Consider the following 115,343-nt stretch of genomic DNA (forward strand, 5'->3'; position numbering starts at 1 on the left):
ATGTTATTAACCCCCAAAGATTCGGCGCTGGTCAATTACGGGAGAACCAATGACAAGGGCGTTTTTGAATTTCGCAACGTTAAGCGTGCCCCTTACATCCTGAAAGTATCGTACGTCGGTTTTTTGCCCTTGCAGAAAGAAGTAAATCCGGACAACGGTGAGGTAGTTGATCTGGGTGCGCTGGAAATCAAACCGATTCAGAAAGAACTGCTCGAAGTGGTTATCAAAACGGCCCGCGCTCCGCTGAGCATCCGGGGCGATACCGTGGAATACAATGCCGCTTCGTTTAAAGTGCCGCCCGGGTCAACGGTGGAAGAATTGCTTCGAAAATTGCCCGGCATGCAGGTCGACCAGGAGGGGAATATCAAGGCGCAGGGTGAAACCGTTACCAAAGTGACGGTGGATGGCAAAAGTTTTTTTGGCTCTGACCCCAAACAGGCGACTAAAAACCTTCCGGCTGAAGCCATCTCGAAAGTTCAAGTATTCAATGACAAAACGGAAGCCGCCAAAACAACGGGTATCGACGACGGCAAACGGGAAAAAGCCGTCAACCTGGAACTGAAAGAAAGCCACCGGAAGGGCGGTTTTGGCAAAGTGACGGCGGGCGCTGGTACCAAAGAGCGGTTTCAACTCCGGGGTAATTACAACCGCTTTAACACGAAAGAGCAGATGTCGGTGATTGGTCTTGGGAACAATATCAACCAAACCGGCTTGTCGTGGGATGATTACCAGGATTTTCGGGGAAGTCAGTCGTTCAACTGGCAGGACCAGGGCGATTTTGGTTTTGGTGGCGCTAATTTCATCGTTTTTGGGGGAGATGATAACATGGGCGTTCCGATTTCGGGCTACAGCAGCAACCGGGGGTTTTCCCGCAATTATGCCGGTGGAGCAAACTACAACCACGATACCCCAAAGACCAAACTTAGCTCCAATTACTTCTATAACCAGACCGGCCTGACGCTGGACTCGGATTTGGACAAAGAAACTTTTTTGCCGAACACCTCTTTTTTAACACAAGAAAATAAATCGCAAAATAGCTTTTCGCGTAACCACCGGGGAAGTGCTCGGTTTGAGCAAAAAATAGATTCCCTGAACACAATTGTCGTAATCGGGAACATTCGCGCCAACAACGGAAATAATAACCTGCGGAGCGACCAGTATTTTTCGGAGGCATTGGATCGGGATACTACGTCCAGCACCAACCTCCGAAACCGGGATGAATTTAACGGTTTTCAGTTGGCGACCACGGCTATCTACCGGCACACGTTCCGGAAAAAAGGCCGGAATTTTGCGGCCAGCCTGGCCTACAACCTGAACAACAGCGACGGAATCACCAACCTGCGTTCGGTCAGTACCTATTTTGATGACACCACCGCCATTGGGGCACCTACGGTTTTTCGGGTGAATCAGGATCATTTCACCAAGAGTGTGCGCAACGAAATCAAATCCAGCCTGGATTACGTGGAGCCGTTGTCCAAAACCACTTTTTGGGAAACATTTTACAATTTTAGCCTGCGCAATGACAAGGTAGACCGCGACGTTTACGATCTGACTGATCAGGGGTCGGTTCGAAATAATAACCTAAGCCGGTATTACACCAACGATTTTACGTATAACCGAATTGGTTCGCTGATTCGCTATTCCGATAAGGGCTTTAACGTGTCGGGCGGGTTGGCAGCCATGTGGTTCAACCAGGCCGGACGGTTTGCTCCGGATCAGATGGCGTCAACATTCACTACCGTCAATCGAAATTATTTCACGGTAGTTCCGAATGCTTCGGTGTATTACAACCTGAAAAACAAGCGGTTTAATTTCAATTACAACGTGAACGTCAGCCAGCCGCAGACCAGTGATTTACAGCCGGTTATTGACAATAGCAACCCGCGCTTCATTCGGGAAGGGAACCCCAACCTTTTACCGTCGTTGTCGCACCAGGTCCGGGGCGGTTTTGGTATCTTTGACCCGGGTACGTTTGTCAATGTATTTTTTAACCTGAATTATAGTTACAACATCAACCAAATCGTTTATAACCAAACGGTTAATGAGCTGTTTGTGACCACGACACGACCGGAAAATATCAGTGGGGGAGATAGTAAAGGCGGTAGTCTTTCGTTCAGCTTCCCGATCAAGAAGACGAAAGCGGTTATGAATATGTATACTTACGCCAGTCTTAATCAATTTCCAACGTTCATAAACGGTGTACGAAACCGGACCAACAGCAACAATTATAATGCTTATGTCAGCCTGGATTTGACTCCTAGCGAAATCTTCACGTTCTATCCAACTTTTAACTTTGGGATTACGGATACCAAGTACTCAGTGAACAGTTCTCAGAACCTGACGATTTATAATTATAATTATGGCGGTAACATGAACATCAAATTACCCGCCAATATTTTCGTCAACGGGCGGATGAATTACCAGGTTTATCAAAACCGTAAATTTGGATTCAATCAACAACTACCGATTTTAAATTTGTCGGTTTATAAGCTTTTCCTAAAAGACAATAAAGCAGAGGTTCGGTTGACAGCTTACGACGTTTTCAACAAAAATCAGGGCATTACGCAGCAAGCTTATCAGAATATCGTTCAGACCGAACGGGTTCAAACGCTGGCCCAATATTTTATGCTTTCTTTCTCGTATAATGTGCGGGGGTTGAAATCGCAAATGCGGCAGAATAATGGATGGTAATACGTAAAAGCTTAAGCATACATGAAAAATTTTCTGATTTTTATTCTCCTGGCCGTTGGCATTCCGGTAACAGCCCAAAAACTAGAAGGTGTTGTTACGTATGATCGTACGCAGGATTATGTCAAGATTATGTCCCGTTTGACGTTCCTGAGTCTGGATCAAAAGGAACGGATGAAAGCAACGAGCAAAAATTACAGCAGTTCCAGTACCAAAATGGTGCTTTATTTCAACGAAGACCAGAGCTTGTACACCAACGAAAGTGAGTACTGGCGCAGCGAAAACGGGCAATGGTCGTACCGCAACAGCGATTATATCATCCGGCGCGACTTCAAAAATGAAACCAAAGCCGATGTGATCGAAATGTTGGGAAAAACCTACCTGATTGAGGATTCGTTGCAAACGCCAAAGTGGAAGATTTTGAATCAGTTGAAAGACATTGCGGGGCATATCTGCATGAAGGCCGAAACCGAAGACCCGATTAAGCAGCAGAAAATTACGGCCTGGTTTGCCCAGGATATCCCGGTATCTGCCGGACCCGAGCAGTATTTTGGTTTACCGGGCCTTATTCTGGAATTGGATCTGAACGATGGCGACGCCGTGATTACGGCCAGCAAGATTGAGCTTCGGGATGTGTCGAAGGAGCTGACAGCAACCAAAAAAGCCAAAGGCCGCAAAATCAAAACCGCCGACTACGATAAACTCATCAAGGATCATATCCAGACCAGTATGAAAGCCCAGGAAAACCCCTACTGGACGATACGATACTAACAGGAATGATGAATTAGGAGCGATGAACGATGAAATCTAAAAACACCATCGTTCATCGTTTTCTCACAAATTTCCTTTCTTCAACTCCGCAACGGCGTGGTTTGCGGCCCGGGCGGTTAAGGCCATGAAGGTGATAGACGGATTTTGGTTGCCGACGGAGGTCATGCAGGCGCCGTCGGTGACGAAAACGTTTTTCACGTTATGAAATTGGTTCCAGCCATTTAGCAACGAGGTTTTGGGGTCTTTGCCCATCCGAACTCCGCCCATTTCGTGGATATCCAGACCAGGATTCCGTTTGTCGTCGTAAGACGCAATGTTTTTACAACCTGATTTCTCGAGCATCTCGGCCCCCTGCATCAGAAAATCTTTGATGACTTTTTCGTCGTTGGCATCGTAGCCGATGGACGTAATCAACTGCGGAATGCCAAACGGATCTTTCTGATCTGTACTTAACCGAACGTGGTTTTCGTATTTCGGAACGGTTTCTCCCTGCATCATCATGTAGACGCTCCAGCCGCCCGGCGTCAACAATCCCTCCTTGAATTCTGCTCCAAAACCGTCCTGGCTATTGCCTCGTTGCCAGCTGGCCCGGCTGGCGCTGAATGCCACCATGTAACCCCGCTGAAAATCCGTCTCCTGTTTTTTTACATTCCGGAACGAGGGCATGAAGGCCGTTGTGGGCCGCCGGCCGTAAAAGTATTGGTCTTTGTAGCCATCGAACGAAGCTGTCAGGCTCCCCCGGTAATTGTGAAATGCCACGTAGCGGCCCAGCAAACCATTGTCGTTGCCCAACCCATTGGGGAAGCGGCTGGAGGTCGAATTCAGCAGCACCAGGTTGGAATTCAGGCAAGCGGCATTGACGAAGATAATTTTGGCAAAATACTCTACCGCTTGTTTCGTGTTGGCATCGATTACCCGCACACCCATCGCTCTTCCCTTTTTTTCGTCGTAAATGATGGAATGAACCACCGAGTCAGGGCGCAGGGTCAGATTGCCGGTTTTGGCCGCCCACGGTAAGGTGGCCGAGTTGGAACTGAAATAACCGCCAAACGGGCAGCCGCGGTAACACAGACTACGGGCCTGACACTGCCCACGTCCTTGCTGCAAATGAATGGGTTGCGGTTTGGTCAGGTGCGCACACCGGCCAATGATGACCTGTCGGTCGGTATACTGCTTTTTGACGGCTTGCTGAATGTGTTTCTCAACACAGTTGAGCTCAAAAGGGGGCAGGAATTCACCGTCGGGCAGGCTATCGATCCCGTCTTTATTACCACTGATGCCCACAAATTTTTCAACGTGGCTGTACCAGGGCGCAAGGTCTTTATACCGGATCGGCCAGTCGACGGCAAAACCGTCGCGGGCGGGTGCCTCCAATTCGTAATCGCTCCAGCGCTGGGTTTGCCGCGCCCAGATCAGCGATTTTCCCCCGACCTGATAGCCCCGAATCCAGTCAAACGGTTTTTCCTGAATGTACGGATGGTCGGCATCTTTCACGAAAAACTGCTCCGTCGATTCGTCCAGGGCATAACATTTGGTTGCAATAGGGTTTGCCACGTCAAAAGAATCCGGCATGCGGTTGCGGTGGGGTAGGTCCCACGGGTTGGCCATCGCTGTTGGATAATCCGTCACATGTTTGATCATGCGTCCTCGTTCCAGCACAAGGGTTTTCAAACCTTTTTCACACAGTTCCTTCGCGGCCCAGCCTCCGCTGATGCCTGAGCCAATTACGATAGCGTCGAACGTATGTTGGGCGTTGGCTTTTCCTGTAATATACATCGGTGGTAGTATAAAGATGAAACCTGTAAGGTCGCCCAGACGGGGTCGCCCAGACGGGGTCGCCCAGACGGGGTCGCCCAGACTTTACAGGCTATTTGCGTCTAATTCAATAACTGAACTTTATCACGTCTGAAACTCGTCAACTTTACTTGCCTATCACTATTATCAAGTTCATAATCACGGGAATGGGTTGGGCTTATCGTTTCGCGAACCAGATAATTACCGCTATTTCGTCAAAAGATGCGCGAAATACTGCGCACCAATTGCTGATACTTCCGCTTATTGCCTGATAATTAACCATTTCCACGTATTCATCTGTATCAAATCCGTTGCCGGGATCACAGTCATTTTGAATGGATCAACTATCGATTGATAGTCAGGAACGATTGGCGCTAGAAATCAGTCGCAATTTTCGAATTTTCAATGCCTACGTCAAAGCTTATTAACAAACGTTTTGGCCGGCAAGGAGCTTTTCTTATGGGTTATTTCAAGCGAAAATAGTAACTGGTGAACAGCATTACTCGCAATCGATCCATTATATTCATCATAACCCGGTCAACATGGATTCTATAACGTCTAACCGATGGTGTTGGATTGGTTTGATGCTGGAATGAATTCGAGACTCTCCATCAAAAATAATAGCAGTAAGCAAAAAGACCTGCCAGGTTTTCAAAACACGACAGGTCTTTGGGAATTTCAGATTGGATACTTACTAAACTGCCATATTCTATTCCACCGGAGAATCGATCACCCGCACCACTTTCCAGATTCCGCGAATGTCTTTCAACGGAATGGTAACGCTGCCCCCGTTCGGATTGTCGGAGTGAAGCGTCAACCGCTGGCGCGTCAGTAACTCGTTGTCTTTGATTCGTTTTACCACGAAAAAGTCACGGTAGATAACGGCAAAAATGCCCCCCGACTGGTATTCCCAGTTGATGGGGTCCACCAGAATCGCTAGTACTTTGGCTCCGTTCGCCAGCTGCGGGGTCATGCTGTTGCCGGAAACTTCAATAACGACCGGATCTTTATGCGTTCCCACCATGTGGACCGGAACGCGGTAGGTTTCCATCTGCGCCATGCTGATTCCTTCGATGTAGGTCTCAATGAAACTGGCGTAAAAGCGTGTCGGCACGAACGGAAGGTCGGTGTAGCGCACTTCCAGTTCAATAACCTTCCCATTCTGCTCCGGCTCATCCAATACGGGTTTTTGCCCCCGCAGCAGAAAATCGGCCCGCACCTGCGGATATTGTTCCAACAGCCGCATGATTGTATCGTACGATGGTTTGGCCCGTCCGTTCAGAATGTTATAAAATTTCGATGAGTTTTCGCCCAGGTCTTTTGCGGCCTGGTAAATACTGATTTCCAGCGCGTCAAATACTTGCCGCAGCCGCTCCTGAATCGGCTCCAAACCTTCTTCAAAAGATTTTCCCGGTTCGTTTAACATGATATAAGTATTGACTTTTATAATATAAGTATTATATATTGTGATCAAATATACAAAATAAAACAACAAATCTGATGAAAACTGCTAGAATAATATCATATCCAACCTGAAAGAAAAAATGAAACGGCTGGGAGACCACACTAAACCGACGGTTTTGTTCGTCGATATGAACAGCTTTTTTGCCAGTTGTGAGCAACAGGTCAATTATTACCTCCGCGAACGGCCCATTGCGGTTTGCGTCTATACGGGAAAACAAGGATGCGTCATTGCGCCGTCTATCGAGGCCAAGCAGCGGGGCGTTCGGTTGGGCATGCGGCTGGATGAAGCCATTCAGCTTTGTCCGGACTTGATTCCGGTGGAAACGAATTCTAAACGTTACCGCGAATTTCACGTGGCCATCATCAACGTGCTTCGGCAATATACCCCCGACGTTATTCCCAAAAGCATCGACGAAGCCGTGGTCGATCTGACCCACTGCCAACTCATTTACAGGAATGTGGTTGAGGTGGCCCGGCAGATCAAAAATGACATTCAGACGAAAGTGGGCGACTGGCTTCGCTGTTCCATCGGCATTGCTCCCAATGCGTTTCTGGCTAAGCTGGGCTCCGACCTGTATAAACCCGATGGGTTGGTGGTTATCACTCCCGAAACCATCGACGATGTTCTGAAAAATTTGAAGCTGACCGATCTGCCCGGCATCGGCCAGAGCATGGCCCGGCGGCTCGAAGAACAGGGCATTCTCACACCTTTGAACTTACGGTATGCTTCCCCCGAGCGGCTACGGGCGGTTTGCAAAAGCGTCATTGGCTGGCATTGGCATCTGCGACTTAATTTTGGGGGCGAAGTGGATCTGGAAACCAGCGCTTATAAAAGCATGCAGGCCATGCGAACCATTGCGGCCCACCAGCGCGAATCGCCCGAACGGCTGGATGAATTGCTGCAATCGCTTTGCCTCACGCTGGAGCGTCGGATGGTGAAGCAGGATGTGTTTTGCCAGGTTATCGCCTTTCATTGCCGTTACCACGATGGCCGGTATTACAGCGATGAAATTAAGCTGCCCCAACCGAAGCAGGACAGCATGGAATTATACCACCTGATCCGGCAGCGCTTTGAACGGTTCCAGCGTGCCAACCAATGCGAGCCGATTTTGAATCGATCCATCCGGAGCATGAGTGTCAGCGTGTTTCGTTTTATGTCGGGACAATTGGTTCCGTTTAGTCTGTTTGAAGACAACACCCGCAAAAACACCCTGCGAAAAATAATCTACGAAGTGAAAGACCGATTTGGCAGCGATAAACTGATCCGGGCCACCGAACTCCGCGACCAGCCTATCTTTCGCGATGTGATCGGTTTTGGCTCCATTAAGGACCTTCACGACGACCAAAATCCGTTTTAAATTGTAAATGAATGAGTAATGCAGAAAATTTTTACAAAAATTTGTTACTCTTGCGTACTTTTGAAGTCAAAATGAGTAGCCCGACTCTCGTCTGTTGGCATATAATACCATCCCCACCTGTCGTTATCTTGCTAGAACGGCCTTTTGTGAAAGTGGTTTCACATTAACTAAACAGACTCATGAACAACGTATTCACCCTTATGGTAGCCATGCTGCTGGTTGCAGTGGCGCTAGTTTCGTTTCGGCCGGAAACGGAGCCCAAAGAAGACGCTAAAATCAAGTGGATGACCATTGAGGAAGCGTTCGCGCAGAATCAGAAAAACCCAAAGAAAATCTTTATCGATGTCTATACCGACTGGTGTGGCTGGTGCAAAGTGATGGATCGGGAAACTTTTACCAACCCGTCCGTGGTCGATTACATCAGTAAAAACTACTACGCCGTAAAGCTGAATGCCGAGCAGAAAGAAGACATCGTTTTGGGCAAAGATAAGTTCGTGTACGTTGCCCAGGGCGGTCGCGGGTACCATCAATTGGCGGCTGCGCTGCTGAGAAATCAACTAAGCTACCCAACGGTTGTTTTCATGAACGAAAAGTTCCAGCCTATTCAGCCAATTCCGGGCTACATAAAAGCACCTGAGTTTCATCAGATTATTACGTTTATCGGTGGCGACCATTACGACAAGGAGCCATTCGAGCAATTCAAAGCGAAAACGTACCCACAGAAATATTCCGCAAAACGCTGAAGCCAGCGGAAACTTGTACCGCAAAACCGTCCGGACCCGGACGGTTTTTTCTTTGGGAGCAATGCCATCAGGAGCGATAAAATTGACGGCTATGGATTACCGAGCCGTCATTTTTCGTTTGCCTTCCTGAATCAGTTCCAGCACCTTTTCCATGTCCCGATCGCGCTGCTTGATTCGATCTTGCACGGTGTATTCGGTGGGGTAGTCCGGCATCACACCCCGTCCCTGATCCGGATTTCGGCTGGCGGTTGCAATCCAAAACACAGGAAACCGGACCCGCAAGCGCGTCTCGGGTAGCGTCAGCGTCTGAATAATGCCGCCGTTGCAACCGGCTTCGCCCCCACCCGTTTCCTGACCAATGATTGTAACGGGCCGCTGTGCTTTTAAACTAGCCGTAAAAATGGACGCTGCCGAAAACGTCCGGCCACTCGTCAAAATGTAAACTTTACCCGTAAACCGGTGGTCGGATGCCGGTTTATTCCAGCCCACGTTGGATTTTCCGAACTGATAACGGCCACCCTCTGATTTCATGAAACGGAAGTTCTGCCGTAACACGCGTTTTTCCTTGCGGTCAAAATAGGAACAGGAGTTTGGTCGGCGTACACGGCACTCCGCCCGATCAACCTGCCGAAAATCCGACTTCATCAGGTACGACATCAGATCCGAACCAATTTCGGCGTTTCCTCCGGTATTCTGCCGCAAGTCGATCACCAGATCCTGTACTTTCTGCTTTTCCAGGGTTTCGAATACTTCCCGGTGAAACGACTGATAGCGGTCGTAACCAAAACCGTTGATAATCAACATGGCTGCTGTCGAGTCGCCGTTAATAAAATGCAGCGAACGCATCAGTTGGAGTTTGGCATCATCGTCAAACGACGCTTCCGTTTTATGACGGTTTTTTTTGCTTCGCTTCACCGTGGCTGGAAGCGGAGTTGTCGGAATATCGCCCGAACTAACGGGCCGGCGCCGGATGGTGGTTACCCGCTCAACGCAGGTCGTATCACGTACCGTCAGCGTCCAGGGCGACCGGCCGTCGAAATGCCGCCAATAGGTTTCTTCGAGGTGGTACAATTCGAGAAAATAATTCTTGAACGTCTGGTTGTAGCCGTCGGAGGGCCAGCGGTCACGGGCCGCCTGGATAACCTCTTTGACAGAATGTTTGCCCAGCTTCAGCACTTCCGTGCCACAGATCAGCGACGAGTCCGTGCTGCGGTTACGCCCGATAAACATCCGGTCGTTTTGTAAAATAATATCAAACGGTAGCCACTGGGGTTGCGGTTTTCGGGTTGAGCGGCTGGTGTAGAGGGATTCCTGTACATCAGTATGGCCGCAGCGAATCCGGACAATCAGCGGGCGGAGCAGTTCCCGAAATTCAATTTCGGTCATCGGGCGGTAAAGCTGGCGAAAAACCGAGTCGAAACTCCGGTTCATTTCGTCTTGCGGCACATACCGGTACAAGCTCGGGTGGCGTTCCTCCAGCGTTTTCCGCAGGACCGCAAAATCACTCCGCAATTGCTCGACCGTATACACCCGGGGGCGATAGGTTCCTTTTTTCGGAGGGGTCGGAAAACAATAAGCCGTGCTGATAGTCAAGGCCATCAGCAGCACGAGGAAACGCATACTGTTTTTCTAAAATGATCAAACCATTCTATTCCCGAAGCTACCGTTTTTTTTATGGGAAACAAAATTAGTAAAACGCGTCTTCGATGTGATTGATGGCAATCTGATCGGGCAAGACTGTCACGGCCACAACATCGAAACGAACGTCGTAGGGCCAGTCTTTGGCAAACAGATAATGCTCGGCGGCTTTCATAACCAGCCTTGCTTTGGTGTAGTTGACGAACGTTTCGGGGTTGCCAAATCGGGTATTGCTGCGGGTTTTTACTTCCACAAAAACCATCAGTTTACCCAGTTGCGCAATCAGGTCAATTTCGGCGTGCTGGTGTCGGTAATTCCGTTCCAGGATGTCGTAGCCTTTCCGTTGCAGGTAACGGATAGCTTCGTCTTCGCCCTGCCGACCGGTGTCGTTGTGTTGTGCCATAAACGGTTTTTATGCTTAGACGGTCATGGGCTCAAATAGACACGAACGAAAACGACTGGTTTTGGTGTTTCCTACAGAGGATGATACGAGAATGAATCATTATTGCAATAAACAGGTACAGGTTCAAGATTTGGGACTTGTTGATTATCAAACCGGTTGGGATTATCAGGAGCGGCTTCTAGCGGATGTAGTTGCGGCCAAAATAGCGAACCGAAACCGGCCGGTGGATCAACAGCAGCCGACGCCCAATTACGTGTTGTTTTGCCAGCACCCCCACGTCTACACCTTGGGTAAAAGCGGGAAAGAAGGCCATCTGCTGGCTAATGACGCGTTCCTGCAAAGCATCGGTGCCACCTATTACAAAATCAACCGGGGGGGCGATATTACCTACCACGGACCGGGGCAGTTGGTGGGGTATCCGATTCTGGACCTGGATAATTTTTTCACGGACATTCACCGGTACATGCGTTTGCTGGAAGAGGCCATCATTCAAACGCTGGCGGACTACGGTTTGAGCGCTGGACGGATCGATGGCTTGACCGGCGTCTGGCTGGGACACGAACCGGATAAAAAACCAGCCAACGGTCCACGAAAAATCTGCGCGATGGGCGTCAAAGCGAGTCGCTGGGTCACCATGCACGGTTTTGCGTTGAACGTGAACACGGATTTGCAGTATTTTAGTCATATCGTGCCCTGCGGTATTTCCGACAAAGCCGTTACGTCCATGCAGGCCGAGCTGGGTCGGGAAGTGCCGCTGGAGGAGGTGGCCAAACGGGTCAGTTATCACCTGGCCGATTTGTTTGAGATGGAATTGATTCCCGTTGCATCGGATTTGGTGAAACCGGCTGCGGTGTAATGGGTTACTAATAGATAGCATTGAAGCACGGCATGAGTCCGTAAGTATAGGTAGATGAAGAAAGACATTGCATTTTTGCCAGTAGAAGGAGTCCAGGTTGTGATTGCCCGTAAACTGACCGAACTCAATCAGTACGACTGGCAAGTTTATTTAATCAATCAGAACGCGGTCAGCATTCAGAACGTTTTTGTTACCTCCAAAGGCTACGGTTTTGTGGATGAAAAACAGGAGCAGCCCCAAACAACCTCCACACTGCGGCACTTTTTCCCGGCGCTCCAGCCGAATGAACACGTTGTTGTGGAGACGATCATGCCGGATGTGTTTCATTTGAATAACCAATATTGGGTCAGCTATTACATCGGCGATCAGATTTTTGACAAAAAGTTTATCTTCGTGCCTGACAGCATTACCGAACAGAACCTGATTCAGATTCAGGAATTGGGGCTGGAAGGAATCTTACACGCCTGATCTTTTTTTTGTCACCGCCATGCCCGTATCCTGGAAAAAACGACTCAAAAACCTCTTATTTATTGACATCAAAACCGTTGCCGGAGCGCCTTCCTACAATGATCTGGATGAGCGAATACAGCAACAGTGGGGGCAGAAATCCAGCTATTTCCAGAACGAAGAAAACTGGTCTGCCGCCAGATGGTACGACAACCGGGCGTCGTATTACGCCGAATACGGGAAAATCGTCTGTATCGGCATTGGCGGGTTGTACTGGGATGACGACGACAACATATTCCTGAAAGTAAAAACGCTGGCTAGTGATGACGAACTGGCCTTGCTGACGGAGTTTGTCGATATCATCGAAAAATACCCGGCGAATGAATTGATCCTCTGCGCGCACAATGGCAAGGAGTTTGATTATCCGTACCTGTGTCGCCGGATGCTGGTACACGGTTTGCCGCTTCCGGCCACGCTGCGGCTGTCGGGGCGTAAACCCTGGGATATTCCCCATCAGGACGTATTGGAAATGTGGCGGTTTGGCGATAGCCGTCACTTTGTGCCACTCGATTTGCTGGCTGCCGTTTTGAACCTGCCCACCCAACCGCTCGAACTGACTGGCGACCAAACTAGTTTAGTGTATTATCAGAAGCAGGGGCTGAAGCGGGTGCGTGAATACGCCCGTTCATCCATTGTAACGCTGGTACAGGTGTACCTCCGCTTACTGGGTGCCCCGCTGGTTGAAGAGCAACGCATCACGCGTTTGGAGTAAAGTAATAGAAGATAGACAAGGGAAGAAAGACAAAAGACCGTCACTACCGTCTTTTACCTCATGTCGCATCTCTTTTGTCTAAAAACACATGAGAAATAATAGAAATAAACCACGAGAAAATAGAAGAAGCTCCCCGAACCGTCCGGTTCAGTCGGCCCATTCATTTCTGGATGAAATGAAGGACGACATCGCGGCTTTTTTTGAAATAAATAGCAAAGAATCCTTTTCGCAGACCGATGTACTTGAAAACTTCGATGTTGACGATCGGAAAACGAAACTGTTGACCCACGGCCTGATTGGCGAACTGACCGACGAGGGGGTCTTAACCCGCCATGCCGACGGAACGTACCAGTTCAACGAAAACGACCAGACCATTGAAGGAACCGTCGATCACGTCAACCCCCGGTTTGCGTTCGTCAGTACCGGATCGGGCGACCGTGACGATGATATTTACGTGAGTACCGAAGACCTGAACGGTGCGATCGACGGTGACAAGGTGAAAGTGAAGCGTTTGGCGTCGAATTTCGGCGGACGCAGTTCGCAAAACCGCAACCGCCGGATCGAAGGTCGGGTAACGGAGATTGTCGAGCGGGGCCGCTCAGAACTGGTGGGCCGCATCGAAACCTGGCCCAATTACGGGCAGGTAATTCCCGACAGCAAGCGGATTTACGAGGAAATCTATATCCCGAAAGACAAACTGGGCGACGCGAAAGACGGCGATAAAGTGATTGTGCGGATGACGCGCTTTCCCGACGGACGGCACCGGCCCGAAGGGGAAGTAATTTCTGTGTTGGGGCAGGCGGGTGAGAATAATACCGAGATGCACGCCATCTTGGCCGAATTCGGACTGCCCATCCATTTTCCGGATGCGGTAGAACGGGAATCGGAAGCTATCTCGGAGCAGATTCCGGAAGAGGAAATCGGGAAACGCCGGGATATGCGCGGAGTGACAACGTTCACGATTGACCCTGAAGATGCAAAAGACTTTGATGATGCGCTTTCGGTTCAGATGCTCGATAACGGCAATTACGAAATCGGAGTGCACATTGCCGATGTAACGCATTACATTCAGCCCGGTACGGCCCTGGAAGACGAAGCCTACAAGCGCGGAACGTCCGTTTACCTGGTCGACCGCGTGGTGCCAATGTTGCCCGAAAAACTGTCGAACAACCTCTGCTCCCTGCGGCCGAACGAAGATAAACTAACGTTTTCGGCGGTTTTTGAACTGACGCCGGAGGCCAAAATCAAGAAAGAATGGTTTGGGCGCACGGTTATTCACTCCGATCGGCGGTTTGCGTACGAAGAAGCGCAGGAAGTGGTGGATAGTGGACAGGGCGATTACCTCGAAGAGCTGCGATTACTGAATGAACTGGCGTTCAAACTGCGCGATGAACGGTTTCGGCACGGCGCAATCAATTTTGAAACCGTTGAAGTAAAGTTCAAGCTGGACGAGAACGGCGTGCCGCTGTCGGTGTATCCAAAAATCCGGAAAGATGCCCATAAGCTGATTGAAGAGTTTATGTTGCTCGCCAACAAGCGCGTTGCGGAATTCGTGCACGGTTTGTCGCGTGGCGAACATCCGAACGTGATGGTGTACCGGGTGCACGATTCGCCGGATTTTGAGAAGCTACGGACCTTTGCCACGTTTGCGGCCCGGTTTGGCTACAAACTCAAAGTCGATAACGAGAAAGAGCTGTCGAAGTCGTTTAACACGATGATGGACAACCTGGAAGGGCAGCCCGAGCAGAATGCACTGCAACAGCTCGCCATCCGGACCATGGCCAAGGCACGTTACAGCACCGAGGATATCGGGCACTTTGGGCTGGCGTTCCGGCGGTATTCGCATTTTACGTCGCCCATCCGTCGCTACCCGGATATGATGGCCCACCGGCTTTTACAGCATTATTTGAACGGGGGTAAATCGGTTAGCGTCGAAGAATACGAAGCCCGCTGCAAGCAGTCTTCTGACCGCGAGCGTGTGGCCGTGGAAGCCGAACGGGCATCCATCAAATACAAGCAGGTGGAGTTCATGAACCGGATGGACCGCGATCAGGAGTTTACAGGCGTGATTACGGGCGTAACGGATTTCGGAATGTTCGTTGAAATTACCGAAACCAGCGCAGAAGGCCTCGTCCGTATGACCGATCTGGAAGATGATTTCTATGAATTCGACAAGGAAAATTACCGGCTGATTGGCAAACGAAACAAGAAGATTTTTGCCTTTGGTGATACCGTAAGGGTTCGGGTTAAAGAAGCCAATCTGGCCCGCCGAAGCCTGGATCTGTGGTTGGTTGCCGACAACGGTTCGGCGAAAGGTTCGCTGAAAAACCGGTTGACCCGCCGTGAAAATACTGACGGCGAGAGCCGATCGCAAAGGCGTTCTGGGGTATCGGGTGGCAAACGCGAAAAAACCGTTAAAGCCAAAAAAGACCGGAAACGACGCTAAAATGATGACCCACGGCGAATCGTCGCAACAGCGAACCACCGTGGGTTTATTAATAACCGTTTATAAATGAACACGATGAACGACGAATTTATGCAGGAAGCCATTCGGCAGGCTCGGAAAAGCTTGGCAGAAGGCGGTATTCCCATCGGCTCGTCGCTGGTGAAAGAGGGTAAGCTGGTGGCGTCGGGCCACAACAAACGGGTTCAGGAAAACAACCCGATTTTGCACGGCGAAATGGACTGCCTCAACAATGCCGGGCGAGTTGGTTCTTTCCGCAACACTGTCATCTACTCCACGCTGATGCCGTGTTACATGTGCGCCGGAACCATCGTTCAGTTCAAAATTCCGAAAGTGATTGTGGGCGAATCGCGGACCTTTGCCGGAGCGCGGGCGTTCATGGAGCAGCATGGGGTGGAAGTAATTGATCTGGATTTGCCGGAATGTGTCGAGATGATGAACGAATTCATCGCGAAAAAACCGGAAATCTGGAACGAAGATATTGGAGAGCTATAAGCTTTCCACGGAGTCAATCAATCGAATGCACAATGTACAACCTGAAGATTATTAATTCGACGGTACGGCCTAGCCGGAAAGGACCGATCATCACCGAATGGATTGCGGAAGTAGCCCACCAGTATGGCGAGTTTCACGTGGAAGTGCTCGATCTGGCGGACATCAACCTGCCGATGATGAACGAACCGGCTCACCCGCGCCTAAAGCAGTATGAACACGAACATACCAAGCAGTGGAGCGCTAAAATTGACGAAGCGGATGCCTTTATTTTTGTGACGGCTGAATACGATCACAGTTATCCGGCACCCCTGAAAAATGCGCTGGAATACCTGGTTCAGGAGTGGGGGTATAAAGCGGCCGGAATTGTTAGTTATGGCGGGATTTCGGCCGGTACCCGGGCGGCTACGGCGCTGAAAGCCGACCTGATTGCCCTGAAAGTGGTTCCGTTGTTTGAAGCCGTCAATATCCCGTTCTTCGATCAGTACATCAACGAAGAAGCCGAGTTTGTGCCCAACGAATCGAGCCAGCGGGCGGCCCAGCTAATGCTGAATGAGCTGGTTCGCTGGACGAAAGGAATGACCGTGATCCGGGAGAATAAATAAAGCGAGCGGTGAGAAGCCAGTAAAGACAACCGCACGAATTAGGGGCTCTTTATGCCCGCTGCTTTACCTTTACTTCCACTTCTTGCGCAGCCCATCGATCACCTCCCGCGTTTCGGCAATCCGGGTTTTTAGTCCTTTTTTGTAATGCCACAGCCGCAGTTCGGGGTTGTGGCTTTCTTTTTCCAACTCCTGCTCAATTTCCCGGAGGTACTGTTCACTCAGTTTCAAATACCGTTCGGCGGTTTCGGGGTTATGAAAACCACCGCCATCGACGGTTACGTAAATGGGTGTGGTGTGAGCGGCCTGTTGCGGACCGGCAAAACAGCGGGCGGCCAGCCAGATGCCCCGCGTCAACGTATCGAGCTTCAGGTTTAATGTCAAGCGGCTAGTCGATTGTCCCGGTTCGTCTTTTGAAATACGGGCTAAAACTTTTCCGTGGCCAATCAGTTCGATCCGATCCAGGGGCACCTGTTTGGCGTGGCCAAAAGCCTGAACGGAAACCGTTAAATTATCCCCTTTTTTTAGCGCCAGACGGTCACCGGGCCGGGCATCATTGACCCGGAAATCCAGCATCGGACCGCTGGTAACTACGGTATGCCCCGCTTTCAAACCGGCCTTCCATGACTGATTGGTCAGCGGACCGTCGGTATAAACATAAAACCGGGCGTTGCCGATCCGGGCCGAACGCTCTGGGGGGCCGTGGCCGTGATCCTGCCCGCACCAGGGGAAATCGGAACCTGCCGTGGCCGTTACTGGAAAACCCAGGTCCAGCAAATGATAATAATGATCGGTACGAAGGGGTGTTTCGTCGACACAGTACTGCAAAATTTCGAGCACATCCACCTTCCCCCGCAAACCGTCGAGCGTCAGACCCCGATAACCGTGAAAGGTCTCGGCGTGATGAGCGTACCCCGTCAGTCCGCCCAATTCGTGGAGTTTATCAAAAACCGTATCGTAGTGATAATACTCTTTGGAAAACCGTACTTTGTCGGAAGCACCGTAGCCGAGGGCGTGCCCCAGCTCGGGGGTTCGGGGGTCTTCCTGACCCGAAACCAGCAGGTAGTTATTCTCTTGATAAACACCTTTTTCGCCGAACGCATATTGCGGATAATACGTCTCCCAGAAATCGCCCATGCGCAGCAGCACACCCACCCGAACGTCCTCGGCTTGCAGCCATTTCGCCAGCAGCGGATCTTCGTTCGGAGAACGGCGGATGTGGATATGACCGTCGGTTGGGTACCAGCCGCGGGCCGCCATATCGATCCAGCGCGCCATCCGGTACGTTCGTTTCTGCGGTCTGCCAGCCTGAATAATAATTTGGTGGTGTTGATCAAGAAACTCCGGCCCTTTGGAGAGGCTTAGTTGGTAGGTGCCCGGCGGCAGAGCTAGCTGAAAACGACCATTGACGTAAAAAGAGCTGTCGGGCTGAAAGCCAAAACCGTCGGCATGATCCCACAAACCGTACATGACGCCAATGGCTTGCTTCGGCAGTTGCTTAATCACCTGGCCAGCTCTGGTCAGCCGTACCCGCACGGGCGTCAGTTTGGTATCATTCGCCACGGTTGCGTCAACCGTCAATAGTCCCGTTTGGATGGTTTGGGCCTGCCCGAACAGGCTAATAGACAGGCTTGTAACCGTCAGAAGACGGCGCCACGATACCGAAATGCTGCTCATTAATCTTCGCCCTAGGAACACCAATACCTTTACCGCTGTAAAACGCATTAATTTTATTCATATACTCCGCGTTACCAATTTCTTTTCCGGATTTACTTGTTACCTTTCACTGTTTTTTGGTAACAATCAGGATTCGGGATGTCAGTTGTACCAGCCATTCGGAGCAAATACGAATTCTACCGTAAGTTGCTACGGGAACACAAATACGTATTGCGAAATACAATCGATGTTGTGAAAGTAAGCGGTAGCGCACCCTTTCTGGAAGGGAAAACTACGGTTTCGCACAGTGATCTTGAGGCTGAAATCAGGCTGGCGGTTCGGGTCAAAAACAATAATCACGACTTTTTTAATTTTTCGTTACAGTGCGAGGAGCTGGGCGAAGAGCCTTTTTTTCAGTTTCACAGCGACGGGTGTGCTCACCGCAACGTTGATGAGACGATTCCGTTGGCCAGCCAGCGAATAACGACTCCGCATTTCAATCAGTATGACCAGCGGGGCGCAGCCATTACCTACAAAATGGAACGCTCATCGCCGAACGAACAGCAGCCCGATACGATCGAAGATATCAATCGCTACATGGTTTATTTTTGCCAGGAAGCCAGACTTAATTTACGTGACGACGAGTTTCCGCTCATTCGGATTCTGCCCAACGCCCTGCCATTGCACGTGACTCAGAAAGACCCTAATTCAACGGTTTTGTTTTTGTGATGGTATTCGAGGAGCTTTATAAGGAGATCAAAAGCGCGTTTGGGCAGCTCTGGACTTTTAAGGAGCGGGGTAAATCATTGGAAATCATTACGCCCTACACAACCACCTCGCAAAAGTTTATCTCCGTGTTTCTTTCCTTCAAAGATGACGAGTACATTGTTTCCGACGGAGGGTGGCTCGACAACGGTTTTTACGATAACAGCTTTAATCTGGAAGACGATACGTTCCGAAAGATTGCGCACCACTATTTTGACGCCTTCGGCATCCGGGAGATCAAAGGGCCCAGCCAGAAGACCTATTTTTACAAAAAAACGATCACACCCGTTGCCGTGCCGTCGCTGGTGTTTGATATGTCGAGCTTTATTTCGGCGATGGTAAGTACGGGCCAGATTGAGTTTGTGGAACGGGAAGAACGGGAAACGAAGGAGCAATTCCGGCGGTCGGCAAATGATTACCTGCAAACGGTTTTTCCGAAAGAAAAAATGGACCTGGGCGTTTACCTGGATGAGCAGAAGCAAATCCGGATGCACGCCATCGTGAAGCCGTCGTCCTCAAAGCTTGTCCTGATCAACTACATCACTGGCAGCAACCCGTATTTTTTCAACAACAGCATCACCAAAACCAATTTTTTGTTCGAGCTGGCCGATAAATCGCCGGTGGGACGGTTTGTGAAGCGGAAGATTTCGCTCGTCGACAATACCGCTGCGGGCTACGTTCCGAACCGGATTGCGACGTTTATCAATCACCTGCTGGAAAACACCGGTTCCGAAAAAATAGAGTGGTCGGAGCGCGAAAAGTTGAGCGAAATTGTCTGAATTTTTAGCGTGCCCCCAAACAAAAACAGGCCACACAATTGTGTGACCTGTCTCTTTAGTAGCGGGAGCTGGACTCGAACCAGCGACCTTTGGGTTATGAGCCCAACGAGCTACCAACTGCTCCATCCCGCGATGTTGGAATGCAAAGGTAAGAACTATTTCACAAAAAACAATTACCTTTGTAAAAAAATAACCCCTCCCGCTAAAAAATGTTAGCTCGGAGGGGAGTTTTTTTCTGTAGCCATTGGTTATTCAGATCATGAATAGTTTAATTGAAACAAATAATCCCGACCATAAGGCCGGTTATGTCAGCATCATCGGTAAGCCGAATGTGGGAAAATCGACGCTGATGAATCAGCTGGTGGGCGAACGGCTTTCCATCATTACCTCCAAAGCACAAACGACCCGCCACCGCATTATGGGCATCCTGAACGGTGTGCACAACGGGCAGGAGTTTCAGTTGGTTTATTCGGATACTCCGGGCATTATCAAACCGCAGTACCGCTTGCATGAGTCTATGATGAGCTTCGTGCGGGGTTCGCTGGAAGATGCCGATGTGATATTGTTCGTAACGGATATTTTCGAGAAACATGACGAAAATGACGTGCTCGAACGGCTGCAAAGAGCCCAAACCCCGATTTTGTTGTTGATCAACAAAATTGATCTGGCAACGCCCGAGCAGATTGAAGAAAAAATTCAGTACTGGCAGGAGAATTTTAAGGCCGAAGTTATTATTCCGATCTCGGCGCTCAATGCCCAAAATATTGATCAGCTGTTCGAAGCCATCGTCAGCCGGTTGCCCGTTCATCCGCCATACTTTCCAAAAGATGAGCTAACGGACCGGCCCGAACGGTTTTTTGCCTCGGAGATCATCCGCGAGAAGATCTTCCTGAATTACAAGAAAGAAGTCCCGTATAGCTGTGAGGTAGTAATCATGGGCTTTAAGGAGAAAGACGACATTATTGTGATTCAATCCGAAATCCTGGTGGAGCGGGCGACCCAACGGGCGATTTTGCTGGGCGAAGGCGGAAAGATGATCAAAAAAACGGGCATCATGGCCCGCGAAGAACTGGAACGCTTCTTCGGAAAAAAGGTGTTCCTCGAGCAATATGTAAAAGTTGAACCTGATTGGCGCAGCAAAGAGCGCGCATTGAAACGGTTTGGGTATGAAGAATAGCCGGTAAAATGCACAAGGTGGAGGAAAAAATCCCTGCTTCCCGTCCTTGATCATAGCCTGTGGCTTCATCCTTTCTCCTCTTTTTTTAATTATGGCAAATATTGTAGCAATTGTAGGCCGCCCGAACGTGGGCAAATCGACGCTGTTTAACCGGTTGGTGGAACAGCGGCAGGCCATTATGGATAATCAGCCGGGCGTAACGCGCGACCGGCATTACGGCTATGCCGATTGGACCGAAAAATATTTTACGGTCATTGACACCGGCGGTTACGTTGTCGGGTCGGATGATGTGTTCGAAGAGTCGATCCGCGAACAGGTGCAGATTGCCATCGAAGAGGCTTCGGTTGTCCTGTTTATGGTGGATGCCATGGCGGGGTTGACCGATCTGGACAAGGATTTTGCGGACGTGCTGCGCCGGTCGAAAAAACCGGTGTATGTGGTGGCCAATAAATCCGAAACGGTTATGCGGCAAAATTCCGTTGGTGAGTTTTACGCCCTGGGTTTGGGCGATCCGTACCCCATTTCGTCCATTACCGGCACGGGTACTGGCGATTTGCTCGACGAGGTCGTGAAGCATTTCCCGTCGGCCGGGGTAGAAGATCCCAACGCTGGCATTCCGCGAATTGCGATCCTGGGCCGTCCAAACGTGGGTAAGTCATCGTTTCTGAATGTGCTGATCGGCGAGGAGCGCAGCATCGTAACCGACCTGGCCGGTACCACGCGCGACGCTATCGACACGCGTTACAAGGCATTTGGCAGGGATTTTATACTGACCGATACGGCCGGAATCCGGCGGAAGTCGCGGGTAAAAGACAACATTGAGTTTTATTCGGTGATGCGTTCGCTGAAAGCCCTGGAAGAGTCGGATGTGATCATCGTGATGCTGGATGCGACGCGGGGGCTGGAAGCGCAGGATATGAACATCATCGGCCTGGCGGTTCGAGCCAAAAAAGGCGTGGTGCTGATGGTGAACAAATGGGATGCTGTTGAAAAGGATTCCAAAACTGCCGACCAGTGGAAAAAGGAGATTGTGCAGCGCATGGCCCCGATCGACTACCTGCCGGTGGTTTTCGCATCAGTGCTTGAAAAGCAGCGGATTTTTCAGGTGATGGAAAAGGCGATGGAGGTATACGAAAACAAAATGATGAAGGTCGCAACTTCGAAGCTGAACGACGCCATGCAGCCCGAAATCAACGCCTATCCGCCCCCGGCTACCAAAGGAAAACACATCAAGATCAAGTACATGATTCAGTTGCCGACGCCGTCGCCAACGTTCGTGTTTTTCAGTAACCTGCCACAGTACATCAAAGAACCGTACAGCCGGTATCTGGAAAACAAGCTCCGCGAGCATTTTGGGTTCGAAGGAGCGCCCATTACGTTGTTTTTCCGTCAGAAGTGATGGACATACATCCAACGACATCCTTCCGGATGCGGTATTGGATCGGAGCGCTGCTGGTTTTTCTGGCAGCGTTTTGTTTTGCCCTAAAAGGCGTTCTGATTAAGCTGGCCTATCAGTATCCAATCGATGCCATTTCGTTACTGACCTTGCGAATGGTGTTTGCGCTGCCTTTTTACATTGGCATCGGCATTCGCTTATCACAGCGCTTACCGCCGGTTAAACTCTCGTTTCCGCATTGGCTAACCCTGGTGGCGTTGGGTGTAACCGGCTATTACCTTGCCAGTCTTCTGAACTTTCTGGGGTTGGCGTACATAACCGCCAACCTGGAACGCATTCTTCTCTTTGTTTACCCCACCTTTGTTTTATTACTCGGTAGGGTTTTTCTCGGTCGTCGGATCAACCGGTTACAGGTGCTGGCGTTGCTTCTGACCTACGCCGGAATTTTGGTAGCTTTTGCGCCGAACATCAATTCCGGGCAGCAAAAAGATGTGTATTTGGGCGCTTTTTGGGTCATCGCGAGCGGGTTGGTTTACGCGGTTTACCTGGTGGGAAGTGATACCGTCATTGCCCGAATCGGGTCGTTACGGTATACCTGTTACGCCATGATAGCCGCAACGGTAGCTACGGTTATTCACTGTGCGGTAGAAAACGGGCTGGCTTTGTTTCACTACCCGCTGGCCGTCTACCAGCTGGCCTTATTGATGGCAATTTTAGTAACGGTAATTCCAACCTTTATGATGGCGGAAGGAATCAAACGAATAGGTTCTGGCAACACCTCCATCGTGGCCAGCATTGGGCCCCTATTTACCATTGTTCTGGCTACGGTTTTTCTACATGAAACGATTTCGCTGCTTCAGTTTTTGGGAACGCTACTGGTACTCTTGGGCGTGTTTCTGATCGGCTGGAAAGGACGAAAATGAACCCGCCCAAACAGGCAAGGGAAGAGAAACGGGAGTGAAATTTACCGTTAGATTTAAATAAATTAACATATCAACTTTAGGCGCTTCATTTTATTTGGAGAATACATATAAATATTTAAATTTCAGCCACTTTGCAAGTGATATTACGACTAAAACGCACAAAGAATCATGACCAAGGAAATTCTAACTAACGACGACAAAAAAATTGAGAGGGCGGCTTATGTCCTGAAAGCGGTGGCCCATCCGCTGCGCATCAAAATTATCCAGATGCTGAATGAGCACAAGGAGTTGAATGTCTCCACAATTTACAAGAACCTTAACGCCGAACAATCGCTGATTTCGCATCACCTGATCAACATGCGCGACAAAGGAATTCTGGAGATTCGGCGGAGCGGAAAGAACATTTATTACTTTCTGGTGGACGGAGCCATTGCCGAAATCATTGACTGCATTTACCGAAGTAAGATTATGTCTTAATAAAAAGGGAAGCCGTTCGGCTTCCCTTTTTTCTTTTCAGGAGAACAACTCCCCGTCCCGGTATACCGGCACCACGCCTAAGTGTCTGTAAGCTTTTTCAGTCGCTTCCCTTCCCCGTGAAGTACGTTTCAGGTAGCCTTCCTGAATCAGGAACGGTTCGTATACTTCCTCGATCGTTTCGGCTTCATCACCGCAAGCCGTGGCAATGGTGGACAAACCAACCGGCCCGCCTTTGAATTTGTCGATGATGGTTGTCAGAATCCGGTTGTCCATCTCATCCAGCCCGTTCTGATCAACGTCGAGTGCCCGTAAGGCGATTTCTGCAATGTCGGCGTTAATAATGCCTTTTCCTTTGACCTGTGCGAAGTCGCGTGTTCGGCGCAGCAGGTTGTTGGCGATCCGCGGGGTGCCACGGCTCCGGCGGGCAATTTCATACGCCCCTTCCTCTTCGATGGGCGTTCCCAGAATGGCCGAGGAGCGTTTGACGATGGAGGTTAACAAAGCCGCATCATAGTACTCCAGCCGGGCGTTGATTCCAAATCGGGCGCGCAGGGGCGACGTCAACAAACCGGCCCGGGTAGTGGCACCAATGAGTGTGAACGGATTCAGCTTGATCTGGACCGTCCGGGCGTTTGGACCGGAATCGAGCATAATGTCGATTTTGTAATCCTCCATCGCCGAGTACAGGTACTCTTCAACCACCGGGTTTAGCCGGTGAATTTCGTCGATAAACAGGACATCGTTTTCCTGCAGGTTGGTCAGCAAACCGGCAAGGTCACTCGGTTTATCGAGCACGGGCCCGGAAGTCATTTTGATGCCCGCATTCAACTCATTGGCAATGATGTGTGAAAGGGTGGTTTTGCCCAGACCCGGAGGGCCGTGCAGCAGAACGTGGTCGAGCGCTTCTCCGCGCTGGGTAGCGGCCTGAACGAAAACTCTCAGGTTTTCCAGCACTTTGGCCTGGCCTGTAAAGTCTTCAAACGAGAGCGGACGCAACGCGCGTTCAATCTCCTTTTCGGTCGCTGTCATCCCCTCGCCGTTACCTTTTAGAATGTCTTTCCGCATGGTTGTTCGAATGAAAGCATTTGTTGTTTTTTGCGTAAGCTGAAGCTGATTTTCAGTCGCTTATAAAAACGCTGGTTTCATTCAAATTTACGAAATTTTGGGCAGATTTCCGCTATCGAACCAGCAGAATTGACCCCCGCCTGACTACTTTTGGCCGATCCGGATAATACAGACTTTTGAAGTTGACAACGTACGCATAAACCATCGAAGGATACGCTTGCCCCCGGTATTTACCGTCCCATTTTTGCTCCGGGTCAGTCGACACGAAAATCACCTCACCCCAGCGGTTGAAAATTCGAAGCTCAAAATCGGTCACATAGGACGTGAAAACATCAAGCAGGTCATTGTTTCCGTCACCGTTCGGGGTAAAAGCATCCGGAATGACAACCCGGGGCTCGCATTTATCCACCACCACGGCAGTATCCGTTCGCACGCAACCGTTGGTACCCGTCACCCGAACGGCGTACTGACCTACTTCCAGAACGGTTATCCGGGGTGTTGTATCACCCGAATGGGGCCAGAAATACAGCAGGTCGCTTCCGCCCGTAGCCTGCAAAACCGCCTGACCATTGTCGCCAACGCACAATGGTACCTCCTTGGTCAGGTTGAAGTTGGGTAGTGGCAGGAAGGTCAGCCTCACTTCGTCGGAAACCGTACAGACTCCCTCCGTGGCAACCACCGAATACGTCCCCGAAGCCGTAGGCTGAATCGTCGGAGTAGTGGCTCCGGTTGACCAGCGATACGTAGCACCCGGCGAAGCCGATACTTCCAGCCGGAGATCGGGCGTTGGGCAAAGGGTTGTATCGGGTCCTAAACTAACCGTGGGTGGAGCTTGTACAAAGACGATTTTCCGATCCGATGCGATACAGCCGTTTTGCGACGCGTAATACGTTAGCACGATGGGTTGGGTACCGGCCAGGCTATCCGCTGGCGTAAACCGCCCCGTACTGTCGACGCCACGCCCGATCCAATAACCTCCCAACGGGGTTACGTCGTTGAGGGTGACGACCGGCGAGTTGGCGCAGATATCCAGTGTCGGGCCGGCCTCCACGGTGGGTTTAGCACTGAAACTGACCACGACCTCATCCGATCCCTGGCAACCCGTCAGGGTATTGCGGACGGTTAGTCGGTAAGCCCCGCGGGTCGTTACACTGATCGACGGTGTGGTTTCTCCCGTGTTCCATTGGTACACATCACCGGGTGCCTGTACCAGGGTTTCCAGCAGAATTGTATCACCGACGCATTTGCCGCGATCCGGACCCAGGGAAACAAAACCGGTTGTATCAACCGGCACCCGGATGTTATTCAGGGTATCAAGACAGCCCCCCGCGCCCCGCGCTTCGACGCTGTAAACGCCACCGTCAATACCGGTCAGGCCGGAGCCACGTCCAACAATATCGCCATCGGCATTTCGCCAGATAAATTCGGTCGGTCGTCCTCGGACAACCGTCAGCTGAATGGAGCCGCTCTGCGGCACGGTACACAAGGCAGTTTGCGGCTGAGCCTGCACTTCAATGCTATTGTTCGACTGAAGCGTCAGGGTTGTATCAACCGTACAGGCATTATCGCTGATAATCCGGACCGTGTAGTCACCATCCGGTACCCCCTGCAATACTGCCGTAGTATCGCCAATGGGCTGGCCGTTGTAACTCCATTCAAACCGCCGAGCTGTGGCCGAACCAATACTAAGCCGAATGCTGCCGTCGGCGGTTGTGCAACCAGTCGGTGGGTTCATCAGGGCGGTAACGGACGGTTTTGGGAGGGCAACCACCGCCACCGTATCGGTATTTTCGCAGCCGTTGATGTCTTTCACAACGACCCAGTAATTACCGGCTTGTGAAACCTGCGTTTCCCGCTCGGTCGAACCGTTGCTCCACTGGAAGCTCGTCCAGGCATTGCCCCGGGCGGTCAGGGTGATAGCGCCGTTTAAACAAACCGTTGTGTCCGGACCCAGGGAGAAAGCCGGTGGTCTAGTCAACCTTACATTAATAGTGTCGCTTTGAAAACAGCCTCCATTGGCAGCAATAACGATGAATTGCCCGGGCGGAATACCGTTATACCCCGGCCTGCCCGGGGTCGTTACAGTCAATGTTCGCTCATTATATCCTCGTAGCAATCGCCCATTTCGTATCCAGATATACAAACTGGCTTCTACCTTGGCATCCAGCGTAACCGTGTTTTTACAGCTGTCGATGTCCGGTCCTAGTTCAATGGGATCAGGCGTCCGAACAATCGTTACATCCTGGGTGATGAGGGTATCTTTACAAACCTGGCCATCCGAACGCAGCGTTACGATACGCAGGCTAACGGAATAGGTTCCCGGTTCATTGAAAGTATGCGTAGTCTCGGTAGCGGTTGTACTCTGTGGTGCGCTGCCATCGCCCCAGTTCCAGGTATAATTATCCTTCAAGGGCGGACACATGGGCGTTACCGTAAACTGGGTGGGCGAACCGGCGCAGGTGTCGGCATACGAAAAACCGGGCGAACTGGATGGTTCATTGAAATTGGCGACCATGTTGGGCAAACCCAACTGGCTGGTTGGCCCGTTTAGGTTCACGGCGTTAGGGTCAAAAGTAGCCGGAGCCAGCAGCTCGTCGTTCGGGTTATCAATCGCCCCCAAACTGGTTCCGTCCTTGATGGCCACGTAAATCTTGCCGTCGGAGCCCACTTGTAAGGCGCCATATTGCCGACTTTTGGTACTATCCAGCACGGTTTTCGATTCCTCAATGGCTTCTTTGGCAGGATCGGTCAGGTCGTAAATGAGAATCTGGGAGGCATTGGCCGAATCGCCCTGTAAGGTGACGTAAAGCTTTGACCCGTTGGGTGAAAATTCTACCCCGTAAGCCTGGGGCGGAGCGGGCCCAATATCGATTTGCGTGCCCCCGGACATAACTCCCGTGGAGTCGTTGAATGTAAAAAGTTCGACGTAGTTGGTCGGCGGCCCCGGTACCACCACTGCTATTGGCCGGTTTCCGTTACCGGTGGTGTCAGCCGGGCCGATTTTCATGTAACCTTCGCCCTTGGTGGTAGTATCGTGGGGCATCCCAAGTGAATATTCTTCCGGTCCTTCCGCACCTGATCGGGTTATGTGATACACCTGAAACTTGTTGTTGCCGTAGTCGTGGGAAATCACCCAGTAGGTCGTGTCCCGGTCGTTCCGAACGGATGCGATACGTTCGGTCGTCATCGAATCCACCAGGGTGTTTTTTTCAATGATGGCCCCGACTCCCTGGTTATACCGCATATCGACGGTGCTGACGGTCAGTGCTTTGCTGCCGTTAATGTCGGAGGTGGTATAGACTTTGTAAAGGTATTCACAACCCCGGCAGGTGGGTTGCGGCACAATCAGTGCAGATTGGGTTGATGTCTGACTACCCTGCAACTGGGCCGTATCCGCCGGATTGAGCGGTTTCATCAGGTTGCCGTTCTTATCGTAAATGTTGATCCCGCCGGTGTAAAAAAGAAGTTGTCCTTTGCTGTTCGAAATGGAGGAAGAACCTTCGATGGTGTTTAGTTTTCCATCGTCGAGGGCCGTTGGGCTACCGCCGGAAAAATCGACTCCGGCATTGTTTCCGAAATACCATTTAACACCTTGTTGCTGAGGTCGCTGCCCGCAAACCTGCACGTTGATCCGGTCTTCAACCGAGCAGACTTTCTGTTTGTCCGCCTGCGTACCGATCCAGACTTCGACGGAATAACACCCCGCGCTATCGACCTGAATGGTTTGGGTAGTATCCCCTTTCGGGTACCAGAGAAAACTGGCGCCCGCTGGGGCGCCGTTGGGATACGGGTTGAGGGTGATTTTCTGGCCGTTGCAAAGCATGGTATCCGTCCGCCAGTTCTGAAACTGCTGGGGTGGAATTCCAATGGAAACCGTATCTCTGCTGATAGACTCTGTTCCATTCTGCAATGTTCGGGTTAAGGTAACAATGTAATCACCCGGTTGCTGATACGAGTATTTGGGTTTGGCCGCCGAAGATGTATCCTGCTGGCTGGACGGGTCCCCGAAATCCCAGCGTCGGGAGCGTACATTGGGCACGGTATCTTCAAACATGAGAGCGGTTTCGCAGGAGGGATCAGGGATACAAAATTTACCACTTATTTTGATGCCTGACTGGGCATGGGCAATGCCGGCGAACAGCCCCCAACACAGAAGCATCCACACCAACCGCCTTGTCATTCCTGTATAGGTTGTCATTCGCTGCTAATAAAAGTCGTTATCTCGCTGACCCTGCTCGTGGCTGTATTCATAACTATTAAGCCGGGTAGTACGTTATTGTAAACGAACGGTTGGCTATAAAAATTTTATAGGTTACGATTCTCCATTTCATCGACTTCCAGCACCTTTATCTGCTCATCAAGTGCAATTTTACGTCAAAAAAACGTTTATGTTTTAGTGTTTTACCGGAACCAGTTTGGCAAGTTGTTTGCATTATAGATACAGTTATGCTAAAACGTTACATTCTTCTTTTCCTTGGCTTGCTGATTACCGAAACGGTTTGGGCGCAAGATCCGCAATTTTCGCAATTTTACGCGGCTCCCATGTACCTGAACCCCGCCTTTGCGGGTTCGGCCTTGGCGCCAAGGGTAACGGTTAATTACCGCAATCAGTGGCCGGCCGTTACCAACTATGTGACGTCCATGGTTAGCGTTGATCATTTTTTTGAGCGCTACAACAGCGGGGTTGGGCTGATGCTTCAGAACGATAATCAGGGACAGGGCCGGATTCGGTCTACCGATATTGGCTTGCAATACGCATACCAGATTCAATTAAATGAAGCAACGTTCGTTCGGCTGGGGGTACAGGGTTCGTACGTAAACCGTTCCATTAACTGGTTTGGACTTACGTTCGGTGATCAGTACAACAACGGCGGTTTTACCGGTAATCCGACCACCGATCCTGTGGTGTCGCAGGGTTCTCCAAAAATTTCTTACCTGGATTTCTCGACCGGCGGGTTGCTTTATTCCGACTGGTATTGGATTGGCGTAGCAGCCCATCACCTGGGGCGCCCCAATCAGGGCGTTTTTGTGCTCAGTGACGAGAGTCGTCTGCCTTTGAAAGGAAGCGTACACGCTGGTTTACGGATTCCGTTTGCAGGCTTTACGGGCTTGGGGGATGAGTGGGATCGTGAAAAAACGATTTCACCCGCCGTTAATTACCGCTTTCAGGGAAAATACGATCAACTGGATTTGGGCGTTTACATGACGTATTCGCCGATGGTTGTTGGGCTGTGGTACCGGGGGCTTCCGCTGAAAAAATACGCGCCTAATATCACCAATCGCGAGTCGTTGGTTGTGCTGGCCGGTTTCCGCCAAGATAATTTTTCGATTGGCTACAGCTACGACGCCACCATATCATCGCTCGGTCCGGGGAGCGGAGGGGCCCACGAAATTTCGTTGTCTTACACGTTCGAAAACTGGCCACCGAACAAACCCAAAAGCCGCAAATCCCGCAAACAACTTTCCTGTCCGAAATTCTAAAAATCAGGCGATTTTAACCGCGATCCTTTACGACCAGCTGGACGGTATACCGGTTTTTCTGTTCAACCAGCAGCGTTTTGTTGACCAGCACGCGGTCGATGGTTTTTTCGTCGTAATGCCGGATCGTGATCAGTTCCAGGTCTTCGTTGTAGCTAATCCGAAAGTCTTCCTGTAACAACGGCAGCAGGCGGTTCAATCGATCCGGCTGGCTGTCGACAACCACCGAAAAACTGATGGCGGTATTTTGCATCAGGTTGATTTTGATCCCGAATTCCGCAAACTGACCAAAAATCTTGCTCAGATTTTCTTCCGCAATGAACGAGAAATCCTTGGGTTGAAGCGAAATCAACGTCTGGTTGATCTTGAAAATAAACGAAGGAATGGGCAGGTGTTGGTGAAAGTTGCCGATCACCGTCCCGGACTCATCCGGTTTCAGGAAGGACCGGACGTACAGCGGAATGTCCTTATTCTGAAGCGGTTTGATGGTTTTGGGGTGGATAACCGTTGCGCCATAATACGCCAGCTCGATAGCATCCTGGTAGGTAAGCTGATCAATTTTAACGGTTTCGTCGAACCACTTCGGATCGGCATTCAGGACGCCCGGGACATCTTTCCAGATGGTGACGCCACTGGCTGTCAGGCAGTGTGCAAAGATAGCTGCGGTATAATCAGAGCCGTCGCGCCCCAATGTCGTGGTGTGGCCTTCTTCGGTGCTGGCAATGAATCCCTGGGTAATGACAACGCTGGTTTCCAGTAATTCGGCCAGGGTGTCGGTAATGTATTCACAGGTCTGCTCCCAATCGACCTTGCCTTCCCGGTAACTGTCGTCGGTCCGGATTAGCCGCCGGGCATCGGCCCAGTATGAGTCCAGTCCCGATTGATTCAAGTGGGCGTTGACGATCCGGGTGGAGAGCAGTTCTCCAAACGAAACAATGTGGTCATAAACCTGACTGGGGTGCGCGTGGGACTCTGGCTCCTGCTGAAGAAGAGCTTCCATCGTGCCAAACAGCTCATAAACCCCTTCGAAAACCGTTGTATCGGTTTCGATTAATTCCTGAATGATTTGTTCGTGATAGCTTCGAATTTGTTGCCAGATGGTTTGTGTGTCGAGCTGACGACGCAGGTAAGCCCAGGTTAGCTGTTCCAACGCGTTGGTGGTTTCGCCCATCGCAGAAATGACAACCAGTAATTGGTTGGGGGTGTGTTGCTGGATAATTCCGGCCACATTCCGAACGCCCTGAGCATTCCGAACCGATGCTCCTCCAAACTTGAATACCTGCATTAGAATTGGTAATGAAAAAGAACGCGGTCAGGTCGCTGGTGGGTTGACGGACCGAAAAGGCCCCTTCAAAACACCAACGACTCAACCGCGTTTTCGGTCAATGTATTAGGCCGTAACGGCTCGTTCTGTATAAATCAATTCGCGGACGGCATCAGCAATGCCTTGCGGATCGAAACCGCACTCGCGGTGAAGGTCAATTTGTTCGCCGTGTTCGATGATCGCATCCGGAATTCCCAGCCGCTTCACGCGCGCCAGGTACCCGTGGTCGGTCATGAATTCGAGCACTGCGCTGCCAAAACCACCCATCAGACAACCGTCTTCAACGGTTATTACTTTATCATGATTCCGGAAGATTTCGTGCAGCATTGCTTCATCAAGCGGTTTGACGAAACGCATGTCGTAATGAGCTGGCTGAATACTGTCTTTTTCGAGCAGTTGACAAGCCGTTACCGCGTAATTACCGATAGGGCCAATCGTCAGAATAGCAATGTCTTTTCCGTCCTGTATTTTTCGTCCTTTACCAACTTCGATTTCCTCCAGCGGGGTTTTCCAGTTTGGCATCACGCCTTCGCCCCGGGGATACCGGATGGTAAAAGCCTGCTTGCCGTTCTGAATCGTCGCCGACTGGGCCGTAAACATCAGGTTACGAAGCTCCTGCTCATTCATGGGGCTGGAAACTATCATGTTCGGCACGCAGCGCATAAAGGACAGATCATAGGCTCCGTGGTGCGTTGGACCATCAGCACCGGCAAAACCGGCTCGGTCAAGGCAGAAGACTACCGGCAGCTCCTGGATACAAACGTCGTGAATAACCTGATCGTAGGCCCGCTGCATGAAGGTAGAGTAAATGTTGCAGAAAACCACCTGACCCTGTGTGGCCATCCCGGCCGAAAAGGTTACGGCATGTTGTTCGGCAATGCCCACGTCGAAAGCGCGATCAGGGAGGGCTTTCATCATGATGTTCATCGACGAACCGGATGGCATGGCGGGTGTTACGCCCACGATCTTTTCGTTGGCTTCCGCCAGCTCTACCAGCGTATGCCCGAAAACATCCTGGTATTTAGGCGGTTGCGGGGTTGCGTAAACCTTCTTTTTGATCTCGCCCGTCACTTTATCAAACAAACCCGGCGCATGCCATTTGGTCTGATCTTTTTCGGCTGGGCCGTATCCTTTACCCTTTACCGTCAGGCAGTGCAGGAGTTTAGGGCCGGGGATATCCTTCAAATCGTTCATGACACTTACCAGATGGTCGATGTCATGGCCGTCGATGGGGCCGAAATACCGTAAGTGAAGCGACTCGAAAAGGTTACTTTGTTTCAGGAGCGACGCTTTCAGACCTGTTTCGAGTTTGGAAACAATATCCTGCGCACTTTTTCCAAAATTGCTCATCTTACCCAGCAAATTCCAGACTTCGTCTTTGACTTTGTTGTAGGTTGGAGAGGTCGTAATATCCGTCAGATACTCCCGCAAAGCGCCCACATTCGGGTCAATGGACATGCAGTTGTCATTCAGGATAATAAGCAAGTCTGCTTCCGTAGCTCCGGCATGGTTCATACCCTCAAAAGCCAGACCGGCGGTCATCGCCCCATCACCAATGACGGCGATGTGGTGACGTTTTGGATTGTTTTGAAGCTGCGAAGCCACGGCCATCCCCAAAGCTGCCGAAATGGAAGTGGAAGAGTGCCCTACACCGAACGAATCATACGCGCTTTCCTTCCGTTTCGGGAAGCCGGAAAGCCCTTTGTAAAATCGGTTGGTATGAAAATTATCGCGCCGACCCGTCAGAATCTTATGGCCGTAAGCCTGATGACCAACGTCCCAAACCAGTTGGTCGTCCGGTGTATTGAAGACATAGTGGAGGGCAACCGTCAATTCGACAACGCCCAGGCTGGCTCCGAAATGGCCTCCGTAAACCGACACATTGTCAATGATAAATTGCCGAAGTTCGGCACAGACTTGCGGGAGCGCAGTTTGATCCAGATTACGGAGATCGTCTGGGGTGTCAATCTTGGCGAGCAGTTGGCCGGGAGTGATCAACATAGTGCGTTGAAAAGTATAAATTGTTTCCCATAAACAAGCTGTAGTAACAAACTGTTTTACAGCAATATCTTCTGGGGATGGTGCCGGGCAAAAGTACAAAAAAAGCTGGACTCTTCACCCTATGAATTTATTAATTTAATAACTTAACTAAGTCATTATAAGCTAAAAAAACACGCCAAAGATAGCTTTTAGCGTGTTTTTTGCCTTAAATCGCTATTTTTTCATTTCAACGGTTTCACGAGAAAAGTACAATTTATTAATTAACCGCGCTGGCTCGCCCGAAATAATTTTTGCTTTTCCTCCCGTGTTAGGCTTTCGTAGCCCGACCGCGAAATTTTATCCAGAATGGCATCGATTTCGTCCTGATCCGGCATGGCAACCGCTGAGGGTGAGGACGGGGCTGCATAGGCCCCCGCGCTCATACTAGCGCTGCTACGCTGTCGGTACGATACCTTGACTGGCGGTTTTTTACGAAACAGACTTTGCCATCCGTCCATTACCCAGTAAATGGGTTGCCCCAAATCCGTTCCGTTCTGCAACAGTTTGATAAACAGAAAACCGACCAGCGCTCCGCCCAAATGCGACAGATCGCCACCGGCATTGGGGCCGATAGACCGGGCCAGCGACAGAACGATGTAAAAAAAGGCGATGTATTTGATCCGGACGGGACCGAAAAACAGCAGATGGAATGTATAGTTCGGCAGGAGGGTAGAAGCACCGACGGCTACAGAAAAAGCGGCTGCTGAGGCACCCAGCATTCGGGAGTCGCCCACTCGTTCGTGAAAATAGGGAAGCAGGTTATAAATGGCCATATAAGCCAATCCGCCGGCCAGCCCCCCCAGCATATACAAAGCCACCAGCCGCCGATTTCCCAGGTATTCGTCAATTAGCCGTCCGAACCAGTACAGAAACAGCATGTTGAAAAGGATATGAAAAACGTCTTCATGGGTAAAGAAGTACGTAATCATGGTCCACGGTTTGGTAACAAACGCGCTCAGTGAAGCTGGTAGCTGGAGTTGATCGACAATCAGGTTATAGACTCCCGACATTTCGGCCAGGGTCAGAATGACTTTCAGGATCAAAAGCAGTAAAAAAACAATGGTATTAATAAGAATCAACTGCACCAACGTGTTGTTGGGTTTGTTGAATTCGCTCCGGAAGTCATCTAACAGTCCACTCATCACTCAATAGAAATTATTTCTTTGCTTACCCCAATATTTCACCAGTATAAACGCAAACAGCATACCGCCAATGTGGGCGAAATGCGCTACGTTGTCGGACTGTGCCCGATAAACACCAGAATACAACTCATATGCGCCGTAAAATGCCACTAAGTACTTGGCCTTAATGGGGATCGGCGGAAATAACAGGAAAAGTTCGGTATTTGGGAATAATAATCCAAATGCCATCAAAATTCCAAAAATTGCTCCCGATGCGCCAACCATCGGTATCGACAGTTGTTGTTCGTAATAATCATTGACAAGCCGTACTGCTCCACGTATATACGAAGGCTCCTGCGGACTTTCTTCAAATACCCTCAAAAAATTATCGCCCTGAACCAAAAGGCCCCGGTCCGACAAAAATAACTCCAGTGACTCCGGCGTTGGATTGCTTTGAAAAGTAACCACCTGATTTCGTAACTGGCTGGCCTCAAAATAGTTTATGCCGGAAAATAATAATCCGGCTCCAATTCCCGTAACAAGGTAAAAAATAGTGAATCGTTTGGTTCCCCAGACGTTCTCCAGCATGGGGCCAAAGAAAAATAACCCGAGCATATTACTAAAAAGATGCCAGAAACCCGCATGTAAAAACATATGTGTGATTAACTGGTGGGGAGCAAAGGCCGGTGAAAGAAAGGAAAACAATCCGAACATGGGGATCAGATTAATTCCGGCAGCGCCTACAAGAAATAAACCAACATTGATAAGCAGGAGCGTCCTGACAACCGGCGTAAGCATCATAAAAGTCTAACGTTTTCTAGCGTAACAATCATATCAGGATCGAAATAATCCCGCTAATTTGTCCAACGTCAATATCGTTGTAATCGGTTCACCACTGGGCGTATAGGAGGCATTGGACGACGAAATTAATTGCTCAATCAATGCCCGTTGCTCCGGTTCGGCCAGTTGTTTCTGTTGCCGGGCCGCCGACCGACGGGCCAGTGAACGCGCCAGCACCTCCGCGCGCTCAAGTTTCAGCCGCCCGGTATCTTCGCGCAATTGAGCCAGCAAGTTAGCAAATAGTTCTTCTTCGTTTTCACCGACCGATAAGGCCGGCACCCCCCGGATCAGAAAAGCGTTCTGCCCGATTTCATCAAATAAAAAACCCAAACTGGTTAAATCATCGCGTAATTCAAGCGCCAGGTTGTAATCCACGGGCATCACCGTCACGGTTTTGGGAAACAGCAACTGTTGCGAAACGCCATTCCGTTTGGTTAGCGCAGTCTGGTACTGATCGTACAGCACGCGCTCGTAAGCCCGGCGCTGATCAACAAGCAAAATACCAGTTGGGATGGTAGTCAGCAAATAACGGTTTTGGACCTGAAGAACGGCGCTGGCGGCATCCAGCGCAACCGGCAGCGTCATGAGTTTGTTGACCCGGCTTTCCACCGTAACCGACTCGGTTTCGGCCGGTACTGGAGCCGGAGCGGGAGTTTCAAACAGATTCGTTGTTTCGGTAGGCGTTTCCTGGGTTTCAAGCCCTTCAAACAACGCTTGCCAGTTGGCCGCCGATTTACGGGGAAAATCCAGCCCTGATGCGGTTTTTTCGCGGGGAGATTCGTTCGACCAGCTGGGCGATACTGGGCGCGGAGCCGAACGGTCTCTGGGTTCGAATGATTCCTCATCTGATTTGACTTCCGTCGACCGGCGGGGGGCTGGCGTCACGGGCAAAAAATTGACATTGGAGTCGAAGTCCAGAGAGGGAGTCAGGTTATACACACCAACGGCTTTCCGCACGGCGGCCATCACAATGGCGTACACCGAGCGTTCGTCGTCAAATTTTATTTCCGTTTTGGTCGGATGAATGTTGATGTCGATGTGCGAGGGGTCAATTTCGATAAACAGCACGTAGAACGGGTGAAAACCGTCCTGAATGGTGCCTTCGTAGGCTCCCACCACAGCATGATGGAGGTAATTATGTTTGACAAAGCGCGAGTTGACAAAAAAGAACTGCTCTCCGCGCGTTTTGCGGGCCGACTCCGGTTTGCCGATGTAGCCGCGAACGTTCACATATGGGGTTTCTTCTTCGCAAAAAGCCAGTTGCTCCCGGTATTGTTTTCCGAATAAATCAACGATCCGGCGGCTCAGTTTTCCGGATTGCAGGTTATATACTTCCGAATCATTGTGGTAGAGCGAAAAGGCAATGTCCGGATGGGCCAGGGCCACACGCTGGAATTCGTCCAGAATGTGCCGCATTTCGACGGAATTGGTCTTCAGGAAGTTGCGTCGGGCCGGAACATTGAAAAATAAATTTTTAACCAGAATATTCGTTCCCGGCAAACACGAAACCGACTCCTGAGTTTTTAATTCAGACCCTTCTATCCGGATGAGGGTCCCCAGTTCGTCGGTTGCATCAGATCGGCGGGTTCGGAGTTCAACCTGGGCGACGGCGGCAATGGAAGCCAGTGCTTCGCCCCGAAAACCCATGGTTCGAATGCGGAATAAATCGTCGGATGAACGGATTTTGGAGGTTGCGTGCCGTTCGAAGCTCATCCGGGCATCCGTTTCAGACATGCCAATTCCGTCATCTATAATCTGAATCAGTGATTTACCTGCTTCCCGGATGATAATTTGTACGGTTTTTGCTCTAGCATCAACAGCATTTTCCAGTAATTCTTTGACCACAGATGCCGGCCGTTGCACCACTTCTCCTGCTGCTATCTGATTGGCAATCGAATCCGGTAGTAGTTGAATAATATTCAACATTTTGTATTTATCTAATAAATCAAATCGGTAAATAGAAAAACAAATTACTATTTTTTTACGACATTAGAAACAGCAATTTAAACAGTCTGGATAATTTAATAAATCTTTTTCCTCAATTCTTTGTTATTGCAATAATTCAAGACTGTATTTTGTTATAGGTAGAAACAAGCCCAATGTAGCTTTTACAAATAGCCGGTTAGGGTTAGGTTTCAGTAATGTTGTTGCCGTCGTCTATAGCACACTCTTACCCAAATATCGAGATGAAAAAGGTCAAACTGAACATGATTTTGCATTGGGTGGTTTTCTTCCCAATTATATTGCCATTGTGTATGATATTCGGCGCTCTGCAGGGAGCTGTACAAATGGCGGAACGAGTAGTTAACCAGTTTTGGTCTGACGTTGCACCAACGGTGAAGTAAAGTGCGTCTGGTAATCTGCTCGTTTTGACAATTAATTTATCTACCCTACGGGGTAATCGACTTTTATTGCTCGTTTTAGAATTTATCTAAGATATTAATAAATAAAATCTAAGTTTTTGTCCTTGTAATCTTCCGGATCAAGGGTCAAAAATTCTTCCCAAAATGGATTGTTAGGAACCCCGGCTTTACAGATTAGGGGTTCTTTTTTTGTGGGGTGAATAAAATAAAGCCGCCTGGCATGAAGATTGATGCTACTGTCTTGATTCGGTCGCGGATAGCCGTACTTGATATCGCCCCGAATAGGACACCCCATACTGGCCAATTGCACCCGAATCTGGTGGGGTCGACCCGTAATCGGATTTACTTCCAGCAGGTAATGATCATTAATTTTCCCCAGCAAACGGTACGTTAATTCAGCCTTCTGAGATCCAGGAACTTCATAATCGTAAGCCTTGACAGTGTTGGTAGCTTCGTCTTTGAGCAGAAAGTGCGTCAAGCGGCCTTTTTCTTCACGTGGTTTGCGGCTCACCACGGCCCAGTACGTCTTTTGTACCTGCCGCTTCCGGAAGATTTCGTTCATCCGTTCCAGGGCTTTCGAAGTTCGGGCAAACACCACCAAACCGCTCACGGGCCGGTCGAGTCGGTGAACGGTTCCCAAAAATACCTCGCCGGGTTTGTCATATTTCTTCTTAATATGATTTTTGATCAAATCCAGCAGCGGTACATCCCGTGTTTTGTCGGCCTGCACCAGTACCCCAGGTTCTTTGTTGACAATGATCAGGTGATTGTCTTCGTATACAATGACATATTTCTGTTTCATACAAAAAATGATAGCCGCCTTTGACTTTTCCACGTTGAATGGTCATTGCCGAAGGCGGTGGTTTGTTTAGTACGCTTCCTCTTTGCTCGGAAAATTGCGATCTTTTACATCATCGACATAATGGCCAATGGATTCTGTAATAATACCGTGCAGATCGGCATAACGGCGCAGAAAACGCGGTTTAAACTCTTTATTGATTCCCAACAAGTCGTGAAGCACCAAAATCTGGCCATCCGCATCAGGTCCGGCACCAATGCCGATGGTTGGAATTGTCAAGCTTTGGGAAGCCTGTTGCGTTAAAGTTGCTGGTATTTTCTCCAGAACAACGGCAAAACAGCCAATATCTTCCAACATTCGGGCATCTTCCAGCAATTTCTGGGCTTCCGTTTCCTCCTTGGCCCGAACGGCATACGTACCAAATTTGTAGATCGACTGCGGAGTCAATCCCAGATGGCCCATTACCGGAACACCCGCGCTCAAAACCCGGATAATGGATTCTTTCACTTCCAGCCCTCCTTCCATTTTTACCGCGTGAGCCCCCGATTCTTTCATGATCCGGATGGCCGAACGCAGCGCTTCCGAGGAGTTCCCCTGGTAGGAGCCAAAAGGAAGATCGACTACCACCAGGGCGCGTCTTACCGCCCGAACCACCGAGGAGGCATGATAAATCATTTGATCCAGCGTAATAGGCAGGGTTGTTTCGTGACCAGCCATGACGTTGGAGGCCGAATCGCCCACCAGGATGATTTCGACACCGGCGGTATCGACCAAGCGGGCCAGCGAATAATCGTAAGCCGTTAGGGCTGAGATTTTTTCACCCTTGTTTTTCAGTTCCTGAATAACGTGGGTAGTGATCCGCTTGATGTCGGGATTATGGACTGACATGATGGATGTATACGGTTTAAAGCGATAGTGAGCAGAATTCGGCAGGTAAGCTGTCGTTCGTTGTCTAAAAAAACCAAGATGCCGGCAAAATAATTCGGTAAACCTCAATGGGTTATTACAGATTTCCGGAAATCACCGATCAATCAGCCAGGATTCAGGATTCAGGCGGCTGGTACTTTTCCAGACCTGAAACTGGACTTCGGCCACGCCGTCTTTGTCGGTAGCCACTACGCCGATGACATCACGCGCCTTGATTCGCTGGCCAACCTGTACGGAAACGCTCTTTAGTTTGGCGTAAACCGTATAGTAGTCACCGTGCTGAATCGCAACGATATTGTGCATCCCGGTTACGTAAGTAGTGTACTGGACCACACCGTCATAAACGGCCCGAACAGCTTCGCCGGGACTCGTCTGAATATCAATACCGGGGTTATCCTGCATGACTCCCTTGAGAACAGGGTGCGGTTTTACGCCATAATGATCCGAAATGAAACCCCGGCTGACCGGCCAGGGAAGGCGGTTGCGGGAAGCGGCAAATGAAGAGGCCAGGGCGGCTTCTTCGGCGTTCAGTAAGTTGTTCCGACGTTCGTCGGGTTTGCGGCCACTCGGTCGTTCGGCCACCTCCGGTGCGGTTTCGGCGGGTTTCGACTCGGCTACCTCTCCCGGAGCGTCGGCTCCAGATTCGGCCGCGGCTTCCCGGGCGGCTTTGGCGGCTGCTGCGGCCGCGGCTTTTTCGCGGGCGATGCGTTCGCGTTCGGCCTTTTCGCGGGCCAATCGGGCCAGCCGTTCGCGCTCCTGGCGTTCCCGGATTTCCCGGCGAATCATTTCTGTAATGGCCGATTCCAACCGGTTAACGGCCCGGCGGCTTTCGGCCAGCTCATTGCGAAGTTCCTGCTCTTTTTCACCCAGTTCCTGCGCTACCCGGTTTTTTTCGTCTTTCAAGCCTTCCAGCCGTTTCGATTCGTTGACCTGAACCACCAGCGTACCTTGTTGCTGTTGCTTTTTCTGCTCAACGGCCTGTTGCTTCGTCAGCATTTCCTGCCGCACTTTTTCCATTTGCCGTACTTGTCCCTTGCGAGCTTCGGAGTATTGCTGGAGGTATTTGTAGCGGGCAACGAGCTGATTGAAACTTTCGGCCGAAAACAAAAAACCCAGTGGGTTTACCTGCTGCCGCCGTTTATCAGCGGCATAAATCATTTCGCCGTATTCTTTTTTGAGTTTTTCCAGGTTTCTCTGTAATTGGCCGGATGTTCGGCGCAATTCCTGAATTTCGCTTGTCATCAATTTTACATCCTCCGTCAACAGATTAATCTGCTTGGATTGGGCCGCAATTTCCTGATTCAGGGCTTTAAGTTGCCCTAGTGTTGCCTGTTTCTGCGAAGAGGTTTTTCGGAGAATGGTCCGAATCTGCGACACCTTTTCGATATTCTGCTTTTTTTCCTTTTCCAGTTGTTGACGACTCCGTTGTTGGGCCATTCCTTTCCCACTCGCTAGCCAGCATAAGGTTAGCAATAGGATAAACGCCCTCCCGTGAGAAGCCTGAACCAATCGATACTTCATACGCATTGTGCAACACCGGGTCGGTTATGGTCTCCGCTGATATTTGGGCGGAACGCTAAACGGAAAGCCCGGATTTTTATCGGTAAGCTCTACTTTATTGTGTCGTATTCGCAAGACGGTCTGGTAAGGCTGCCCGTCATTTTTGGATTTATAATCGACGGTAACCAAACTGGTGTATGGAAACAGAAAATTGTTCAATACCGTAAAATCCTCATAATCCAGCGTCAATGAATTTTTGGTCGGCTGTTCAACCACCAACAGTTTTTTCAGCTTACGGTTTTGCTCACCGATGTAATTATCAACCAAAACTTTTCCTTCGTGTTGCCGTAGGAGCAGGTAGTCTTTCTCGTTTTTGACTCGCTGGGCAGGTTCCTGGGGGAGCGGCAGGTTTCCGACCAAAAGCGACTGAAGCAGCCCAAAATTCAAGTCAAAGTTAAAGCGCTGGCTTAACGTCGGATAATCGAAAACGGAATATTCGCGGTGAATACGGTCCATAATCACCACAGAATCTTTTGTGATCAGTGCCCGCGCCACCTCAACGCCCACGCCTGATACCGAAAGCCAGATCAAGCTGTCTTTATCGATTCGAAGATTGACGTTTGCATTATTGATATCCTGATCCTTGCTTTTGAACGAAACTTTGGATTTAGCCGTAAGGTATTCAAAGTCAACCTGATCAACGGTTTGGTTGGGGTCAATAGAAGGTAAGGACGGCGTGACGGCCACGCTATCCGTTTGCGTTGGAGAGGCTACGGAAACCGTGTCTGTTGGGGGCGAGGGCGGGGCGTTGCGGAAGAGCTTCTGACGACGACACCCAGCCGATGACAATAGCATCACGGCACACAATAGACCAACAAAATACTTACTCATAAATTTTTCCGGTTGCGATTTTTTTGTCCAACCGTTCGGTCGTTTCTCCTTTTAGTTTTGCCTTTTTCCACTGCTCAACGGCTTTGTCATGCTCGCCGAGTTGATACAATACATCCCCGTAATGTTCGATCACTGTACCGCTCACATTTTTATCGGCCTGAAGCGCTTTTTCAAGGTAAGTTCGGGCTTTCGCGTAATCTTTCATGACGTACAAAACCCAGGCGTGGGTATCCAGATACGTCGCGTTGGTCTGATTTTTTTCTACCAGGCGTTCCGACATCTGGAGCGCCAGCGGCAATTTTTCTTTCCGAAGGGATAAAAAGTAGCTGTAATTGTTCAGAACGTGGTCGTTGTCGGGATCTTGTTTCAATACTTCTTCGTAGGCTTCATCCGACTTCTGGTGCTCGCCCATGCCGTTGTATACATCGCCTAACTGCGCCGTAACGCTTTTCATCAGCTCGACGTTGGTAGCCGAAAGACGACGGCTTTCTTCATAAGCCTCCACGGCTTCCTTATAGCGTTTTTTGAAGTAATTCGCCGAACCGTTGAAGGCCCAGATCACGCCCTGGTTAGGAAACAGTTCCAATGCCTGTTCTGAGTGAACCAGCATACTGTCCATCTGATTCAGTTCGCCATCGAGTTGCAGAATGGCCCCCCAGATTTCGTAGGTCGCCTTGTCCAGCCGGGCGGCTTTGACGTAATGGTCACGCGCTTCGGCTTTTTTGCCTTGCTGAACCAGTAAATCGGCGTAAATAGCCTGTGAGCGGGCATCTTTAGGATGAGCCAGGGCCAGCTCTTGCGCCAGTTTGACGGCGCTTTGCTTGGCTTTTTCATTGTTGCCCACCATGCCCAGGTAACTCGACAGGATCCGGGACTTGATGTCGGCTTCCAGGTTCGGGTTGGAGAATACCTTGTCCAATTCCTGGCTGCATTTCTCAAGATTGCCCTGTTTGCGGTACAGGTCGGCCAGCATGACGTGGGCCTGTGGTAAATCGGTGTTTACCTTCAGTGCGCGTTGCAACCAGTCAACGGCCTGGTCGTTGCGGTCGTTGGCAATCAGCAGTTCAGCTCCTTCCAGGAGGTAATCGGTCTCGCCCGGCTCCGAAGCCACCAGCTTTTCGGCTTCCTGAATTGCTTTATCAACTTTATTCTGTTTCAGATAGATCCGCTGTTTCTGCCGGATGATTTCTTCGTTCATACCCGTTGCTTTCTCCACGCGATCGTACATCTCGAGGGCTTTATCGGGTTTTTCGTCGAACAGGTAAATGGCCGCCAGTTCGACCCCGTATTCGATATTATCGGGGCTTTTTTTAATCAGTTCTTCGTACAAATTTTCGGCATCAGCGTAGCGTTTTTGTTTTACAAAAAGCTCTGCCAATTGTAGAACATAATACTTATTGGTGCCTTTGTCGAGTTGTACGGCTTTCTGGGCGAGCGGAAGGGCTTCGGTCGGTTTGCTCTGCTTCATCAGCGCTGAAGCAGCAGCGTAGTAAGCCGCCGAATTTTCGGGGTGCAGCTGAATCACTTTCTGGAACTGGGCCACGGCCTTGGCGGGTTCGTCCATCATCATGAACTTCATGCCTTCCGTAAACAAGGATTCCTCAACCCCCCGCGCTCCTTCCGGCGGTTTGGCTTCTTTGCTTTTGCGTTGCGCCTGAACGGGTGTGAGAACCCACACCATCAGGCAGCCGATACCGGCAACCAGCCATTTCCGCCAATTGGGTTTTACCAGATCGTGCATCTGTATAAATGACTTAAATGAATCGAATCAAATGAACAAAAAAGCCCATTAGGCTTTTTCTTTCAAACGTGTATGGCATAGGCTCTATTGCAGCCAACATCATGCCATTAATCACAATATACAAAGGTAGTGGAAACAAACTAGGAATGGCAAACAACTTATTGTCTGACGGTTTTTTCGGCGGAGCAGAGCTGACTGTTACTCTGTACGCGTTGTGAAGCGGTCTACGATTTCGTTGGGATGAATCTGTAAAACGTTGGCCAGCACCAGCAAAACGAGGGTTCGGGAGGCCATTTTGCGCGGAATATTGGCAATGCTGGCGAAGAGATCCACGGTAATGCTCTGGTTTCGATCGAGATGACGCATGAGAGTCTGCTCCTTGTCGCCGTACGTAAAACGAACGTTGCGATCCGCGGTTTCGCCTTTCATGATTTCGCGTACTTCCTTACTGGCCTGTACGGCCTTATCATCAACCCGGATGTAAGCCCGCCGGGTGTCGGTAGCGGGGTCGGTGACATAGTGCGGTTTTCGGGTGCTTTCCGGAACGGTAATCACCAAAACTTCCCGTTCGTTGGCAAGCAGTACGCGTTCCATCTGGTAATCGATAACGGGGGTGCAGTACCGTTCAATAGCGCGCTCCAGCAGGTATTCGTCTTCATCGACGTGTTTGAGGCCCTGAATGCTTTTGTCGTCGCCAATCCCAATCAGTAGTTTTCCGCCGTTCGTGTTGGCAAATGCCACAATTTCACGAATAATGCGTTCGGGGTGATTGGACTTCAATTTGAATTCAAGATGCGTTCCTTCACCCTGTCTAACCAGTTCCTTGAGCGCCCTGTAGTCCATCCGTGAGTCGGCTGTGTAGGTGTCAGAAAGGTTGTCAGCCTTCCCTTGCTTTTAAATATAACCGTTTTTGTTGTTACAAACCAAGGGTTTGACTAACTATTTTCCCGCGGAAAAACGCTAAATTCGTCAGCAGGTCTCTGTATTAATCACTTAAGCTGCTTAGGAAGCACCGCTGATTTGTACCCAATTTAGTAACGAAAAAATGCTGACAAACGTTGCAATTATACTGGTCGTCTTCATCACGATGGAAGGAGTTGCCTGGTGGACACACAAATACATTATGCACGGTTTTATGTGGCGCTGGCACCATTCGCACCACAACCATCACCACGGTTTTCTGGAGCGAAATGACTGGTTCAGTGTCGTCTTTAGTTTGGTGGCCGTCGGAATGGTCGTTGTCGGATTTGAAGTAGAGCAGCTGTGGTGGCTGGCACCCGTCGGCATTGGCGTGACGCTATACGGGTTCTTTTACTTTATTTTTCACGATATTATCGTGCACCGGCGGATCAAAATCCGGTTTAAAGCACACAACCCTTATCTGAAGCGAATCATCCGGGCGCATTACATTCACCACAAAGTTCATAAACGGGAAGGCGCTGAGGCATTTGGATTTTTGTATGCGCCAAAGAAGTACGAAAAGCCCTGATTGGCCGGGCCGCAAGACCAAAACCCATAAAGGCACAACCCGGAGGACTGTATCTTTATGGGTCACGTAAGCGGTGACAATTGGCTAATACTCGTCCTCGTTAAAGAAGAAGTCGTCTTTGGTTGGGTAATCGGGCCATATTTCCTCGATACTCTCGTAGGGCTGACCGTCGTCTTCCAACTCCTGCAGGTTTTCGACTACTTCCAAGGGAGCGCCAGAGCGGATTGAATAATCAATCAACTCATCTTTGGTTGCCGGCCAGGGGGCATCTTCCAGATACGATGCCAATTCGAGTGTCCAATACATAGGCGTTGCAGCTAAAACTTAACAACTTACTGTCGTAAATTGTGCAAAAGTAAAAAAATATGAATATCCTATACATTTCCCCGAAAAATCTTTCAGAAACGGTTAGGATGCTGTTTAGGCCAAATAACCTGACCATGCCTGAAAATGTTTAAATCGTTTTCCAAGTTTTTCTATTTCTAAAACGGATTGATGAATGGACGTTGAAATTTGTGCGTTTTCGCTCGAATCCTGCCGGATTGCGCAGGCGAATGGTGCTAATCGCATTGAGTTGTGTGGGGGGGCTGCCGAAGGAGGTACGACCCCAAGTTACGGTTTGATTCAGCTGGCCCGGCAGGAACTGACCATTGCGCTATATGTTATGATTCGGCCCCGCGGAGGAGACTTTTTATACAACGAAACCGAGCTGGCCGTGATGCGCCAGGATATTGAAGCCGCCAAACAGATCGGAGCGGATGGGATTGTGTTCGGGTTGCTGAATCCGGACGGAACGGTCGATGAAGCGAAAACTGCGGAACTCGTTCAATTGGCTCATCCGCTGCCGGTTACTTTTCACCGGGCTTTCGACATGACGCGTGACCCGTTGGAAGCTCTGGAAGCGGTCATTCGGACCGGGGCGAAGCGGATTCTGACATCGGGGCAGCAAGCCAGCGCCGAAACAGGGCTTTCGCTGCTAAAACAACTGGCCGAACAAGCTGGCGAACGAATCGAAATCATGGCAGGTGCGGGCGTTACTCCGGCCAATGCTACCAAACTGGCCGCAGCGGGCGTTCACGCGTTGCACCTGACCGCCAAAGAGGTAATGGACAGCGGCATGGAGTACCGGAATCCGAACGTTCCGATGGCTTCGGTGGCCATGAGTGAATTTGAGTGGCTCAGTACGAGCAGCGCTATTGTTCGGGCGGTTGTGGCGGCTGCTTCCTAAACGTTATTTGGCGGAGCTAAACGCAAGAAGATTGCTTAGCTCCGCCAAATTATCAAACCCGAATTTTACCAGAAATACGCGTATAATACCGTGATAATGGCGATGATCACAACTGCGCCAATAGCAAATCCTGAAGAGGTTTTGAACATGGTTGCATCAATTTCCAGGCCTTTATTGCTTGGTTTTTGTAGCCCTAGTACAATCATAACGGCTACGCAGATCAGGAACACAAAGCCCATCGTGTCGAGGAATGGAATGGTATAAATTCCTTCGGCGTTTTTCACCGCAAAACCCGAAGACGCTAGAAACTCCAGATTAACCAGATCGGGCAGAACGTACTTGAAGAATAGGGACAGCAGAAAACCGCCCACAATGGCAAATAAGGCTCCGCTGGAGTTGGTTTTCTTCCAAAAGAAACCCATGATGAAAGCCGCAAAAACGCCCGGAGAAACCAGTCCCGTCATCTCCTGAATAAATTGAAATCCACCTTTTTTATCGATGCCCATGAACGGCGAGATCAGAATCGCCATCAGCATCGATACCCAGATGGTTACCCGGCCTACGCGGACCAGTTTCTGTTCACTGGCATTTGGGGAGATGTATTTTCTGAAAATATCAAGCGTGAAAATCGTTGAAATCGAGTTGGCTTTACCAGCCAGTGACGCCACCACAGCCGCTGTCAGGGCGGCAAACGATAGCCCTTTCAGCCCAGCGGGCAACAGATTCAGTAAAACCGGATACGCATGATCCTTATTGATTTCGCCCGAAGCGTCCAGCATTTCCTGTTGAAATAAACCGTTCTGGTAGAGCGTGTAAGCCGCAATCCCCGGCAGGATAACAATGACAGGCATGAGCAGTTTCAGGAAAGCCGCGAACAGAATTCCTTCCCGGGCGGTTTTCAGATCGGCACCGAGAGCCCGCTGCGTAATGTACTGATTACACCCCCAGTAGTTCAGGTTCACAATCCACATCCCACCGATCAGAACCGTCAGACCCGGTAATGATGCATAATGGGGGTGGCCTTTCGGGAAAATCATGTGAAAATGGTCTTCCGACTGCGTCAGCATCTGGTTAAAACCGTTGATGATACCGGTGGTTCCGTTCTGCTCGGAAACGAGGTTGATTGCCAGATAGGTGGTTGCCAAACCTCCCAGGATCAGGAAAAACACCTGAATAACGTCTGTAAAGCCGATTACCTTCATTCCGCCAAGCGTGATGATAACGGCAAAAACGGCCAGGCCAATCATACAGACCGTGAAGTTCAAACCCGAAATGGTCGAAACGGCCAGCGCACCCAGAAACAGGATGGAAGTCAGGTTGACCAGTACGTACAGAAACAGCCAGAAAATAGCCATGATCATCGCAACGGTATTGTTGTAACGTTGCGTCAAAAACTGCGGCATCGTAAAAATGCGGTTTTTGAGGTAGATTGGCATAAAAAATACCGCTACCACAATAAGCGTAGCGGCCGCCATCCACTCGTAGGTCGCAATGGCCAGCCCCATGGCAAAACCGTCGCCAGAAGCGCCAATGAATTGTTCGGCCGAAATGTTGGAGGCAATCAACGAAGCGCCAATCGCCCACCAGGTCAGCGAGCCTTCAGCCAGAAAGAAATCAGTAGAGGATGCGTCTTTTGTTTTTTTTCGGTTGTAAATCCAGTAGCCGTAGCCTGCTACGATGATGAAATAAATTAAAAAAACAACGTAGTCAATAATCTGTAATTTTTGCATGACAACGGCTTAAATAGAAAAGAAATGGACTAGGATTATTTCCGCTCGAAAGATAATATAATTTAGAGATATATTATTCTCGAAAAAACGGCTTTGTCACGCATTTTGTGCAGGCTTCTGCAGCCCCGACTTATAAAATTTTGATGGTTTCCGGTACGATTTTTCGCAAGCGGGGGTCGGCTATGAAACGGCGGGCCACTGTAAAACGATAATTGCCCGTGTGGATAGTATATTGATAAATGGGGCTCATAACCGATACTGAGCCGTTGACCCACCCCAGGGTTACGCACCAGCGGTTGCTGTTGTAACCCGCTACAACTCGAAACAAAAGATCAGGCCGGACATTACCATACGTCAAGTAACCCGTTCTGAACTGTTCCTTACTGAACGTTGCGTTTAAGTTGGTCGTCAGCGATGCTGTGGCAAAGAAATGGCTGCGGTAGACGTAGGTATAAGCGTATCCAACACCAGGACCTAATTTTAGCAATCGCATTCGCCGGACCTCTTCGGTTGGAAAATCGGCCTGGAGCTGACGGGGTACCAGCGCACTGTCGCCCCGGACTATCCCGTAATAAAACTGAAACCCAATCAGCCACGTGCCGGCTGACTTCTTTTGCCACTCATTCTGAACAAAAGAAGATCGGAACGAAAAACGTCGAAAATTAAACACGCGCCGAATGGATCCACCCAGCAGCCGCACCCGCAGGTCGGGACGGAGGTAGTATAAATCCGGGCTGGGCGCTGCATTGCCGCGGGGCGACAGGTAGTAGCCACTGTAAAATTGCCCAAAACCGTCGAGTACCCATTTTCGCATGTAGATGTGGGTTTGCAGATCCAGGTCGCGGGTTTTGCCCTTGCCGTTGTGTTTGTCCAGAAACGAAAGTCCGTAGGCTATATTGAGCGTCAGTGCGTTGACCGTTGCCCCAACCCCAAAGTCCAGGGGTGAGTTGGGGCGAAACCGTAAGGGGGGTGCCGGACGGGTCGGAGTAGACAAATTAAAGGAGGTATACTTCTGGGAAAGATAAGTTCGCCCCGTCAGTTTACCCGGAAACAGCCGGATGTAGGTAGTATCCACCACCCGGTTCATACGGCTTTGGGCCAGTCCTTTTGAACCGCTGAGCAACAGAAAGGTCACCAAAAGCCCGGTAACGGAGCCAGAAAGGAAAATCGTAGTTTGGCAGCGATTGAGGAGCCCGAACTCCGTCGTCGAACGTGGCTTCATCGAGCAAAAGTAGTATCAATGCCGTGCCGACTCAGTTCGGCTTGCCACTCGTAGCGGAGCGATTTTTTATGCGCTTCGAAGTCTCTCCGGCCAAACATTTTCATACGGTATTTGCCAAGGTCACGCTGTAATAAAAGACGGTTTTTAAGTCCACCCGCCAGCCGGGTGGAATCAGCTTCCTGAATTTGCCGGATACGTCGTTTGTTGTTGCCAAATAGTAAATCCGTTAGACTGATCTCGACCAGAAAAGCCGCCTTTTTGTTGAGGGTATAATCGCCATTCAGGTGAAGATACGATAAATTACTGGTCAAATTCAAGTCCGGCATCAGAATCCGGTTCTGATGCAGCAGGAACTGAGCGTCAACGTCTTCAAAGTAGATATGGCTCGTTTTGGTTTTCGGCAAAAACCGGAGCGCCTGCTGAATAGGCTGAACTTCGATCAGCTCCATATCCCGAACGGCCGCTTTCGTGTACGCCGTTATTTTGTTGATGTCCGGCAGAAAATCGTTGTCCAGTTTGGTTCGTAGCGTCATGGCACAATCCACATTTCCCCGGATATTTTCGCTCTTCAGCACATCAATCTTCATCTCCTCGGCGGCCCGGAAGAGCTGGTACAAATCCATTTTCTGAAGGGTTACATTCAGCGTAACCGGAAATCCCTTCGGATCGCCCAGTTTCATCAGACCGTGCGAGCCCAGCCGCCCGCCAAAAGCATTCATGGTGAGTCGTTCCAGTTGCGCGGTTTCGTCTTTGATGACGGTTTTCAGGCCAAAATCATTTCCTTTTAAGGTTTGATAATCCAGTTTGCGGGCTTTTACCTCAATGTCAAACCGATAATCGCTCAGGGCGGATTTGCTTTTCTTTTGCGAAACAGGTCGCTTGTAGGTTGTCTGCATGCTGTTCAGGCCCGCCAGCAGGCTCACCAATCGTTGCAGGTTCAGCCGTTCGTACGACAACCGCAGGGCTGCGTATGGTTCCTGAATACCATCCGGATTTAGTTGAAAATGGCCCAGCCCCGCAATCGTTCCGCCCAGGGTCGTGCGGCACAAAAGCTGAGGAACCTGCACATTCTCCCCTTTTTTGTGCAGTACAACCGACAAATCGCTCAAATCTTCGCGCGATGGCAGCCGGATACGATCAACTTTGATGACGGCCGAGTATTCGGTTCCAAACAAAAGACCGGCCAGTAAACTATCGCTGGAAGAAGGACGTTTGGGAGGCATGGCGGGCCGGGTAGCTGGTGGCAGCGTCGGTTTCGAGAAATCAAGCTCCTGCCAATGCGCATCCAGCTTGGTTCGCACCGGGTACATTGCCTGGCTGCCGCCCAGCGCATACCGCAGCAGGTTAGTAACCTCACCGTTGATTTTGAAATCCTGACCGTCCAGTTTTCCAACCACTTCCCGAATCCGGAGCATGTTATTTTCCGGCAGAAAGTGAATGTCGGCGTTGAGGGCCGTACAGCGTTTCGACGGTTTCGGCAGGTGAATACAGCCATTTTTGATTCGAAGCGTACCATTCCAGAACGGTTCCAGAGGTGCCGGTTGCCGGACATTTGAGTAAAGTAAAGGGCTTCGGACTTTCAAATCGATGGCGGCCGTGCCGCGGTAGAGTGAATCGCCGGGCCAGTTCATCAATTGCGCCAGTTGCAGCAGTGACAAATTCCCGTGTAGCGAAGCATCGACCACCGGCGACACCAGATTCGTTAGCTTGCCCTGCAACGTCAGGGTGTCAGAACCCGACTGAACCCAAAAATCGTTCAGCGTCAGCACGGTGGTTTCGCGGGAATTTTCGGGGCCATTGTTCCAGTTGCCTTTTGCCCGGACGGTTTGAAAGACGACCGGCGTTTTGGGCCAGCGATAATTTTGGGCCTGGAGCCGGAAGTCGACCTCGCTATGGGCCCGAACCGTTGCATTGCTCCGGCCCTTCATGCGAAACCGAAAGTCGACATTTCCTTTTAGCGTAGCATCACCCGCATAGCGTTTGAGTGAATCCGGCAACAACGCCTTCAAAAATTTGTAGGCAGGCTGGCGACCGCTCAAACCAAGATTCATTTCGGTACCTTCTTTTGCCGGTAACTTTCGGTGGCTGCCCATTAGTTTGACGGGCAAGTCATTGACCAGCAGATGGCTGTTGCTAAAAGTGCCGGTTTTGGTTACTTGATTATAAGCATACTGAACGGCTGCGGTAAAAGGCTGTGCCCGAAACAGGGTCAGGCTGCGGTTTTTAATGTAGTCGATGGAGCCCAGTAGCTTGCCTTCCAGTTGCAGCGTCGACTGAATCAGTTGCCCCTGTAAATCAGCCTTTCGGATGGTCATCGCAAAGGCATTTTTTTTGTAGCCATTTTCGACCAGTACCGTCGCATTTTCAACCCGGATTTCGGGAATGGCCACCGAATGCGTATGCGACGTATCCGTTCGATTTTCGGCTTTCCAGGCAAATCCCGTTTTTTCGCCGGTTGAGTCGACCCACTGGTGGTAGCGAACTCCTTTCAACACAATTTTCCGGACCGTGCGCTCTTCACGGAACAGATCGAGCGTTCCGATCACCAGATGCGCCTGATCGACACCAATGATCTCGGCGGGTTTGGGCCCCTGGTTGTCATGAACCGACAGATTGTAGAGCTGAACGGATAAATGCGGAAAGTGGCTTATGACCGAAAAATCGACGCCGAAATCGGCCAGTCGCTGTTCCGAGTGGGAGGCAAATTCCTCACGGACGACCTGAACCACATGTTTTTTATAAACAGTTGTCAGCAAAAGCGGAATCAGTAAGCCCGTTAGCAGCATAACGCCCGCTACGGCTCCCAATAGTTTTGTCCAGTGAGCAAACCTCGCCATTGCTTTTTGAAAATCGTTGAGTACCCAAACCGGCGGTTTATCCGGTTTTACTTAAACAAGCAGCGAGGGCGCACTGTTCGACCTTAGAGAATGATGGTCCGGTTCTGATGAATAAAAACGCGGTCATTGAAGACCAGCTTCAGCGCCTGCGACAGAACAATTTTTTCTACATCCTTGCCTTCGGTAGCCATATCGTAAGCCGTATGCCGGTGATCGACCTCTTTAATATTCTGCGCGATGATGGGGCCTTCGTCGAGATCATTGTTGACAAAATGAGCCGTTGCACCGATAATTTTAACTCCCCGTCCGTAGGCTTGCCGGTACGGATTGGCCCCTACAAACGCCGGTAAAAAAGAATGGTGGATGTTAACGATTCGGTTCGGAAAGTTTTTTACAAATTCGGATGTCAGAACCCGCATGTATTTGGCCAAGACGATGTATTCCGGCTCATAGATAGCCAGTGTCCGAAGAATGATCTCCTCGTGTTCTTCCCGGGTTTTGTGTTCATGGGAAACATAATGGAAAGGAATCCCGAATTTGCTGACGAAGGGCTGAAGCGTGTTGTAATTGCTGAGAACAGCCAGGATATCGGCGTCAAGCTCGTTAAAAGCGTACCGAATAAGTAATTCTGCCAGGCAGTGGTGCTCTTTGGTAACAAAAACAATGATATTCTTCTTTTTTTTAGGATTAATACGCAGATTGATGCCCGGTGGTAAGGTCTGCTGTAATTTATCAAACAAAGCAGTGGAATCGTAACTACCTTCGAACTCCGTTCGCATGAAAAACTGCCGGTCGGGACTGACGTACTCGTTGTTACGAATGATGTTTAGGTTATGTTGCGCCAGCACCCCCGTGACGCGGTGAATAAGTCCCGTACTATCGGGGCCGTCCATTAACAGAATGTGACGAGTTTCGGTGGACATGAACGAATTGATGATTTGAAAGTTATAGTAAAAGTAGTAAAATCACCACGCGAATCGCCTTTTGCGGACTGAATAGGTTGGTATTATTTTGAATAAAAAACCGGTTGGCAGGCCTTGTGGGCTTGCCGATGAAGACTTGTGAAAAGGAAGGTTAGCCACCTTACTAACATAATATGGCATTGGAATCACTGCTCTCTGCGTCGAAGCGAAAATTGCTCATTGAAGTTGCCTGGGAAGTTTGTAACCAGGTTGGCGGTATTTATACAGTTATTCGATCGAAAGTTCCGTCGATGGTCGAAAAGTGGGATAACGATTATATTCTGCTCGGTCCGTATTTTCCGCAACGGGCCGCGGTTGAATTTGAACCGATTACCCAGGATGACGGCACCGAAATCGGTCGTGTGGTTCAGAGCATGCGCTCGAGGGGACTGGATGTGCAGTACGGATACTGGCTGATCACCGGAAAACCGCGGGTGGTGCTGTTTGGCATCCAGAGCCTCGGTACAAATATTGATCAGGTCAAATACAACCTTTGGGAGCGACACGGTATTTCGACCTTGAACGTTGAGGATTTGGTCAATCAGGTGGTTGGCTTTGGCGAACTGGTTCGGATTTTCCTGACCGAACTGGCCGCTGAAAGTGCCCGCCATGTGGATATTACCGTCCATTTTCACGAGTGGATGGCCAGCAGCGGCTTGCCGGATCTCCGCCGGGATAATGTTGCAATCGCAACGGTTTTTACAACGCACGCTACCATGCTGGGGCGTTATTTGGCGCAGAACGAATCCGGTTTTTACGGAAAGCTTCCGTTTTTTGACTGGCAACGCGAAGCCAAATATTACAATATCGAAGCACAGGCCATGATTGAACGGCTGGCCGCGCAACAATGCCACGTTTTTACGACAGTCAGCGACGTTACCTCGCGGGAATGTGAAGTCTTTCTGGGTCGAATTCCCGATTTGATATTGCCCAACGGGTTGAATATCATGCGCTTTACGGCGGTACACGAGTTTCAGAATTTGCACGTAAAGTATAAAGAACGGATTCATGAATTTGTGATGGGGCATTTCTTCCAGAGCTATTCGTTCGATCTGGAAAAAACGCTTTATTTCTTTACGTCGGGTCGGTTTGAATTCAGCAACAAAGGCTATGACCTGACGCTCGAAGCGCTGGCCCGGCTAAACTGGAAAATGCGCGAAGCCAACATGGATATGACGGTGGTCATGTTCATGATTACCAAACAACCGTTCCGGTCCATCAATCCGGATGTGTTGCACAGCCGCGCGTTGTTGGACGAGATCCAGGAGACCTGTAAGGCGATTGAAAATCAACTTGGTAACAAATTGTTTTTAAACGCAGCCGCTGGCGAAGACATTAATTTGCCGGACCTCAACCAGTTTGTGGACGAATACTGGCGGCTTCGGCTCCGACGCACCATCCAAAGTTTCAAAACGAACAATCTGCCGCCTTTCGTGACGCATGACCTGGCGCAGGAAGATGAGATGGTCCGGTTTATCCGGCAGATCCAGCTGGTCAATAATGCCCACGACCGGGTAAAAGTAGTTTACCACCCCGACTTTATTTCGTCCACTAATCCGTTATTTGGGCTGGATTATGGCCAGTTTGTAAGGGGTTGCCACTTGGGCGTTTTTCCCAGCTATTACGAACCCTGGGGATACACGCCGTTGGAGTGCGTCGTGCGCGGAATTCCGACCGTTACAAGCGATCTGTCCGGTTTTGGGGATTTTATCATGCAGATTATGCGGGATTACGAAAATCGGGGAATTTACGTCGTCAACCGTAAAACCCAAACCTTCAACGAAGCCGCTGAGCAGTTGGCCAACATCCTATTCCGCTTTGTCCGATTGTCGCAGCGCGACCGGATCACGCAGCGTAACCGCGTCGAAAATATTGCTGAAGTATTTGACTGGACGAACCTGCGATCCTACTACGATACCGCCCACGATCTGGCGCTGAAGCGCCGGAAACCGTGAATTAGAAGGTAGAGACAAGAGAAAAAAGGCTGAGTTACCACAAAAAGACAAGAGACGAAAGAAAACCGCTGATGGAATTCTTTCGTCTCTTGTCTTTACTCTAATTCTATTCTTTCAATACTGATTCAACTCTTTGTTAAATTCGGTCAGTATTTGTTCTTTCATAGCGATTTTGCGCTTTTGGGTGTTTACCTTGCTCATCATCATCTTATCAGCGTCCTCATTGCCCGGGCGACCCATCGTATTCATGCTGCTCATGGACATGGCCAGATCGCTTTTCTCGCGACGAACCAGGTATTCCAGCTCCCGAACTTTTGTCCGCAACTGTTCCGACCGGCTTTTCAGCTCGAAGGCCGGATATTTGCGGGTAATTACCCGTTCGAGGTAGTTCAATTCAAAGATTTTGTCGCAAGCGGATCGGAAGCGCTCAGAAACCACTTTGTCAACCAATTTGAACGGTATTTTAATTTCTTTCCACTGGTTCAGCAGCTGTTTTGCCCGATCAGCGGCTGCCGGAATATCAGACTGTTTCGCCAGCTTTTCAACTTCGTCGGCCATTTTCATCTGCTGCTCCACGCGTGGATCAATCCGGACCTTAGGCTGAATACCCCTTGCCAGGTTGTAGCGATCAAAAACGGTTTTGGTAGCCCGACGGTATTTCTTTAAGATTTTACCAGATTTCTTGATCGGTACTTCACCAACTTCCTTCCATTCGTTGTTCAGGTTTCGAATCAGGTGGTAGGCTTCGGTCAGTACTTTCATGTACCGCTCTTCGGCTATATTAGCCCGTTCGAGGGCTTCTCCTTCCAGATTGTCACGCTTGAACGGTCGGCTGCGGTCGGCCTCGTAGATACTCCGCACGGCCCGCTCAGCTTGCGCAATGAGATGATCGTAGCGATCGATGCGCTCCTGAATAACTTTATTTTGTTCGTTGAAAAATTCACGCCGACGCTGGAAAAAGTTGTCCAGCGTTTCGCTGAAACGGGATTCGATCGTTTCGTCCAGTTCTTTATCAACTGGTCCGGTCTTGATCCATTTGAGCTTAATTTCCTGAAGCTTTTCGGCGGTTTCTTTCCACTCGTTGCTGTCGGCAACCGACTCAGCTTCTGCCAGCAACGCTTGTTTGATCTCGAGGTTTTTAAGTTGGTTGGTCCGGATGAGTTCAACCAATATTTCTTCCTGGGCGTCAAGCCGATTCAGCAACGGAATAAAATTGCCGATAGCATCGAAACTCAACAGTTTTTTCCGCAGTTGAACGAGTTTAGTCAGGTACGACCCTTTGTTTTGAGCCTCCTCAACTTCCTGCTCTAACTGGTTTACTTTGTTTTCGGCAATTGTAAACCTATTTTTGAAATAATCGAGCGCTTCCTGTTCTGTGCGTTTCACTTCACCGATTTGACGGTCCGGATAGCCGAGGTAGCTCGATAAGAATACCTTTCCGTCTTTGACGTAACCGTATTCGTCTACCAATTGAGCTTGTTCCATTATTTTACTCTTTAAAGCTGAGCTATGGGTTTAATTGTTGATATTTGCCATCTACAAAAGTAACCAGAACCATGAGTCAGGAAACGATTATATTCTCAATGGCGGGTGTCAGTAAAATTATTCCGCCAAACCGACAAATCCTAAAGAATATCTACCTTTCCTTTTTTTACGGTGCAAAAATCGGTGTTTTAGGCTTAAACGGCTCCGGTAAATCTACCCTGTTGCGTATCATTGCCGGGATCGATAAGAGTTATCAGGGCGAAGTGGTGTTTTCACCGGGTTATTCGGTGGGTATGCTGGAGCAGGAACCGCAGCTGGATCCGAACAAAACCGTTAGAGAAGTGGTGGAAGAAGGTGTGCAAGAGACAGTTGACCTTCTGAAAGAGTTTGATCAAATCAATGAAGCCTTCGGTGATCCCGATGCCGATTTTGATAAATTAATAGCCAGACAGGGCGAAGTACAGGAAAAACTTGACCACCTGAACGCCTGGGAACTGGACAATCGGCTCGAAAAAGCGATGGATGCCCTGCGCTGTCCACCTTCGGATGCCTTAATCGCTAATTTATCAGGCGGTGAAAAACGCCGGGTGGCACTCTGCCGTTTGTTGCTGCAACAACCTGATGTATTGCTGCTCGACGAACCGACCAACCACCTCGATGCGGAGTCGGTATTGTGGCTGGAAGAGCACCTGCGCCAATATGCCGGAACGGTTATTGCCGTCACGCACGACCGGTATTTCCTGGATAACGTGGCGGGCTGGATTCTGGAGCTGGATCGGGGTGAAGGGATTCCCTGGAAAGGCAACTATTCATCCTGGCTCGATCAAAAACAAACGCGTCTGGCTAAAGAAGAAAAGCAGGAATCAAAACGCCAGAAAACCTTGCAGCGTGAGCTGGAATGGGTCCGGATGGCTCCGAAAGCGCGTCAGGCTAAGTCGAAAGCACGGTTAGGGGCTTATGAAAAACTGCTGGGCGAAGAAAACCGTCAGAAGGAAGAAAAGCTGGAAATCTTTATTCCGGCGGGACCGCGGCTGGGTTCCAAAGTGATCGAAGCGCACGGCGTTTCCAAAGCGTTTGGGGATCGTCTGCTGTTTGAAGACCTGAGCTTTCAGCTTCCTCAGGGCGGCATTGTCGGAATCATTGGGCCGAACGGGGCCGGGAAAACAACCCTGTTTAAACTGATTACAGGCAAAGAACAGCCCCAAAACGGTTCGTTTGAAGTGGGCGAAACCGTTAAGTGGGCGTACGTCGATCAGGAACACGATGGACTGGACCCCAATAAGACGGTTTTTCAAACCATCTCCGAAGGAAATGAATGGGTGATACTGGGGGGCAAGCAAGCCAATGCCCGGGCCTACGTAAGCCGATTCAACTTCACGGGATCAGATCAGGAAAAGAAGATCGGAACGCTTTCGGGCGGGGAACGTAACCGCGTTCACCTGGCCATGATGCTGAAAGAAGGCGCTAATTTGCTGCTGCTCGATGAGCCAACCAACGATCTGGATGTCAATACGCTGCGGGCGTTGGAGGAAGGTTTAGAGAACTTTGCCGGTTGTGCCGTCGTCATTTCCCACGACCGCTGGTTCCTCGACCGTGTGGCCACCCACATCCTGGCGTTTGAAGGCGATTCGCAGGTATACTGGTTCGAAGGTAATTTCTCGGAATACGAAGAAAACCGTAAGAAACGGCTGGGTACTGATGCTACGCCGAAACGGATTAAATATAAAAAACTCGTTTAAGGGTTGAGGTTTAAAGGATCCATGATACTCAATGATGGATACTTTAAACCTTCGCAAACGTCAAACGGAACAATGCACGGTTATTTCAACGGCGCCATTTTGCCGGTCGAACAGATTTCCTTCGGAGTCACGGATCTTGGTTTGTTGCGCGGTTTTGGACTTTTCGATTATTTCCGGACTTACAACGGTCGGCCTTTTCAATGGGATTGGTATTGGGAACGGTTTGCCAATTCGGCGGCCAAAATGCACCTGCCGGTTCCGATCACCAAAGAAGAGGCCCATCGTGTTGTGCTGGATTTACTTGCCAAAAGTACCTTGCCGGATATTGCTATACGCTTTGTGATGACCGGAGGATATAGCCCTGACAGCATCAGTGTGGCTACGCCGAATCTGCTGATTATGGCCGAAGAGATTCACCCAACCCCGCCGATCCAGTTTGAAGAAGGCATCAAGGTCATTCTGGATGACTACGTCCGGGAGATGGCCGAAGTGAAAAGCACCGATTATAAGCGGGTGATTTTGCTGGCGCAGGCTATCCGGTCGGCCCGGGCGTCGGACGTTCTGTACCAAAAAAACGGCGAAATTAGTGAGTTGAGCCGCAGTAACTTCTTTATTTTCAAAGGAGATCGACTGATTACGCCCAACCGGCACATTCTGCACGGTATTACCCGGCGAACGGTGATGCAACTGGCGCAGAACGATTTTCAGGTGGAAGAACGGCCCGTTACGGTATCCGACCTTTACGATGCCGACGAAGCGTTTACCACCAGTTCGACAAAAAAAGTACTGCCTATTGTTCGGGTGGATGACTTAACAATTGCCGACGGCAAACCGGGTAAACGAACGCTGTTTTTGCTGGAAGAATTTAACGAACTAATTGCGAATTGGTAGGCGTATTTGGTATGAGACCTGCCAGGCTTTGAAAGCCTGGCAGGTCTTTTCTTTTTACCGCTCGTTTTGTATTTTAAAAGGATCATCCGTTGTCATCCATGACAGCCATTTACCCTGTGCTTTCATCACCTGCTCGATCACATCCCGAACCGCACCCCGCCCGCCCGGAACGGGAGAAATGTAATCACAAACGGCTTTGATTTCGTCGGCAGCGTCGGCCGGACAGGTGCTGAATACGGTCGGGCGGGAGAGTATCTGCAAATCCGGAATGTCGTCGCCCATGTACAAAATTTCCGCTTCGTTGAGTTGATCGCGTTGCAGAAAGTTGAAATACGTATAAATTTTCTGTTCAGTCGGCCCGCCCATGAAAATGTCCCTTATTTTCAGGAACTCCAGCCGTTTTCGAACGCCCAACTGGTTGCCGGCCGACAAAACCGCAACCCGGTAGCCGGAATGAACCGCCCGCTCAATGGCATAGCCGTCGCGGATGTTGAACGTCCGGAATTGTTCGCCCGATTCGAGGGCATTCACACTACCGTCGGTCATGACGCCATCGACGTCGAATATAAAGGTGGTTATTTGTTTGAATCGTTCCTGTAAAGCCGTCATACTTGTAGAGGGGTGAAGCACGAAAATACGCGTTCAGTCGGTTTAATTTCCATTTGCTGCGATTTTCTTATAGTTTCGGGCGCGCCAATGAATGCGGAAAATTGTGATGGATTTTAGTAAACTGGCCGCCCAGTATCAGGAAAGTCTTTTCCGAACCATTATTCCTTTTTGGACCAAACACAGCCGGGATACCGCTTGTGGGGGGTATTTTAATGCCTTGACGGAGCAGGGCGATGCGTTCGATACCGACAAAGTTGTTAAGCTACAGGCGCAGCAGGTCTGGGCGTTTTCGGTCTTGTATAACTGGGTCGATGCCATTCCGTTATGGCTTGAGCTGGCCCGGCATGGTGCTGATTTTTTGCTGGCCAATGGCCGCTACGAAAACCGCTGGCTAGGTGTGGTTGATCGCCGGGGTAGAGCCGTTGAGCCGGCCGAAACCGTTGAACCCGATTGCGCCGTGGCGATGGCATTTGCGCAATTTTACCACGCTACGCAGGACGCTGAATTTGCAGCCGTTGCCCGGCAAACGATGGAGAACGTCATCACTCAGCGCCAGCAGCAGCGGGAAAGGTGGGACGATCAATTGGGTGGGTTTCGGCAGCTCAAATATCTACGCGAGCCCATGATGGTCTTGAAAGCTCTGCTGGAAACGCGCTCGCTGCTGGAGCCAGAAACGTACAAGCAGGCTTACGAAGCGGTACTGAGCGAAATTCAGAACGAGTTTTTTGATAAACGAATTGCAGTTTTGCGGGAAACGGTTTTGCCCGGCGGCTCTTTTTGCGACAGCTCGGCGGGACGACGGTTACACAGCGGCTACGGTTTTGAAACCGCGAACTATCTGCTGGAAGCGGCCGAGTTGACCGGCAATCGGCGATTGGCTCAACAGGCCGTTCAAATGGCGTTACATCTGGCCGAAATAAGCTGGGATGAACCGTTCGGCGGTTTTTTTCAGTACAGTGATTTGAAAGAGCGCCCCAGTATTTACAGCGAGTGGGATCGGAAATTGTGGTGGGTGCATTCCGAAGCTTTGACGGTTTTTGCGAAAGGCTACCTGCACACCCGGCAAAACGATTGCCTGAAGTGGTTCCGCAAAGCGCACGATTACACCTGGCAGCATTTTCCGGATAAAGGAAATACGGAATGGTTTGGCGTATTGGACCGGAAGGGGCAGCCTGTGTCGACCATCAAGGCCAGTCCAGACAAAGGCTGCTACCACCTGATTCGTGGATTGTACGAAACCTGGCGGGCGCTGGAACAGGGGGCGGTTATCGCCAGCAAAAACCGTATGGATACGCGTTTGGGACGGCCCATGACTTAAAGGAGCATGTTCCGTTGCTGGATACCGTCGGAGAGCAGCCGGTAGAGGTGTGATAGCGCGGGTTTATCGGCCAGGTAATCGAGGTGTAAGCCCAGCGTTTTTACGTCACCACGGCGGGCCGGACCGGTCTGTACGCGGGCCGGGTGATCCGAATAAAGGGCTTTCTCAATCGTTTCTTCAATCAGAGGCCGCAGCAAATCGAATTCCAGATCTTCCGAATCCGTCAGGTCTTTCGCAGCACCCAGCAGGTAATTGGTAAAGTTGCAGGCAAAAACCGCAGCGATGTGCAGTACTTTTCGTTCGTGCGAGCTGATCAGGTAAACAACCTGACTGATTTCCTGAGCCAGCGTAACCAACTGGGTTTCGGTTTCTGCATCGCTGGCTTCAATGCAGAGCGGAATGGCTTCAAAAGGGAGTGGGGTGGTTGTTCGGCTAAAGGTTTGCAGGGGGTAAAAAACACCCGTCCGGACCGGAACATCACTATAGATGTCCATCAAACGGCGCAGTGTTTCCAGGGATTTACTTCCAGAAGTATGCACCACGGCGGCATTTTCGGGCAGTACTAGCTGGGCCGTTACCTCATCAATGGCATCGTCCGGAACCGCCAGGATAAATAATTCTGCTTCACTTTCGGCATAATTGAGATCGAGGCTCAATTGCGCATCGTACAGCATAGAAATCAGCTGTTGGGCGTGATTGGGGGTCCGACTATAGACTTCACAGATAAAATGTCCGGCATTTTCGAGGGCTATTGCCAGATGCCAGGCCAGATTGCCAGCGCCGATAAAGGATAGTTTCATGCACTAAAGATATTTTTTCGTCGCAAACAAAAAACGAAACATGCGGTTTTTTGGGAGTTCATTTATTGCGCGAGAGGAGAATGGAAGCACTCATATTGACGGTATACGTTTTAGTATTGCTATTATTATTTACCTATAACTGTGGTCAGTTAAGTTTAATTTTTAGTTACCTGCGTTCCAAAAGAAGACAGACTTCATTTGAGCAGTACTCTGCCACCCGGCCAGAGACGGTGCCGTATGTAACCGTGCAGCTGCCGATTTACAATGAACTTTACGTAGCCGCCCGGTTGATTGATGCAGTGGCCATTCTGAATTATCCGCGTTCCCGGTTCGAGATTCAGGTTCTGGATGATTCGACCGACGAAACCGTCAGTATTATTGCCGAAAAAGTGGCGCAGTACCAGCAGATGGGAATTGACATCCAGCACATTCGCCGGGCCGAACGGAAAGGGTTTAAAGCTGGTGCGCTGGCCTATGGGCTGGAGCTGGCCAAGGGCGAGTTTATGGCTATTTTTGACGCGGATTTTATGCCAGACCCGGATTTCTTGTTGAAGACGCTGCCGCATTTTGAAAATCCGAAAGTGGGTATCGTACAAACCCGCTGGACGCACCTGAATCAGGATTATTCCGTCCTGACCCAGTTGCAGGCCTTTGGGCTGAACGCCCATTTCTTTATTGAGCAGGGTGGGCGAAACGCCGAAGGGTACTTCATGAATTTTAACGGCACAGCAGGTGTCTGGCGTAAAACCGCCATTCTGGATGCCGGTAGCTGGAGCAGTGATACATTGACCGAAGACCTGGATCTGAGTTACCGGGCTCAGCTGAAAGGCTGGAAATTTGTATACCGTGAAGATATCGGCTCGCCCGCCGAACTGCCGGTAGCTATGAATGCGCTTAAATCGCAGCAATACCGTTGGATGAAAGGCGCTGCTGAATGTGCACGAAAATTAATGTTCAAGGTGATTGGTGATCCGAAAATCCCGTTTCGCATCAAACTACATGCTTTTTTTCACTTGCTGAGCAGCTCGACATTCATTCTGGTTTTTCTGCTTGGTTTGTTGAGCGTACCGGTATTGTACATTCGGATTCGGCACCCCGAATACCAATCGATTTTCCTGATGCTCGGTTTTTTTCAACTCAATTTGCTGATCCTTATACTCTTCTATGGCATCCCGTTCTGGCTGGAACGCCGGGGTAAACTTGAACAACTAGGATTGTATTATTTCCCGATGTATTCATCGCTGATGATGGGTTTATCGCTGCATAATACCATTGCTGTTATCGAAGGCTTTGCGGGCCGGAAAACCCCTTTTATACGAACACCCAAATTCAATGTCAAAGCCAGTGGCGACACGTGGCGAACGAACAAGTATTTGCGGATTGACCTCAACTCGGGGACAAACTGGTTAACGATCTCGGAAGGTGCTCTAATGCTTTATTTTCTGTTTGGTATTGGCCTCGGCTTTTATTTTGGTCATTACAATATGCTGGTGTTTCATTGCATGCTGGCAATGGGGTTTGGGCTGGTATTTTTATACAGTTTGTTTCACGCCCATATCAAACGCTAGTACTGACCTGTCATCTTTGGGTGCTATACGTCACCTATAACGGTGTTAGACTCGGGGCATATTATCGATGAAACAGGCAGTCTACTTCCTGAACAATCCTTCCTGGTGTGAGGATTTTAGTAAGCTATTTTCTGCTTGCTATTGAGGTTTTTCAACCCTTATGGGCATATTTTAAAAATCTAACGATGTTAGATGTGCAAGCAATTAACATTGAGTTGCCGAATAAAATCAAAAACCCGCAACGCTATCACGAGTGCTGCGGGTTCCAAACATTAACCTAACTAAACTTAATTTGTTACGCAGTTTCGCACCAACTGCTTGAAAGCTTCGGCCACATAGCGGGCTTTTTCAATGTCGCCGAGTTGAATTTTTACCGTGTGGACATAGTCGGAAGGCTTGCCATCTTTGTACGTTTTAACCAGTTTTTCCTTACCCTTTGTCATCAGGCTGACGTATACGGTTTTCCCATCGACGTCGAAATGAGTAGCATCGGCATTGATGTCTTTCAAAGCCAGATCATAAACTAATTCCGAAGCTTTGCGGCCACCTTGTGTAACCGTTAATTTTAAATCGCAAATACCGTTCTCGGCCGCCAGGGCGTAAGTGGTTGGTTCTTTGTCACCCAAATCCTTAGGAAGTTGCTCTTTGATCCAGTCCAGCCGGGCCTGCTGACCAGTTGTTGGAATTGGATTTTTTCGAGATTGTGCGCAGGACTGAACAGCTTTCTCAAAAGCCTGTGACATGTACCGGACACTTTCCAGGTTATCGGCGGCTAGTTCGATGCTGGAGACATAATTCTGGCGAACCCCATTTTTGGTATAACCAATAAACTTACGGTTATCCCGGGTTTTCAAATCGATGGCGTACAATTCTTTATCGACGCCCAGTTTCGTTCCTTTTTCGGCCAGATCCGCCAGGTTGAATTCGTAGACCTCCTCCGTACTGTTCTTATTGTACGTTTCACGCCGGGTGTATGTACAGATGCAATCCGGTTTCAAGGCCTGCTCAATGGTGCGATCATTCGTTTTGGCCGCTGTTACGCTTGATTCCAAATATTTCTGGGCATTGGGCATACTGGTAAAAACCGGCTTGCGGGATTCCAGTTGCTTTACCGCCAGCGGAATCAGTTTGCGCCAGGCGCTGGCAATGTCCCGAATTTTGTCGGCATCACCGCTGGCAATTTCAAATGTCTGAACCACATTATCCAGCTTGCCGTCCTTGGCGTAACCCATCAGTTTTTGCTTTTGCTGCGTAACCAGCGACAACTCAAACCGTTTGCCTTTAGCCTCCACTTGCAGGCCTTCCAGCGCCAGATCGCCCAGGTTAAACGAAAACGTTTCGGATGATGCTGATCCTTTAGAACCTACTTCGCTTCGCCGGAATACTGCCCGCAGCGGGTTGTCATAATCGAACGTCAGCGCCTGTTCGTATTTATCCGAGCCGACAGCTTCGCTACCAATGTTGGTTTTCAGCCACTGCCGAAGTTCGTCCAGCGTGTCTGGGGTGCGAGCGGGTTTATACGATTTTTCAGCTGCCAGAATAACTTTTTTGAGGGATTCGACCAGTGCTTTGGCAATGTCCGGGTTATCGGCGTACAACTTGACACGGTCGGTGAGGTTTTTCAGCTCGCCGTTTTCGCTGTAACGAACAAACTTGCGGTGCTGTTTGGTATCGGCCAAAACCGCAATGACGTCGCGCTCTACTTTATAGGTCACCGTCGATACGTCCAGGTCCGACAGGTTCAAAAAGTACGTGCTTTCGTCGCCCTTACCTTTATCGCTTGTTTTGGTAACCGAAAACGTCGCCCGGTAATTGGGCTGAGAAGCTGCGACGGTTTGCACGAATTGCGCATTGCCGGTTTTAACCGGTTTCAATTGGGACGAAACACCGGTCAGGGGAACGGTCATCAGGTCTTGGGCATTGGCGGCCAGAGAAAAAGCAGCCGCCAACCAGAATAGTACTGGTTTTTTCATGATAGTTAAGTTCGTATTTGTTGTTTATGCGGTATGAAAACCGTTCCCCAAAAGTAGGCTCAGGAGAGCGATTCGAAAGCAGACTTGTCAGCAAACGGAAGATTCGGCAACTCAATTGCTTTTTTTGAGGCTTGAACCGTAAAAAAATAAACCCGCCGAAATCACGATTTCGGCGGGTTTATTTTGAAGAAAAGCGTCTGGCTTAGAGGTGAATTGCTTCGCCGTAAGCGGCTTCCGTTGCATCCTTGATCGACTCTGAGATGGTCGGGTGAGGATGAACGGCTTTCAGAATTTCGTGTCCAGTCGTTTCCAATCGGCGGGCAGCTACCACTTCGGCCACGATTTCGGTTACATTGTAACCGATGAAGTGCGCACCCAGCCACTCACCGTATTTCTTGTCAAAAATCACCTTTACGAAGCCTTCCGGCGCACCGGCGGCTTTGGCTTTCCCCGAAGCCGATAAGGGGAATTTGCCCACCAGAATATCGTAACCGGCTTCTTTTGCCGCGGTTTCGGTATAACCGACCGAAGCAATCTCAGGCGTACAGTACGTACAACCCGGAATGTTGTTGTAATTCAGCGGTTCGACGTGATCCAGGCCGGCGATTTTTTCCACGCAGATAATGGCTTCGGCGGAAGCCACGTGCGCCAGGGCCTGACCTTTCGTACAGTCGCCGATGGCGTAATAGCCTTCGACATTCGTGCGGTAGTAGTCGTCCGTGGTGATTTTACCGCGTTCGGTTTTGATACCGGTTTCTTCCAGACCAATTTTCTCGATATTCGCTACCACGCCAGCGGCCGACAGAACAACTTCAACGTCGAAAGTCTTTTCGCCATCCGGCGTTTTGACGTATACTTTGCTGAGTTTTCCGCTCGTATCGACTTTGGTTACTTCCGAGCTGGTGTAAATATCGACGCCCAGCTTTTTATAGTGCTTGGCCAGTTCTTTCGAGATTTCTTCGTCTTCCACCGGAACAATGCGCGGCAAAAACTCGACGATCGTCACCTTGGTGCCCATGGTTGCGTAAACGTAAGCAAACTCAACACCGATAGCGCCAGAGCCGATTACGAGCATGGACTCGGGTTGTTTCTCCAAAGACATGGCCTTACGGTATTCAATTACTTTCTGCCCGTCGATGGGAACGGCAGGCAGTTCGCGGGCGCGGCCACCCGTAGCAATAATGATGTGCTTGGCTGCGTATTCGGTCGTTTTGCCGTCTTTGTCCGTCACATCGATTTTCTTGCCCGGTTTTACCTTGCCATTGCCGAGCAGAACGTCGATTTTATTTTTCCGCATCAGAAACGTAACTCCCTTGCTCATGGAGTCGGCTACGCCACGGCTGCGCTTGATCACCGCGCCAAAGTCGGCTTTTGCGTCACCGTTGATGGTAATACCGTAGTTTTCCGAATGCTTGATATATTCAAATACCTGAGCACTTTTCAACAAGGCTTTGGTGGGAATACAGCCCCAGTTCAGACAGATTCCTCCCAAACTTTCGCGTTCGACAACGGCCGTTTTGAAGCCCAGCTGCGACGCGCGGATCGCGGCAACGTAGCCACCGGGGCCGCTGCCAAGAACAATTACATCATATTGTGATGCCATATTTTGGAATGTTAATGAACATGAAGAATTAACCGCTGGGCGGTCCCAATACATTCAATCAGAAGAACGCAAAGTTAGGCTGAAAAGTTGAATCTGCGCGGTCCTGGAAAAATGTTTGCGTAAGTAGCGGAAAAGGCGGGAGACCGATGGGTTACCGTCAGATGTAAAATTTCTTCCGTTCAATAACCTCTTCCACAACATCCGGCACCAGGTAGCGGATGGAACGGTTGTTTTTGAGGCACTCCCGAATAAAAGTAGCGGAAATGTCCAGCAAAGGCGCTTCTACAAACCGCACATTAGGGTGTTGTTCAAGCGGACTGGGAGCGCTGTCAGGGCGGGGATATACATAAAGGCCGTAGAGTTCCAGAGTTTTTTCGTAGTTTTTCCAGTTCGGAAATTGTGCCAGATTGTCACCCCCAATGATGAGTTTGAACTGGTGTTGGGGGTATTTCTCCTGAAGCCGGGCGAGGGTGTCGATGGTAAAACTAGGGCGCGGCATCGAAAACTCGATGTCCGTTGCTTTCAATTTTGAATTATCGGCAATAGCCCGTTCCACCAGATCGATACGGTCGAACTCGTGCAACAGGCTTTTGTTTTTTTTGAAGGGGTTCTGGGGCGAAACCACAAACCAGACCTGTTCCAGATCGGTGGTGGTGGCCATTGTGTTGGCAATGATCAGGTGCCCAACATGAATAGGGTTAAAGGACCCGAAGAATAAGCCGATTTTCATAAATCAATTCCGGAGAGCCGTGTTTAGATGACGGTGGCCTGTTGCGGAATAATGTTTTCTTTCAGAAAATCGTCCGTCAGTTTCTGCGCTTTTTGCAGCGCATCATCCAGCTTGTCGTTTACCAGAATGACATCAAACTGGTCCTGAAAACTCATTTCGAAATGAACTTTGAAGAGCCGTTTGGACAGGCTGTCTTCGGTTTCTGTACCGCGGGCCATCAGGCGTTGCCGAAGCGTTTCTTCATCGGGCACCTTTACAAAAATGGCCAGGGCTTTATCGCCGTAGTATTTTTTCAGTTTTAAGCCACCCTGTACATCCACATCGAACAATACGTGTTTGCCACTGGCCCAGACGCGTTCGATTTCCGATTTTAAGGTTCCGTAGAAAGCACCGACATACACCTCTTCCCATTCAACGAATTCACCGTTGTCGATTTTTTCCTTAAAATCTTCAGGAGTCAGAAAGTAATAGTCTTTGCCGTTTTGCTCAGAACGACCCCGGCGGTCGCGGGTACAGGCGGAGATGGAAAAACCCAGGTTTGAATTTGTAGTCAGTAAGTGCCTGACAATGGTTGTTTTGCCTGAACCGGAGGGGGCCGAAAAAATAATCAGTTTACCTTCCAATGCTGCTTATTTGGTTATTTCTGCCCGAATAGCGGCTGCTATTTTCTCGGGGCAGCATTTTTTTTCGACTTTACCCTGCAGGGCTTCTTTAATACATTTCTCAAGATTATACATATCGATGCAGGGTTGACAGATTTCGATATGCTGCTTGAAGTACTCTTTTTCTTCATCGGTGGCTCCCCCGTCCAGAATTGACTGAATTCGTTTCAGGCATTGGGCCTGATGCTCGCAGGATTCTTTCATGGGGGCAGTCGTCTTCCTACCCTCCGTACCAACCGTGGTCGATGAATGCAATGTGCCTGACATTGGAAAAATTTAATTTATTCCAGAAATTGTTATACGATATATTTGTAACTTGCCCTGATAACCAACTACCTAGTTCAAAAAGTTTCAATTATTCCTCATTTTTATTGTACCCCATCGAAGCGGCATACTCTTTCAGCTTATCCTTTAAAAGATTCCGGGCGCGGTGTAGCCGTGAGCGAACAGTTCCAATCGGAATGTCCAGAATCTTAGCCATTTCCTCGTACGTGAATCCTTCAATATCACAGAGGATAATAACCGTTCGGAAATCAACCGGCAGCGAGTTAAGCGCAGAGGCTACCTCATCACCAATCATATCCTGTACTGCCTCAAACCGCAGATCCGTGGTGTGCTCGGTTTCTGAGGCTTCGTCGGAGTTGTAGGTTGTCTCTACATCCTGGTAATCAACTTTCGCAGGCTCCTTACTTTTCTTGCGATAATCGTTGATGAAGCTGTTCTTCAGAATGCGGAACAACCACGCTTTTGCGTTAGTTCCCTGTTCGAATGAGGATATAAAGCGAAACGCCTTTAAATAGGTATCTTGCACCAGGTCGTTCGCATCATCTTCGTCCATCGTCAGGCGGAAGGCAAAGTTGTACATGGAGTCAATGTGTGGCATGAACTCCCTGTTGAAGACCTGATACTTCTGTTCGTCTGTATACCCTTGTAGTTGCGTATCTGACATAATTTCGGGCATCGTCGTCATAAAATTACAAATGAAAATGAAAAGACAGCCATTTTTTTGGCAAGCTCAATACATACGGTTATCGTATAAGTAGCGATGTTTCATAGAATCAGCGGTTTGGGCGGTTTACTAAGCAGTATTAGGAAATAATAAAAAAGTAAACATCAATGTTTAAGAACCCTGCAAAAATCAATCCTACCTGGTTTCGACCCGACGAGTTGCAAGGAACAGGACAAATTGGCAGAATACAAGTCAGGGGTGATGGATGGTAGGTTAAAGCGGATGGATGGACGGAAATCGCGAGTGAAAAACGGACTGGAGGTTGCTGCGTGCAGGCACTTTCTCGGGTGCTATCCTGCCATTCAATACGTTGCTTAATTAAGGGGAAATTCACCGAAATCTAATGGGTTTTTTGCGTGGTTAGGTTGGAATCGGCTGATTGCAGTGGAGAAATAGGGAAAGGCGGTTATTCTTATGTAATCACCTGGAACGGTTTTCTAGATCATGGACAATCCGGAGCATTGCACGAGCAGCAGACAAAAATTTCAATAGCCACCTAAAACCGTCAATACCAATAATAAAAGCACCCAACCTTTTAGTTAAGTGCTTCTATTACAAAAGGTAAGGAAAGAGCGGGAGACGAGTCTCGAACTCGCGGCCTGCAGCTTGGGAAGCTGCCGCTCTACCAACTGAGCTACTCCCGCTGAATGACTGCAAATTATTTAAGAAACAGCGGAAAAGTCAAGTCGTTTTGTGCAAATGGGAGATGCAAAAAGGGATTTCGTAGAAAATAAAAATTATCCCCTAAATTGGCCCCTTAAGTTTTAATGAGACTCACTTTTTTTCTTTTAACAAAATCGAGTGATCTTTCAGAACAGCCCTGCCTTTGATTATGGAAACCAAACCCTCTACCGAGTTCAGACCTTATATTCCCGATAACCAGTCGACCGCCGAGTTTACGCTCAAAGCCGTCATCACGGGGGCTTTGTTTGGCGTCTTGTTCGGGGCCGCCACGGTTTATTTGTCGTTGAAAGCCGGGTTGTCCGTTTCGGCGTCCATTCCCATTGCGGTATTGGCCATTTCGCTCGGGCGAAAGTTCCTGAAAACAACTATCCTCGAAAACAACATTATCCAGACCACCGGTTCGGCGGGTGAATCCATCGCGTCGGGCGTGGTCTTCACGTTACCCGGTTTCTTGTTCCTAACCGAGGGCGTTGGCGAGGATTTTTTCAATTACTGGACTATTCTGACGCTGGCAATTCTGGGCGGTTTGCTCGGTACGCTCATGATGATTCCGCTGCGCCGGGCGCTCATCGTAGAAGAACACGGCAAGCTGCCCTACCCCGAAGGAACGGCCTGCGGCTCGGTACTGATTGCGGGCGAGCGGGGCGGTGATTTTGCCAAGATGGCCTACCGGGGCCTGGGTGTGGCGTTGCTGTATGCGATTTTTCAGAAGATTCTGCACGTCATTGCCGAAGCGCCCACCTGGGCTACCCAGCAGGCAAACCGGTATTTCCCGTCGGCGCAGGTGTCGGGCGAGATTACGCCAGAATACCTGGGCGTTGGCTACATCATCGGATTTCGGATTTCGGCGGTGCTGGTTGGGGGCGGTATTCTGGCGTGGCTGGCCCTGATTCCGCTGCTGGCAACGCTGGTACCGGGCGATACCATTGCGTTGCAACTGATTAAACTTGGGTATTTGACCAATCTGCAAACGGCGGGCGGACCCGGCGGTTGGAATCCCTCCACGCATACATTTAGCGACACGGCGGCCGCTATCTACCGGGCCTACATCCGGCAAATCGGTGCGGGGGCGGTTACGGCGGGCGGTTTTATGACGCTGCTGAAAACCATTCCGACCATCGTTTCGTCGTTCCGCGACAGCTTCAAGAAAGTGGACGTGGCCACGGAAGGCGCGCAGGTTCGGCGGACAGAACAAGATTTGTCGGTGCGGGTCGTCATTTTCGGCAGCATTGCTCTGGCGGCTTTGATGGTCATTCTTCCGCAAATTCCCGGCGATTCGATTCTGACCAAACTCCTGATTGCCATTCTGGTCGTCGTGTTCGGCTTTTTCTTTGTTACCGTGGCCAGCCGGATTGTCGGGCTAATTGGGTCCAGTTCGTCGCCGGTTTCGGGCATGACTATTGCCACTATCATGGGCACCGCGCTGGTATTCATCGGAGTTGGACTGACGGGCAAAATTTATGAACCGGCCGTTCTGGTGGTGGGCGGTATGATCTGCATCGCAGCGGCCAATGCCGGTGGAACTTCGCAGGATCTGAAAACCGGTTTTCTGGTCGGTGCAACGCCCAAATACCAGCAAATGGCTTTATTCATTGGTGTAATCGTTTCGTCGCTGGCGGTCGGGGCCACGGTCAAAATTCTGGATACCCCCACACCCGATCTGGTTGCACAGGGAATTACGCACGCCATCGGCAGCGACCGGTTTCCGGCTCCCCAGGGAACGCTCATGGCCACACTCATTAAAGGACTGCTGTCGTTCAACCTCGACTGGCAGTTTGTGCTGGTGGGCGCTTTCATGTCGTTTGTGGTTGAAATCTGCGGCATCAGTGCGCTGGCATTTGCCGTCGGTCTTTATCTTCCGCTTTCGACGACGTTACCCATTTTTGCCGGAGGTTGTGTCAAAGCGCTGGTCGACTGGAATTCTAAACGCAAAGGCATCATCGAAGAAGATGCTGACCTGGGCCGGGGCAGCCTGTTTTCAACCGGTTTGGTGGCGGGTGGAGCGCTGGCGGGCGTATTCGTTGCGCTTTTATCGGTCAATGAATCCGTTTACAATTTCCTCGCTAAATTGACCCTGGAACCGGCGCTGGAAAGCGCGTTGGGTGACGGTGGGTATCAATTGCTGGGTGCACTGTCTTTTCTGGCACTGGCCATTATTCTATACAGGGTGGCAATGAAACGTGTGTAACCGCAGCTCCCGAATTCAGTTCGGGGGCTGCGGTTTTACAGCCAGCTTTTCAAAATAGCGGCCTGAAGCGGATTAGGGTTGGGAAGGCGGGTGATTCGGAAATTGCGTTCGGATTTTTTGCTCAAAACCGCTGTTATCTCCTTTTGCTGACCGTTTTGTAACACCCGCAGTTTGACCGACTCCCCCGGTTTTTTATTCCGGATCACGGCGCTTAGAATATCAACTGTAGCTTTTTGGCCGTCGATAAAAAGAATAGTCGCCCGGTTGCGGAGTCCGGCGTTCCAAGCCGCTGACTGCCATTCGACTTCGGTAACGAATAAGCTATCGGCTTTTTCGCGGAACGAAATGCCCAACGAGACGCCCGGTAATTCTTTATACGTGGTGTCGATTGATAAACCGGCGTAGGCGAAGTATTTCGGGTAATCAATTTCCTTCGTGGTGGCTGCGTAACTGGCCATGTCGGTCAGTCTGGTTCCGGCGGCTTTTTCGCACTCAGCCCAGAACTCTTTTTCGGTAAAACCGCGTTGCTGCTTCTGGTAATATACCTGATATAGTGCCCGCATCACGTCGTCCAGCGACTTCCGGTTTTTGCTTTCGTGTCGGATTTTAAAATCCAGCATTGCGCCCAAAACCGGCCCTTTGCTGTAATACGAAATGGTTTTATAGGCTTCATCGCCGGTTCGGCCAAACGGCCCATCTTCCCAGGTTTCAAAGCTGGCCTGCGTGGCCGACTGAAACCGATGACCCGGTTTGTTTTCGTAAGCGATAATGTTGCTCTGTAAACCACTGAATACCTCCTCTTCCGTCATCAAACCGGCTTTTTTCAGAATCAGATACGGATAATAAACCGTAAAACCCTCCGAAACCCAGAGCATCCGGGTACGGTTCTCCTGATCATAATTGAAGGGCCCCAGTTCGACGGGGCGGATGCGCTTGACGTTGTAATGGTGGAAATATTCGTGCGCCAGAAAGTTATACATCCGGTTTCGGCCCGCATGGGTGCTCAGTTGTTCTCCGCTGAAACTGATGGATGTGGAGTTTAAGTGTTCAATGCCGCCCCCGCCTGGACCAATGGCAATAAACGTGTAGTGTTTGTACGGAATGTCGCCGATAACAGCCGCCGATCCTTCGACAATCTTTTTCAGGTCCGCGATGAACTGGGGGCGGTCGAAGCTACCCATATTGTAACCGATGAAATAATGCGGAATACCTTTAACCTCAAACGACGGCAGTTGCTCCAGTTTGCCCATCAGCATCGGGCTATCGTACAGAGTGTCGTAATCTGGCGCGAAAAACGTCTGCGGCTGTCCGGCTACCGAATCCAGCCCCGTCGCAATGAGCTGGGGCCATTTCGAATACGGTTTTAAGGTAACGGTTATCGGTTTTTTCAGTTGACCTTCGGGGTGCAGAAATACGCCTGCCGGGGAAATATAGCCGTGGTTTTCGTCCAGGAAATTTCCGGCGACAAAGTTGCGCGTAGCTTTCACATCGTACGTCAGCGTTAGGGCTGTTGCTTTACCATGGTGCACCGTCCAGCGGCTGTTGGCGGTTTTCTCCCATTTTAGTGGTTTTCCGGAACCGTCGGTGGCCCGGAAGTTTTCCACTGATTTAGCGTAATTCATCAACTGGTAATACCCCGGCGTCCAGACCGGCATTTTGAAATTCAGCGTTTTGCCCTTCAAGCCATCGCACCGGAACGTGACGTGGTAGAGCTGCGAAGCGGGGTTTTCCATCGTTACCGTAAACGCCAGTTTTCCGGCGGTTTTTTGCGCAAACGCCGATGAAATAACGAAAAGAAAAACCGTAGCAAAGGTTAGATTTCGCAAATGCCGGATCAATAAATTCGTTCGGGATGTCAGAAGTACAAGAGTTTCCATAAATACCGCAAAATGCTGGCGGTTTTCGGTCGCCGGGCTGTTTTACAGTTCATTTTAACCATTGCTTGAATCAATTCAAAAACGACTGCAACTATTAAACTAACGTGAGTGAAGGAACGGTTGCGTTTTGAGGGTGCCGTCAAGCATCTCCTATTTTGTAGCCGTGATTTTGTAAAACTGGTCTCCAACAGCGGATAGATTGCAGCGATAACCGCCTGCATGGTATCGTTGAGCAAATGGGCGAAGCTGGTGGCCAGCAAGATCGGATATACGGTTCGCTGCACGTGCTGGGTTGTAGTTGGAAATGGCTGGTTTGCTTGCAAATTCGTCATCTCATGTTTAACGACAATAACAGTGTCTAAAAAACCGTTGGCCTTGATCAATTTGTAAAAACCAGCTTTTCGATCGCGTTGAAAAGCGAAACGTACTTTTTGCCAAATGACAAATAATTTCATTTTTATTGAAACAACTTTGCCCCGTATTACCATCAAAAATTAAAAAGATGAAAAAGACGGTTTTAGTTACAGGGGCTTCGGGCGGGATTGGAAAAGCAACGGCAATTTATTTGGCACAAAACGGCTACAACGTGTACGGTGCGGCACGCAGAATAGAGAAAATGCAAGAGCTGAAAACACACGGTATAAAACCTATTTCTTTGGATGTTACCAACGAAGAAAGTCTTGTTGCCTGTGTTGAACAAATTTTGAAAGAAGCAGGAAGGATCGATATTTTAATCAACAACGCAGGTTCCGGTTATTATGGTGCATTGGAAGATATGCCACTTTCTGACGCAAAATATCAGTTGGAAGTAAATGTTTTCGGTGTAGCTCGTCTGATCCAGTTGGTATTACCGACTATGCGAAAAAATAACTACGGAAAAATCGTAAATATTTCATCGGTTGGCGGTAAAGTAACGTTGCCAATGGGCGCGTGGTATCACGCCAGTAAATTTGCCCTTGAGGGCTTGAGTGATGCTCTTCGTAAAGAAGTAAAACCCTTCGATATCGACGTGATTGTGATTGAGCCCGGTGGCACAAAATCAGAAATGACAGCCCTTGGCAGTGAATATATGAACAGAGTATCGGGCAAAACGGTGTATAGCACTTTGGCAACAGGCGTAGGCAAGATGTATGCTGCCATAGAAAAAGACGCTGCCGACCCAATTGTCATTGCGAAGCTCATCAAAAAAGGGATTGAAGCAACTAATCCGAAAACACGGTATGTTGGTGCTTCGGGAGCAAAACTGATGCTTTTTTTTAGAAAAATTTTGTCCGATAAACTGTTTGACAGAATGGTAATGAGTCAAATACAATAATTTTTTATGGAAGCTCTTATCAATTATTTATTACAATTCAGCAATTTGAACCAGCAACAAATTGATTTAATCAAAAGCAAAGTTGTATTCAAAGAAATCAGGAAGGACGGTTATTTTCACGAAGCAGGGAAAATACCGCGTGAGATTATTTTTCTGACCGAGGGCGTGATGCGAGTTTGCTATTACAATAACAAAGGTGATGAGATTACAAAATATTTCATTGATGAAAATAATTTTCTGGCAGATATAAATAGCTACAATCAGGAAATACCCTCCACTGAATATATACAGGCGGTTACGGATTGCACCTACTTTGTGTTTTCTAAAAATGCAATGAAAGAGTTATCAATGACGATTATAGAATGGGATGCTATTGTTGCCAAGATAACCGCCAAAGGTTTAGCCGATAAAGTGAATAAAATCAGTCCGATGATGGCGGAAGACGCCAAAGAGCGCTATCTTTCGTTTCTTGAAAAGTTTCCCCAACTTGCTAACCGTGTTCCGCTTTCTTATTTGGCCTCCTACTTAGGAATTACACAATCTTCGCTAAGCAGAATACGAAAAAATATCCGCTGAAGCTGTTGATCGATTCCATTATAGAAGCGTGAAAAGCTGGATTTAGCGGGAAAAGACAGTGATCGTTTATTCCCCATTTCGGCGAAACGGTGCGACTTTCCGGCCGTTCATGGAGTCTTCAATAAGGGTTGTCAGGCGTTTTTGACGCGTTGCTTCCTGCTTGGCGCTCATCACCCAATGAATCGCTGATTTTTGGTACGACGGAGCCTGTTTCCGGAAAAACTGCGACGCTTTTTCGTTCGCTTGTAACAGGGCATCAAACTCCGCGCTGAGTTGCCATTCAGTTTGCTCGTGCGTATAAACGCCCGCTTTTTTCAGATCCCGTTTCTGAAAAACCGTCAACCCGGCGGGATGGACCAATCCTTGCTCGATGAGTTCGCCAATGCGCCGGATGTTAACGGCACTCCAGATGCTTTTGGCTTGGCGGGGGGTAAACCGGATTTGGTAGGCGGTTTCGTCGATGGATTTACGAATACCGTCGATCCAGCCGAAACATAGCGCTTCATCGACCGACTGCGGCCACGTCAGGCTCGGCTTTCCGGAACCGACCTTGTAAAAACCGACGATCAGTTCTTTCTCCGTGTTGTGATTTTCTTCCAGCCATTGCCGAAACTCGGCCGGAGTTGCAAAAAAAGTGGCCATGTGCGTTAAAATTTCAGATTCTGCACCCGCACGGCGTTCAAGATGGCCAGCAGGGCGACGCCTACATCGGCGAAAACCGCTTCCCACATCGTCGCCACGCCACCCGCGCCCAGCAACAGCACAATGGCCTTGACGACCAGTGAAAGCGTGATGTTTTGCCAGACGATCTGCCGCGTGGCCTTCCCGATTTTGATCGCCGTAGCAATTTTTGAGGGCTGATCTGTTTGAATCACCACGTCGGCGGTCTCAATCGTAGCATCGGAACCGAGGCCACCCATTGCGATGCCCACGTCGGCCAGCGCCACCACCGGCGCATCATTCACACCGTCGCCCACAAAAGCGAGTTTTTGCTTTGGATTACCCGCAAGTGCCTGCTTCAGCCGTTCCACTTCCCGAACTTTATCTTCCGGTAACAAATCGCCAACGGCTTCATCGACGCCCACATTTTGGGCTACAGCCTGCACCACCGCCGATTTATCACCCGACAGCATGACGGTTTTTAGCCCCATGCGATGCAGTTGCTTCACCGTGTCGGCGGCATCGTCCTTGGCCTGGTCGGCAATCGTGAAATACCCGGCAAACTGCCCGTCGATGGCCACCATCACCACCGTAAACGGAATGGCGGTCAGACTCTCTTCAAACAGTACGTTGAATTTGCGGAGCAGTTTGGCATTCCCAGCCAGCACGGTTTTTCCGTCTATGATTCCTTTCAATCCGTGTCCGGGGATTTCCTCCACGTTTTCCACCAGCGGCAATGCAGCACCGGACCGGGCGTAAGCAATAATCGCTGTGGCCACCGGATGGGTGGACTTGCCTTCCAGAGCTGCTGTCAACCGGATTAATTCCTGCTCCGAAATACCGTTCGTTTGTACCTCCTTCACCTTGAAAACACCCTGTGTCAGTGTACCGGTCTTGTCCATCACCACGGTTTTTACCTGCGTAATCAGGTCCAGGAAAACCGAGCCTTTGAACAGAATGCCCTGCCGCGATCCTGCGCCAATGCCACCGAAATACCCCAGCGGAATGGAAATCACGAGGGCGCAGGGACAGCCGATCACCAGAAACACCAGGCCCCGATAGAGCCAGTCTTGAAAGCGGTAATCCGCAACCAGAAGGTACGGCAAGACCGTAATCAAAACCGCCAGTGCGCAAATAATCGGCGTGTAAATTTTTGCAAAACGGGCAATGAACTCCTGCGTTTTGGCCTTGCGGCCGGTGGCTTCCTGCACCAGTTTCAGAATGCGCGACAGTTTGGAATCCTGGTAGAGCGTCGTCACTTCCATTTCGGCCAGCGTTTGCCGGTTGATCATGCCCGCCAGCACGTCCTCGCCTTTGTTGATGGTGCGTGGAACGCTCTCGCCGGTCAGGGCTGCCGTATCAAACGAGCCGGTTTCGGAGCGCATTTTGCCGTCCAGCCCCACTTTTTCACCCGGTTTGATCTGAATCACTTCGCCAATTTTTACCTGAGCAGCTTGGGTGGGAACGGTTTTTCCGTCGCGCAAAACCGTCACGGTATCGGGCCGTACGTCGAGCAGGGCTTTGATGGAACGGCGCGCCCGCAACACCGCAGCATCCTGAAACAGTTCGCCGACGGTATAAAACAACATGACGGCCACGCCTTCGGGGTATTCGCGAATGGCGAAGGCACCGATGGTTGCCACACCCATCAGAAAAAACTCGGTAAAAATGTCGCCTTTTACCATCTGGCGAACGGCCCGGCGCAGCACCGGCCAGCCCACGGGCCAGTAAGCTGCCAGGTACCAGAAAAACCGCCACGGATCGCGAAACCAGTCAGCGTAGTTGTCCAGCAGAATACCGCCCAGCAACAGCACCAGGCTGCTAATTGCCGGAACGTATTCCTTGACTCCTTCCCAGGCTGAATGCGCCTGGCCTGCACCGCTGGATTCCGTTGCAGAGGATTCGGTTTCGACCAAATCCAGCGGCTCATCATGATCATGGGTATGCCCGTCGTCGTGGGAGTGGTGGTGATGGGTTGCCATATCGCTTAGAGTTCGATGAAAAAGTTGAGGATACCGAGGGCAATCAGAATGCCGCCGGTGATTTGTTTTTCGTGGTGTTCGAGCCAGTGCCAGTGCAATTTTGCCAGCCCCCGAAACGATAAAGCTGTTAGCCCGACCATACAGCCAATTGTAACAGCCGTATAGGCAATGCTCAGTGTGGCAATGGCGGGCCAGCCCAGCGTTCCGGCGGTGAAGAAAAACGTTTCGATTTCCAGGCAGGGCGAGAGCAGCATCGCCAGCGCGAGTGTGCCAATGATTGCCCGTTTCGACCGACCGGACAATCCTTTCGGAACGTGTTCGTGGGCACTGTGTGGGTTATGAACCGCGAAATACACCAAACCCATAAAAATGAGGATGAGCGACGCAATCCAGCGGGTTTGATCTTCCAGCCGCTCCGACAATTCGACGCCGATTGCGCCGATCAGGACACCCAGGATAACCGTACTGAGTGTATGAAAAAAACCACTCAGGGCCGCCACGCCCAGCGTTTCGCGCAGGGTCCAGCTTTCGCTTCGTCCGATGAGGGCCACCGGGAGCCAGTGGTTTGGAATGGCCGCGTGAACGGCTCCGAGCAGAATACTCCCAACAAGCAGATTAAATAACATTTCTTTACGGGGTTAATGGACATGGCCGCCTGCTTCTTCCGAATTATTTAAAACCGAGTGCAGGTCGTAGGCACCGGCAACCACCACCTGCACGCCCTTTTTGACGTTCGATGGTAAGGTTACAGCCTGAAAACCGTTTTCGCTAACACCGGCCTGCACCGCAACGGGCCGAAACTGGTGGTGAACCGTGCCTTCGTGTTCCTCTTTTCCTTCATAAACAAAAACCTGCGAAACCGTTCCTGATTTAATCACCGCGCCCTCCGGTAAAGCGGGTTGCGGGGCCGATTGCGTTTCGATCAGGGCTTTCAGAAAGGTGCCGGGCCGGAGCGCGGCATCCGGTTTTTCGAGCGCGGCAAAGACCTTGACGGTGCGGTCGGCTCCGGTTTCGCGGTTGATGTACCGAATCCGTCCGCTGCGTTCCCGGTTCATGGTTTCGCTGTTTTCGCCAATGACCGACAGGCGTACCCGTTGGCCAACCTGCACCCGGGCAATATCACCTTCAAAAACCGTTAGTTCGGCGTAAAGGCCGCTGGTATTCATTAATTCAAACAAAATATCGTTGGCGTTGACAAACCGGCCCCGGTTAACGTTCACTTCCGTTACCGTACCTGTAATGGGCGACCGGACGGCAACGGTTCGGGTAATTTTGCCCTTTGCCAGCTCTCCCATCGACACCCCCAGCAGGGCCAGTTGCTGCCGCAATCCTTCGGCCCGGGAGCGCAGAATTTTCACCTGCGACGTAGCCTGTTGAAACGTTTTGAGCGTTCCCACATTTTCGCGGCTCAGCTCGCGCTGGCGTTCGTATTCCTGCTCCTGAAACTCGAGCTGGCTGGTAGTTTCAAGGTATTCCTGTTGCAGCCGGATGAACTCCGGATTCTCGAGCATCGCCAGCAACTGCCCCTGTTTGACAGCTTGCCCCGGCAGTAGCGGGGTGGACGTGAGAATGCCGCCGTAAGGCGTCGACACCGACACTTGTTGCTGGGGCGGTACATTGATAACCCCGTTGACCCGGATGAGGTTGCTGAGGGTCCGTTCTTCCAGGCTACCGAGCCGGATGCCAACAGTTTTGAACTGCTCGTCGGTTAGCTCCACCAGGCCTTCGGCGTGTTCCTCCTGCTTGTTGTGTTGTTCACCTTCTTCGTGCCCGCCTTCATTGTGCTGATGTTCGTGCGTTTCGGTTGCGGTATCTCCCTGACGCTTGCAGGCCGAAAAAAACAGGCCGACCGCCAGGAACAGGAGAAATAAATTTATTTTCAGACTATGTTTCATGGTTCCGTATTTCCCAGTAGGTATTCAAGATTAATAGTTGTTTGATTCAGGGCGTTCTGGGCTGCCAGATAACCCGTTTGAATCGTGCTTGCGGTGCGGAGATTCTGGAACAGCTCGATGTAGCCAATTTCCCCGGCCCGGTAGGCACGGTCGGCCTGCTGCCGAATCAGTGTTGCTTGTGGCAGCGCCGATTCTTCGTAGTAGGCCAGTGTTTCGCGGTTTTTCTGATGAGCTTGCAGGAGTTCCGCAAAAGCCCCTTCCAGGTTGCGCCGACGGGCCGCCAACTGGGCTTCGGTGCGTTGCTGGCCTAACTCAGCCGCCCGGACCCGTGCCCGCAACGGTTTGGCTACAATGGGAATCGAAATGCCAACCTGCCCGTACGTAAACCGATCGACGCCCGTATAAAGCCGGTCGTTTCCGTTGATTGTCTGAATGCCCCGCAGCGACTGGTTAACTACATTGAACGAGTAGTCGGGTTTAAGCCGGGAGCGCTCCACGTCGGTTTCGCGCCGGGCAATTTCAATTTGTTGCCGCAGTAGCGCCAATTCCGGATTCTGCGTCAAGGTCACTGAATCCGGTAGGTGAAGCGCGCGGGTTGTTAACACCGAATCCGTAATCTGGGGTAACTGGTCGGTGCCCAGCAACGTTTGCAGGCGTCGGGCCTCAATTTGCTGGTCGGCTCGGTTTTGAATCAGCGTCATCCGAATTTGCCGCGCTTCAACTTCGGCTGCTGTTTGCTCCAGCAGGTTGCTTTCGCCCGTACGTCGGCGGACCACCGCAGCCCGAACCAGCGTGCTCAGAAGACTGTCCTGGCGATGAAGCTCCCGGTGCAGCGTTCGTAAGTAAATCAGTTCGTAATAAGCGGATTTTACCTGAAAAGCCAGCTCCTGCCGGGTAACGCGGCTTTCGGCTTCGGCTCCGGTAATGCGGGCGTCGGCCAGTGACTTCTGGCTTCGAAGCAGGCCCGGAGCGGGCAGCCGTTGCCCGATTTGTAACGACTGATCGACATAGCGGCTGTTGTATTGCCCGGCTGTCACCACAATATCGGTTTTATCAATGGCCCTGGCCGTACCACTCAGCGCCTGTTGGTAATCCTGATTTAACGTTGCCACCCGAATCTGCGGATTGTGCTGGAAGGTTTGATTCAGCGCCCTTTCGAGCGAAAACGGACTCAAGGGGGTGTTGACCTGCGCGTGACTGGAAGTCGGAAAAGAGCTCAAACCCAGCGCCAGTAAACCCAACAGGGGCCACCAGCCTGCGGCAACGGTTTTTACGCTGGGGGTCAAGGATTGATCCCGTTTGCCGAAACGCTGTTCGACCAGGAAATACAGCACCGGCAGCACCAGCAGCGTCAATAAGGTTGCTGTAATTAAGCCGCCGATGACAACGGTGGCCAACGGTTTTTGCACCTCGGCTCCGGCTGTATTGGACAGGGCCATTGGTAAAAAACCGAGTGAGGCCACCATTGCGGTCATCAGCACGGGCCGAAGTCGGATACGGGTACCGCGGAGAATGGCCTCCTGCAAATCGGCGATGCCGCTGCGTCGCTGGTAATTGAATTCGGCCAGCAGCACAATTCCGTTCAAAACTGCCACGCCAAACAGGGCGATGAATCCGACGGCGGCTGAAATACTAAAGGGCATCCCACGCAGCCACAGCGCCAAAACCCCGCCGATGGCCGCCAGCGGAATAGCCGTAAAAATCAGTAATGCCTGCCGAAGGGAATGAAACGTCAGGAAGAGGAGCAGAAAAATAAGACCCAACGCCACCGGAACCGCTACCTGTAACCGTTGCTGGGCGTCGAGCAGGTTCTCAAACTGACCGCCGTAGGTTACGTAATAGCCCGTCGGAAACTTGATTTGCTGGTTGATTTTCTGCTGTAGCTCGTTCACCACGCTTTCCACGTCGCGCCCGCGCACGTTAAACCCAATCGTCAGCCGTCGCTTGGCGTCCTCGCGTTGAATCTGGTTAGGGCCAGGTACCAGTTCGATGGTGGCAACCTCCGAAAGCGGAATGGGTGGGCCGTCCGAGCTGGCGACGGTTAGTCTTTGCACGTCTTGTATGCTGCGACGGTTTTCGCCCGCCAGGCGAACCACCAGGTCAAACCGTCGTTCGCCCTCGTAGACCAGGCCAGCACTCTCGCCCGCGAAGGCCGCGCTGATGGTCCGGTTGACATCTTCGACCGATAAACCGTAGCGGGCGAGCGCTTCGCGGTCTAGTTTTACTACAATCTGGGGCAATCCCTGCACCTGTTCCACGTATAAATCCGTGGCTCCGTCGACGCTGTTGACCAACCCGCTAATGCGTTTCGAAAGCCGGGTTAATTCGTTCAGGTCTTCGCCGAAGACTTTTACGGCTACATCCTGCTTGACGCCCGAAATCAGTTCGTTGAAGCGCATCTGAATCGGCTGCTGAAACCCGAACGTAACGCCCGGTATGGATTCGAGGGCTTCGGCCATTTTTCCGGCGAGTTCATCCCGGCTCGAGGCCGAGGTCCATTCTGAACGGGGTTTGAGAATAACCATCATATCGGCGGCTTCAATGGGCATCGGATCGGTAGGAATTTCGCCCGCACCAATTTTGCTGATTACTTCTTTCACTTCCGGAAACCGTTGAAGCAGTACCCGTTCGGCCTGCGTGGTTTTGGCCACGGTCTGGCTCAACGACGAGCCCGTCAGCACACGGGTTTCGATGGCAAAGTCGCCTTCGTCCAACGTCGGAATGAATTCACCGCCCAAGGTTGTAAAAAGCCAGCCTGCACCCGCCAGCAGCACACCCGCCACGCTCAGAACCAGGGCTTTCTGGCGCATAACGCTCTGAATAATGGGATTGTAAAGGCGGAGAAAAAAGTCCATCATTCGGTCGGAGATGGTGCGCTGATTGGTTGCCTGCTTGTTGAGTACCAGCGCCGACATCATCGGTACGTATGTGAGCGAAAGGATGAAAGCTCCGGCAATGGCAAATCCAACCACCTGCGCCATCGGAACAAACATCTTGCCTTCAATGCCCGACATGGCCAGAATGGGCAGGTAAACAATCAGAATAATGATTTCGCCAAACGCGGCCGAGGTGCGAATTCGACTGGCTGACTCGAACACCTCCTGATCCATCTGAGCCTGCGTCAGGCGGTTTATTTTTCGTAAACCGAGGTGGTGAATGGTGGCTTCTACAATAATGACAGCTCCGTCGACGATCAGTCCGAAGTCAATGGCGCCCAGACTCATGAGATTGCCCGAAACGCCAAAAACCTGCATCATTCCGACCGCAAACAGCATCGATAACGGAATTACGGACGCGACAATCAGACCCGCCCGCCAGTTACCCAAAAACAGGATGAGAACGAAAATGACAATGAGCGCTCCCTCAACCAGGTTGCGGGTAACGGTATGGATGGCGCGGCCCACCAGCTCGCTACGGTCCAGAAAGGCATGGATATCAACGCCCTCGGGTAGTGTTTTGCGAATCTGCTCCATCCGGCTTTTAACCCGCTTAATCACCTCATTGGCATTTTCGCCTTTCAGCATCAGCACCAGCGCGCCCACGGCTTCCCCTTCTCCGTTGCGGGTTAGGGCACCGTAACGATTGGCCGAACCGTACTGAACGGTTGCCACATCACGGATCAGCACCGGAACACCGGCTTTCGTCCGGCGAATGACAATCCGGCCAATGTCGTCCAGACTGCCGACCAGCCCTTCGGAGCGGATGAAGTATGCATTGGGCTTTTTGTCGATGTACGCTCCGCCGGTGTTTTGGTTGTTGCGCGATAATGCCGTGAATAAATCACTGATGCCAAGGCCGTAGGAGCGGAGCCGGTCGGGATCAATGGCAATTTCGTACTGCTTCAGCAACCCGCCGAAGCTGCTGACGTCGGCCACGCCGGGCGTGCCTAAAAGCTGCCGCCGGACTACCCAATCCTGTAATGTGCGCAGCTCGGCCGGTGCGTACTTCTCGGTAAAGCCGGGTTTGGCGTAGATGACGTACTGGTAGATTTCGCCCAGGCCCGTGGTGACCGGTGCCATTTCGGGTTCGCCGGTTCCCGCCGGAATCTGGCTTCGAGCCGTTGAGAGTCGCTCGCTGATTTGCTGGCGCGCCCAGTACAGATCGGTCGATTCCTGGAAAACAATGGTCAGAACGGATAAGCCAAAGCGCGAAAACGACCGGATTTCGGCGATTTCGGGAATGGTTGCCATGGTCTGTTCAATTGGGAACGTAATGAGCCGTTCCACTTCCGGCGCGGCCAGCGCGGGCGACCGGGTAATGATCTGAACCTGGTTGTTAGTAATGTCCGGAACAGCATCGATGGGGAGCTGACTGAGCGAGTAGCTGCCCCAGATTACCAGCCCCAGTGTTATCAGGCCAATAATAAGTTTATTCTGAATGGAAAATCGGATGATGGAATCCAGCATACCGGTAGAAATATAAGATAAGAACGGTGAATGAGGCCCATTTTCAGGGGCAAGTAATGCAACCCAGTTGCATAGAATCAAGTGGGCGCATGTATCCTATCTTATCCGAGCTGGGGCGGTTGCCAGTAGGAAAGGGGAGTGGTTGGTAAAGTAGGCACGAAGGATTTGTACCGTGCAGAAGTAACCGAAACAGCCGCAAAGGCAAACTGAAAATCGTGACCGGGTGCCAGGGTTGTACCGCAACAGGCGCAACCGCAAAAAGGGGAGCAAAAATCGGCATCTTCATGATCACCGTTGTGCTGGTGGTCATCGATGGAAATTGTCACTGTTGCTTTTTTATCGGTGCGCACCTTCAGGCACCCGTCGGCGCAGGGCCAAACGGACAGAAACAGCAGGTGGGTGCTCATCAACAAGCAAATCAGGGACTTCATGCGGCAAAGCTATCCGAAAAAAACGTGCAACAGGTAGTCAAAAACCAGCTTCCCAGAAATAATATCATCATTACTTCTTAAACTCCTCTGGGGTGAAAGGTTTTGCACTTTATATACATTGTATGCGAACTCTCCTAGAATTGGCTAATTCTAAGAACTTAATTGCAAAAGTTTTGATTATACGGTTGAACGAAAATGCTTTAATTGCCAAAGAATAAAGTTATTTTTGCTGCTGTTATCCTTGAAGAAGAAAACTGAATACAACCTGAAATATTGACTTTTTTTAAGAATGAATTTTACGGTTTCTCAACTTTCATTACCCCGGCTTTCCACGCGTAGCATTCGTCGTGGAGCCGTGGGAACCTTGTTTTTTCTGCAAGGATTATCGTTTGCCAGTTGGGCATCCCGAATTCCGAGCATTCAGCAAACGCTGGGCTTATCGGACACGGAACTGGGCGGGGTTTTGCTGGCCCTTCCGGCGGGCTTGATGCTGTCGTTGCCAATGGCGGGCTGGCTAACGGCTAAAATTGGAAGCCGCAAAGTGGCCACACTGGCGGTTGGGTTTTACGCACTCGCGTTGTTGAGTCTGGGATTGGCTCAAAGCACTCCGCAACTGATGGCTTGTCTGTTTGTGTTCGGATTGGTTGGTAATATGGCCAACATTTCCATCAATACGCAGGCCGTTGGCGTTGAGGCTCTGTACAATCGTCCGGTTATGGCGTCGTTTCACGGGCTGTGGAGTCTGGCCGGGTTTGCCGGAGCCATGCTGGGGGCTTTTATGATTGGTGCGGGCATCGTGCCGTATCAGCATTTTGCGGCTGTTTTGTTTTTCGCGCTGGCCCTGCTCGCCGTCGCTTCCCGGTATATTTTACCGGAAGATGCTAACACTAATGCCGATCAGCCGATTTTTGCCAAACCCGATAAAACGCTGCTGACGCTGGGGATCATTGCCTTTTGTGCCATGATTTGCGAAGGCGCGATGTTTGATTGGAGCGGTATTTATTTCAAGAAAGTCGTGATGGCCAACAAGGCGATGGTAGGGGCAGGCTACACGGCTTTTATGAGCACGATGGCGATGGGGCGTTTTATTGCTGATTGGTTTGCCACCCGCTACGGATTAAAACGGACCTTGCAGGTAAGTGGTGTTTTAATTGCCGCTGGTTTACTGACTTCGGTTGCGTTGCCGTATTTGAGTACCGCTATTCTCGGTTTTTTTCTGGTCGGTTTCGGCGTGTCGTCGGTAGTGCCACTGGTCTATAGTGCCGCCGGAAAATCAGCGGTGATGTCGCCAGGTGTGGCTTTGGCCGCCGTTTCGACCATCGGTTTTCTAGGCTTCCTGATTGGCCCGCCTTTGATCGGTTTTGTGGCCGGTGCAACGAGTCTGCGCATCTCATTTACCATCATCGCCGGCATGGGCCTTTGTGTAGCCCTGATGGCTGGAAAGGTGAAAGGAGAGTAAAAGAACAGGAAGGTATAGAAAATAAAGAGGAGAAAGGCAGTTGCTGCTTTCTCCTCTTTGTCTTTGTACCGAAAAATTACTTCGTGAGCGTCAGTAACTTTTCAGGTTCGTCAGTGGTGATAAAATCGGCTTTACGCTCGAGCAGCCAGTTCATCATATCCGGATCATTGACGGTCCAGACGTTGACGGTCAGTTTTTTCTGGTGGGCTTCCTGAATCCAGTTTTCGTTTTTCTTCATCACATTCTGGTGATAATCCAGTCCGTATAAGCCGTCGGTGGCCAGTTGTTCTGGTGTTTTATCTCCGTTGAGGTAAGCGACGTTGGCCGATGGGTCCAGCTCTTTCACTTTTTTACAGACATCATAATCAAAGCTGATGTAGTCGACCAGCTTGCGGCCTTTCTGGGCTTTAACGGCCTGAACGCATTTGGTGGCCAGCGCCAGCGAGTGTTCCTTGCTGACTTTCGATGCTTTGATTTCCAGGATCAAACGGGTTTTCTTCTGTTTCAGGCCTTCTTTTAGATAACTTTCCAGCGTCGGCAACGATTCTCCGTTACTGAGTTTCAGGGCATTGATATCAGCGGCTGGAGCAGTTTCAAGATGGACGCCCTGGTACGTGTGATCATGATTGACAATCAGCACAGAATCAGCGGTCATGTGCACGTCGAACTCACTGCCGTAGCAGCCGAGTTTGATGGCCTCCCGCAACGACGCAAGGGAATTTTGTGGAGCGCCGGTATTTTTCCAGGCTCCCCGGTGGGCGATTACTTTGGTTTGGGCCATGCTCTGGAGAACAAAACTGGTGAGCAGCGAAACAACAAAGGTGGTCTTAAGAAAGACGGTTTTCATACGGTTTGGCGTAGGTGAACTTGCAAATGTAATAGAGAAGTCTTCAATGAACTGGACGCTGGCTAAAAATCGACGGTTCTTTACGAAAACATAATAAGGACTTGCCGGAATTAAGTGTACATTGGGTAACCCTTTCAACCCTAATTACTTATAAATATGTATGCACGTGTTATTCAGGTTCCGCTAAAGACCGGCACCATCGACGACGCTACGGCTTATTTTCGCGACTCGGTCGGCCCGGCACTCAAAGAACTTGACGGTTTTAAAAACAGCCGATTTCTTACCAATTCAGAAACCAGCAAATGCCTGATGGTAACGCTTTGGGAGTCGGAATCAGCTCGAACCAATGCCGAAACCAACGGTTTTCTCCAGGATGTGCTAAAAAACATGAAGGAGTATTTCGCCGGTCCGCCCACCATCGATTATTATGAGGTGAGCGTTCAGGTTTAAAAAAAGGCCGTTGAGCAACTCAACGGCCTTTTTTTATTTCGCCAGTTCGTTGACCAGCACGTCCAGTAGTTTATCTTCTTTCAAATCGAGCGTGTATTCCCAGAACATCGCGCCCGCCAGCCCTTTTGATTTGACATAATTGATTTTGTGCATCATCGACTCCTTGTCGGCGTAGGAGATGAACGTGCGGCTTTCCGGATTCCAGAGATAAGGCGCTTTGGCTTTGTCGTCCCAATACCTGGTATAGCCGTTTTTGTTGATGTAATTGGCTACCAGATCGTAATAGTTCGGACTCATGTGTTTGCCCGACGACGGCTGAAATAAGCCTTTGTTGACCGGATTGACGTCCGTCCAGCCGCGTCCGTAAAAAGGCAGGCCCAGTACGATTTTACGGGCCGGAACCCCCGCTTTGATATGCCCATTGACGGCATCATCCGAACTGTTGCGCGAGCGGTCGCTTAAATCCGACTGGTACAACGGGCTGTGGTGCCCGGTTTTTTTATCGTTGCCGTGGTACAGATCATACGTCATGATGTTGACGTAATCGAGGTACTTCTGCGCGTTGCCCAGTTCGGTGTGGTTGACAAAAGCCGTATCGCCCCCGGTGGCTGCTGTCAGCAGATAATGGCGGGCTACGGGGCGTTTGTCTTTCTTGCCTTGTGCGTCAAGCTGCGTCCGTAATTCCTTCAGTAACAAGGTGAAATTTTGCTTGTCAACCGGCCGGAAAATGTTGTTCTCGCCAATCTGATCGGGGTATTCCCAGTCGATGTCAACCCCGTCGAGCCGGTGTTTCTTCATGAACGAAACCGCACTACGGGCAAATTTCTTACGGGATGCGTCGGTCAGGGCCGCGTCGGAGAAATACCGGCAACCACCCCAGCCGCCAATTGAAATCAGGATTTGCAAATCTTCGTTGGCGGTTTTCAGGGAGTTGAGTGTTGCCAGATTGGCCGAGTCCCGCGCTTTAATTGGAGCCAGTTCACCGTTTTGGGCTGGCACGGCAAAAGCATAATTGATATGCGTCAGCTTCTGAACCTCAATATCATTTTTGGTCCAGCCGCCCCCACCCACATAGCCAATCAGAACGTATTTTTTCGGTTTGGATTGGGCCAGAACGGTTTTAGGATGACCAATGAATTGGCCCAAAAGGGCAATAAAGAGGAAAAAATGAAATCGTTTCATCGCAAGGTTAGCAATTGTATTTGACGGAAAAGCTGTAAAATTAGCTGCCATGACGAGACCCGCAAGCTGGCTCTGGCTGGTGGCAGAATCTTCATTGGAACATTACACAAAAACTTGCCGGATTGATGATTCTTTCTCGAAAACCGTGTGGATAGGAGAGGTGTCGGATGGGGTGAATAGCGTTGCCACAAAGAAAGCCAGACGACGTTAGTCACCTGGCTTCTGATTTCACTCGAATTGTAAGGATATTTCACGTTTCCGTCAACATCCTTACTCGAGCGAACTATGCTTATAAAACACGAATGCGCGCAAATTGTTTTATGATTTGAAAAATATACCGCAAAAATTTTCAGTTTTTTTACTCCAACCCAGTCTGGGATATTTAGTTATTCAGCCACGGCGGGTTGGCTCTTTTGCTTCTCATAATTTGCCGACAGCAATTTGTACGACGCCGACCTCATGGCAATTATCGTGATGATCAGTCCAATAAGCCCGGTAACGCTGAATAAAAGGGCGAGTCCCCGGTCTTTTCCTGTTCCAAACCACGCCCCAATTAGTTCGACGCCCGCACCGGTTGTCATGAACGGAATAAAAATCAGTTCCGCAATGGGACCAATAACGAATGCGGTAATCGGGGAAGCCGCCTGCTCAACGCTCTGGGCAAAACCAAAAACCCGCCCCTGCCGTTTGGGCGGAACCAGCTTCTGAATGATGGTTTGCTCGGCCGCTTCCACCACGGGAATCAGACACATGTAGATAAAAAGGCCGGCCGACAGCAGCACAATGGAAGCCTGAACGGTGAAAAACATTGAAACGGTCCACATCACGATGTTGGCCAGAAAGAGCGTTCGCAAGGGTTTGGAACCGAGCCCTTTCCGGGAAACGACCAGACCCCCAACAATAAAACCGAGACTCAAAACGCCCCAGAGTACACCCCATACCTGCACGGAAACGAGCGACAAACCGTAGGCATCCATCAGAGACATGTACACCCCGCCCAGGAAGTTGTTGAGTGTATTGAAGAAAATCAGCGCCAGCAGGCCCGGCATTTGCTGAACGGTTTTGAGCGTTCCCCGAATGTCGAGTCGTTTGCTGTTGTCGGCATCCTGGGTATGGACGATTTCCGGTTCGGGGATCGAGATTGTCCAGAGGTGAAAAATAACCAGTGCGGTCAGAATCAGCGCCAGCACCAGCAGCCAGAATATCCCCAGAAATGCAACGGCCATGCCGCTGAACAGCGAGGCTACCAGAAATGACACGCCGTTGGTGGTGCCAATTAATCCGTTGGCCTTGTCGCGCTCATCTTCAGGAATGAGCATGGTCACCAGCGTTGAAATTGTGATGGTGCGAATGTTGCCGGCAATGGCCCCCAGTAGTCCCAGCAGAATAAACACCCACAAAACGGGGCTGGACGGATTGCTGAAAACCGTCGAGGGTGTGACACTGTAGATCCCTAGCGCGAGCGCGTACAACACCAGTGAGGAAATACTCGACACCATCATGGAAACCTTTTTGCGGTAATGGTCGACCAGGGAACCCAGAAAAAGGCCGGAGAAAGCGACCGTTGTTAGGTAAATGCCCGCCATGATCGAGGTAGCAACCACCGATTTCGTTTCAAGATACAGCCAGAAGGTTAGTGCAAACCAGACACACGAATTGATCAGCGAAGCCGTCAAGGTGTTGACCAGCAGGGCATAAAAGCGGTGATTCATGATGGGGAGGTATTTGTTGTTCAGTTGGGGCAAACGCAACGATGGCTGCTATGTAGGTATACACAACAGCCATGATAATAGTTTGGATGGCTACAATTTAGTAAGCCGTGCGCAGGGGGTTGGAGGCTTGCAGGCCGGATGATTCGGCCGCCGTGATGCGCTGTTTCTTGAGGTAAAAGATGTAGGAAGCCGCCCCCAGGCCGATAAATAACAACATCGGAAGCCAGTTTGTCGACGTTTTGCCGGCACTGTAAATGCAGTACGTGGCACCCACCAGGTCAATAAACAACCCGGCGTAGGCCCACTCCTTGAGCCGCGGATAACCAGGTACCAGGATGGCGATCACGCCAAACAATTTGGCCCAGCCTATAAACGGAACCAGATAAGCCGGTAAGCCCATCTCGTTAAAACCGTCCACCGACATTTGATCCACCAGAATGTTAGGAATCGCCGAACCGAGCATAACAAACGAAAATAAACCCGTAAAAACCCAGTACAAAATTTTCGTCTTTTTCATGGTAGTAAGATTTGCTGTTTGGTTAATTAACAAGACAAATTTACCCGCCCTTTCTGACTTAAAAGGCGGGTGAAAACGGCAATTTCAGGGGGTATTTACGACAAGTTTCAGAATCGTCAATCAGAGTCATAATCAGGGCGTTGTGGAGATCAGCGCAGCATAGAGCTGGCCGCCAAACCGCGAAGGTTGTTGGTGCAGCTTTTCAACGGAGCCGTAACCGATTTGGGAGCACAAACGAACCAACGAAACAAAGCTGATTGGGTAGGGCACCCAGGTCGGCACCGGCGTGTCGGTGTCGTACTCAACAAGCAAGAAATGCCCACCCGGTTTTAGGTAAGAGTTTAGCGTAGCGAGCAGATCGGTCTTGTTCTTAGCGTAATGAAACGAATTCGCCATCAAAATACCGTCCAGGGCAGGCAGGGCCAGGTCATCGCGTACAAAGTCCTTCTCCATCGGCACCAGTTCGACGCCGTTCGGCTGCTTTTCGAGCTGTAGGGGGTTGGTGGTATCAATGGCGTAAATCTGGCTGCCAGCTGTCAGGTAATGTGCCAGTGCCCGCGTAAACAGGCCGGAACCGCAACCCAGATCAGCCCAAATGCTGGGCGTTGTGGAGTGGATTTGTTCGGTTTTTATTAGTTGAATAGCGTCAGTGAGTTCCATCGTGTAAGAATTAGGATGGGTTCAGACCATTTAAGCCCGATTGAGAGCCTGAAAAACCGCTAGCGCATTCACACCCGCGTGTACCATCGCCAGATAGCCGTCCGGATGGTATTCCAACCGAATAAAGGAAGATGGTCGTGTATTGGGAATGATAACGATTGGTGAACTAGCAAAACCGCTTTCCTGGTGATACAGATGCTCGTGGAAAACCGTTTGCGGCTGAACGTGCGCCCGAATGGCCTTCAGAAACAGGGCGTCCAGCAAAACCGTCGAGTCGGTGTCGATGGTTTGCAAACAGTTTTATAACCGCTTCTCCAGCTGTTGCAGCACTGGAGAAGCGGGATTTAAGGTATAAAAACGTCAACGAAATGGGTCAGTTCGGTGTCATTTCACCGTAAAGAGCTTCAAACAAACCGGCGCGGGTACTTTTACCTGCGTACCGGTCGGGGTTAACTTACCGGTTTTGCCGTCAAGTTTGTACACCACAATGTTGTCGGTGTCCTGGTTGGCCGTAAAAACGTATTCGCCTTTGGGATCGACCAGAAAATTGCGGGGCGTTTTCCCTTCCGTCGACTGCTGATCGATCAGCGACACTTTTCCGTCTTTGGCAATCGATAGAATGGCCAGGGAGTTGTGGCCCCGGTTGGAATGGTACAGAAACTTGCCGCTGGGGTCCGTATGAATGTCGGCGCTGGTGTTTTTGTCGGTAAAATCAGCCGGAAGCGTCTTGACGTTGTCCTGAAGCAGTTTCAGAGCGCCGGTTTTACTGTCGATGGCGAACGTGGCTACCGATGAGGTCAGCTCTTCCACCAGGTACAAAAACTTGCCGTTGGGATGAAGCGCGATGTGGCGTGGGCCCGAGCCGGGCGAAACGCTGGCGTATGGGGTGGCCGCCGGTTTTACCTTGCCCGAGGCTTTGTCAAACTCATAAATATACACTCGGTCGGTGCCGAGGTCACAGACGTACACAAACCGGTTGTTCGGCGAAACCGTGGCCGAGTGAATGTGCGGTTTTTCCTGGCGTTGGGCGTTGGTGCCTTTGCCTTCGTATTTGAGCGTATCGGTGGCCAGGCCCAGCTTACCATCGTTTTGAATGGGTAAAACCGTAAACGTGCCACCCCCGTAGTTGGAAACAAACGCCAGTTTGCCCGTCTGATCCACGGCAATATGGCAAGGCCCGCGCCCGTGCGACGACTGCTGATTCATCATTGTCAGCTTACCGGTTTTGGGCTCGATGGAATAAGAGCTGACTCCGCCGGAGTTGGCGGCTGCTTCGTTGACGGAATATAAGTAGTTGCCGCTGGGGTGGATGGCCAGAAACGACGGACTTTTGGCGTTGGAAACCGTCTGAATCTGGCTCAGAGAGCCCCTAGCACGGTCGAATTCCAGGACGTAAATACCTTCGCTGCCCCGCGTCGAATAGGTGCCGACGTAGATAATTTCTTTCGGCGATTGGGCGTGAACCATAACACTAAAAAGGAGGGCGGTGATTAAGAATAGTTTTTTCATCAGTCAAAGAAAATGGGCTGGTCACAAAACTAACAAAAAGGACAAGCCTTGGGGCTTGTCCCGGGTTTTTACTTCCAGAATGGTCCAGAAACCTCAGTTTTTTACAAATTCGGCGTTGGCCCGAAGTGCCACTTCGTCGCTGACAATGGCGGTGGCGGTTCCGGATCCGATGCCAAAATCGGAGCGTTTGAGCTCACCGGTAATTTTAAATCCGGCAATGTCTTTTTTATTCATCGGATGCTGAATCGGGCCGTTGAGCGTTACATCCAGTGTAACGGGTTTGGTCACGCCGTGCATCGTCAGGTTGCCGGCCACTTTGTATTTTTTACCTTCCACTTTCTGAAACGACGTGCTTTTGAAGGTCAGGGTTGGGAATTTGGCCGCGTCGAAGTATTTGTCACTTTTCAGATCGGCGTCACGCCGTTCGTTGTCGGTATCAATGCTGTTTACATCGGCGGTCAGTTCCACTACGGCATCTGTAAAATCGGGTTTGGAAGAGGTAATCTTGGCGTCAAAGGTTTTAAAATTGCCATCGACTTCGGAAACCAGCAGGTGAGTAACCGTAAAACCGACTTTGGCGTGAGCTTTGTCAATGGTCCAGGTTTGGGCAAACGCTGTGGCCGATGCGCACAGAAAAGCGAAAAACAAGGTGGCTTTTTTCATGCTATTTCAGGGTTTGGTTAAAAAAATAATAGTTTTTCAGCGTTTAATGATAAGTAAAAATAGTTGTATTCCCTTGACGGTGAACACTTTTCTTGCTCTTATACTTTAAGGAGCCGAATTCGGGCTTGAAATAGGCTCATGCAGCGTCTCAATCTTGAGTTTGTTGGTTATCTGGCGGAAAAAAGTAACTTTTGTCAGACCGCGTTCAAACCGTCGGATTCATCAACCTAAACGATTTAAGGATTTCATGCAATTCAGGCTTTTACTTTTTCTTTCACTGATTACAGAGGGTTTATACGCCCAAAAACAACCGCTTACAGCCGCACAGTTATTCAAAAATCAAAAAACGGATATTCTGCAAACCGTGCCTACGGTACGGGGCTGGGCCGATGATTCGCATTACCTGCTGGCCAAAGACGGTAAAATTTATTCGGTAGACGTTAAGACCGGACAGGAAAGCGATTACAAACCGACCGGTGGTGATTGGAAAATGTTTCCCCCAACCAGTGCAACGGGGCAAAAAGAAACTGCTCAGAACATGACGGTTTCGCCGGATAAAAAATGGATAGCGTACACGCGGGATAGTAAGAATTTGTACCTATCGGATGCGACCGGGCAGGAAAAACAACTCACCACCGACGGTTCGGAAACGGTTTACAACGGCTACGCTGCCTGGGTTTATTGGGAGGAAATACTCGGCCGGAGCACGAATCACAAGGCATTCTGGTGGTCGCCCGATAGCAAATACCTGGCTTTCATGCGGTTTGATGAAACCAGCGTGCCGGTATTTCCCATTGCCGGAGCAACGGGCCAGCACGGTTATCTGGAAAGCCAGCGGTATCCGAAATCGGGGGATCCCAATCCGCTTGTAAAAATGGGCATTGTGGAGGTGGCTACCGGCCAGATTGTCTGGGCCGATTACGACGCCAGTGCCGACCATTATTTTGGTACGCCGTTCTGGACACCGGACTCGAAAGCGCTCTGGATGCAGTGGAAAAACCGGGGGCAGGATACGCTCAAACTGATAGCCGTCAATCCAGCCACGGGTGCCAAAACCGAGGTGGTCAGTGAGAGCCAGAAAACCTGGGTCGACTGGATGACGACGGTTCATTTTCTGAGCGACGGCAAGCAATTCATCCGCGAAAGTGACGAGTCGGGCTGGATGCACCTGTATTTGCACACGATGGACGGGAAACTGAAAAATCCGATCACCAGCGGAAATTATACCGTTACCGGCGTTTCGCACATCGACGCAAAAAACGGGCTGGTGTATTTCACAGCCCGCAAGGAAAATTCGGCCCGAATCGATCTTTATAAAGTGAAGCTGGACGGTAAAGGACTGCAACGGCTGACGTTTGGGGAATTCACCAACCAGGTGCAGGTTTCGCCCAACGGCACGTATTTCATCACGACTTATTCCAACTTACAGACTCCGCCCAAAATTGCCCTGATTGATAAAAACGGCAAGCTGATTCGGGAAATTGCCCATGCAAAGGGGGCCGATTTTGACAAATATGCCCTTGCCAAAACGGAACTGGTACGTGTGCCGACGCCAGATGGTTTTCAACTGCCGGTAACGATCAAATATCCTGCGAACTTTGATCCAAACAAGCGCTACCCAGTGCTGATCAGTATCTACGGTGGACCGAATGCCGGCCGGGTTTACGACCGCTGGAGCTATTCTCCGCAGGAACAGTGGTATGCGCAGGAAGGCTTGCTGCAGGTGGGCATTGATCACCGCGCTTCGGGTCATTTTGGCAAAGTTGGCCAAAATTTCATGCACCGAAATCTGGGCAAATGGGAGATGGAAGATTATAGCACGGCGGTTAAATGGTTGATCGATAAGGGATTGGTTGATCCGAAAAAGGTAGCCATCACGGGCGGCAGCTACGGCGGTTACGTAACGGCGCTGGCGCTGACGCGGGGCTCCGACGTGTTTACGCACGGAATTGCCAACTTCGGCGTCATGGACTGGCAACTCTATGACAGTGAATACACGGAACGCTTCATGGACACGCCTGCCGAAAACCCCGAAGGTTACAAGGAAAGTTCGGTGCTGACCTATGCCGATCGGCTGAAAGGTGAGCTCCGGATCGTGCACGGCACCATGGACGATAATGTGCACATGCAGAACTCTATTCAGTTGATTGATAAACTCCAGAATCTGAACAAGCATTTCGAGTTTATGGTGTATCCCGGCGCGCGGCACGGTTTTGGTACAACGGCTAAAGGCCGGCACGCTCAGGCCGAAACCGCGCGGTTTATTTATCAGTATCTGCTGGAAAAACCGTTCCCCGGGGACGTGTGGCAGTAAACAGTAACATTCGTTTTCCTAAACCCTTATTCCATGATTAAAAAGCTTCTATTGAGTGGCTTATACAGCCTTTCAACGCTCTTGTGCCTGGCCCAGCAGGAAATACCGTTGTATGCGGGGGCGGTTCCCAACACGAAGTCCTCGGATGTTAAAGAGGTTCGGCGGCCCGATGGGGTGGTGTCGAGCGTAACGCAACCCACGCTGTCGATCTTTTTACCCCCGAAAGAAAAAGCGACGGGGGCCGCCGTGATCATTTGCCCGGGCGGGGGCTATGGCGTGCTGGTGATGAAACGCGAAGGGTACGAGGTGGCCGAAGCGTTTAACAGAATGGGGGTAGCGGCTTTTGTGCTGAAATACCGCTTACCGAGCGAGAAAACTATGCTTGATCAATCGATTGGGCCGTTGCAGGATGCCCAGCAGGCTATCAAAACCGTTCGGCAACGGGCTGCCGAATGGGGTGTGGATCCGAAACGCATCGGAATCATGGGCTTTTCGGCGGGTGGGCACCTGGCGGCTACTGCCGGAACTCATTTCAAAAAACCGGTGATTGAAAACCCCGAAGGAACCAGCGTTCGACCGGATTTTATGATTCTGATTTACCCGGTGATTAGTTTTCGGGACGAAATTGGTCATACCGGAAGCCGAAAGAATCTGTTGGGCGAGTCGCCGAAACCGGAGCAGGTAACATTGTTTTCCAACGAGCTTCAGGTGGATTCTTCAACGCCACCCGCTTTCCTGACGCACGCGGGCGACGATGTGGGAGTTTCGGTCAAGAACAGCCTGGTCTTTTACGAGGCACTATTAAAAAATAATGTGCCGGCTGATCTGCACGTATATACCAAAGGGGGACACGGTTATTTGAAAACTCCCGCTTTTGACGAATGGTTTGGGCGGATTCGTCACTGGATGGACACAACGGCAATTCGTACGCCCTGACGGCCTATCATGGTTTTGTTTAATTATTCGGTTAGCGAAGGAGCGGGACAGATCAGGACGGAGATTCTACGGTAAATGGCCTTTTTTGCCAAAAATCCAGTAACTAACATTCGTACTAAATTTATAAAAACAGCAGTAAATTGGCTGATTGATTGTCTTGTCTTTATTATTAGGCCGTTTTCGTAAGTCTGAAGTTTTTGCCCGAAGTATGAAAAAAATCCTACTCCCGCTATTGGTATGTCTTGCTGGTTATGCGCTGGCCCAGAATCCGGCCACGATGCCGCCAACACCGGCGATTCAGAAGACTATTAAGGCAAGCCTGAAAGCGAACATCAGCGGGGTGGTGATGGATGCAACGCAAAATAAGCCTGTCGAATTTGCTACGGTTGCCCTCCTGAATCCGAAAACAGAGAAAATCGTAGGCGGGACCACCACCAGCGAATCCGGAAAATTTACCATCGCCGGAGTCGATGCAGGAAGCTATCAGGTAGTGATTAGTTTTATCGGCTACGAAAACAAAACTATCAATAACGTCAATGTTGGGTCCGACGGAACGGAGGTGGTGCTGGGTGTGGTACAGATGCAGGCCGATACCCGGACGTTGAATGAGGTCGTGGTAACCGCCGAAAAACCGCTCGTCGAAGACAAAGACGACCGCCTGGTTTATCACGCTGATAAAGACCTGGCTAATACCGGCGGTACGGCCATTGATGTGTTGAAAAACGTGCCGTTGCTGACGGTTGACCCGGACGGAAACGTAACCCTGAAGGGAAGTGGCAGTATTAAAGTACTGATCAACAACAAGCCGTCGAGCATCATGGCTCGCAGTATCAGCGAGGCCCTGCAAATGATTCCGGCAGAACTCATCAAGTCGGTGGAGGTTGTGACGGCACCTTCTGCCAAGTACGATGCTGAAGGCACGGCGGGCGTGATCAATATCATTACGAAAAATCAGTTGCAGGGGCTGACCGGCGGGCTGAATGCGTCGGCTGGCAGCCGACGGAATAACCTGGGCGGTAATTTCAATTTCAAACGCGATAAGCTGAGTATTACAGCCTACGGCGGTGTCCACAACAGCAATTACTACGGCGGTTCGGAGTCCGTGCGGCAAAACCTGCTGGACGGCCAGGTGATCAGCACAATTGCCCAGAACAATGCCTACAAAAATCGGGGAAATTCCGGATTTGGTTCGGTGAGCGTTGACTATGACCTGGATTCGCTCAACCGAATCGGCGTCGATTTCAGCATGGGGGGCGAAGGCCGCAACACAAATTCAACGCGAGACACGAAGGTTACGTCCAGCGATCCGCAGGAATTCCGGCGGTATAACAACAGTCAAAACCGGAACCAGAATCTGGACGTCAATTTTAATTATACAAAAACCTTCAAACGCAGTAAAGAACAGGAGTATACGTTTCTGGCTCAATATAATCGGAATAACAACCACAGTAATTATTCGCTGCGGCAGTTTCCGCTGCCCGAAAGTGAGGTGATCGATTACCGGGAGCGCAACAATAACGACAACCAGCAGGGCGAGTTTACGATCCAGACCGATTTTACGTATCCGCTGTCGACCGTCAAACGACGGATGCTGGAAGTGGGAACAAAAGCGATCCTGCGCGATGTCGGTAGCGATTACCGGCTGGAGTTTGCGCCCGATGGTTCGCTGGATTTTCGCGATGACCCACGACGGGCCAACATGTTCGACTACCAGCAGTGGGTGTGGTCGTCGTACGCGTCGTTCCGGATGCGGACTCAGAATAAGTGGGGATTCAATCTGGGTGGGCGCATGGAAATGACCCATATCAACGCCAATTTTATTTCGACCAGCACGAAATTCAGCGATCGGTACCAGAATTTTCTGCCCAATATCACCGTATCGAAACGGTTTGGCGAGGAAAAACGGTTGAAGCTCAACTACAGCCAGCGCATTCAGCGGCCGTCTATTTTCTTCCTGAACCCATACGTCAATTACTCCGATCCGAAAAACCTGCAATCGGGTAACCCATACCTGGACCCCGAGCTGGCACATTCCGTCGAACTGTCGTACAGCACATTTACCAAGAAAGGAACGAGTATCAACGCCATGCTTTTCGGGCGGCAAACCAACAACGCCATCGAGCGCATTACCACCGTGGATACGAGCGGGGTGTCGAGCAGCACCTACCGCAACATTGCGCAAAACGCTACCTACGGGATGAATCTGTTCGGATCGGCCCGACCGGTGAAGCAGTGGAGCATCAGCGGATCGTTTGGGTTGAATTACAACATTCTGAACAGCAAAGCATTGCAGATTCATAACGAAAACTGGAGTTACCGGTTTAATTTGAATTCGTCGCTCCAGCTACCCGATAATTTCAGCGTTCAGATCCACGGTTCCTACAATTCGCGCCGGATTCAGCTCCAGGGCCAATCGTCGGGCTTTTATTACTACGGATTCTCGGGTCGGAAAGAATTTAAAAAACAAAAAGTGACCCTGACAGCCAATTTTGAGAACCCCTTTCGTCGTTATAATACCATCGAAACGCTGCTGCGCACTCCCACATTCGTTTCGGATGGTTCCAATTTTAACGTGATTCGGAACATTCGCCTGTCGGCTAACTGGCGGTTCGGGTCCATGAATGCCGGCCAGAATCGGGAGAAGAAAAAGATCTCAAACGACGACGGCAAACAGGGGTGATAAAGTAATTATCGGCGGGCAGGGCTTGATTCTGTTGGTAAAATAGCTACCTTACTAGTAAGAAACTTCTTAACCCATTGCTAATGCGCGTACTTCCGGCAATCTTGGATCCAACTTCCGTAGCTCAACCTTCAACCGTTTTAGACCGATTTCTTGTTCGATTCATCCGTGATCCTCGCGATTTACCGTTCATTTATCTAACGCTGCGAATTACTTTTACGTTAGTGCTCATCGGTATTTTGCTGTTTATTCCAGCTATTACCGGTTGGGTTTGGTGGGCGCTGGCTGGAGCGTATCTGACTTTCTACATGATTTATAAAGGTCCCTATGGATTGATGGGGCACTGCGCGGCCCACCGTCCGTTGTTTAAACGGGAGTACCGGTGGATGAGCTACTACATGCCAACCGTGATCGCCTTATTTTTTGGCATGACGCCGGAAACGTACGTAGGGCATCATATTGGCATGCACCATCCCGAAAACAACATGCCCGAAGACCTGAGCACGACCATGCCCTATCAGCGCGACAGTGCTCGGAATTTTATAAAGTACCTCACCACCTTCTTGTTTACGGGAGTCGTTACACTTGTTGGGTACCTCTGGCGAAAAAACCGTCAGAAGCTGGCCCTGAAAGCAGCCAGCGGTGAGATCTTCTTTGCCATCATGTGCGGTTTGCTGCTTTGGCTAAACGCTCCGGCCACGATTGTGGTTTTTCTGATTCCGTTTGTTTTCACGCGCATCATCAGCATGGTTGGCAACTGGACGCAGCACGCCTTTGTGGATGGCACGGATCCGGCGAATGCCTACAAAAACAGCATTACCTGCATCAATGTGAAATACAACCGGTTGTGCTGGAACGATGGCTATCACATCAGCCACCACTGCCGCCCGTCCATGCACTGGTCGGAGCATCCATCTTTTTTTATGAAGACCCTCGATCAGTACGCGGCCAATAAAGCCATTATCTTCGATGGGCTCGATTTTGGGCAGGTGTTCTTCCTGTTAATGAAAAAGAAGTATGACCGGCTAGCGAAACACGTTGTTAACGTCAACGGCACTTTCGAGAATGAGCAGGAAATCATTGCCTTGATGAAACACCGTCTTCAGCCGATTATGGAGTGGAGTCCGGCCCCGCAGCCCGTGAAAGAACGCGTGGCGGTGTCAGGGCGATAGTTCGTAATCGAGCGGGAGCAGTTCGGCTACTTTTTCCCAGCTCCAGTAGCCCTCTACCAGAATGCCCAGTGGCTCGTGGTAATTTCCGTTGGCTTCCACATCAACAAACGGGTGTAGCAGGTGAATCACGCTGGTTTGCGGGCCGCCCGTGCGTGGGAGAGCCCCAAAGGGGCGCTGCGCTTTCAGGTACGCCAGCTCTTCTTTCTCGTGCAGGTAAGTCACCTGCAGCAAATCGTTGAACTGGAGCCGCGTCTGGTCAGTGGTTGACGAATCAAGGTTGACCATATGGGCGTACTGCAACGTATCCTGTACCAGATACCGAACGGTTTTAGGTTTCGCCCGCGTTGTATCAGTTTTCTCCACGATTCGCTGAATCAGAAAACCGTTTTCCGGCAACGCCCGTTGATGCAGGGCCCGCATGAAATGCATGGTAGACCCCAAATACGCTTTTCGGCGGTTGGCGGCCCAGCGCTTCTGCTGCCGGGCGTTGCGCGGTGTAAGATCTTCCAGTACCGGATAGCCCAGGTAGGTAACAAATTTCTCCCGCGCATCGAAAACAAACGATTCCAGCTGGTATTTGAGCCGATAACCCAACGCGCGGTTTTCAAACAGTAGCGGTTCGCGGGCCCCGGCCGTCAGGCGTGATTGCGCCCGATTGTCGTCGAACCAGAGAACCTCCGGATTCAGCAATTTACATTGGGTGGCGTTTGCGCTTTGACCAATGAAGTTTTTCTGAAAGAAAATCAGGTTTTCTTCCCAGTCCGGTCCTCGCTGGGCTTTGACTTTGACTTCCGCCAGCTGATTGGCAGAAGGAGTGAGTACAATCCGGTAGAATTTTGGTTCGTGTGTCCGAATCTGGAAAACCAGCGTTTCATACCCCACATACGATACCACCAGGTCGAATTGACCCGATGGCAGGCCGGTCAGGTGAAACCGCCCTTTTTCGTCGGTGGTGGTTCCTTTAGTCGTATTAGACAAGAAGACGTTGGCCGAAGGCAGGGGTTCGCCGTTGTCGCCACTGATGACCAGACCCTGTATCGAAAATTGCGCCCACAAACCGTTGGCGATCAAAAAGAAGCCTAGAAACCAAATGCTTTTTACCATCTCACTGAGCCGATACCGTTTGCTAACAACCCGACACCGAGCGCTGTAAACGCCTATCTCCATCTTGGACGGGTCGGGAAACGCGTCCAAGATGGCGAAAAAAAGAGTATGTAACTAATTTCTTAGTTGTTGGTTTGAGGCATCCGTCACTGATAAGCAACGGTTTGGCTCTTGATGTTGGCCCACAGAAGAGCAACGGCAAGGACAAAGAGGATCGACTCAGTGATGATCCATTGCTGTCCAAAAGCTCCCAGAGACCCCTCGACAAAAATAGTAATAGCGCGCGACAGGGCGTAAAAACCCCACAATAGGCTCAGAAAGGCCAAACCTTTGTTGATGTCTTTTACCATCAGATAAAAGAGGCTGATGGCGATGGTAAAGCCAACGCCACCGTATACGCCCCGGATCGAACTGAAGGCATCTGTGTTATTCAACTGCACCTGGACCAAATCCATTACCGATTGTGGATTGGAAAAAGCCATGAAGCTGACGGATAAAAGTGCGAGTGCGGAAATTACAATGAAGCCCTGAGCCGCCCATTGCAGTAATTTTTTTGTTTTCATGTTCGTTTTGTTTGCTGTTTACACTGCAAAAGTGGACGCCTTTTTCGGGGTAATTGTTGGTCATGGCCAAGATTTTACCGGATTTATATCGTACTAATCGGATCATTGGTTCTAAGCCGGTAAAATTTCTACGGACCTAGGTGTTCAACGGTTCATGAATCTAAACGTAACCGGAGATTAAGAATAGGAAAATAATTCAATCAAAAATTTCTCTAACTATTCGTCTATTAATTAAAGAAAGGTATAACCAATAGTTTTGCTGTTATGTACGTAAAACTCGTAAAAATACCTTAGGGTAAACCCTAGTATTAAAAGAGATAGTTTTCAAAAAATCATTAAGAAAGCATAATGTAAAATTCTGAGATACTACAGAAAAGTGGCCAAAAGCTCACAATATGTCGTATTAGTGAGTGATTTTCTAACTAATAGGTTGTTCTACTGATTAAATGAATACTAAAAAACGTTTATTTGCTGGAGTTATAGTAGATAAAGCGTATTTGCTTTTTTTAGATAAAAGGCATAGTATAACAGCCTATCCAAAATAGATAAAAACATGTCTTATAAATGTCTTAAAAATTGCTGGGTATTTTAAGTGACTATTCAGGTAATTCAATAGATTATGGGCTAATAAATCTCTGTTACTAGTGGTTATGGATTCAGATTTACCTCCCTCTCCTCTTATTCGGATCGGCGATGGCAAAGATCAGGCGACGTTATCGAAATCACAGAAAGAGTTTAATCGCCTGATTCGAAAAATCGAAACGCTGGAAAAAGAATTGGAGGATTACCGCACCATCTCGGCTCAGATTATGCACCGTATGCGAACAGAAATTCTGCCTTTGCAAACGGAATTTCACCGGCAACGCGCCAATTTGGTTCGGGCTTTTGACCGGGCTTATGATTCCGGCTTCTTCAAAGCGAACGAACGAAAAAAGCTGGCCGATCTCATTCTTAATCTGACTTTTAACCTGATTTCAGAACACGGTTTTGACGAATTGAAAGTCATTTATGATAAATACGATCCGGCGGGTTTCGATCCAGTCAATGACGATGCTCTGACGCCTGACCTCTTGAAACAGCGGTATCGGAATTTGTTTCGGGCAGATGACGATTCAGACACCCACTCCTCCCAAAAAAATAGGCGAGACCAAGCTGAGCCCAACGGGCAGCAGACGGATGAACCGTGGAGTGAGCCATTTAAAACCCGGAAACAGCTGGAGAAAGAAGCCCGAAAGCAGACGGAAGAACACAATACTACCAAAGCGGTACGGACCGTTTATATGGCTTTGGTGAAAGCTTTTCATCCGGATCGGGAGCGGGACGAAGCTGAAAAAGAGCGAAAAACAAGCATCATGCACCGGATTACGGAAGCGTACCGGCAAAACAACCTGCTGGCCTTGCTGCGCTTGCAACTGGAAGCTGACCAGCTCGATCAGCAACATCTTAAAGCCTTGGCCGAGGGACAACTGAAGTATTACAACAAGATCCTGAAGCAGCAGACGCAGGAATTGGAGGAGCAATTGCAGCATCTGCAAGCGCAACTATCGGTATTGAGCAATCAGCCGCCCCATTTCTGGACTTCGCCAGCCCGCCTGGAAAATAGCCTTAAATCCGACGCGCAGGGGTTGAAACGGGAACTCAAAGTCCTTAAAAACAACTTGGCAGCTTTCCAGAATTACGACGTGCTGAAGCATTTTCTGAAGACCTACCGACTTCAGAAAGAGGGAGATTTCAACGGATTTTAGCGGATTCCAGATAGCGTTGCAGGTCTGAAATGGAGTGAATACCCAATTGATCGGCCTGCGACCGGCGCATCATCAAAGCATACGTATTGTTAAAACCCAATGGAGCCACCCAGGTCATCCGATAGCGGTTTTGAAACTCGCGTTGTACATAGTCATAAACCGCTTTGCGGTCGGCCTTTAGAGAATCTGCCAAGGCTGGAGGTGGTTGCAAAATGACGAGCAAACCCGTTCCCGTATATTCTGGATAGAGGTCAATCTGACCGGATTGCAAAGCGTTGAAGCAGATTTGTGTGCCGCCGAGACCGGTTTTGGTAATTACCTCCAAGTCGGTTCGGTTTTCGAGCAGTTGGCGCAGAATTTCGGCCAGGATGTATTGTTCAGTAAAGATTTTCGATCCAATTACAATCCGTCCCCGTCGCTGGACAGCGGTCGAGGTAAGCAATAGTTTTTGTTTTTGCAAAAACCGTCGGGCCACGGTTTCGGGCGATTCGTGCAGAAAGTCAGCCTGGTAATTTAAGGTGGTTATGACTGAATCTGACAGTTTTCCCGTCAGCAACCGCAACGATTCGGCTAGTTCGGGATACCGTTCCAGCGTTGCCTGCCGAACGATCAGGGCGGCTTCATAAGGCGGAAACGCATTTTTATCATCATTCAGAACCCGTAAATCAAACGCCTTGATTCGGCCGTCGGTGGAGTATCCGCTGATGATGTCGACCTGTTTGCGATGAATGGCTTCGTACATCAGATTCTGATCGATGAGCCGGGGAGTGACTTGCAAACCGTACACTTGCACCAAGCCGGGATACCCGTCGGAACGCCCGTAAAACTCGTGGGCAAACCCGACAGTCAGGCCACCGTAACTTCCGACCGGCACCCAGTAAAAAGCCGATAAAGCCGGCGCCAGGAGCAGAAAAATGAAGGTTACCCGGCGTAGCCGCAGACCACGCAGCTGTTGGAGCCGGGCCAGTAGAAAGTCAAAAAAAACCGCTAGTAATGCCGCCGGAATGGCTCCCGCCAGAACCATGTTGGCATTATTTAGAGCAATACCGCCAAAGATAAATTCGCCCAGACCGCCCGCAGCGATGTAAGCGGCCAGGGTCGCAACGCCGACGTTGATGACCATGGCTGTGCGAATACCGGCGAAAATAACGGGCAGCGCCAGCGGTAATTCCAGCCGCGTTAACACCTGCCAGGTAGTCATGCCCAAACCACGGGCGGTTTCTTTCAGCGTCGGGCTGACCTCGCGAATGCCGACGTAGGTGTTCCGCACAATTGGCAGCAACGCGTAGACGAATAGCGCCACAATGGCGGGCCAGATACCAATACCCAGAACGGGGATCAGAAACCCCAGCAGAGCAATACTGGGAACGGTTTGCAAAACACCCACCAGGGCCAGCACCACAGCCGCAATTTTCGGACGGTACGTAATCAAAATACCCGTTGGGAGACCAATCAGCAGGGCCAGGCAAAGCGAAAGAAACGTCAAACCGATGTGAGTCAGGGTTTGGTCAACCAGTTTGTTGCTTTGCTGTATGACAAAATCGAAAAACGCCTGCATGATGGTCAAGTACGGAAGAATTCGAAAAACTACAATGAATTTTCCGAATTCCGTGCGTTAGTAGTCAACCTGGATCACGTTTGACAAAGAAAGGTTCGATCAGCGATCGTATCGCTGAAATTCGGCTTTCCCCTATTTTCGTGGGCTCATTTAAAACCGAAGAGTAACGGAAACAAAAAGGTTACGACTGCGCTCCACACGCTGTAAATCGGCAGAAATACGTTCATGGACCTGCCCACCAGCGCGAGATCGGTTTTGCGGGTCAGTGCTCCCAGAAGCCGGATCCCGATGTACAGAAGATGAGAGAGCATCAGCAGATTGGCTCCCAACACCGCTGCCCGGTTGGGCGTTATGCCCCATTCCGCAATCCGGAACAAGACGGCGGACAGAGCGATACCGTTGACCAGTAAGGTTACTGCCGAAAGTAGAAAGAGAATGAATAGCTGAGTGCGGTTTTTTCGGCTGGGCGTGGTTTCGGCGACCGAAAAGAAAATAAGGGCCATAACACCAACGAGCAGTGCGTTGAAAAGAAGAAGGAATTCGCGGTCATGGTAAGGGTTCTTACCCGAGAAAACCGTAGCCACCAGATAGATGACCAGCATAACCAGCGCTACCGGACTAAACAGGTTGGCAATGACCGGCGAAACTTTATTGACCAGGGTGGGCTGGGTCTGGGTGAGAAAGGTTCCCACGATGGGAACAGCAGCCAGGCCGCAGATGACAACGTAGTTGAAATAGAACTTTTTGATGTCCCAACCGATCAATTCAAATAAGCCAATGGTAATGCCCGTCGTCAGCATACCCGCTAATAGCAGCAGGGCTGTCATGACCACCAATTCTCCGTTGTACCGTAGGAATCCCAGCCAGTTCGCTCCAGCTTTCAGCGTACCTCCAGCGTATGTGAATCCCAGGAGTGACCACAGCCACAAGGGTAAATGAATACAAGCCAGAATTAAGGTGTCGGTGGGTTGGCCCTGGGGAAGAGCGTTGATAAATCCAATGCTGATCAGGATGAATCCAGTTAGCCAGACTCCTGTTTTCCAGGAAATTCTATTTTTCCAGGCAAAGTAGGCCATCAAGATCGGAAAAACGATGAACCCTGTATTGCGAAGGAAAAAATGCTGTTCATCGATGGAAAGCAATTGCGGTAGCTTCGCCAGTAACGCAGCCAGCAGGGAAGCGGCTACCACAAAGATTCGCTCATCGGAGGTGCCCCAGAGCAGGGCTTCGTAGCTGTAATTCAGCCGCTGATACCAGCCTTCGGCCAGTGGGTCGCCTTTAAGTTGGGGATACAGGGCGTTGAAAGCTGTTTTGAAGGTCGGTTTGTTGTTCCGGTACAGTCTTTCAAGTTGCTGGGGATTGCCCATGTTGAGTAGGATTTCCTGATGCATAAAATTTCATGTATTAAAAGTACTTTGTTTTTCAAAGTTAATGATGTTTTTATACCGTGCAAGCGGTTTGATAGAAAAATTTTGGAAGACAGTTTTTAACAAGCAGGTGTAGAAATTAAGACTTAGACCCGGGTCAGGACACTAAGCCTGAGCGAGTTGCTGAAAAGCTGACCAAATACCGGTAGGCTGGAGCAAAATGGCCTGATCATCCATTCGCAAGGTAGCGGAATTAGCTCTGGTCAGGACGCTCAGGGCTTCTTTCAGGGTCGTATCGGGGAGCAGTTCCGGCCCGGCGGATTCAGAAGTTATCTGACTCAGGAAAGGGAGCACATCCCGGAGCGTCAATACCTGTAATTGGTAATCGAGTAATTGGTTGCCGAAAAACCGTTGAATAAAAGCATTGGAAGGGGTTAAGACTAGTTCTTTTGGGGATCCCATCTGCTGGATTTTTCCCTCATCCATCACCGCGATGCGATCGCCCAATTCCAACGCTTCCCGAATATCGTGGGTGACTAATATGACAGTTTTTTGCCGCAATTCGTCCAGGTGTTTGAATTCCTGCCGGATTTCGGCACGTGTAACGGGGTCCAGCGCACCGAAGGGTTCGTCCATGAGCAGAATGGGCGGGTGGGCGGCTAGCGCCCGGGCGAGCCCAACACGCTGTCGCTGGCCACCGCTCAACTGGTCGGGATACGCATGGAGGTATTTTTCGGGCAGTCGGAGCAGAGCCAGTAGTTCGCGGATGCGGCTTTGGATGCGGTTTTTGTCCCACTGCAACAACCGGGGCACAAGAGCGATGTTTTCACTGACGGTGTAATGTGGAAACAGGCCCGTTTCCTGAACAACGTAGCCAATGCTGCGACTCAACTCGTGGGCAACCTGCTGGCGCGTGTCAATGCCGTTGATTTCCACCGTTCCGGATGTTGGTTCGATCAGGCGATTGATCATTTTCAGAGTTGTAGTCTTGCCCGAACCGCTCGTGCCCAGCAAGACCAGCGTTTCCTGTTTGCCAACTGAAAAAGAAACATCATCAACGGCGGTATGCTGCGGATAACGCTTGGTCAGATGCCGGGCGTTGATCATCGGTTTACGGGTTATAATTTTCAGGTTCTCTCGTTTACAGTAATCAGTTTACCAGGCGAACCAGCACCGAAAACCGTCAACCTATATGGGGTTGAAGTAGACGCCAATGCCCCACCAGCGGGTTTTCTCGTTTTCGTAAACGCTGTAAGGGCGGAAGCCCGTGTAACTTTCGAGCAGGAAGGTGAGGTTGTTGGCTGTACGGCCCAGTTCCAGGCCAATTCCGGCTTTAATACCGGGCCGGAAATCGGTTTGCTGCCATACCTTCAGATCGATTCCACCGGCCAGCCGGGCAAACGCCTGGGACGGTTTTCGGTAAAAAAATCCAGCCTGGCCACTCAGGCGCTCTCGCTCTGCCGGTTTTCGCAGGCCGATCCCGATACCAATGTATTTTCGCAGTCCATTCCGTTCGTGGTTGTATGTAACGTCCACCAGCTCGTAATTGACCGGATTGGGCAGGTAATAATTGATCTGGTTCCGGAACAGGTAATCATCACCCAAGTGCGACGACAAGTGGTAGAGCCGAAACCGCCAGCTGTGGTGCCGGATTTTGACGTTGTAGAGAATACTGAGCCGGTAATCGGTGTTCATCAACTGACGGCGTTGCTTGTTCTGAACGGGATCGTGATACACTTCAAACTGCGTGAATGAAGCCACATCAAACGCAAGTTCACTGCTGCGCTCGGCGGATTTATACCAGCGCAAAATGGGTTTCCGCAGCCCAAACGAGAATGGAACAATGGAGCCGTTGTATTTTTTGCCATCCATCCAGTAACCGGGCAACACGCTGACGCTGGTTTGAGCTTCAATAGGGTCCAGTAGAATAGGCTCAAAAAGGTGGCCTTTGGGCAAAAATTCCCGACGTGGATAGGGCGTTGAAACAGGCATTGACTGGCGGATCACCAAAGTGTCGGGGATATCCTGCGCCAGCGCGCTGATGGAAAAAATGGACAGTAAGAAGGGGAGTAAAAAACGCTTCATCGTGCAATAAAACCTCCGGATAGTCGACGTTTGTGGCGCAGTTTAGCCGGTCTGAAGGTTTCATTCAGACCGGCTAAACTGCGCCAAGCGGATTGTTACCTGAAACAAAAATCAGGCATCTAAAACCGTTTGTTTCAATTCGGCGTAGTGTTTATAGAAATACGGAATGGTTTCGATTCCCTTGTAGAAATTGAACAAACCGTAGCTTTCGTTTGGCGAATGCAACGAGTCGATGTCCAGGCCAAATCCCATCAGAATGGATTTGACACCCAGTTCTTTTTCAAACAGCGCCACGATGGGAATACTGCCTCCACCCCGGGTCGGAATGGCATCTTTGCCCCAGGCTTCGCGGAAGGCCCGCCGGGCGGCTTCAAACTCAACCGAGTCTGTGGGTGTCACGTAGGGCTGACCACCGTGGTGGGGCGTCACCGTTACCGTCACCGTAGGTGGAGCAATGGCTTTGAAGTGGTTGGCAAACAATTCAGTGATTTCATCCGGGTCTTGGTTGGGAACGAGCCGCATGCTGATTTTTGCCTGGGCTTTGCTCGGCAATACGGTTTTGGCTCCTTCGCCGGTATAACCACCCCAAATCCCGTTGACGTCGAGCGTGGGCCGGATCGAAGCCCGTTCGGGTGTCGAGTAGCCTTCTTCACCGAACACCGCATTGAGGCCCAAATCCCGCTTGTATTCTTCTTCGTCGAAAGGCGCTTCGGCCAGCGCGGCCCGCTCTTCTGCGCTCAAGTCGTCTAGCTTATCGTAAAAACCGGGAATCGTGATGCGTCCCTTTTCGTCGTGCAGCGAAGCAATCATCTGACACAGAACGTTAAGTGGATTCTGCACCGCCCCGCCGTAGACGCCCGAATGCAAGTCGCGGTTGGGGCCAACAACCTGCACTTCCACGTACGATAGGCCCCGCAAACCGGCTTCAATCGACGGCACATCATTGGCAATAATGCTGGTATCCGAAATCAAAATAACGTCGCACTTTAGCTTTTCGCGGTTATCGATTACAAATTTGCCCAGGTGTTCTGAACCGGTTTCTTCTTCGCCTTCGATCATCACCTTGACGTTGCAGGGCAGGTTGTCGGTAGCCAGCATGGCTTCGAGGGCTTTCACATGCATGTAAAACTGGCCCTTATCGTCGCAGGCACCGCGGGCGTAAATGCGCTCGTTACGGATGGTGGGCTCGAAGGGTGGGGTATTCCAGAGTTCGTACGGGTCGGCGGGCTGGACATCGTAGTGACCGTAGACCAAAACCGTGGGCAACGCGTCGTCGATCAGTTTCTCGGCGTATACCACGGGGTGGCCTTCGGTTTCGCATACCTCGGCCTTGTCGAGACCGGCAGCCGCTAGCTTGTCTTTCACAAATTCGGCCGCCCGGCGCATGTCCGGTTTGAATTTTGAATCAGCACTGACGGACGGAATCCGCAGCAGGTCGAACAGCTCGTTCAAAAACCGTTCTTTATGATCAGCAAGGTACGTTGATAACATGGTTTTAGCGGTTTTTCGTCGGGTTTGACGAAGCAAGTACTACAAAAACAACGCCCCGAAGTTAATCACTTCGGGGCGTCATGCAAATCCGGGTATCTTGAAACTTATTCCTCGTCGTCTTTTCGGCGGAATTTGATCAACCGCGTACGGTTTTCTTCTCCATTCAGCAGCCGGGTAATGTTTTTCTGGTGCGTCAGAACCACAAACAGGAAAACCACCACGCCGAAAACGATCAGCAACGGGTGTTCTTTCTGCCCGAAAGCCTGCAATAAGAGCAATACCGGAAACGCCAGGGCCGCCATCATGGAGCCAAGCGAGACATATTGCGACGCAATGACAACCACCAGGAAAATACCGATGCAAACCGCAGCTACTTCCGGGTGGATGGCCAGCACCATACCCAGCAACGAGGCAACGCCCTTGCCTCCTTTGAAATCGGCCCAGATCGGAAAACAGTGGCCAATGACGGCCACCAGCCCGAAAACCAGTTTGAAGGTCAGAATTTCATGAGTGCCGATGACATCGAAATACCACAACAAGGAAGAAAGAATCGTGGCTGTGTAGCCTTTCAACACGTCAATCAGCATGACGACCGTACCAGCCCGTTTGCCCAAAACCCGAAAGGTGTTGGTGGCACCGGCATTGCCGCTTCCGTATTTACGAACGTCTAATCCAAAGAAGCCTTCACCATACCAAACCGCGGTTGGAATGGAGCCCAGCAAATAAGCCAGTAACGTTGTTGCAATAATTAATAATACGTTCATTCAAGAATCTACCGCTTCGGCGGTGCGACTTACATTGAGTAAAAAAACTACTAAATCACCCTGAAAAAAAAAGGGGCGCAGAGACTAAAAAGTAGAAATTCTTGGTGGGTTGTGGCAATTACTGAATAGCAAAGCTACACAAAAAAAGCAATTCCCATACCGTTTAATAACACACAAACAATGAAAAATATTCGTTTAATCCCAATTTATCGGTCAGAAAAATTACGCAGCTTTTACAAAAACCGCTTTCTGTCCTACTTCCAGGCGATAATTTGGATTAAAATGATAAGAGAAGTCCGCATTCGGTTAGTTTATAAAATTTGGTCGTGCTTAAAAAAAGCCAAATTTTATAAACTAACCGAAAAGTGTGTTAAGGCTCCAAATTAGGTGTTTACCGATTTTTGAGCGGTTGCTGCACCCGGCAGCGCAAAGGCCGACTGGCTATTGACTGGGTAATGAAGCGGAGTCGTCTGTGAAAACCGTTGGTTGAGTACTTTTACGAGAAGGCCGGTGGGGCTGGCGGAGCGCCCGCGGGTCGGGATTTATCTTCCGGGAGGGGCACAAATTCCTGGTTATCGTTGGGGGGTAATTCAATGCGCCCCGCCTGCCAGTCGGCCTTAGCCTGCTCGATGCGGTCCCGGCGCGACGACACGAAGTTCCACCAGATAAACCGTTCGCCCAGCGGTTCGCCCCCCAGTAGCATGAGTGTGCTGGTTTCGCGAGCCACGATAACCGGATCAATACCGGGCGTAAACACCAGCAATTGACCTGTACTGTACGACTGCCCGTTTACTTCAACCCGGCCTTTGGCCACGTAAGCGCCCCGCTCCGGATAACCAATGGGCAGACCAAAACGCGTACCGGCTTGTAACACAACATGGGCGTAAAACAGGGGAGAGTGTGTTTTGACGTCGTTTTGTAACCCAAACGCGTTTCCGGCAATGAGCCGGAGCCAGATGCCTTTGTCTGTAAAAATGGGCAACTCATTCGGTTGGTAATTGTCGAATGAGGGGGCGTCTTCCTCGGCCGACTCGGGCAGAGCTACCCAGGTCTGAATCATTTCCAGCGAACCGCCCGCCAGCATGGCGGGATCTTCGAACCGTTCGGAATGGGCAATGCCGCGCCCGGCAGTCATCCAGTTGACTTCGCCCGGTCGGATGACTTGCTGCACGCCCAGACTATCACGATGCGTGACCTGCCCATCAAATAAGTAACTGACCGTCGATAAACCAATGTGCGGATGAGGAAGCACATCCATCGACGGGGCTTGTTCGGGCGAAAAGCTCACCGGGCCGCCGTGATCCATGAAAATAAAGGGCCCCAGCATGCGTCGTAAGCGGTAAGGCAGAATTCGGCGAACGTGAAAACCGTTGCCGAGGGAAGCGGAGCGGGCGTCGATGATCTGATCCAGCATAGGGCGGTGTAGAGTTACTTGGTCCGGCAACTAAGATAAGCAAAGCGGGTTGAAAACCGTTGTCTGGGAGACAACTTCTAGCTACTCCCGGATATCGAGGTTGTATTTTGTCAACAGGCCCGGAAGGCTGTGCAGTGAAAACTTGGCCTTCTTGATCTGATTCATTTCGGGGTCTAATTCCAGGTTGTAGGAGCTGGAGAAATCGGCCTGCGTCAGCGTATTGCCTTCAAAGCGGGCGGAATCCAGGTTGCAAAGCTTGAACAAGGCTCCGGCCAGATCGCACTGCAAAAAGTGCGCTTCTTTCAGCGAACATTCAAGGAAACGTGCTTTTTTCAGTTTGCGGTTAAGAAAAACCGTATGATCCAGCTGGCATTCCTGAAAGTCGACGTGGAAGCCAAACGGATTGCAAGGCGTGAAATCCACGTAAGTTAGTTTGCATTTGACAAAGGTGGTATCAAGCAGCTTCGTATTTTTAAGCAGAACTTTTGTTAAGTTACACTCTTCGAAACGGCAGTTGATAAAGTTCGCGCTCAGCAGCGGCAACCCGGATAGGTCCATTTTTTTGAACGTACATTGTTCAAAAGTTTGATCCATCCACGCAAGTTCTGTCTGGTCTGGTTGCGTAAAAACCTGATTGTAGTATTCCATAATAGTAGCCGATGTTGCGGCTTTTCGTATCCCTTGAAACCACGAACTAACGCATTTTTGAACCCGTTTGCCAGAATTTTAGCCCAAAAAATCAGGAGAATTGCAGCCGGTTTTTCGGTAACCGGATGAGCCACAGCGACTAGGTCGTCATTCGGTTTCGGAGGATTTCGCGCGGCTGGATGGGACTACTGATCAGCTTATTATAACACCCAAACCTATAGTTTATACCATCCATCTAACCTGTCTTATGTTTACAACCAAGCGCGTTCCGTTGACCATCATTTTCCCGTTTACCTGGCGGGCTATTCTTCTCTTTTTAGCGTATTCCGTCCTGATTTGTACGTTGTACGTGATCATGGATTGGAAATTTCTGGCGATTCCGTTTGTGCCCGTTGCGACTATCGGCACGGCGGTGGCCTTTTACGTAGGGTTTAAAAACAATTCATCCTACGACCGGCTCTGGGAAGCACGCCGAATCTGGGGCAGTATTACCAATGCCAGTCGTTCGTGGGGCATTATGGTCCTGGATTATCTTTCGTCCCAGCGTGGGGCCAGCCAACTGTCCGGTAGTGAGTTGAAGCAGATTCAGAAAACCTTGTTTTACCGGCATCTGGCGTACATTACCGCCTTGCGGGTGCAACTTCGGCAAAAACCGGTGTGGGTGCTGCACCATGATCCGGCGCACGAAGTGATTGAGCGGATTCAGGAGTTCCGGCAGTGTAGTCTGGACAAGGAGTTGAGCCGTTTTTTGCCACTCGAGGAAATTGAAAGTTTGCTTCGTCACCCGAATCCGGCTACGTTTCTGATGCGGCAGCAGTCCGCCCAACTCCGTGAGTTGCACGAAAACGGTGTCCTCACCGATTTTCACCACGTCGACCTGGAACGGATGCTGGTGGAGTTTTATAACCAGCAGGGCGCCTGCGAG

At 50.3% G+C, this 115,343-nt stretch carries 93 protein-coding genes and 2 tRNA genes (2 of these 95 only partly in view); 35 read left to right on the plus strand and 60 right to left on the minus strand.

The window, feature by feature from the left end; translation table 11 throughout:
• Both ACYVH9_RS00720 and ACYVH9_RS00725 read left to right on the plus strand, forming a co-directional pair.
• A protein-coding gene (locus ACYVH9_RS00720; protein ID WP_460634368.1) for an outer membrane beta-barrel protein crosses the window boundary here: on the plus strand, nucleotides 1-2,691 show its 3' portion. It extends 132 nt beyond the left edge of the window; only the last 2,691 of its 2,823 coding nucleotides appear in the window; the start codon falls outside the window, past its left edge; its stop codon occupies nucleotides 2,689-2,691.
• 21 nt (nucleotides 2,692-2,712) lie between these two features.
• Nucleotides 2,713-3,459 carry a GLPGLI family protein gene (locus ACYVH9_RS00725; RefSeq protein ID WP_460634369.1) on the plus strand — a complete coding sequence of 249 codons (747 nt, stop codon included), beginning with the start codon at nucleotides 2,713-2,715 and terminating at the stop codon, nucleotides 3,457-3,459.
• Nucleotides 3,460-3,522: 63 nt separating this feature from the next.
• Here ACYVH9_RS00725 and ACYVH9_RS00730 read toward each other — a convergent pair whose 3' ends face one another.
• Both ACYVH9_RS00730 and ACYVH9_RS00735 read right to left on the minus strand, forming a co-directional pair.
• Nucleotides 3,523-5,235 (minus strand): GMC oxidoreductase, encoded by a 1,713-nt coding sequence (locus ACYVH9_RS00730; protein ID WP_460634370.1) that lies wholly within the window; start codon nucleotides 5,233-5,235, stop codon nucleotides 3,523-3,525.
• 727 nt (nucleotides 5,236-5,962) lie between these two features.
• Nucleotides 5,963-6,679, minus strand: coding sequence for a S24 family peptidase (locus tag ACYVH9_RS00735; protein WP_460634371.1), 717 nt, complete (start codon nucleotides 6,677-6,679; stop codon nucleotides 5,963-5,965).
• Nucleotides 6,680-6,797: 118 nt separating this feature from the next.
• Between ACYVH9_RS00735 and ACYVH9_RS00740 the strand changes: the two genes are divergently transcribed.
• Nucleotides 6,798-8,075 carry a DNA polymerase Y family protein gene (locus tag ACYVH9_RS00740; RefSeq protein ID WP_460634372.1) on the plus strand — a complete coding sequence of 426 codons (1,278 nt, stop codon included), beginning with the start codon at nucleotides 6,798-6,800 and terminating at the stop codon, nucleotides 8,073-8,075.
• A gap of 179 nt (nucleotides 8,076-8,254) precedes the next feature.
• Nucleotides 8,255-8,818 (plus strand): thioredoxin family protein, encoded by a 564-nt coding sequence (locus tag ACYVH9_RS00745; protein WP_460634373.1) that lies wholly within the window; start codon nucleotides 8,255-8,257, stop codon nucleotides 8,816-8,818.
• Between the two features lie 96 nt (nucleotides 8,819-8,914).
• On the opposite strand, the gene ACYVH9_RS00750 is transcribed toward ACYVH9_RS00745, so the two are convergent.
• Nucleotides 8,915-10,438 carry a S41 family peptidase gene (locus tag ACYVH9_RS00750; protein ID WP_460634374.1) on the minus strand — a complete coding sequence of 508 codons (1,524 nt, stop codon included), beginning with the start codon at nucleotides 10,436-10,438 and terminating at the stop codon, nucleotides 8,915-8,917.
• Nucleotides 10,439-10,505: 67 nt separating this feature from the next.
• Nucleotides 10,506-10,859: a YraN family protein gene (locus tag ACYVH9_RS00755; RefSeq protein WP_460634375.1), complete on the minus strand. Its 354-nt coding sequence runs from the start codon at nucleotides 10,857-10,859 to the stop codon at nucleotides 10,506-10,508.
• Nucleotides 10,860-10,950: 91 nt separating this feature from the next.
• Between ACYVH9_RS00755 and lipB the strand changes: the two genes are divergently transcribed.
• From lipB to ACYVH9_RS00785, 6 genes are all read left to right on the plus strand, one after another.
• On the plus strand, nucleotides 10,951-11,715 hold the full coding sequence (gene lipB / locus ACYVH9_RS00760; protein ID WP_460634376.1) for a lipoyl(octanoyl) transferase LipB: 765 nt from the start codon (nucleotides 10,951-10,953) through the stop codon (nucleotides 11,713-11,715).
• A gap of 54 nt (nucleotides 11,716-11,769) precedes the next feature.
• Complete coding sequence (locus ACYVH9_RS00765; RefSeq protein WP_460634377.1) at nucleotides 11,770-12,183, plus strand: hypothetical protein; 414 nt, start codon at nucleotides 11,770-11,772, stop codon at nucleotides 12,181-12,183.
• Nucleotides 12,184-12,202: 19 nt separating this feature from the next.
• A complete protein-coding gene (locus ACYVH9_RS00770; protein WP_460634378.1) occupies nucleotides 12,203-12,934 on the plus strand; it encodes a ribonuclease H-like domain-containing protein in 732 nt (243 codons plus the stop codon).
• Nucleotides 12,935-13,022: 88 nt separating this feature from the next.
• Complete coding sequence (gene rnr, locus ACYVH9_RS00775; protein ID WP_460634379.1) at nucleotides 13,023-15,380, plus strand: ribonuclease R; 2,358 nt, start codon at nucleotides 13,023-13,025, stop codon at nucleotides 15,378-15,380.
• A gap of 75 nt (nucleotides 15,381-15,455) precedes the next feature.
• Nucleotides 15,456-15,893 carry a nucleoside deaminase gene (locus ACYVH9_RS00780; protein WP_460634380.1) on the plus strand — a complete coding sequence of 146 codons (438 nt, stop codon included), beginning with the start codon at nucleotides 15,456-15,458 and terminating at the stop codon, nucleotides 15,891-15,893.
• Between the two features lie 32 nt (nucleotides 15,894-15,925).
• Complete coding sequence (locus ACYVH9_RS00785; RefSeq protein ID WP_460634381.1) at nucleotides 15,926-16,495, plus strand: NADPH-dependent FMN reductase; 570 nt, start codon at nucleotides 15,926-15,928, stop codon at nucleotides 16,493-16,495.
• 69 nt (nucleotides 16,496-16,564) lie between these two features.
• Here ACYVH9_RS00785 and ACYVH9_RS00790 read toward each other — a convergent pair whose 3' ends face one another.
• The gene (locus ACYVH9_RS00790) at nucleotides 16,565-18,169 is read right to left on the minus strand and encodes a CehA/McbA family metallohydrolase (RefSeq protein ID WP_460634382.1); all 1,605 of its coding nucleotides are present in this window, start codon (nucleotides 18,167-18,169) and stop codon (nucleotides 16,565-16,567) included.
• A 138-nt stretch (nucleotides 18,170-18,307) separates the two neighbouring features.
• Between ACYVH9_RS00790 and ACYVH9_RS00795 the strand changes: the two genes are divergently transcribed.
• Nucleotides 18,308-18,877, plus strand: a complete 570-nt coding sequence (locus tag ACYVH9_RS00795) for a hypothetical protein (protein ID WP_460634383.1) — start codon at nucleotides 18,308-18,310, stop codon at nucleotides 18,875-18,877.
• Nucleotides 18,874-19,692, plus strand: a complete 819-nt coding sequence (locus ACYVH9_RS00800; RefSeq protein WP_460634384.1) for a hypothetical protein — start codon at nucleotides 18,874-18,876, stop codon at nucleotides 19,690-19,692. The genes ACYVH9_RS00795 and ACYVH9_RS00800 overlap by 4 nt, the downstream gene beginning before the upstream one ends.
• 59 nt (nucleotides 19,693-19,751) lie before the next feature.
• On the opposite strand, the gene ACYVH9_RS00805 is transcribed toward ACYVH9_RS00800, so the two are convergent.
• Nucleotides 19,752-19,824: transfer RNA gene (locus ACYVH9_RS00805), tRNA-Met, on the minus strand.
• A gap of 127 nt (nucleotides 19,825-19,951) precedes the next feature.
• Between ACYVH9_RS00805 and era the strand changes: the two genes are divergently transcribed.
• The 4 genes from era (at nucleotide 19,952) to ACYVH9_RS00825 (ending at nucleotide 23,665) form a co-directional block, all read left to right on the plus strand.
• Nucleotides 19,952-20,869, plus strand: coding sequence for a GTPase Era (gene era / locus ACYVH9_RS00810; protein WP_460634385.1), 918 nt, complete (start codon nucleotides 19,952-19,954; stop codon nucleotides 20,867-20,869).
• A gap of 91 nt (nucleotides 20,870-20,960) precedes the next feature.
• Nucleotides 20,961-22,268 carry a ribosome biogenesis GTPase Der gene (gene der / locus ACYVH9_RS00815; protein WP_460634386.1) on the plus strand — a complete coding sequence of 436 codons (1,308 nt, stop codon included), beginning with the start codon at nucleotides 20,961-20,963 and terminating at the stop codon, nucleotides 22,266-22,268.
• Nucleotides 22,268-23,188 (plus strand): DMT family transporter, encoded by a 921-nt coding sequence (locus ACYVH9_RS00820; RefSeq protein ID WP_460634387.1) that lies wholly within the window; start codon nucleotides 22,268-22,270, stop codon nucleotides 23,186-23,188. The genes der and ACYVH9_RS00820 overlap by 1 nt, the downstream gene beginning before the upstream one ends.
• 168 nt (nucleotides 23,189-23,356) lie before the next feature.
• A complete protein-coding gene (locus ACYVH9_RS00825) occupies nucleotides 23,357-23,665 on the plus strand; it encodes an ArsR/SmtB family transcription factor (RefSeq protein WP_460634388.1) in 309 nt (102 codons plus the stop codon).
• Nucleotides 23,666-23,701: 36 nt separating this feature from the next.
• On the opposite strand, the gene ruvB is transcribed toward ACYVH9_RS00825, so the two are convergent.
• Complete coding sequence (gene ruvB, locus ACYVH9_RS00830; protein WP_460634389.1) at nucleotides 23,702-24,730, minus strand: Holliday junction branch migration DNA helicase RuvB; 1,029 nt, start codon at nucleotides 24,728-24,730, stop codon at nucleotides 23,702-23,704.
• Nucleotides 24,731-24,842: 112 nt separating this feature from the next.
• Nucleotides 24,843-28,784 (minus strand): T9SS type B sorting domain-containing protein, encoded by a 3,942-nt coding sequence (locus ACYVH9_RS00835; RefSeq protein WP_460634390.1) that lies wholly within the window; start codon nucleotides 28,782-28,784, stop codon nucleotides 24,843-24,845.
• Between the two features lie 392 nt (nucleotides 28,785-29,176).
• On the opposite strand from ACYVH9_RS00835, the gene ACYVH9_RS00840 reads away from it, so the two are divergent.
• On the plus strand, nucleotides 29,177-30,211 hold the full coding sequence (locus ACYVH9_RS00840) for a PorP/SprF family type IX secretion system membrane protein (protein WP_460634391.1): 1,035 nt from the start codon (nucleotides 29,177-29,179) through the stop codon (nucleotides 30,209-30,211).
• Between the two features lie 13 nt (nucleotides 30,212-30,224).
• Here the strand turns inward: ACYVH9_RS00840 and ACYVH9_RS00845 are convergent, their stop codons facing one another.
• The 11 genes from ACYVH9_RS00845 to ACYVH9_RS00895 form a co-directional block, all read right to left on the minus strand.
• Nucleotides 30,225-31,493: an aspartate kinase gene (locus tag ACYVH9_RS00845; protein WP_460634392.1), complete on the minus strand. Its 1,269-nt coding sequence runs from the start codon at nucleotides 31,491-31,493 to the stop codon at nucleotides 30,225-30,227.
• Between the two features lie 105 nt (nucleotides 31,494-31,598).
• Nucleotides 31,599-33,533: a 1-deoxy-D-xylulose-5-phosphate synthase gene (dxs, locus tag ACYVH9_RS00850; protein ID WP_460634393.1), complete on the minus strand. Its 1,935-nt coding sequence runs from the start codon at nucleotides 33,531-33,533 to the stop codon at nucleotides 31,599-31,601.
• Nucleotides 33,534-33,793: 260 nt separating this feature from the next.
• Nucleotides 33,794-34,714 carry a rhomboid family intramembrane serine protease gene (locus ACYVH9_RS00855; protein ID WP_460634394.1) on the minus strand — a complete coding sequence of 307 codons (921 nt, stop codon included), beginning with the start codon at nucleotides 34,712-34,714 and terminating at the stop codon, nucleotides 33,794-33,796.
• A gap of 3 nt (nucleotides 34,715-34,717) precedes the next feature.
• Complete coding sequence (locus tag ACYVH9_RS00860; protein ID WP_460636432.1) at nucleotides 34,718-35,491, minus strand: rhomboid family intramembrane serine protease; 774 nt, start codon at nucleotides 35,489-35,491, stop codon at nucleotides 34,718-34,720.
• Between the two features lie 36 nt (nucleotides 35,492-35,527).
• Nucleotides 35,528-37,459 carry a DNA mismatch repair endonuclease MutL gene (mutL, locus tag ACYVH9_RS00865; RefSeq protein WP_460634395.1) on the minus strand — a complete coding sequence of 644 codons (1,932 nt, stop codon included), beginning with the start codon at nucleotides 37,457-37,459 and terminating at the stop codon, nucleotides 35,528-35,530.
• A 513-nt stretch (nucleotides 37,460-37,972) separates the two neighbouring features.
• Nucleotides 37,973-38,698, minus strand: coding sequence for an RluA family pseudouridine synthase (locus ACYVH9_RS00870; protein WP_460634396.1), 726 nt, complete (start codon nucleotides 38,696-38,698; stop codon nucleotides 37,973-37,975).
• Nucleotides 38,699-38,764: 66 nt separating this feature from the next.
• Complete coding sequence (gene panB / locus ACYVH9_RS00875; RefSeq protein WP_460634397.1) at nucleotides 38,765-39,583, minus strand: 3-methyl-2-oxobutanoate hydroxymethyltransferase; 819 nt, start codon at nucleotides 39,581-39,583, stop codon at nucleotides 38,765-38,767.
• A 132-nt stretch (nucleotides 39,584-39,715) separates the two neighbouring features.
• A complete protein-coding gene (locus tag ACYVH9_RS00880) occupies nucleotides 39,716-41,143 on the minus strand; it encodes a murein hydrolase activator EnvC family protein (protein ID WP_460634398.1) in 1,428 nt (475 codons plus the stop codon).
• A 24-nt stretch (nucleotides 41,144-41,167) separates the two neighbouring features.
• Entirely contained in the window at nucleotides 41,168-42,013 is an 846-nt protein-coding gene (locus ACYVH9_RS00885) for a DUF4292 domain-containing protein (RefSeq protein ID WP_460634399.1), read from the minus strand.
• Entirely contained in the window at nucleotides 42,006-43,754 is a 1,749-nt protein-coding gene (locus ACYVH9_RS00890) for a tetratricopeptide repeat protein (protein ID WP_460634400.1), read from the minus strand. Before ACYVH9_RS00890 ends, ACYVH9_RS00885 begins: the two co-directional genes overlap by 8 nt.
• Nucleotides 43,755-43,952: 198 nt before the next feature.
• Nucleotides 43,953-44,597 carry an AlbA family DNA-binding domain-containing protein gene (locus ACYVH9_RS00895; RefSeq protein ID WP_460634401.1) on the minus strand — a complete coding sequence of 215 codons (645 nt, stop codon included), beginning with the start codon at nucleotides 44,595-44,597 and terminating at the stop codon, nucleotides 43,953-43,955.
• Nucleotides 44,598-44,799: 202 nt separating this feature from the next.
• Between ACYVH9_RS00895 and ACYVH9_RS00900 the strand changes: the two genes are divergently transcribed.
• Nucleotides 44,800-45,243, plus strand: coding sequence for a sterol desaturase family protein (locus tag ACYVH9_RS00900; RefSeq protein WP_460634402.1), 444 nt, complete (start codon nucleotides 44,800-44,802; stop codon nucleotides 45,241-45,243).
• An 84-nt stretch (nucleotides 45,244-45,327) separates the two neighbouring features.
• Here the strand turns inward: ACYVH9_RS00900 and ACYVH9_RS00905 are convergent, their stop codons facing one another.
• A complete protein-coding gene (locus tag ACYVH9_RS00905) occupies nucleotides 45,328-45,549 on the minus strand; it encodes a DUF2795 domain-containing protein (RefSeq protein ID WP_009284883.1) in 222 nt (73 codons plus the stop codon).
• 193 nt (nucleotides 45,550-45,742) lie between these two features.
• Here ACYVH9_RS00905 and ACYVH9_RS00910 point away from each other — a divergent pair, with 193 nt between their 5' ends.
• Nucleotides 45,743-46,471, plus strand: coding sequence for a copper homeostasis protein CutC (locus ACYVH9_RS00910; RefSeq protein WP_460634403.1), 729 nt, complete (start codon nucleotides 45,743-45,745; stop codon nucleotides 46,469-46,471).
• Between the two features lie 65 nt (nucleotides 46,472-46,536).
• Here the strand turns inward: ACYVH9_RS00910 and ACYVH9_RS00915 are convergent, their stop codons facing one another.
• The 4 genes from ACYVH9_RS00915 to purU all read right to left on the minus strand — a co-directional run bounded on the left by ACYVH9_RS00915 (nucleotide 46,537) and on the right by purU (nucleotide 53,183).
• Nucleotides 46,537-48,201, minus strand: a complete 1,665-nt coding sequence (locus ACYVH9_RS00915; RefSeq protein ID WP_460634404.1) for a sodium:solute symporter family transporter — start codon at nucleotides 48,199-48,201, stop codon at nucleotides 46,537-46,539.
• A 130-nt stretch (nucleotides 48,202-48,331) separates the two neighbouring features.
• Entirely contained in the window at nucleotides 48,332-49,423 is a 1,092-nt protein-coding gene (locus ACYVH9_RS00920) for a DUF4421 family protein (protein WP_460634405.1), read from the minus strand.
• Nucleotides 49,420-52,260, minus strand: coding sequence for an AsmA family protein (locus ACYVH9_RS00925; RefSeq protein ID WP_460634406.1), 2,841 nt, complete (start codon nucleotides 52,258-52,260; stop codon nucleotides 49,420-49,422). Before ACYVH9_RS00925 ends, ACYVH9_RS00920 begins: the two co-directional genes overlap by 4 nt.
• A gap of 83 nt (nucleotides 52,261-52,343) precedes the next feature.
• Complete coding sequence (gene purU / locus ACYVH9_RS00930; protein WP_460634407.1) at nucleotides 52,344-53,183, minus strand: formyltetrahydrofolate deformylase; 840 nt, start codon at nucleotides 53,181-53,183, stop codon at nucleotides 52,344-52,346.
• 173 nt (nucleotides 53,184-53,356) lie between these two features.
• On the opposite strand from purU, the gene ACYVH9_RS00935 reads away from it, so the two are divergent.
• Nucleotides 53,357-55,177, plus strand: a complete 1,821-nt coding sequence (locus tag ACYVH9_RS00935; protein WP_460634408.1) for a glycosyltransferase — start codon at nucleotides 53,357-53,359, stop codon at nucleotides 55,175-55,177.
• A gap of 114 nt (nucleotides 55,178-55,291) precedes the next feature.
• Here the strand turns inward: ACYVH9_RS00935 and ACYVH9_RS00940 are convergent, their stop codons facing one another.
• Nucleotides 55,292-56,662, minus strand: a complete 1,371-nt coding sequence (locus ACYVH9_RS00940) for a DUF349 domain-containing protein (RefSeq protein ID WP_460634409.1) — start codon at nucleotides 56,660-56,662, stop codon at nucleotides 55,292-55,294.
• A 71-nt stretch (nucleotides 56,663-56,733) separates the two neighbouring features.
• On the opposite strand from ACYVH9_RS00940, the gene ettA reads away from it, so the two are divergent.
• Together ettA and ACYVH9_RS00950 are read left to right on the plus strand one after the other, a co-directional pair.
• Complete coding sequence (ettA, locus tag ACYVH9_RS00945; RefSeq protein WP_460634410.1) at nucleotides 56,734-58,401, plus strand: energy-dependent translational throttle protein EttA; 1,668 nt, start codon at nucleotides 56,734-56,736, stop codon at nucleotides 58,399-58,401.
• 72 nt (nucleotides 58,402-58,473) lie between these two features.
• A complete protein-coding gene (locus ACYVH9_RS00950; RefSeq protein ID WP_460634411.1) occupies nucleotides 58,474-59,292 on the plus strand; it encodes an aminotransferase class IV in 819 nt (272 codons plus the stop codon).
• A gap of 54 nt (nucleotides 59,293-59,346) precedes the next feature.
• Here the strand turns inward: ACYVH9_RS00950 and ACYVH9_RS00955 are convergent, their stop codons facing one another.
• A complete protein-coding gene (locus tag ACYVH9_RS00955) occupies nucleotides 59,347-59,901 on the minus strand; it encodes a KdsC family phosphatase (protein ID WP_460634412.1) in 555 nt (184 codons plus the stop codon).
• Between the two features lie 106 nt (nucleotides 59,902-60,007).
• Between ACYVH9_RS00955 and ACYVH9_RS00960 the strand changes: the two genes are divergently transcribed.
• Nucleotides 60,008-61,219, plus strand: coding sequence for an AGE family epimerase/isomerase (locus ACYVH9_RS00960; RefSeq protein ID WP_460634413.1), 1,212 nt, complete (start codon nucleotides 60,008-60,010; stop codon nucleotides 61,217-61,219).
• Here the strand turns inward: ACYVH9_RS00960 and ACYVH9_RS00965 are convergent.
• Complete coding sequence (locus tag ACYVH9_RS00965) at nucleotides 61,216-62,019, minus strand: Rossmann-like and DUF2520 domain-containing protein (protein ID WP_460634414.1); 804 nt, start codon at nucleotides 62,017-62,019, stop codon at nucleotides 61,216-61,218. The two genes, ACYVH9_RS00960 and ACYVH9_RS00965, sit on opposite strands and share 4 nt — an antisense overlap.
• Nucleotides 62,020-62,099: 80 nt before the next feature.
• Between ACYVH9_RS00965 and ACYVH9_RS00970 the strand changes: the two genes are divergently transcribed.
• A complete protein-coding gene (locus ACYVH9_RS00970; RefSeq protein WP_460634415.1) occupies nucleotides 62,100-63,587 on the plus strand; it encodes a cellulose synthase family protein in 1,488 nt (495 codons plus the stop codon).
• Between the two features lie 287 nt (nucleotides 63,588-63,874).
• On the opposite strand, the gene ACYVH9_RS00975 is transcribed toward ACYVH9_RS00970, so the two are convergent.
• The 7 genes from ACYVH9_RS00975 to ACYVH9_RS01005 all read right to left on the minus strand — a co-directional run bounded on the left by ACYVH9_RS00975 (nucleotide 63,875) and on the right by ACYVH9_RS01005 (nucleotide 70,208).
• Nucleotides 63,875-65,560 carry a hypothetical protein gene (locus tag ACYVH9_RS00975; RefSeq protein ID WP_460634416.1) on the minus strand — a complete coding sequence of 562 codons (1,686 nt, stop codon included), beginning with the start codon at nucleotides 65,558-65,560 and terminating at the stop codon, nucleotides 63,875-63,877.
• A 202-nt stretch (nucleotides 65,561-65,762) separates the two neighbouring features.
• Nucleotides 65,763-67,163 (minus strand): dihydrolipoyl dehydrogenase, encoded by a 1,401-nt coding sequence (gene lpdA, locus ACYVH9_RS00980; RefSeq protein ID WP_460634417.1) that lies wholly within the window; start codon nucleotides 67,161-67,163, stop codon nucleotides 65,763-65,765.
• Between the two features lie 157 nt (nucleotides 67,164-67,320).
• Complete coding sequence (nadD, locus tag ACYVH9_RS00985; RefSeq protein WP_460634418.1) at nucleotides 67,321-67,893, minus strand: nicotinate (nicotinamide) nucleotide adenylyltransferase; 573 nt, start codon at nucleotides 67,891-67,893, stop codon at nucleotides 67,321-67,323.
• Nucleotides 67,894-67,916: 23 nt separating this feature from the next.
• Nucleotides 67,917-68,516, minus strand: coding sequence for a guanylate kinase (gmk, locus tag ACYVH9_RS00990; protein ID WP_460634419.1), 600 nt, complete (start codon nucleotides 68,514-68,516; stop codon nucleotides 67,917-67,919).
• 6 nt (nucleotides 68,517-68,522) lie between these two features.
• On the minus strand, nucleotides 68,523-68,822 hold the full coding sequence (locus tag ACYVH9_RS00995) for a hypothetical protein (RefSeq protein ID WP_460634420.1): 300 nt from the start codon (nucleotides 68,820-68,822) through the stop codon (nucleotides 68,523-68,525).
• Nucleotides 68,823-68,910: 88 nt separating this feature from the next.
• Nucleotides 68,911-69,525, minus strand: coding sequence for a sigma-70 family RNA polymerase sigma factor (locus tag ACYVH9_RS01000; RefSeq protein ID WP_460634421.1), 615 nt, complete (start codon nucleotides 69,523-69,525; stop codon nucleotides 68,911-68,913).
• A gap of 610 nt (nucleotides 69,526-70,135) precedes the next feature.
• Nucleotides 70,136-70,208: transfer RNA gene (locus ACYVH9_RS01005), tRNA-Gly, on the minus strand.
• A gap of 188 nt (nucleotides 70,209-70,396) precedes the next feature.
• Here ACYVH9_RS01005 and ACYVH9_RS01010 point away from each other — a divergent pair.
• Nucleotides 70,397-72,436 (plus strand): OPT family oligopeptide transporter, encoded by a 2,040-nt coding sequence (locus tag ACYVH9_RS01010; protein ID WP_460634422.1) that lies wholly within the window; start codon nucleotides 70,397-70,399, stop codon nucleotides 72,434-72,436.
• A 35-nt stretch (nucleotides 72,437-72,471) separates the two neighbouring features.
• Here ACYVH9_RS01010 and ACYVH9_RS01015 read toward each other — a convergent pair whose 3' ends face one another.
• Together ACYVH9_RS01015 and ACYVH9_RS01020 are read right to left on the minus strand one after the other, a co-directional pair.
• The gene (locus ACYVH9_RS01015) at nucleotides 72,472-74,313 is read right to left on the minus strand and encodes a M61 family metallopeptidase (RefSeq protein WP_460634423.1); all 1,842 of its coding nucleotides are present in this window, start codon (nucleotides 74,311-74,313) and stop codon (nucleotides 72,472-72,474) included.
• Nucleotides 74,292-74,768 carry a hypothetical protein gene (locus ACYVH9_RS01020; protein ID WP_460634424.1) on the minus strand — a complete coding sequence of 159 codons (477 nt, stop codon included), beginning with the start codon at nucleotides 74,766-74,768 and terminating at the stop codon, nucleotides 74,292-74,294. Before ACYVH9_RS01020 ends, ACYVH9_RS01015 begins: the two co-directional genes overlap by 22 nt.
• A 47-nt stretch (nucleotides 74,769-74,815) precedes the next feature.
• Between ACYVH9_RS01020 and ACYVH9_RS01025 the strand changes: the two genes are divergently transcribed.
• Together ACYVH9_RS01025 and ACYVH9_RS01030 are read left to right on the plus strand one after the other, a co-directional pair.
• Complete coding sequence (locus ACYVH9_RS01025; protein ID WP_460634425.1) at nucleotides 74,816-75,628, plus strand: oxidoreductase; 813 nt, start codon at nucleotides 74,816-74,818, stop codon at nucleotides 75,626-75,628.
• A gap of 6 nt (nucleotides 75,629-75,634) precedes the next feature.
• Nucleotides 75,635-76,204 (plus strand): Crp/Fnr family transcriptional regulator, encoded by a 570-nt coding sequence (locus ACYVH9_RS01030; protein WP_460634426.1) that lies wholly within the window; start codon nucleotides 75,635-75,637, stop codon nucleotides 76,202-76,204.
• Nucleotides 76,205-76,270: 66 nt separating this feature from the next.
• Here ACYVH9_RS01030 and ACYVH9_RS01035 read toward each other — a convergent pair whose 3' ends face one another.
• The 6 genes from ACYVH9_RS01035 to ACYVH9_RS01060 all read right to left on the minus strand — a co-directional run bounded on the left by ACYVH9_RS01035 (nucleotide 76,271) and on the right by ACYVH9_RS01060 (nucleotide 85,578).
• Nucleotides 76,271-76,846 carry a YdeI/OmpD-associated family protein gene (locus ACYVH9_RS01035; RefSeq protein WP_460634427.1) on the minus strand — a complete coding sequence of 192 codons (576 nt, stop codon included), beginning with the start codon at nucleotides 76,844-76,846 and terminating at the stop codon, nucleotides 76,271-76,273.
• Between the two features lie 5 nt (nucleotides 76,847-76,851).
• Complete coding sequence (locus ACYVH9_RS01040; RefSeq protein ID WP_460634428.1) at nucleotides 76,852-78,846, minus strand: heavy metal translocating P-type ATPase; 1,995 nt, start codon at nucleotides 78,844-78,846, stop codon at nucleotides 76,852-76,854.
• A gap of 5 nt (nucleotides 78,847-78,851) precedes the next feature.
• Nucleotides 78,852-79,472, minus strand: coding sequence for a hypothetical protein (locus ACYVH9_RS01045; protein ID WP_460634429.1), 621 nt, complete (start codon nucleotides 79,470-79,472; stop codon nucleotides 78,852-78,854).
• A 12-nt stretch (nucleotides 79,473-79,484) separates the two neighbouring features.
• Nucleotides 79,485-80,741: an efflux RND transporter periplasmic adaptor subunit gene (locus ACYVH9_RS01050; RefSeq protein WP_460634430.1), complete on the minus strand. Its 1,257-nt coding sequence runs from the start codon at nucleotides 80,739-80,741 to the stop codon at nucleotides 79,485-79,487.
• The gene (locus ACYVH9_RS01055; protein ID WP_460634431.1) at nucleotides 80,738-85,147 is read right to left on the minus strand and encodes a CusA/CzcA family heavy metal efflux RND transporter; all 4,410 of its coding nucleotides are present in this window, start codon (nucleotides 85,145-85,147) and stop codon (nucleotides 80,738-80,740) included. The genes ACYVH9_RS01050 and ACYVH9_RS01055 overlap by 4 nt, the downstream gene beginning before the upstream one ends.
• Before the next feature lie 101 nt (nucleotides 85,148-85,248).
• Nucleotides 85,249-85,578 carry a DUF6660 family protein gene (locus tag ACYVH9_RS01060; protein WP_460634432.1) on the minus strand — a complete coding sequence of 110 codons (330 nt, stop codon included), beginning with the start codon at nucleotides 85,576-85,578 and terminating at the stop codon, nucleotides 85,249-85,251.
• A gap of 289 nt (nucleotides 85,579-85,867) precedes the next feature.
• Here ACYVH9_RS01060 and ACYVH9_RS01065 point away from each other — a divergent pair, with 289 nt between their 5' ends.
• Nucleotides 85,868-87,037, plus strand: coding sequence for an MFS transporter (locus tag ACYVH9_RS01065; protein ID WP_460634433.1), 1,170 nt, complete (start codon nucleotides 85,868-85,870; stop codon nucleotides 87,035-87,037).
• 76 nt (nucleotides 87,038-87,113) lie between these two features.
• On the opposite strand, the gene ACYVH9_RS01070 is transcribed toward ACYVH9_RS01065, so the two are convergent.
• Nucleotides 87,114-87,884, minus strand: coding sequence for a glycerophosphodiester phosphodiesterase (locus tag ACYVH9_RS01070; protein WP_460634434.1), 771 nt, complete (start codon nucleotides 87,882-87,884; stop codon nucleotides 87,114-87,116).
• Between the two features lie 156 nt (nucleotides 87,885-88,040).
• On the opposite strand from ACYVH9_RS01070, the gene ACYVH9_RS01075 reads away from it, so the two are divergent.
• Nucleotides 88,041-88,334 (plus strand): antibiotic biosynthesis monooxygenase family protein, encoded by a 294-nt coding sequence (locus ACYVH9_RS01075; RefSeq protein ID WP_460634435.1) that lies wholly within the window; start codon nucleotides 88,041-88,043, stop codon nucleotides 88,332-88,334.
• Between the two features lie 33 nt (nucleotides 88,335-88,367).
• On the opposite strand, the gene ACYVH9_RS01080 is transcribed toward ACYVH9_RS01075, so the two are convergent.
• The 7 genes from ACYVH9_RS01080 to ACYVH9_RS01110 all read right to left on the minus strand — a co-directional run bounded on the left by ACYVH9_RS01080 (nucleotide 88,368) and on the right by ACYVH9_RS01110 (nucleotide 94,577).
• A complete protein-coding gene (locus ACYVH9_RS01080) occupies nucleotides 88,368-89,516 on the minus strand; it encodes a glycoside hydrolase family 18 protein (protein ID WP_460634436.1) in 1,149 nt (382 codons plus the stop codon).
• 386 nt (nucleotides 89,517-89,902) lie between these two features.
• Complete coding sequence (locus tag ACYVH9_RS01085) at nucleotides 89,903-91,228, minus strand: MFS transporter (RefSeq protein ID WP_460634437.1); 1,326 nt, start codon at nucleotides 91,226-91,228, stop codon at nucleotides 89,903-89,905.
• A 97-nt stretch (nucleotides 91,229-91,325) separates the two neighbouring features.
• The gene (locus ACYVH9_RS01090; protein ID WP_460634438.1) at nucleotides 91,326-91,745 is read right to left on the minus strand and encodes a DoxX family protein; all 420 of its coding nucleotides are present in this window, start codon (nucleotides 91,743-91,745) and stop codon (nucleotides 91,326-91,328) included.
• Nucleotides 91,746-91,877: 132 nt separating this feature from the next.
• Nucleotides 91,878-92,405, minus strand: a complete 528-nt coding sequence (locus ACYVH9_RS01095) for a class I SAM-dependent methyltransferase (protein WP_460634439.1) — start codon at nucleotides 92,403-92,405, stop codon at nucleotides 91,878-91,880.
• Between the two features lie 30 nt (nucleotides 92,406-92,435).
• On the minus strand, nucleotides 92,436-92,699 hold the full coding sequence (locus ACYVH9_RS01100) for a hypothetical protein (protein WP_460634440.1): 264 nt from the start codon (nucleotides 92,697-92,699) through the stop codon (nucleotides 92,436-92,438).
• A 90-nt stretch (nucleotides 92,700-92,789) separates the two neighbouring features.
• A complete protein-coding gene (locus ACYVH9_RS01105; protein WP_460634441.1) occupies nucleotides 92,790-93,914 on the minus strand; it encodes a lactonase family protein in 1,125 nt (374 codons plus the stop codon).
• Nucleotides 93,915-94,007: 93 nt separating this feature from the next.
• Nucleotides 94,008-94,577 (minus strand): YceI family protein, encoded by a 570-nt coding sequence (locus ACYVH9_RS01110; RefSeq protein ID WP_460634442.1) that lies wholly within the window; start codon nucleotides 94,575-94,577, stop codon nucleotides 94,008-94,010.
• Nucleotides 94,578-94,824: 247 nt separating this feature from the next.
• Between ACYVH9_RS01110 and ACYVH9_RS01115 the strand changes: the two genes are divergently transcribed.
• The 4 genes from ACYVH9_RS01115 (at nucleotide 94,825) to ACYVH9_RS01130 (ending at nucleotide 101,679) form a co-directional block, all read left to right on the plus strand.
• Complete coding sequence (locus ACYVH9_RS01115) at nucleotides 94,825-96,891, plus strand: S9 family peptidase (RefSeq protein WP_460634443.1); 2,067 nt, start codon at nucleotides 94,825-94,827, stop codon at nucleotides 96,889-96,891.
• 33 nt (nucleotides 96,892-96,924) lie between these two features.
• Nucleotides 96,925-97,827 (plus strand): alpha/beta hydrolase, encoded by a 903-nt coding sequence (locus tag ACYVH9_RS01120; RefSeq protein ID WP_460634444.1) that lies wholly within the window; start codon nucleotides 96,925-96,927, stop codon nucleotides 97,825-97,827.
• A gap of 208 nt (nucleotides 97,828-98,035) precedes the next feature.
• The gene (locus tag ACYVH9_RS01125; protein WP_460634445.1) at nucleotides 98,036-100,507 is read left to right on the plus strand and encodes a TonB-dependent receptor; all 2,472 of its coding nucleotides are present in this window, start codon (nucleotides 98,036-98,038) and stop codon (nucleotides 100,505-100,507) included.
• A 224-nt stretch (nucleotides 100,508-100,731) separates the two neighbouring features.
• Complete coding sequence (locus ACYVH9_RS01130; RefSeq protein ID WP_460634446.1) at nucleotides 100,732-101,679, plus strand: fatty acid desaturase family protein; 948 nt, start codon at nucleotides 100,732-100,734, stop codon at nucleotides 101,677-101,679.
• Here the strand turns inward: ACYVH9_RS01130 and ACYVH9_RS01135 are convergent.
• The gene (locus ACYVH9_RS01135; RefSeq protein WP_460634447.1) at nucleotides 101,668-102,783 is read right to left on the minus strand and encodes a carboxypeptidase-like regulatory domain-containing protein; all 1,116 of its coding nucleotides are present in this window, start codon (nucleotides 102,781-102,783) and stop codon (nucleotides 101,668-101,670) included. The genes ACYVH9_RS01130 and ACYVH9_RS01135 overlap by 12 nt on opposite strands.
• Nucleotides 102,784-102,929: 146 nt before the next feature.
• Nucleotides 102,930-103,346, minus strand: a complete 417-nt coding sequence (locus ACYVH9_RS01140; RefSeq protein ID WP_460634448.1) for a DUF4345 domain-containing protein — start codon at nucleotides 103,344-103,346, stop codon at nucleotides 102,930-102,932.
• A gap of 650 nt (nucleotides 103,347-103,996) precedes the next feature.
• On the opposite strand from ACYVH9_RS01140, the gene ACYVH9_RS01145 reads away from it, so the two are divergent.
• Complete coding sequence (locus ACYVH9_RS01145) at nucleotides 103,997-105,091, plus strand: hypothetical protein (protein ID WP_460634449.1); 1,095 nt, start codon at nucleotides 103,997-103,999, stop codon at nucleotides 105,089-105,091.
• Here the strand turns inward: ACYVH9_RS01145 and ACYVH9_RS01150 are convergent.
• The 8 genes from ACYVH9_RS01150 to ACYVH9_RS01185 form a co-directional block, all read right to left on the minus strand.
• Nucleotides 105,078-106,649, minus strand: a complete 1,572-nt coding sequence (locus ACYVH9_RS01150; RefSeq protein WP_460634450.1) for an ABC transporter permease/substrate-binding protein — start codon at nucleotides 106,647-106,649, stop codon at nucleotides 105,078-105,080. The two genes, ACYVH9_RS01145 and ACYVH9_RS01150, sit on opposite strands and share 14 nt — an antisense overlap.
• A gap of 146 nt (nucleotides 106,650-106,795) precedes the next feature.
• Nucleotides 106,796-108,040: a hypothetical protein gene (locus tag ACYVH9_RS01155; RefSeq protein WP_460634451.1), complete on the minus strand. Its 1,245-nt coding sequence runs from the start codon at nucleotides 108,038-108,040 to the stop codon at nucleotides 106,796-106,798.
• A 141-nt stretch (nucleotides 108,041-108,181) separates the two neighbouring features.
• A complete protein-coding gene (locus ACYVH9_RS01160) occupies nucleotides 108,182-109,123 on the minus strand; it encodes an ABC transporter ATP-binding protein (protein WP_460634452.1) in 942 nt (313 codons plus the stop codon).
• An 81-nt stretch (nucleotides 109,124-109,204) separates the two neighbouring features.
• Nucleotides 109,205-110,101: a DUF1207 domain-containing protein gene (locus ACYVH9_RS01165; protein WP_460634453.1), complete on the minus strand. Its 897-nt coding sequence runs from the start codon at nucleotides 110,099-110,101 to the stop codon at nucleotides 109,205-109,207.
• A gap of 111 nt (nucleotides 110,102-110,212) precedes the next feature.
• Nucleotides 110,213-111,592 carry a dipeptidase gene (locus tag ACYVH9_RS01170; protein ID WP_460634454.1) on the minus strand — a complete coding sequence of 460 codons (1,380 nt, stop codon included), beginning with the start codon at nucleotides 111,590-111,592 and terminating at the stop codon, nucleotides 110,213-110,215.
• Nucleotides 111,593-111,696: 104 nt separating this feature from the next.
• Nucleotides 111,697-112,356, minus strand: a complete 660-nt coding sequence (plsY, locus tag ACYVH9_RS01175) for a glycerol-3-phosphate 1-O-acyltransferase PlsY (protein WP_460634455.1) — start codon at nucleotides 112,354-112,356, stop codon at nucleotides 111,697-111,699.
• 496 nt (nucleotides 112,357-112,852) lie between these two features.
• Nucleotides 112,853-113,770, minus strand: coding sequence for a pirin family protein (locus ACYVH9_RS01180; RefSeq protein ID WP_460634456.1), 918 nt, complete (start codon nucleotides 113,768-113,770; stop codon nucleotides 112,853-112,855).
• An 81-nt stretch (nucleotides 113,771-113,851) separates the two neighbouring features.
• Nucleotides 113,852-114,418, minus strand: coding sequence for a pentapeptide repeat-containing protein (locus ACYVH9_RS01185; RefSeq protein ID WP_460634457.1), 567 nt, complete (start codon nucleotides 114,416-114,418; stop codon nucleotides 113,852-113,854).
• A 247-nt stretch (nucleotides 114,419-114,665) separates the two neighbouring features.
• Between ACYVH9_RS01185 and ACYVH9_RS01190 the strand changes: the two genes are divergently transcribed.
• Nucleotides 114,666-115,343, plus strand: partial view of a bestrophin family protein gene (locus tag ACYVH9_RS01190; RefSeq protein WP_460634458.1) — the 5' portion only. 336 nt of this gene lie beyond the right edge of the window; the window shows 678 of its 1,014 coding nt (coding positions 1-678); the start codon lies at nucleotides 114,666-114,668; its stop codon lies off the right edge, out of view.

Source organism: Larkinella harenae (assembly GCF_054780515.1).

Excerpts from the sequence above, each read along its gene's own strand:
- ACYVH9_RS00725 (WP_460634369.1), top strand. The coding sequence starts at position 2,713 with ATGAAAAATTTTCTGATTTTTATTCTCCTGGCCGTTGGCATTCCGGTA.
- ACYVH9_RS00730 (WP_460634370.1), bottom strand. The coding sequence starts at position 5,235 with ATGTATATTACAGGAAAAGCCAACGCCCAACATACGTTCGACGCTATC.
- ACYVH9_RS00735 (WP_460634371.1), bottom strand. The coding sequence starts at position 6,679 with ATGTTAAACGAACCGGGAAAATCTTTTGAAGAAGGTTTGGAGCCGATT.
- ACYVH9_RS00740 (WP_460634372.1), top strand. The coding sequence starts at position 6,798 with ATGAAACGGCTGGGAGACCACACTAAACCGACGGTTTTGTTCGTCGAT.
- ACYVH9_RS00745 (WP_460634373.1), top strand. The coding sequence starts at position 8,255 with ATGAACAACGTATTCACCCTTATGGTAGCCATGCTGCTGGTTGCAGTG.
- ACYVH9_RS00750 (WP_460634374.1), bottom strand. The coding sequence starts at position 10,438 with ATGCGTTTCCTCGTGCTGCTGATGGCCTTGACTATCAGCACGGCTTAT.
- ACYVH9_RS00755 (WP_460634375.1), bottom strand. The coding sequence starts at position 10,859 with ATGGCACAACACAACGACACCGGTCGGCAGGGCGAAGACGAAGCTATC.
- lipB (WP_460634376.1), top strand. The coding sequence starts at position 10,951 with ATGAATCATTATTGCAATAAACAGGTACAGGTTCAAGATTTGGGACTT.
- ACYVH9_RS00765 (WP_460634377.1), top strand. The coding sequence starts at position 11,770 with ATGAAGAAAGACATTGCATTTTTGCCAGTAGAAGGAGTCCAGGTTGTG.
- ACYVH9_RS00770 (WP_460634378.1), top strand. The coding sequence starts at position 12,203 with ATGCCCGTATCCTGGAAAAAACGACTCAAAAACCTCTTATTTATTGAC.
- rnr (WP_460634379.1), top strand. The coding sequence starts at position 13,023 with ATGAGAAATAATAGAAATAAACCACGAGAAAATAGAAGAAGCTCCCCG.
- ACYVH9_RS00780 (WP_460634380.1), top strand. The coding sequence starts at position 15,456 with ATGAACGACGAATTTATGCAGGAAGCCATTCGGCAGGCTCGGAAAAGC.
- ACYVH9_RS00785 (WP_460634381.1), top strand. The coding sequence starts at position 15,926 with ATGTACAACCTGAAGATTATTAATTCGACGGTACGGCCTAGCCGGAAA.
- ACYVH9_RS00790 (WP_460634382.1), bottom strand. The coding sequence starts at position 18,169 with ATGAGCAGCATTTCGGTATCGTGGCGCCGTCTTCTGACGGTTACAAGC.
- ACYVH9_RS00795 (WP_460634383.1), top strand. The coding sequence starts at position 18,308 with ATGTCAGTTGTACCAGCCATTCGGAGCAAATACGAATTCTACCGTAAG.
- era (WP_460634385.1), top strand. The coding sequence starts at position 19,952 with ATGAATAGTTTAATTGAAACAAATAATCCCGACCATAAGGCCGGTTAT.
- der (WP_460634386.1), top strand. The coding sequence starts at position 20,961 with ATGGCAAATATTGTAGCAATTGTAGGCCGCCCGAACGTGGGCAAATCG.
- ACYVH9_RS00820 (WP_460634387.1), top strand. The coding sequence starts at position 22,268 with ATGGACATACATCCAACGACATCCTTCCGGATGCGGTATTGGATCGGA.
- ACYVH9_RS00825 (WP_460634388.1), top strand. The coding sequence starts at position 23,357 with ATGACCAAGGAAATTCTAACTAACGACGACAAAAAAATTGAGAGGGCG.
- ruvB (WP_460634389.1), bottom strand. The coding sequence starts at position 24,730 with ATGCGGAAAGACATTCTAAAAGGTAACGGCGAGGGGATGACAGCGACC.
- ACYVH9_RS00835 (WP_460634390.1), bottom strand. The coding sequence starts at position 28,784 with ATGTTTGAAGATACCGTGCCCAATGTACGCTCCCGACGCTGGGATTTC.
- ACYVH9_RS00840 (WP_460634391.1), top strand. The coding sequence starts at position 29,177 with ATGCTAAAACGTTACATTCTTCTTTTCCTTGGCTTGCTGATTACCGAA.
- ACYVH9_RS00845 (WP_460634392.1), bottom strand. The coding sequence starts at position 31,493 with ATGCAGGTATTCAAGTTTGGAGGAGCATCGGTTCGGAATGCTCAGGGC.
- dxs (WP_460634393.1), bottom strand. The coding sequence starts at position 33,533 with ATGTTGATCACTCCCGGCCAACTGCTCGCCAAGATTGACACCCCAGAC.
- ACYVH9_RS00855 (WP_460634394.1), bottom strand. The coding sequence starts at position 34,714 with ATGAGTGGACTGTTAGATGACTTCCGGAGCGAATTCAACAAACCCAAC.
- ACYVH9_RS00860 (WP_460636432.1), bottom strand. The coding sequence starts at position 35,491 with ATGCTTACGCCGGTTGTCAGGACGCTCCTGCTTATCAATGTTGGTTTA.
- mutL (WP_460634395.1), bottom strand. The coding sequence starts at position 37,459 with ATGTTGAATATTATTCAACTACTACCGGATTCGATTGCCAATCAGATA.
- ACYVH9_RS00870 (WP_460634396.1), bottom strand. The coding sequence starts at position 38,698 with ATGAAACAGAAATATGTCATTGTATACGAAGACAATCACCTGATCATT.
- panB (WP_460634397.1), bottom strand. The coding sequence starts at position 39,583 with ATGTCAGTCCATAATCCCGACATCAAGCGGATCACTACCCACGTTATT.
- ACYVH9_RS00880 (WP_460634398.1), bottom strand. The coding sequence starts at position 41,143 with ATGAAGTATCGATTGGTTCAGGCTTCTCACGGGAGGGCGTTTATCCTA.
- ACYVH9_RS00885 (WP_460634399.1), bottom strand. The coding sequence starts at position 42,013 with ATGAGTAAGTATTTTGTTGGTCTATTGTGTGCCGTGATGCTATTGTCA.
- ACYVH9_RS00890 (WP_460634400.1), bottom strand. The coding sequence starts at position 43,754 with ATGCACGATCTGGTAAAACCCAATTGGCGGAAATGGCTGGTTGCCGGT.
- ACYVH9_RS00895 (WP_460634401.1), bottom strand. The coding sequence starts at position 44,597 with ATGGACTACAGGGCGCTCAAGGAACTGGTTAGACAGGGTGAAGGAACG.
- ACYVH9_RS00900 (WP_460634402.1), top strand. The coding sequence starts at position 44,800 with ATGCTGACAAACGTTGCAATTATACTGGTCGTCTTCATCACGATGGAA.
- ACYVH9_RS00905 (WP_009284883.1), bottom strand. The coding sequence starts at position 45,549 with ATGTATTGGACACTCGAATTGGCATCGTATCTGGAAGATGCCCCCTGG.
- ACYVH9_RS00910 (WP_460634403.1), top strand. The coding sequence starts at position 45,743 with ATGGACGTTGAAATTTGTGCGTTTTCGCTCGAATCCTGCCGGATTGCG.
- ACYVH9_RS00915 (WP_460634404.1), bottom strand. The coding sequence starts at position 48,201 with ATGCAAAAATTACAGATTATTGACTACGTTGTTTTTTTAATTTATTTC.
- ACYVH9_RS00920 (WP_460634405.1), bottom strand. The coding sequence starts at position 49,423 with ATGAAGCCACGTTCGACGACGGAGTTCGGGCTCCTCAATCGCTGCCAA.
- ACYVH9_RS00925 (WP_460634406.1), bottom strand. The coding sequence starts at position 52,260 with ATGGCGAGGTTTGCTCACTGGACAAAACTATTGGGAGCCGTAGCGGGC.
- purU (WP_460634407.1), bottom strand. The coding sequence starts at position 53,183 with ATGTCCACCGAAACTCGTCACATTCTGTTAATGGACGGCCCCGATAGT.
- ACYVH9_RS00935 (WP_460634408.1), top strand. The coding sequence starts at position 53,357 with ATGGCATTGGAATCACTGCTCTCTGCGTCGAAGCGAAAATTGCTCATT.
- ACYVH9_RS00940 (WP_460634409.1), bottom strand. The coding sequence starts at position 56,662 with ATGGAACAAGCTCAATTGGTAGACGAATACGGTTACGTCAAAGACGGA.
- ettA (WP_460634410.1), top strand. The coding sequence starts at position 56,734 with ATGAGTCAGGAAACGATTATATTCTCAATGGCGGGTGTCAGTAAAATT.
- ACYVH9_RS00950 (WP_460634411.1), top strand. The coding sequence starts at position 58,474 with ATGCACGGTTATTTCAACGGCGCCATTTTGCCGGTCGAACAGATTTCC.
- ACYVH9_RS00955 (WP_460634412.1), bottom strand. The coding sequence starts at position 59,901 with ATGACGGCTTTACAGGAACGATTCAAACAAATAACCACCTTTATATTC.
- ACYVH9_RS00960 (WP_460634413.1), top strand. The coding sequence starts at position 60,008 with ATGGATTTTAGTAAACTGGCCGCCCAGTATCAGGAAAGTCTTTTCCGA.
- ACYVH9_RS00965 (WP_460634414.1), bottom strand. The coding sequence starts at position 62,019 with ATGAAACTATCCTTTATCGGCGCTGGCAATCTGGCCTGGCATCTGGCA.
- ACYVH9_RS00970 (WP_460634415.1), top strand. The coding sequence starts at position 62,100 with ATGGAAGCACTCATATTGACGGTATACGTTTTAGTATTGCTATTATTA.
- ACYVH9_RS00975 (WP_460634416.1), bottom strand. The coding sequence starts at position 65,560 with ATGAAAAAACCAGTACTATTCTGGTTGGCGGCTGCTTTTTCTCTGGCC.
- lpdA (WP_460634417.1), bottom strand. The coding sequence starts at position 67,163 with ATGGCATCACAATATGATGTAATTGTTCTTGGCAGCGGCCCCGGTGGC.
- nadD (WP_460634418.1), bottom strand. The coding sequence starts at position 67,893 with ATGAAAATCGGCTTATTCTTCGGGTCCTTTAACCCTATTCATGTTGGG.
- ACYVH9_RS00995 (WP_460634420.1), bottom strand. The coding sequence starts at position 68,822 with ATGTCAGGCACATTGCATTCATCGACCACGGTTGGTACGGAGGGTAGG.
- ACYVH9_RS01000 (WP_460634421.1), bottom strand. The coding sequence starts at position 69,525 with ATGACGACGATGCCCGAAATTATGTCAGATACGCAACTACAAGGGTAT.
- ACYVH9_RS01010 (WP_460634422.1), top strand. The coding sequence starts at position 70,397 with ATGGAAACCAAACCCTCTACCGAGTTCAGACCTTATATTCCCGATAAC.
- ACYVH9_RS01015 (WP_460634423.1), bottom strand. The coding sequence starts at position 74,313 with ATGGAAACTCTTGTACTTCTGACATCCCGAACGAATTTATTGATCCGG.
- ACYVH9_RS01020 (WP_460634424.1), bottom strand. The coding sequence starts at position 74,768 with ATGAAATTATTTGTCATTTGGCAAAAAGTACGTTTCGCTTTTCAACGC.
- ACYVH9_RS01025 (WP_460634425.1), top strand. The coding sequence starts at position 74,816 with ATGAAAAAGACGGTTTTAGTTACAGGGGCTTCGGGCGGGATTGGAAAA.
- ACYVH9_RS01030 (WP_460634426.1), top strand. The coding sequence starts at position 75,635 with ATGGAAGCTCTTATCAATTATTTATTACAATTCAGCAATTTGAACCAG.
- ACYVH9_RS01035 (WP_460634427.1), bottom strand. The coding sequence starts at position 76,846 with ATGGCCACTTTTTTTGCAACTCCGGCCGAGTTTCGGCAATGGCTGGAA.
- ACYVH9_RS01040 (WP_460634428.1), bottom strand. The coding sequence starts at position 78,846 with ATGGCAACCCATCACCACCACTCCCACGACGACGGGCATACCCATGAT.
- ACYVH9_RS01045 (WP_460634429.1), bottom strand. The coding sequence starts at position 79,472 with ATGTTATTTAATCTGCTTGTTGGGAGTATTCTGCTCGGAGCCGTTCAC.
- ACYVH9_RS01050 (WP_460634430.1), bottom strand. The coding sequence starts at position 80,741 with ATGAAACATAGTCTGAAAATAAATTTATTTCTCCTGTTCCTGGCGGTC.
- ACYVH9_RS01055 (WP_460634431.1), bottom strand. The coding sequence starts at position 85,147 with ATGCTGGATTCCATCATCCGATTTTCCATTCAGAATAAACTTATTATT.
- ACYVH9_RS01060 (WP_460634432.1), bottom strand. The coding sequence starts at position 85,578 with ATGAAGTCCCTGATTTGCTTGTTGATGAGCACCCACCTGCTGTTTCTG.
- ACYVH9_RS01065 (WP_460634433.1), top strand. The coding sequence starts at position 85,868 with ATGAATTTTACGGTTTCTCAACTTTCATTACCCCGGCTTTCCACGCGT.
- ACYVH9_RS01070 (WP_460634434.1), bottom strand. The coding sequence starts at position 87,884 with ATGAAAACCGTCTTTCTTAAGACCACCTTTGTTGTTTCGCTGCTCACC.
- ACYVH9_RS01075 (WP_460634435.1), top strand. The coding sequence starts at position 88,041 with ATGTATGCACGTGTTATTCAGGTTCCGCTAAAGACCGGCACCATCGAC.
- ACYVH9_RS01080 (WP_460634436.1), bottom strand. The coding sequence starts at position 89,516 with ATGAAACGATTTCATTTTTTCCTCTTTATTGCCCTTTTGGGCCAATTC.
- ACYVH9_RS01085 (WP_460634437.1), bottom strand. The coding sequence starts at position 91,228 with ATGAATCACCGCTTTTATGCCCTGCTGGTCAACACCTTGACGGCTTCG.
- ACYVH9_RS01090 (WP_460634438.1), bottom strand. The coding sequence starts at position 91,745 with ATGAAAAAGACGAAAATTTTGTACTGGGTTTTTACGGGTTTATTTTCG.
- ACYVH9_RS01095 (WP_460634439.1), bottom strand. The coding sequence starts at position 92,405 with ATGGAACTCACTGACGCTATTCAACTAATAAAAACCGAACAAATCCAC.
- ACYVH9_RS01105 (WP_460634441.1), bottom strand. The coding sequence starts at position 93,914 with ATGAAAAAACTATTCTTAATCACCGCCCTCCTTTTTAGTGTTATGGTT.
- ACYVH9_RS01110 (WP_460634442.1), bottom strand. The coding sequence starts at position 94,577 with ATGAAAAAAGCCACCTTGTTTTTCGCTTTTCTGTGCGCATCGGCCACA.
- ACYVH9_RS01115 (WP_460634443.1), top strand. The coding sequence starts at position 94,825 with ATGCAATTCAGGCTTTTACTTTTTCTTTCACTGATTACAGAGGGTTTA.
- ACYVH9_RS01120 (WP_460634444.1), top strand. The coding sequence starts at position 96,925 with ATGATTAAAAAGCTTCTATTGAGTGGCTTATACAGCCTTTCAACGCTC.
- ACYVH9_RS01125 (WP_460634445.1), top strand. The coding sequence starts at position 98,036 with ATGAAAAAAATCCTACTCCCGCTATTGGTATGTCTTGCTGGTTATGCG.
- ACYVH9_RS01135 (WP_460634447.1), bottom strand. The coding sequence starts at position 102,783 with ATGGTAAAAAGCATTTGGTTTCTAGGCTTCTTTTTGATCGCCAACGGT.
- ACYVH9_RS01140 (WP_460634448.1), bottom strand. The coding sequence starts at position 103,346 with ATGAAAACAAAAAAATTACTGCAATGGGCGGCTCAGGGCTTCATTGTA.
- ACYVH9_RS01145 (WP_460634449.1), top strand. The coding sequence starts at position 103,997 with ATGGATTCAGATTTACCTCCCTCTCCTCTTATTCGGATCGGCGATGGC.
- ACYVH9_RS01150 (WP_460634450.1), bottom strand. The coding sequence starts at position 106,649 with ATGCAGGCGTTTTTCGATTTTGTCATACAGCAAAGCAACAAACTGGTT.
- ACYVH9_RS01155 (WP_460634451.1), bottom strand. The coding sequence starts at position 108,040 with ATGCATCAGGAAATCCTACTCAACATGGGCAATCCCCAGCAACTTGAA.
- ACYVH9_RS01160 (WP_460634452.1), bottom strand. The coding sequence starts at position 109,123 with ATGATCAACGCCCGGCATCTGACCAAGCGTTATCCGCAGCATACCGCC.
- ACYVH9_RS01165 (WP_460634453.1), bottom strand. The coding sequence starts at position 110,101 with ATGAAGCGTTTTTTACTCCCCTTCTTACTGTCCATTTTTTCCATCAGC.
- ACYVH9_RS01170 (WP_460634454.1), bottom strand. The coding sequence starts at position 111,592 with ATGTTATCAACGTACCTTGCTGATCATAAAGAACGGTTTTTGAACGAG.
- plsY (WP_460634455.1), bottom strand. The coding sequence starts at position 112,356 with ATGAACGTATTATTAATTATTGCAACAACGTTACTGGCTTATTTGCTG.
- ACYVH9_RS01180 (WP_460634456.1), bottom strand. The coding sequence starts at position 113,770 with ATGCTGGATCAGATCATCGACGCCCGCTCCGCTTCCCTCGGCAACGGT.
- ACYVH9_RS01185 (WP_460634457.1), bottom strand. The coding sequence starts at position 114,418 with ATGGAATACTACAATCAGGTTTTTACGCAACCAGACCAGACAGAACTT.